Origin of the sequence: Brevibacterium aurantiacum, from assembly GCF_007558825.1 — a bacterium.
GTDB lineage: Bacteria > Actinomycetota > Actinomycetes > Actinomycetales > Brevibacteriaceae > Brevibacterium > Brevibacterium aurantiacum_A.
On sequence record NZ_VLTK01000004.1, the window covers coordinates 1 to 112,724 of the forward strand.

The window sequence follows — 112,724 nt, forward strand, 5'->3', positions numbered from 1 at the left end:
ATCAAACATGGCGGTCTACACCGGGGGTGTCAGTTTCAATTGTGTACTTTCTGCCTTGCGGCCCGCCGTACCAGCGGATATCCACTCTACAGTGTTGTTTCGACCTTCGCAACTTGAAGTTCATCTTCAATCTGCTGGGATCAAACCTGGTCAGAGCGACCGTTGCCGTTCCTTGCGGGCTGGCAACTCGGTACACACTACACACATCTGGCGGGGTGTGCAAAACGAGTGGATTCCGTCGCATAGACCTCCAGCTGCTGACCCGTTCGACTCATCCGCAGCGGCGGGTGAGGACTTCCCGGCGACCGGTGCGCTGCAGGAACCGTACCGGATAGCTTCCGCGGTTTCGCGCGACCGTGCAGTAGATCGTCAGCCCACTGGAGTGATGAGTTCTGGGCCGTCGTTGCGAACATTGCCCACGCTCTTGCCGACCTTATGTCGCGTCACGCTCGCGGGGTCGACGTGCGAGAGTGTCGATTCCAAGAGCGGAGGGACCTCGGCACTGGGCACCGCTGGATCGATCCATTGATCGACACCGCCACGGCTGAGGAATACCGGCATCCGATGGTGAACATCGAGCAGGTGTCCCGCCGCTTCCATGGTCAGGATCGTCGTCGACACCAACCAGGACTGGTCCGACTGCTTCCAGAACTCGAAGAGGCCGGCCATGAACAGCGGGTCGGCACCCGCGGCTGACATCATCCATGGCTGCTTTCCGTCTTCGGTTGTCTCCCACTCGTAATAGCCAGGGATCGGAAGTGCACAGCGACGCCTTTTGATGGACTGTCTGAACATCGGCTTTTCGAGGACCGTCTCGGAGCGCGCGTTGAATGCCTTGAAGCCGATCTTCGTGTCCTTCGCCCATCCAGGGACCAGCCCCCACGAAGCGGTCTCCAGTCGACGTGTCAGCTGCCCTTCGTCGTCGAGTCGTTCGACGACGATCGGCACGAAGGAGCCGGGCGGCACGTTGTACCTGGGTGTGAAGTCGTAGGAGATGACGTCGAGACGGAGCTCATCGGCGAGATCTGCCGGATCGAGAGACATATTGAGTCGACCACACATGCGCTTATCTTCTCACTTCACTACACTGTCGACAATGGCGGCGGAAAAGACATCAGCGAGCAGACTCGACCCGATCGAGGAGTCCAGGAAACAGTGGCTCGCCCACGGTTGGAACGATTCCACCGATGGTATGACGACTGTGATCTCTGTGATGAGAGTCCATCAGCTGTTCCTCGCAAAGGTCGATGCCGCACTCAAACCATTTGCGCTGACGTTCTCACGGTACGAAGTCCTCACTCTCCTGTCCTTCACCAAGTCGGGAACACTGCCGATGTCGAAGATCTCGGCCCGCCTGCAGGTCCACGCCACATCGACGACGAACTCGGTCGATCGACTCGAGAAGGCTGGTCTCGTGAAGAGACGCAGCCACCCAGATGACCGTCGCACCACGCTCGTCGAGCTCACCGAAACCGGCCGTGAACTCTCCTCACGCGCAACCGCCGCCCTCAATGAGGAGGTCTTCACCTCCCCTGCGCTGGCCGGGACCGATCTGGGCGGACTCCTCCCCCACCTTGAATCACTGCGATCCGAGCTCGAAGACCACGCCTGAGGCTGCATCCTCTCTGCTGACCGATTACCACAGGAAACGACTGCGCGAATTTAGTTGGACGTCCAAGTAATTTCTCCGTATCGTAGTGAACGACATCACGAATGCGACAAGTCTCAATCGTGGATAGCCCAAACCGTGGAGGAACAATGTCCCGCAGCACAGCAGCTGCCCTGCCGTTCGGTCTCACCGAAGAACAACAGACAATCTCCGGCATGGTGCGCGAATTCGCCGATTCCGAGATCGCACCGCATGCTCTGGAATGGGATGCCAACCACCACTTCCCCGTCGACGTCATCAAGAGGTCCGCCGACCTTGGCATGGGCGGAATCTACGTCAGCGAAGAAGCTGGCGGCACAGGGATGGGGCGAATGGATGCAGCCCTCATCTTCGAAGCCATGTCGACCGCCTGCCCCTCGGTCGCCGCATACATCTCCATCCACAACATGGTGGCGTGGATGATCGACAAATACGGAGATGCCGAGCAGAAGGAGAAATACCTCTCGAAGCTCGTCTCGATGGATCACCTCGGCAGCTACTGCCTCACAGAGCCCAACGCCGGTTCCGATGCCGCCGCCCTGCGCACCTCGGCGAGGGAGGACGGTGACTCCTATGTCCTCAACGGCGTCAAACAGTTCATTTCCGGTGCCGGCACCACCGAAACATACCTGGTGATGGCGCGTAGCGGCCAAGATGGATCGCGCGGAATCTCCGCATTCATCCTCGAAATGGGCATGGAGGGTCTCTCCTTCGGCCCCAACGAACAGAAGATGGGATGGCGAGCTCAGCCGACCCGACAGGTCATCATGGAAAACGTGCGCGTGCCGAAGGAGAACCTCCTCGGCGAACCCGGTCAGGGTTTCAAGATCGCGATGTCCGGACTCGACGGAGGTCGGCTCAACATCGGAGCATGCTCGCTGGGCGGCGGGCAGTCTGCGCTGGAGAAAGCCATCGACTACATGGGCGAACGACAGGCCTTCGGCACCGAGCTCTCAGCTTTCCAGGCTCTGCGATTCGAGGTCGCGGAGATGCAGACCAAGCTCGAAGCGGCTCGCTCCCTCCTGTGGCGTGCCGCCAACGCCTACGACGCAGGCGATCCGAACACCTCGCTGCTCTCGGCAATGGCGAAGCTGACAGCCACGGATTCGGGTTTCGACGTCGCCAATAGGGCACTCCAGTTGCACGGCGGCTACGGCTATCTGACAGAGTATGGAATTGAGAAGCTGGTGCGTGACCTGCGCGTCCACCAGATTCTGGAAGGCACCAACGAAATCATGCGCGTGATCATTTCGCGCAAGAGCACAGGAGTGGGCTGATATGACGACAGAGACCGCGGCACCGCCGACGGAAGCATCGGTGATCACCTCGATCACCAACGGAGTGGGCCGGATAGAGCTCAACAGGCCGAAGCTGATCAACGCACTGAGCCAGGAAATGGTGGGTGCCATCGATGATGCCCTGAAGAGCTGGCGCGATGACGACGCGATCAAGGCCGTCCTTGTCACCGGACGCGGCGAACGCGGGCTGTGCGCCGGTGGCGACATCAAGGCCGTCTACAACGACATTGTCGCCGGCACCGATGAGAACGCCCGGTTCTGGAATCGCGAATACAAGATGAACCATGAGATCTCCGAATTCCCCAAGCCCTATGTGGTCATCATGAACGGCATCACGATGGGCGGCGGCGTCGGAATCTCGGGCCACGGCTCCCACCGCATCGTCACCGATTCCACCAAGATCGGAATGCCGGAGACCGGGATCGGCCTGTTCCCCGACGTCGGCGGCACACATCTGCTGGCCAATGCGCCGGGCGAGCTCGGCACCCATCTGGCACTGACCGGACTGCCGGTCGGAGCGGGAGCCGCGCTGGCCATGGGATTAGCCGACTACTACGTGCCAGACGCTGATGTGCCGGGACTCATCGCCGACCTCGAAGCGGGCAGCGACGTGGAAACGGTGATCGACCGCTACGCCGCCGATGCTCCGGAGAACGAACTCGCCGAGGCAGCAGGCTGGATCGACGAATGCTATACCGGGGACCGGGCAGAGGACATCGTCGCAGCGCTGGCCGCGCATGCGAACCCTGATGCCAATGCCACCGGGAAGCTGATCGGGACGAAGGCACCCACGTCGGTGAAGGTGACACTGGCCGCCGTGCGCAAAGCCGCAGACATGTCCCTGGCCGAAGTCCTCGAACAGGACTACCGCGCAGCCGTCGCGCTGACGCGTCGTCCCGACCTCAAGGAGGGCATCCGCGCGCAGGTCATCGACAAGGACCGCAACCCACAGTGGTCCCCGTCCGCATTCGACGAGGTCAGCGACGAAACAGTCAACGACATCCTCACCACCGATCACGAAGAGAAGGTGTTCTCATGAGCGACTACGAAACAATCCTCACATCCGTCGACCAGGGTGTGGCCACCATCACGCTCGATCGCCCGAAGGCTCTCAACGCGTTGAACATGCAGGTGCTCACCGACGTCACCGACGCGGCCGCCGCATTCGATGCCGACGATGAGGTCAAGGCGATCATCATCACCGGCAGCGGCAAGGCCTTCGCCGCGGGCGCCGACATCAAGGAGATGTCCGACCTCGACTTCGCCACCGCGTTCAAGGCCGACTGGTTCGCCGGCTGGACCCGCCTGACTGACGTGCGCAAACCGGTCATCACCGCGGTCAACGGCTTCGCGCTCGGCGGCGGCTGTGAGCTGGCGATGATGGGCGACATCCTCATCGCGTCGACGAAGGCGAAGTTCGGCCAGCCCGAGATCAACCTCGGAGTCCTCCCCGGCATGGGCGGATCCCAGCGTCTGACTCGCGCGATCGGCAAGGCCAAGTCCATGGACTTGTGTCTGACCGGACGCATGATGGACGCAGAGGAGGCCGAGCGCTCGGGCCTCGTCGCACGTATCGTCGAACCCGAGGAGCTGCTTGCAACGGCCAACGAGATCGCGCAGACGATCGCCTCGAAGTCCCGCATCGCCTCGGCGATGGTGAAAGAGGCGGTCAATACCGCATTCGAAACGACGCTCGAGCAGGGACTTCGTTACGAACGTCGTCTCTTCCACTCCTCCCTGGCCACGAACGACCAGACCGAGGGAATGACCGCATTCGTCGAGAAGCGGGACGCGAACTTCACGGATTCCTGATCCACCACACGACGCAGCGAACCGCACACGGCTGCAACGATGGCGCAGGCGAGGCGAACTCGTCTGCGCCATCGGCGTATTCGGTCCCATGATCACTTTTAACAATCGTTCAGTTAGAGTGGAAACGTTCATCCACCCAAAGGAGGCACAATGAATTCTTTCGCCAACATTCTCCCCCAGCTGCGACTTCCGGTGCTCGGCTCCCCCATGTTCATCGCATCGGGTCCCGACCTGGTCAAGGCCCAGTGCCAGGCCGGCATCATCGGCTCCTTCCCCACTCTCAATGCCCGTCCGGCCTCGATGCTCGCCGACTGGCTCGACGAGATCTGTGAGACCAACGCCGCGTTCACCGCAGCGAATCCCGATCGTCCGGCGGCACCGTTCGCCGTGAACCTCATCGTTCACCGCTCGAACAACCGCTTGGAGGCCGACCTCGCCGAGGTGGTTCGCCACCAGGCGCCCATCGTGATCACGTCGTTGGGCGCACGTGAAGAGGTCAACGAGGCCGTGCACTCCTACGGCGGCATCGTCCTCCATGACGTCATCAACAACAAGTTCGCGCACAAAGCCGTGGAGAAGGGCGCCGACGGCGTCATCGCCGTGGCCGCTGGTGCCGGTGGACATGCCGGAGCGCTCTCCCCATTCGCGCTGGTCCAAGAGATCCGGTCCTGGTTCGACGGTCCGGTCCTGCTCTCGGGCGCAATTGCGCACGGTCGCTCGGTCCTCGCAGCGCTGGCCGCCGGCGCCGACTGCGCCTATGTGGGCTCGGCTTTCCTGTCGACGACAGAGGCCAACGTCACCGACGACTACAAGCAGATGGTCGTCGACTCCGCTGCCGAGGACGTCGTCTACTCCAGCTACTTCACCGGAGTCAAGGGCAACTACCTGCGCGGTTCGATCACTGCCTCGGGACTCGACCCCGACGATCTTCCCGAGGCCGACCCGACGAAGATGGACTTCGGCACGAGGGAAGGGTCGGACTCGAAGGCGTGGAAAGACATCTGGGGCTCGGGTCAGGGCATCGGCGTGCTCAATGAGAAGAGCACCACAGCCGAACTCGTCGACAGTCTTGCCGCCCAGTTCGAGGCCGCGAAGAAGGAGCTCGACGCTCGCCTGAATACGGCTGTCGGTGTCGGCTGAGCCGCACTGAGCTCTCAGATCGTGGAGATTATGCCCCGTTCGGTCAGGCGCGAAGACAGTCCTGCACCGTCCGGGGCATAGATCCACGGCACGCCCTGACCGCGACCGTGGCGCTTCGAACGACCACCTGCCCAGACCGCTTCACCGACGGTGAGCTGTCGGATCGCAACCGCGGCGACATTGTCGGGGTGGTTGTCCACGAACTCTCCGTAGACCTCTTCGTCCTTCTGACCGTCGTCGCCGATGAGCAGCCATTTCATCCACGGGAACTCACGCGACAGGCGCTCCAGAGAATTTCGTTTGTGTTCCTTGCCCGAACGGAAGACGCGAGTCGTCGTCGGCCCCCAATCGGTGAGCAGCAGGGGCCCCATCGGGTAGAGGTTGCGGGAGAGGAACCTCTTGATCGTCAGAGCCGAATTCCAAGCTCCCGTCGACAGATAGACCATCGGAGAATTCGGGCGCATATAGGTGATCCGGTCATAGAGCACAGCCATTCCCGCCACCGGCGACCTGGCATGCTCGCTGAGGACGAAGGTGTTCCACGCGGCAAGAAACGGTCGCGGCAGTGAGGTGACCATGACCGTGTCATCGATATCGGAGATGATGCCGAACGTCGTGTCCTCGCCGATGATCCGCACGGCAGCGGAATCGACGAGCGACCCATCGGTCCACAGTTCGATCTCCGTCTCACCGGGCTGAAAGTCACCGGGAATGACAGTGTCGATGATGCCGCCCCTGTCAGCGGTGACCATGTGCTCTTCGTCATTGACGCGGACCCAGGCCGTGTCGTTGGGCAGAGGCACACTGACGAAGGACTTCCACCCTCGAATGCTCGCCTGCAGGTCCGCCGCAGTCTGACCGGTCGGGGTCAGGACCAAACGTCCGAGCACTCTCACCCATCCGGTGCCGCCATAGGTGTCATAGGCGATGACTGTGCGCTGATAGGTGTGGTCGGTGGCGCGGTTCTGGAGCCAGCCGTTGAGTCGATCTTCCATCCGTGCCGCGGTGTGCAGCATGTCCGGGGTGAGATTCAGCGGTCCCTCTTCGGGTTTCTTCTTCGCCACGGTTCTTCCTTCACACTCATCGCACGTCAGGTCGGATCGGGTTGCAGTCGGCTCAGACGAAGCCGACCTTGTCATAGACCTCACGCAGGGTCACCTCGGCGATCTCATTGGCCTTCGCCGCACCCGAATCGAGGATGGCCTGGAGCTGCGCCCGGTCCTGCAGAAGCTCATTGGTGCGCTCTCGCACAGGGGTGAGGGCTTCGACGGCGATCTCTGCCAGGTCGACCTTGAGATGACCGTACATCTTGCCCTCATACTCGGCGACGATGTCATCGACCGACCGCGAGGTCAGGGAGGAATAGATCGTGAGCAGGTTCGAGACACCGGGCTTGGACTCCGGGTCGTAGGCGATCTCCTTGCCATCATCGGTGACTGCGGACTTGATCTTCTTCGTCAGTGACTTCGCGTCATCGAGGAGGTCGATGCGACCCAGCGGGCTGGGCAGGGATTTCGACATCTTCGACGAGGGGTTCTGAAGGTCGTAGATCTTCGCGGTGGCCTTGAGGATCTGCGGCTCTGGGACGACGAAGGTCTCTCCGAACCGATAGTTGAAGCGTTCGGCCAAGTTTCTGGTCAGCTCGAGATGCTGGCGCTGATCCTCGCCGACGGGCACCATCTGCGGGTTGTAGAGAAGGATGTCGGCTGCCATCAGCGCTGGGTAGGTGAGCAGACCCAGGGACACATGCTCCTGCTTGGCCGATTTGTCCTTGAACTGCGTCATCCGGCTGGCCTCACCCATCGACGTGGTGCATTCGAGGACCCATGACAGCTGCGGGTGTGCCGGGACCTGCGACTGAACGAAGATCGTCGACTTCTCCGGATCGATACCCGCCGCAATGAACTGCGCAACGGTGCGCAGGGTGCGCTCGCGCAGGTCGCTGGGGTCCTGCTCGACGGTGATCGCGTGCATGTTCGCGATGAAGTAGAAGGCATCGTGTGACTCCTGATGCACCACGAACTGCTGCAGAGCTCCGATGTAGTTGCCCAGGTGCAGTGAGTCAGAGGTGGCCTGGATGCCGGAAACGGTGCGTGGCAGAGAAGAAGTCATCATAGAACCATAATGCCACTTCAACCCCGCGTCATCGCAGACCGCCCCGTGCGAGCCGAGGACTCAGGTGATCTCAGCCACCTGCGTGCCACCGGCAAACGGTATAGTGACGAAGCCGATCACATCGTTCAGCGCCGACGAGCCCTGGGTGAGTCCCGGGTCTGTGGGGAGATTCCTCCGCGCAGACCCGGGCCTCTTCGCGTGAGAGGAAGCTGACCGATTTCCCTGCCGGATGACCATGGCCGACAATTGTCATGTGCGCAGATGGCTATTTCTGATGGGCGCCATCATCGCCGAGGTGACCGGCACCCTGGCGCTGAAGGGAGCTCTTGACTCCCCCGCCCTCTATTTCCTCGTCGGCCTCGGCTATGCTGCAGCGTTCGTCTTCCTCAGCCTCACCCTCCGCGTCGGCATGCAGCTTGGCATCGCCTACGGAATCTGGGGCGCAGCGGGAGTCGCACTCACCGCGATCCTCTCCCTCGTCCTCTTCGCTGAACCGCTCACACCCGTCATGATCACCGGAATCGTCTTCATCATGGGCGGCGTCATCCTCGTAGAGGTCGGCAACCGCGAAGATGACGCGCACCCGACCGTCCCGAACGCGCCGCAGACCGAGACAGAACCGCCGCAGACCGCGCCGGGAGTCGAGTCATGATCATCGGATGGATCCTGCTCGCCTTCGCAATCGTCCTCGAGGTCGCGGCCACGATCTGCCTGCGAATGGCATCGGTCGGCAGCAGCAGATGGTGGTACACGGGAGTCGCCGTTGGATATCTCGTGTCATTCAGCCTGCTCAGCCTCACGCTGCGCACAGGCATCCCCTTGGGAGTGGCCTACGGAATCTGGGCCGCCAGCGGAGTGGCTCTGACGGCCTTGGCCGGCCGCGCGCTGTTCAAGGAGAAGCTGACGCGGAAGATGCTCTGCGGCATCGGTCTCATCCTCATCGGCGTGCTGCTCATCGAACTCGGCTCCTCACACACCTAGACGATCAGCCTGCGGCCTACTTCGGTGCGGGGAGGTCATAGTCGATGACGAGCGGTGCGTGATCGGACCAGCGCTCGGCCCAGCTGTCAGCTCTGTCGACCGTGGCTTCAACTGCCGCCTGGGCAAGTACCGGTGTCGCCATCTGATAGTCGATGCGCCAACCGGCGTTGTTGTCGAAGGCCTGTCCGCGCATGGACCACCAGGTGTAGGGGCCGTCGACATCGCCGCTGAGCCTTCGGTGTACGTCGACGAAGCCGACATCGCCGAAGAAGCCGTCGAAGTACGCACGTTCTTCGGGCAGGAATCCCGCCTTCTTGCGGTTGGCCTTCCAGTTCTTCAGGTCGCGTTCGGTGTGGCAGACGTTGAGGTCACCGGTGACAAGCACGTGATCGGCGTGCTGTGCGAGTTCGGGCAGGCGCACGGTCATTCGGTCGAGGAAGCGGTACTTGTCCTCCTGTTTGGGAGTGTCCACCTCACCGGAATGGACGTAGGCCGATACGAGGGTCAGCAGCGACCCGTCACCGAGGCGGTAGTCCGTTTCCACCCACCGACCGGCACGGTCGAAGTACCCGTCAGCACCGAGGCCTTCGCGTACCTCGGCCGGCTCCGTGCGAGCCATGACGGCGACTCCGGCACGTCCTTTCGCCTCGGCGTCGTGGCTGATCGTGGTGTACTCGGTGTCGTCGAGCACTTTGAGGGCGATGTCGTTGGCGGCCCGGACTTCCTGCAGTGTGATGAAGTCGGGTTTCGCACTGTCCACCCAGGTGGGCATCCCCTTTCTCCATGCTGCTCGAACTCCGTTGACGTTGACTGATGCAATCCGAATCATGTGTTCTATCATGGCATGAGCGCACTACTCATACGGGCTTGGGCGTTATAGAGTGATGGAAAGAAACATATTTCAGGAGGCGTAATGGCTGTTGACGAGACTTTCGATTCTGAGCAGCTGAGCATCAGCCCGCTTGACGAAGTAGACGCCCGTGAGATGCGCGAGTTCCTGCTCGGTGCGCAGGAGAACTTCTGGGGAGACCGGGACCTGAGCGGCGATCACGATGCCTACTGGTTCCGCCAGTTCGTGACCTCGGGTCTGGTGGCCAGATACCGTTCGGAGATCGTCGGCTATCTGCTCGGCGTCATCCCCCACGATGGCCCTTCCTATATCCACCTGGTTGCCGCCCGATCGGATTTCCGACATAAGGGAATCGGTCGTCACCTGTACCAGCACTTCATCGAACACTCGCGAACCTTGGGAGTCTCATCGGTGCAGGCCACAACCTTGCCAGATTCTTCCGCGGCGATTTCGTTCCATTCATCTCTCGGGTTCACCGGTGAACTCATAGAAGACTATGCGGGTGCCGGAGATCCGCGAGTGTTCTTCGAGCTCAAACTCCTCGAGGAGTGACGGACACACCGGTCTGACCAGCGAACAGCGACCGGACCAGCAGAACAGAGACCGACGGCCTCCCACACACAGATGTGGGAGGCCGTCGGACTGAGAACGTGAACCGTTCAGGCGGCTGCGGCCGCCCGCTGAGCGACGTCGACGACGTTCTTCAGAAGCAGTGCCCGAGTCATGGGCCCGACTCCGCCGGGGTTCGGTGACACCCAAGCCGCCACCTCGGCGACTCCAGGGTCCACATCTCCCACGATCTTCGACTTCCCCGTCTCCGGGTCCTCTTCGCGTGAGACTCCGACGTCGAGGACGACCGCACCAGGCTTGACCGCGTCGGCGGTCACGATCCGAGCCGAGCCCGCGGCGGCGACGATGATGTCGGCCTGAGCCAGCAGCTCGGGCAGATTCGTCGTTCCGGTGTGCGTCAGCGTCACCGTGGCGTTGTACTCGCGGCGGGTCAGCAGCGCACCGATCGACCGGCCGACGGTGACACCACGGCCGACGACCACCACATGCTTGCCGGCCAGTTCGACCCCGTTGCGCTGCATCAGCTCGATGACTCCACGTGGGGTGCACGGCAGCGGAGAGGTGATCTCCCGGTTGACATTGAGCATGAGCCGGCCGAGGTTGGTCGGATGCAGCCCGTCCGCGTCCTTAGCCGGGTCGATGCGTTCGAGGACCGTGTCGGTGTCGATGTGAGACGGCAGCGGCAGCTGCACGATGTATCCGGTGCATTCGTCATCGGCGTTGAGCCCGTCGATGACCGACAGGAGTTCGTCCTGGCTCACCGATTCCGGAAGATCACGTCGGATGGAATGGATGCCCACCTCGGCGCAGTCACGGTGCTTTCCCGCCACATACCACTTCGATCCCGGATCCTCACCGACGAGGACCGTGGCCAAGCCGGGAACGATGCCCCGCTCGGCCAGGCTCGCGACGGCTGTCCTCAGCTCTTCTTTGATCTCCTTCGCACAGGCCTTGCCGTCAAGAGTCTTTGCTGCCATCAGTACTGCTCCAGATCTTCGTAGAGGGGGAAGTTGTCGCTGAGTTTCTTGACCCGAGCGCTGAGTGCGTCGACGTTCGCACCGGGCTTCAGCGCCTCGGCGATGACGTCGGCGACCTCGGTGAACTCGGCATCGCCGAACCCGCGGGTGGCCAGAGCGGGGGTGCCGATACGCAGACCGGAAGTCACCATCGGCGGTCGCGGATCGAATGGAACGGCGTTGCGGTTCACGGTGATTCCGACTTCGTGCAGGAGATCTTCTGCCTGCTGGCCGTCCAGGGCCGAGTTACGCAGGTCGACGAGGACCAGGTGGACGTCGGTTCCGCCGGTCAGGACCGTTGCACCGGCCTTGGCAACATCGTCGGCCAAGAGTCGCTGCGCCAAGATCTGGGCTCCGCGCACGGTCCGTTCCTGGCGGGCCTTGAACTCTTCGGACGCGGCGAGCTTGAACGCCACTGCTTTGGCCGCGATCACGTGCATCAGCGGTCCGCCCTGCTGTCCCGGGAAGACGGCGGAGTTCAGCTTCTTCGCGTACTCCTCCTTGCCGAGGATGAAGCCTGAGCGTGGACCGCCGATGGTCTTGTGCACCGTCGATGACACGACATCGGCGAAGGGCACCGGGTTGGGGTGCAGGCCGGCGGCGACAAGTCCGGCGAAGTGAGCCATGTCGACCCAGAGCTTCGCTCCGACTTCGTCGGCGATGTCGCGGAAGGCCTGGAAGTCAAGCTGGCGCGGGTAGGCCGACCAGCCTGCGACGATGACCTCGGGGCGATGCTCGAGTGCTCGCTCACGCACCTTGTCCATATCGATGCGGTAGGTGTCGGGGTCGACTTCATAGGAGGCGACGTCGTAGAGGCGTCCCGAGAAGTTGATCTTCATGCCATGGGTGAGGTGACCGCCGTGGGCCAGCGACAGGCCGAGCATCTTGTCACCGTGGCGGGCGAGTGCGTGCATCACGGCGGCATTGGCCGAGGCACCTGAGTGTGACTGCACGTTCGCGTATTCGGCGCCGAAGAGGCTCTTGGCCCGGTCGATGGCGAGAGTCTCAGCGACATCGACGTACTCGCAGCCACCATAGTAGCGCTTCCCCGGGTAGCCCTCGGCGTACTTGTTCGTCAGCACGGATCCCTGTGCCTGCAGCACTGCGCGCGGCACGAAGTTCTCCGAGGCGATCATCTCGAGAGTCGAACGCTGACGGCCCAATTCCTGGTCGAGGACTTCCGCGATCTGTGGATCGAGGTCTGCAAGCGAAGCCTGCATCGTGTTATCAGTCATGTATACACTCCTGTGGCATCCAAAGTGATGAGTGGGACGCCGCGATCGGCTCCGCGAACACCCGGAAACAATGCTAACAGCGAACCAGATCACACCGATGAGCCGTTCGTCATCCGGATGATGGGCCGGTTTCGGGGCACACCGGGTACGACCATTAGAATCGTGCGCATGAGTCGAGAATGGATCCTGCGAGTCACCTGCCCGGACGCAACCGGAATCGTCCATGCCGTGACCGGGGTCCTGGCCTCACTCGGTGCCAACATCACCGAGTCCCAGCAGTTCTCCTCCCCCGATTCCCTCCAGTTCTTCCTGCGCGTCCAGTTCGTCACGAACCGCGATTGCGATGCCGAAGCCTTGGAGTCTTCCCTCGCCGAGGCGGCTCAGCGTTTCGATATGACGCTCAGCCTCCAGCCGGTGGAGAAGAAGACGAGAACTCTGGTCCTCGTGTCGAAGGCCGCGCACTGCCTCAACACTCTGCTGTTCCAACAGAGCTCGGGGCAGCTGCCCATCGATATCGTCGGTGTGGCCGGCAACCATGACGACCTGCGGCCACTGGCCGAATTCCACGGTCACGACTTCCACCACATTCCGATCACGCGTGAGACCAAAGACGCTGCCGAGACGCGTCTGAGCGGACTCGTCGATGAGCTTGACGTCGAGCTCATCGTCCTCGCCCGGTACATGCAGATCCTCTCCCCGGATCTGTGCACTCGGCTCGAGGGTCGGGTCATCAACATCCACCACTCGTTCCTGCCCAGCTTCAAGGGCGCAAAACCGTATCACCAGGCTCACGCCCGCGGAGTGAAGATCATCGGAGCCACGGCCCACTACGTCACCCCTGATCTCGATGAAGGGCCGATCATCGAACAGGATGTCGCTCGCGTCGATCACAATCGCAATATCGCCGACTTCGTCCAGCGCGGACAGGATGTCGAAGCAGCGGTGCTCGCACGGGCCGTGGCCTGGCATGCAGAAGGACGTGTCCTCATGGACGGGCACCGCACGGTCGTCTTCAACTGATCCGACCAGCTCAGCGTCGGCACACAGCGCCTTGTTGTCAGCAGATTCTCTTGGTTGTCAGCAGATTCTCTTGGCCTTGAATCCTCATTTAGCCAACTCATAGACAGTTCACACCCAACGCTGAATGTGTTGTAGAGTCGCCCCGGTTTACAAAAGGAGACGACTTAAAGATGACGGAAACCACTTTCCGCACAATAGCGATCGTCCTGTACTTTGCAGGAATGCTGGCCATCGGCTGGTTCGCGTACCGCAAGACCAAGAACAGCCTCGACGACTACATGCTGGCAGGCCGCGGACTGCGCCCCAGCGTTGCCGCACTCAGCGCCGGAGCCTCCGACATGTCGGGTTGGCTGCTGATGGGGCTGCCCGGAGCCATCTACGCGGCGGGACTGGTCGAGGCGTGGATCGCTGTAGGTCTGACCGTCGGAGCCTGGGTGAACTGGAAGTTCGTGGCCCCACGTCTGCGGGCATTCACAGAGAAGGCCGGTGACTCGATCACCATTCCCAGCTTCTTCGAGCAGCGTCTGAAGGACAACACCCGTCTGCTGCGCATCGTCTGCGGTGTCATCATTCTGGTCTTCTTCACCTTCTACGTCTCCTCCGGCATGGTGGCTGCTGGCAAGTTCTTCGAATCGAGCTTCGGCCTGAACTATCTTGCCGGCATGCTCATCGTCGCGGCCATCACCATGATCTACACGCTGTTCGGCGGCTTCCTCGGCGCCACACTCACCGATGTTGCCCAGGGCCTGCTGATGTTCGCCGCACTCATCGCGGTCCCGATCGTCGCAGTGGTCAACGCCGGCGGTCCGTCAACCGTGATCTCCAACGTCAGGGAGATCGACCCCAGCCTGCTCAGTGTCTTCGGCAGCGGACCGTTCTGGGCCGGTGGCACCTACCTGGCTGTCATCTCCGCACTCGCCTGGGGCCTGGGCTACTTCGGCCAGCCGCACATCATCGTACGGTTCATGGCGCTGCGGACCCCTGCGGATGCGAAAGTGGCTCGCCGGATCGGTGTGGGGTGGATGGGAATCTCCGCTCTCGGGGCCATCGCCACCTCCATCGTCGGAATCTCCTACTTCTCCGAGCATGCCGATATGGAACCAACCGACCCGGAGACGGTGTTCCTGGATCTGGCTCAGATCCTCTTCCACCCATTCATCGCGGGACTGGTCCTGGCTGCGGTGCTCGCGGCGATCATGTCGACGATCTCCTCGCAGCTCGTCGTCACCTCTTCGGCTCTCATCGAGGATCTCTACAAGATCGTGGCGCTGCGCACCGGTTCGAAGCGCACCCTCCAGGACAAGACCTACGTGCTGCTCGGGCGCCTCGGCATCCTCGTTGTTGCCGTCATCGCCGTGCTGTTAGCGATCTCACCGTCGAACAGCATCCTCGACCTGGTGGCGTTCGCCTGGGCAGGCTTCGGTGCCTCCTTCGGGCCGATCGTGCTGCTGACCCTCTTCTGGAAGAAGCTCAGCAACTGGGGTGCGCTCTTCGGACTCGTCTCGGGTGCGGCGGTGGCGTTCGTCTGGGGACAGGTCAGCAGCCCACTGACCGATCAGATCTACGAGATCATCCCCGGCTTCGCCATCAACCTCATTGTGGCGATCGTGGTCAGCAGGTTCACGTACAAGCCCAATGCGGACACAGACCGCGAATTCGACGAATCAGTTGAACTCTCACGAGTGAAATGACGGACCAACGGCCCGCCTGACATAGACCAACGGCCCGCCTGACGGACTCACGTGCGTCGGGCGAGCTGAATCCGCCACCTTCATCACGCCCTACACTCAGCGGCTATTCCTCCACCAGCACCGGGAGGAAAAGCCGCTGAGTGGTTACTGCCTGGTTGCGAGTGCGGTGTGCTGCTGACGGGAGGCGCTGATTATCCTCTTCCATCCCGTACGCGACGTACGCGACCACTCTCCTGTGAATACACTTCAGGCGGGCACCCATCGGGTGCCCGCCTGAGATGTTGCGAGTGAAGAGCCTTACTTGGTCTCTTCGGCGCTTTCGTCGGTTGCTTCTTCAGCGACCTCTTCGGTTGCGGCCGAGTCGGCAGCTTCCTCGGTGGTCTCCGCAGGAGCCTCTTCGACGACTTCTTCGCTCGAGCTCGCCGTTGCTGCGGTCTCGGTGGCCTGCTCGGCTTCCTTCACAGTTGCCTGCTTCGGCGAGTAGGGCTCGAGAACCAGTTCGATGACGGCCATGGGCGCATTGTCACCGGCACGGGGACCGATCTTGGTGATACGTGTGTATCCACCGGGACGCTCGGCCATGGTTTCGGCGATCGAGGTGAACAGCTCGTGCACGATCGACTTATCGCCGATCTTTCCGAGCACGCGACGACGGGCGGCGAGGTCGCCCTTCTTCGCAGCGGTGATCATGCGCTCCGCAACCGGACGCAGGCGCTTGGCCTTGGTCACGGTCGTGGTGATCTTCTTGTGCTCGAACAGGGCAGCAGCCATGTTGTTGAGCATCATGCGCTCGTGTGTTGGGGAGCCTCCGAGACGAGGACCCTTGGTTGGGGTTGGCATAGTGTCTTACTCCTAGGTCTTAATCAGTACTGTTCGTCTTCGACGTAGGACTGGTCCTCATCAACGAGACCGGGTTCGAACCCGGCGGGACTGTCCTTGAGGCTCAGACCCAGCTCGTTGAGCTTGGCCTTCACTTCGTCGATCGACTTCGAACCAAAGTTGCGGATATCCATCAGATCGGCTTCGCTGCGAGCAACGAGTTCGCCGACGGTGTGGATTCCTTCGCGCTTGAGGCAGTTGTAGGAGCGCACGGTCAGATCGAGATCTTCGATGGCCAGGGCCAGATCAGCAGCCAGAGCCGCGTCAACCGGCGAGGGTCCGATCTCGATGCCTTCGGCTTCGACGTTGAGTTCCCGAGCCAGGCCGAAGAGTTCGACCAGTGTCTTACCCGCAGATGCAATCGCATCGCGTGGGGTCATCGACGGCTTGGTCTCAATGTCGAGCACCAGGCGATCAAAGTCGGTGCGCTGCTCGACACGAGTGGCCTCGACCTTGTAGGTGACCTTGAGAACCGGCGAGTAGATCGAGTCAACGGGGACCCGACCGATCTCTGCATCCGCATTCTTGTTCTGAGCGCTCGAAACGTAACCGCGTCCACGTTCGATGGTCAGCTCCATGTCCAGACGGCCTTCACCATTCAACGTGGCGATATGCAGATCTGGGTTATGGATCTCGACTCCGGCAGGAGCAGAGACATCGGCGGCAGTCACGGTGCCGGGCCCCTGCTTGCGCAGGTAGGCAACGACCGGTTCATCGAATTCCGAGGACACGACCAGGGACTTCAGGTTGAGGATGAATTCAGTGACATCCTCCTTGACTCCTGGAACGGTGCTGAACTCGTGGAGCACACCGTCGATCCGGATGGACGTGACGGCGGCACCTGGAATCGACGACAGCAGGGTACGACGAAGCGAGTTGCCGAGGGTGTAGCCGAATCCTGGCTCGAGTGGTTCGATGGCGAACCGTGAGCGATTCTCGGAGACGACTTCTTCCGTGAGCGTTGGGCGCTGTGCAATGAGCACGTGGGCTTCCTTTCAGCGAACATCCGCTATATGACGTTCGCACTGCACGTCATGGACTAAAGCCATGAAGAACGGTTCGGTTTATCTTGGAATCCGTTCTGCGACTGATGCCGGGGCTTGCCCCGTCGTCGGACGCAGATACACGGAAGGATCAGCCGCGGCGGCGCTTGGTGGGACGGCAGCCGTTGAACGGAACTGGAGTGACATCCTGAATGGTGCCCAGTTCCAGACCGGCGGCCTGCAGCGAACGGATCGCGGTTTCGCGTCCCGAACCTGGTCCCTTGACGAAGACGTCGACCTTCTTGAGGCCGTGCTCCTGTGCGCGACGGGCAGCGGATTCCGCAGCCATCTGTGCGGCGTAAGGGGTCGACTTGCGCGAACCCTTGAAGCCGACCTCACCTGAGGAGGCCCAGGAGATGACAGCACCGGTCGGATCGGTGATCGACACGATGGTGTTGTTGAACGTTGATTTGATGTGTGCCTGGCCGGCAACGATATTCTTCTTGAGCTTGCGGCGAGGCTTGCGCACTGTAGCGGCGCGTGACTTGGGAGGCATGTGTTTTACTCCTGATCGAGGTGGCTGATGCTGGTCAACCGGGTGAGCATGTTACTTCTTCTTACCGGCCACGGTGCGCTTCGGTCCCTTGCGGGTACGCGCATTCGTCTTGGTCCGCTGTCCGCGAACCGGCAGACCGCGGCGGTGACGCAGGCCTTCGTAGCTTCCGATCTCCACCTTGCGGCGAATGTCGGCAGCAACCTCACGTCGGAGGTCGCCCTCAACCTGGAATGTGCCCTCGATGAAGTCACGCAGCTGGACGAGCTCGGCATCGCTCAAGTCCTTCACACGGGTATCAGGGCTGATTCCCGTTTCCGTCAGGGTCTGGCGCGCACGGGTGCGGCCCACACCGTAGATATAAGTCAAGGCGACTTCCACGCGCTTTTCACGCGGAATGTCGACTCCGGCAAGTCGTGCCATAGGTACTATCTCCTGTTGTAGTTCCGGAGGTGCTGATGCAGACCTGTCCTTGGTCTCCCAAGGTCCTCGGCCCCCGACCGAAGGTATCGTCCTGACACTGCCCTAAAGGCAGTGCAGATGGCGAGGTCTGCGCGGGTGTGGTGCTGCTGAAGCCCCTTGCGGGTGCCTCTGTCTGCTCGAAGAGCTGCTCAACCCTGGCGCTGTTTGTGACGCGGGTTGGAGCAGATGACGATGACCCGGCCGTGACGGCGGGTAATCTGGCAATTCTCGCAGATCTTCTTGACGCTTGGCTTAACCTTCATGGTTTTTCCTTCTTCCGACCCTTACCCCTGCGCAGGGGCGGGTACGAATGATCGAAGATCCTTACTTGTAGCGGTAAACGATTCGCCCACGCGAAAGATCGTATGGAGACAGCTCCACGATGACCCGGTCCTCAGGGAGAATTCGAATGTAGTGCTGTCGCATTTTTCCTGAGATATGCGCAAGCACTCTGTGCCCATTGCTCAGCTCAACCCGGAACGATGCGTTCGGGAGGGCTTCGACAACGGCGCCTTCGATCTCAATGACCCCTTCTTTTTTGGCCATATCGTTCGCTAACCTCGTATTCCCGCGAAAACTTCGCGTTCGACGTAATCGTGTATCGTCGATCTACCCCGACGACCCCATGGTCTGTGGCTCACCTCACCACATGAAAAGTTGCGGATGGCAAATGCCGCCCACAACTGAAAAAGGGTGAGTTGAGTGAGAACAGACCAATCAACAACCCTACACTATGGCCGAAGATTCTTCCACACGGTGCTGGCTTACAGGAGTGAAGTCCCCTACAATCGTTCTCTCCCTCGCCGAGGCTGTCCCCAGGTTCAGGTCGCGCGTCGAGTTCCGTACCCGGCCCGGATGCTCACGATGACGGCGATCGCGAGCACGACGAAGCCCATCAGGGTGATCGATGCGAACCCACCGAAGGCCAGCAGCGGCCCGGACAGGGCCGCCAACGCGGCGGCACCGAAGTTCATTCCTGCGTCTGAGAGTCCCTGCACCGACATGCGATGCGCGGGATCGATCTCTTTGGTCAGCAGGGTCGATCCCGCGATGAGGCAAGCGCTCCAGCCCAGGCCTAAGACGAACAGCGCCACCGACAGTCTGGTGAACGACGACTCGCCGAGAGCATCGATGAAGCCGAGGACCAAGGACACGGCGAACAGTCCGTGGCCGAGGAGAATCACCCGACCGGCGGAGTACCTGTCGGTGAGGTAGCCGAAGACCGGGGAGAGTCCGTACATACCGAGGATATGCCCGCCGATCGTGATGCCGATCAGTTCGAGGCCGAGCCCATGGTGGTCCATGTGAAGCGGTGTCATCACCATCGTTGCCACCATGATCATGTGCCCGGTGACCACGGACAGCAGCCCCATGAGCGCGCTCGGGGAACGTCTGATGGCCTGCCAGGTGCCACCTCGGCGAGCGGATGTCGAGGACTCATCTCGTGTGGCGGGTGTGAGTCGGCGCAGGAAGAGGACGCTGAGCAGGGCAAGCGCGAAGCCTGCGATCGCGATGACGAAAGGACCCGACAATGGGTCGATCTTCAGTGCTCGACCGAGTCCGGCACCGGGTCCTGAGAGGTTGGGTCCGATGACGGAGCCGATCGTCGTGGCCCAGACGACCACGGACATCGCTGAGCCCTTGAGATGGTCGGGAGCCGCATCCGTGGCAGCATAGCGGCCCTGCAGCCCCGCGGCCGTCGCCGCCCCGAAGCAGCCCATGCCGATGAAGAAGGCGATGTCGATGCCGAACAGGATCGCCAGCACGATGAGAATGGCACCGCAGAGCGCGATCGCGTAGGCGATGGCCAATGCCAGGCGTCGGCTTCTGCGTTCGGCCAGCTTCGCCAGTGGAACGGCAAGCAGTCCGGCGCCGAGGATGGACGCAGTCTGCGCGAATCCGGCGAGCTCCGTGCGTCCGGTCAGACGCTCCGCGAGAATCCCGCCGACGGCGAACCCTGTGGCGATGCCGATGCCGGAGAACAGCTGCGCCAGGCTCAGAGCCCATTGATTCCGACGGAATACCGACTGCGGCTGTGCAGACATCGCGACCACCACCTCTCAATTGTCTCAATGACTGGGTCCGGCTCCAGTCTCAAGGTCCACTTTAGTCCGTGACCGTCCATGTCAGAACGGACCGCGTAGGCGGCGGTTCCCCTGCTAGCGTGAAACCGGACATTCTCGCAACGGCCAATGAAGGAGCATCACGTGCAGGACCTGGATTCGATCTCAGAAGACTCACTCATCGCCAAAGGCGGGCGCAAGTGGTCAAGCTTCCCGGGCAGCCTCGGCGCGTTCATCGCAGAGATGGACTTCGGTGTCGCACCGGGCGTGCGCCAGGCTCTGCGCGAGGTCGATGAACGCGATCTCTTCGGCTATGCACCGCAGTCCATCGTCTCCGACCTCAAGTCGGCCACCTCGGCGTTCTGCGCCGAACGCTACGGCTGGCAGTTCCCCGAGCAGCATGTCGAGCTCGCCAGCGATGTCATTGCAAGCTTCCTGGGCATCCTCACGCACCTGACCCCGGCCGATACCCCGATCGTCCTCCCGACGCCCGCCTACATGCCCTTCTTCGATGTCGCCGCGGTCACAGGACGAGAGCTCATCGAGGTGCCGATGATCCGGTCCGAGACAGGCTGGTCCGTCGACCTCGATGCAGTCGATGCCGCGCTGGTGCCCGGGGCCACCCTGGTCCTGTGCAATCCCCATAATCCGATCGGGAAGGTGTACAGGAAGACTGAGCTTCTGGAGCTCGCCGAGGTCGTCGAACGCAATGATGCACGTGTGTTCTCCGATGAGATTCATGCACCCCTCGTCTACGAACCGGCCCGTCACATTCCCTATGCCAGCCTCAATGAGACCACTGCGTCCCATACTGCGACGGCAACGGCTGCGTCGAAGGCGTTCAACATTCCCGGACTCAAATGCGCGCAGCTCATCTTCACCAATGCAGACGACCGCGCGATCTGGGCGAAGAAGGGCAACTTCGTCTCGGGTGCGGCTTCGAACCCCGGCATCCTAGCCACCACAGCTGCGTACACCCAGTCAGGTGACTGGCTGGCCGAGATCACCGCTTATCTCAGGGGCAATCGTGAGCTTCTGACCGACCTCGTGGCCACACATCTGCCCAATGCCACGTTCCTCCCGCCCGAGGGCACGTACCTGGCGTGGTTGGATATGCGCGGATATGGCCTCGAGACCGGCCTTTCCGAGCATTTCAATGCCCAGGCCCAAGTCGCGATCACCGAGGGGCGCCTGTGTGGTGAAGTCGGCGCAGGCCATATCCGATTCAACTTCGCGCTGCCGCGTCCCCTGCTCACCGAGGCGATCGCACGCATCGCCTCCGCGCTGTGATCGAGCACAGTGTTCTCATCCGGCACGGTGCTCTCAACGGACACAGCCGGTTCAGCTGTTCGGCAGCCACTCGATGAGGTCGAAGGATGAACTCGAGCCGGCACATTCCAAGATCTGCTGGTCGAATCTCAGGTAGTACTCCAGGTTGCAACGGTCCATGAGATTGCGGAAACGCAGGGCAGGCTGATCGGATCCGACCAGCTCCGATGGAAGTATCGGATGCGTCATGACTGCTCGCGCAACCTGGAAATAGATGTCGAAGAACTTCACCAACGGCATCTCTGGGTGTCCACCACCCGGTTGGGTTCCATCCTGGCTCAGTGCAGCCAGCGCGCTCTCAAGCGGTGGAAGCTCAAGGGTCGCGGAATCTACGTCGAAAGCTCGCGAAGTCATTCGCTTCGCGGAGGCGATATCGGCTGGCTCGATCATCGCGTATTCACACCAGCCCGGTTCGATGACTGCCGGCAGCTGAGCCGACAGTGCATATGAGTGATCCGCAAAGGACAGAAGCAGTCCAGGGCGCAGTTGGCGGTAGCCGAGCATTCTGCTCACGTATTGGAATCGGTCGCGCTGCATCCGTGCTGACTCGGGAATTGAGTACATCACGCTGTGGAACCGGCCCTCGAAAGTCGGTTCTTCGCGGTCACCCGCGATGTCCATGAAACCGGAGAGTATGCGCGCACTCAATCGATAGATGGAGACTCGTCCGAGTCTCTCGCTGGTCAGAATGTTGCGCTGAACCATCCGCACCAGCTGATTGTGCACGCTCGAGGACGAATAGCCGTGTTCAGCCAGGACTCCGACGATCACAGGCCCGGGCAGGCCCTGAGCGCGCAGACAGCCGAAGGCGGAGACGACGTCGAAGGCGATGCGGGTCAGACGATACCCATCGCCCACATCTTCCCGACGTTTCGTGTGATCGTGGACACCCGTCATGCCCAGATCCTAACGTGAGACCGCAAGGAGCCTGTCGAGAAGGCCGGAAAGACGGTCACAGTATGAGGAGCAGCGTCATGGACGACAGAGTGTACGAAAAGAATCAGCGAGTCTTCCAGACCGCACGCACCGCAGCGGTGCTGACCGGAGCGATCACGGCCTTCATCACCTTCGCCGCGTTTATGATCGCTGGCTTCGGGATTCAGGAGACTGCGGCATGGATGTTCGCACTAAGCCTCATGTCAGCCTCGGCCCTGTTCATCGTTATGCACATCGTGACGACGAATGAGCTCAAGAAAACGCAGCAGACCTGAATCGTCGATTGGCTTCAAGCACCAGCCAGAGGCACAGGAGTGATTCCGAAGGGTGCCAGACCGGCCACTCCCCCATCCTCAGCGGTGAGTACCCAGACTCCCCCATCGTGTCTGGCAACGCTGTGCTCCCAATGGCTGGCACGTGATCCGTCATCGGTCACGATGGTCCAGTCGTCGGCCAGGGTGATGGTCTCGCTGCTGCCCGCGGTGAGCATGGGTTCGATCGCGAGGCACATTCCCGATCTGATCTTCGGCCCGTTCGAGCGCGCCCGATAGTTGAGAACCTCAGGCGGCATATGCATAGCCGTTCCGATGCCATGGCCGGTGAATTCCTCCACGAGTCCAAGACCGGGGACTTCGCGTGAGACGTGATCGTCGATGGCATCCCCGATGTCACTGACCTTGTTCCCCGCTGCGAACGCAGCAATGCCCACCCACATGGCCTTCTCAGTGGCCTGGGACAACGCGATGTCCGCCTTCGACCCAGCGGCGTCTCCGCCGATGATCATCGTGAAGGCGGAATCACCGTGGAACCCATCGACGATGGCTCCACCATCGATGGACACGAGATCCCCGGACTCAAGGACCCGCTCGCCTGGTATGCCGTGCACGATCTCCTCGTTCACAGAGATGCACACAACGGCGGGGAACCCCTGGTAGCCGAGGAAGTTGGACTGAGCCCCCGCCTCGGTGATCACGGATTCAGCGGCCGCAGCCACCTCGGCGGTGGTGACGCCCGGGACTGCTGCGGCGCGAGCAGCTTTCAGCACCTGGTTGGTGAGTAGGCCTGCCCGCCGCATCGTGACCAGCTGTTCAGGAGACTTCAGCTCGATCCTGGGACCGAAGATCATCGAATGGAGTCGAGGATTCGGTCGGTGATCTCAGCGACTTCACCGAGTCCGTCGACCTGGCGCAGCAGGCCGCGTTCGCGGTAGATGTCAGTCAGAGGCTGAGTCTGCTCGGCGTAGACGTCCAGGCGGTGACGGATGACGTCTTCACTGTCATCGCTGCGGCCTTCGGTCTGCGCGCGCGCCAAGAGGCGGGCGACGACCTCGTCGATATCAGCGGTGAGCTCGACGACCTGCTCGATCTCATGGCCCTGAGCGGCGAGAATCCGATCGAGCTCGTCCACCTGTGCGCTGGTGCGCGGGTAGCCGTCGAGGAGGAATCCCTCAGCGGCGTCGTCCTGGCCCAGTCGATCGGCCACCATCGAGTTGGTCACCTCGTCGGGGACATACTCGCCGGCGTCCATGTAGCGCTTGGCCAGATTGCCGAGTTCGGTTTCGCCCTTCACGTTCGCACGGAAGATGTCACCGGTCGAGATCGCCGGGATGTTCAGCGCCTCCGACAATCGTGCGGCCTGGGTGCCTTTGCCGGCACCAGGGGGGCCGATCAGAATGATGCGTGAGCTCATAAGGTATTTCCTTCCAATGGATTTCCGCGGTCGGGGTCGGTCAGCGCAGCAGACCTTCGTAATGGCGCTGCTGCATCTGTGCATCGATCTGCTTGACGGTCTCGAGACCGACTCCCACCACGATCAGAAGCGAGGTGCCGCCGAATGGGAAGTTCTGGTTAGCGTTGATGAGAACCAGCGCGATCAGCGGAATCAGTGCGATGAAGGCAAGGTAGAGCGAGCCCGGGAAGTTGATGCGGCTGAGCACGAAGCTCAGGTAGTCGGCGGTGGGCTTTCCTGCCCGGATGCCGGGGACGAAGCCTCCGTACTTCTTCATATTGTCCGCGACTTCCTCCGGGTTGAAGGTGATCGCGACGTAGAAGTAGGCGAAGAAGATCGTCAGCAGGGCGTAGGTGGCGATGTAGATGGGGTGGTCACCGCGTGTGAAGTAGGTATTGATCCACTCTACCCACTTGCTCTCGGGATCGAAGAACTGCGAGATCAGGCTCGGCAGGTAGAGAACCGAGGAAGCGAAGATCACCGGGATCACACCGGCCATGTTGACCTTGATCGGTATGTAGGTCGAGGTCCCGCCGAACATCCGACGACCAACCATGCGCTTGGCGTACTGCACCGGAATGCGGCGCTGGGACTGCTCGACGAAGACGACGAGTGCAACGAGCACCAGACCGACGGCGATGACGATGAGGAAGATGTCGATGCCCTGTTCGCGGAAGATCGCTCCCAGCGACGAAGGGAATGCCGAAGCCACAGAGGTGAAGATGAGCAGCGACATTCCGTTGCCGACTCCGTGTTCGGTGATCTGCTCGCCGAGCCACATGATGAGGCCGGTACCTGCCACCAAGGTGACGACGAGGACGGCGATGCCCCACCAGGTGTCATTGGTGATGAGGTCGGTGCATCCTTCGATCTGGCCGAAGAGCGCTCCCGAGCGCACTGTGGACACCAGGGTCGTGGCATTGAGCACGGCCAGCCCGATGGTCAGGTAGCGCGTGTACTGGGTGAGTTTCGCCTGGCCCGAGGCTCCCTCTTTGTGGAGCGACTCGAAGCGCGGAATGACCACGCGCAGAAGCTGCACGATGATGCTGGCGGTGATGTAGGGCATGATGCCCAGAGCGAAGATCGACAGCTGCAGCAGTGCACCACCGCTGAACAGGTTGATCATCGCAAACCCGCCCTCATTCAGCTGCGGGGACGCCACGCACTCCTGGACCTGGGTGTAGTCGATTCCCGGCGAGGGAATGAACGAACCGAGGCGGAAGATGACAAGAATGCCCAGGGTGAAGAGGAGTTTGTTCCTCAGGTCGGGCGTTCTGAAAGCCCTCCGAATTGCGCCGATCAAGCGTCCTCCTCATTGGGGGATGAAAAAGTCAGGGTCGAAGATGCGACCTGGCGAATGAGACAAATACCTGCAAAAGACTACCAGGCTATGACCGTCAGGCTGAAACCGAAGGGCCGCTTGGACGACTGCTCAAGCCCGATATCGTCGGGACTGTGTCGAAACCGACTCTGAGGCGTCTTCGCCCAGGTCGCAGGCGCGAGAATTCGGGGACGAGGAAGGGGCGGCCACAGTGTGACCGCCCCTTCCTGAGAAACCTCAGACCCGCTGTGCGAGTGCTGTTCAGGCTTCGTTGACGCTTCCGCCTGCAGCCATGATCTTCTCGAGTGCTGAACCCGAGACCTTGTCTGCAGTGATGTTCAGAGCAACGGTGATCTCACCGGTGCCCAGCACCTTCACGGGCTGCTTTGGACGCACGGCGCCCTTGGCAACCAGATCGGCGACAGTGACGTCGCCGCCTTCTGGGTACAAGGACGACAGCTTGTCAAGATTGACAACCTGGAACGTCACCTTTGCGGGGTTCTTGAACCCGCGCAGCTTAGGCAGACGCATGTGCATCGGAGTCTGTCCACCCTCGAAGCCGTGAGGAACCTGGTAGCGGGCACGTGTGCCCTTGGTTCCGCGTCCGGCTGTCTTGCCCTTCGAAGCTTCACCACGACCGACACGGGTCTTGGCGGTTTTTCCTCCGGGGGCAGGACGGAGATCGTGGACCTTCAGTGAGTCGTCATTCGACATATCAATCCACCTCTTCCACAGTCACGAGGTGACGCACGACGTTGATCATTCCTCGGATTTCCGGGCGATCTTCGCACACCACCACATCGTCGATCCGCTTCAGTCCAAGCGAACGCAGCGACGCGCGCTGGTTCGGCTTGCCACCGATATCGGACTTGCGCTGGGTTACCTTGAGCTTTGCCATCAGGACTTCCTCTCGCCTTCAGCAGCCGCCCGCAGCAATGCGTGAGGGGCGACTTCGTCCACAGGCAGACCACGGCGTGCCGCGACCTGCTCTGGGCGTTCGAGGCTCTGGAGGGCCTTGATCGCCGCGCGAACGATGTTGATTGCGTTGGCTGATCCCAGCGATTTGGACAGGATGTCCTGAACACCGGCAGCATCGAGGACCGCACGCACCGGACCACCGGCGATGACACCGGTACCGGGTGCGGCAGGCCGAAGCATGACGACACCGGCAGCGGTCTCACCCTGGATCGGGTGCGGAATGGTCTTCTGGATGCGGGGGACGCGGAAGAAGCTCTTCTTCGCCTCCTCAACACCCTTGGCAATGGCCGCAGGAACTTCCTTAGCCTTGCCGTAGCCCATGCCGACCATACCGTCTCCGTCACCGACGACGACGAGGGCGGTGAAGGAGAACCGACGTCCACCCTTGACGACCTTCGACACACGGTTGATCGTCACGACGTGCTCGATGAACTGGCTCTTCTCTTCACGGTCACCGCGACCGCCGCGTCCACGACCTTCGCCGCGTCCACGACCCTGGCCACCCTGACCGCCCTGACCGCCTTGACCGCGGCCACGTGAGGAGCGATCACTGTTGTTATCGGTACGGGTCTCAGCAGCTGGCTGCTGTTCCTTGTTCTCTTCAGTGCTCATAGGGCCAATCCTCCTTCACGTGCACCTTCGGCGATTGCCTGTACACGTCCATGGTAGGCGTTGCCGCCACGGTCGAATACAACGGCTTCGATGCCGGCTTCCTTGGCGCGCTGGGCTACCAGTTCGCCGACCTTGTGGGCCTTGCCGGTCTTGTCACCTTCGAGTGTGCGCAGGTCGGCTTCCATGGTGGAGGCCGATGCCAAGGTCTTACCGACGGTGTCGTCGATGACCTGGACAAAGACGTGGCGCGTGGAGCGAGTCACTGACAGGCGTGGGCGTTCCGGCGTACCGCTGACATGCTTGCGCAGACGAGCGTGACGACGTTTGCGGGCCGCAGCCCTGCCCTTGCCGTAGCTTTCCTTTTTGCCAAAGGCCATCTCTACTTACCAGCCTTTCCGACCTTGCGACGGACATTTTCTCCGACGTAGCGAACACCCTTGCCCTTGTAAGGCTCAGGCTTGCGCAGCTTCCGGATGTTGGCAGCGGTCTCTCCGACCAGCTGCTTGTCGATGCCGTGAACGGCCAGCTTGGTCTGTCCGTCGACCGTGAAGGAGATTCCCTCAGCTGGTTCAACGGTGATCGAGTGGCTGTAGCCCAGAGCGAACTCGAGGTTCGATCCCTTGGCCTGCACGCGGTAACCGGTGCCGACGATTTCGAGTGCCTTCGAGTAGCCCTCGGTCACACCGACGATCATGTTGTTGATCATCGTGCGGGACAGTCCGTGCAACGAACGCGATTCGCGCTCCTCGTTCGGACGGGCCACTGTCACGACGCCTTCGTCGAGCGATACGGTGATCGGCTCGGCGATGGTGACGGACAGCTCGCCCTTAGGACCCTTGACGGCGACATCCTGGCCATCGATTTTGACCTCTACGCCATTCGGGACGGAGATCGGGTTCTTGCCAATACGTGACATATTCTTCTCTCCTTCCTTACCAGACGTAGGCGAGGACTTCCCCACCCACACCCTTCTTGGCGGCCTGACGATCAGTCAGGAGACCTGACGAGGTCGACAGGATGGCGATGCCGAGTCCACCGAGGACCTTAGGCAAGTTGGTCGACTTCGCGTAGACGCGCAGCCCGGGCTTCGACACACGGCGCAGGCCGGCGATCGAACGCTCGCGGTTGGGACCGAACTTGAGGTCCATGAGCAGGGTCTTACCGACCTGAGCGTCTTCGACGCTCCAACCGGTGATGTAGCCCTCGCTTTTGAGGATCTCAGCGATGTTGGATTTCAGCTTCGAGAACGGCATGCTGACGTCCTCGTGATAAGCCGAGTTGGCGTTCCGCAGACGTGTCAACATGTCTGCGACTGGATCAGTCATTGTCATTTGGGCTCTAGCCCTTCCTCGTTACGGTTTCCGCCCACGCAATGCGTGCTTGGACCTGCAACGTAGCGATTATTTGGTCTTGAACGGGAACCCGAGGTGACGCAGAAGTGCACGTCCCTCGTCGTCGGTGTTCGCTGTAGTCACAACTGTGATATCCATACCCCGGACGCGGTCAATCCGGTCCTGATCGATCTCGTGGAACATCGACTGCTCCGTGAGACCGAAGGTGTAGTTACCGTTCCCGTCGAACTGACGATCCGAGAGGCCGCGGAAGTCGCGGATACGCGGAAGAGCCAGAGAGATGACACGGTCGACGAATTCCCACATACGGGCTCCACGCATGGTGACGTGGGCTCCAATGGGCTGACCTTCGCGCAACTTGAACTGGGCGATGGATTTCCTCGCCCGAGTCACGATCGGCTTCTGACCGGTGATCAGAGTGAGATCGTTGATTGCACCTTCGATCAGCTTCGAATCGCGTGCTGCGTCACCCACACCCATGTTCACGACGACCTTGGTCAGACCGGGAACCTGCATGGGGTTTGCGTAGTTGAACTCGTCCTGCAGCTTGGCCACGATGTCATCGCGGTAAACCTGCTTGAGGCGTGGCGCTGGACGGTTCGTTGTTGTTTCCGTCATCAGATCTCCTCCCCGGTGCGACGCGAGACGCGGACGCGGACGGTCTTGTCGCGACCATCGCGTTCCACAGTTTCCTCGCGGTATCCGACGCGGGTGGGCTTGTTGTCCTTAGGATCAACGAGCGCCACGTTGGACACGTGGATTGGGGCTTCGTGAGTCTCACGGCCACCGGCAGTGCCGCCGGCCTGAGTCTGCGTTGCCTTCTTGTGCTTGATCACGCGGTTGATGCCCTCAACGAGGACGCGGTTGCGTTCCGGGTACACGGCAAGAACCTTGCCCTGCTTCCCACGATCGCCACCTCGTGACTGACGGGCGCCTGCAATCACCTGGACGAGGTCGCCCTTCTTGATCTTGAGCTTGTTCGCCATGCTCACAACACCTCCGGTGCCAGGGAGACGATCTTCATGAACTTCTTGTCGCGCAATTCGCGTCCCACGGGTCCGAAGATACGGGTTCCGCGTGGCTCGCCATCAGTCTTGAGAATGACTGCTGCATTCTCGTCGAACTTGATGTACGAACCATCCGGACGACGGCGTTCCTTGGCGGTGCGAACGATGACAGCCTTGACGACGTCACCCTTCTTCACGTTTCCACCAGGAATTGCGTCTTTGACGGTTGCCACGATGGTGTCACCGATCGAGGCATAACGCCGACCGGAACCACCCAGAATCCTGATTGCCAGGATCTGCTTGGCACCAGTGTTGTCGGCGACCTTGAGTCGCGACTCTTGCTGAATCACTATTTTCTCCTGTCGTCGCGCCGGTTCTCACACGATTGGATGAGCCTTGCGGAACGGATTAATGACATTTCACCCCGTTCCCGGTAGCCGCCCACGGCCTGCTGGAGACCGTGGGCGGGACCGGGTGGGAGGGGTGGCGTCGGCTTACTTGGCGCGTTCGATGATCTCGACGAGCCGCCAACGCTTCGCGGACGAAACCGGCCGCGTCTCGGACACGAGGACGAGGTCGCCGACACCAGCGGCGTTCTCCTCATCGTGAACCTTGTACTTCACCGACTGGCGAAGAACCTTGCCGTACAGGCGGTGCGTCTTGCGCTCCTCCACCTCGACGACGATGGTCTTCTCCATTTTGTCGGAAACAACGTAACCACGCGCAGTCTTGCGGGAGTTACGGTCCGCAGGCGTTGCCTCGGGCTTGGTGGTCTCCGCCATCACTTGTCCTCTTCCTTAGCGTCAGCGGGGTTCGGACGGATGTCCAATTCCCGCTCATTGAGCACGGTGTAGATACGAGCGATGTCGCGACGCACGGCCTTGAGCCGACCGTGGCTCTCCAGCTGGCCGGTGGCCGACTGGAAGCGCAGGTTGAACAGCTCAGCCTTAGCCTTCTTGAGCTCCTCGAGCAGACGCTCGTTGTCATAACCGTCAAGTGCGTCCATGGAAAGGTTCTTCGAACCGATTGCCATAATCACTCACCACCTTCGCGGGCCACGATACGGGCCTTGAGCGGAAGCTTGTGGATGGCGAGACGCAGCGCCTCGCGTGCAACTTCCTCGGACACACCGGCGAGTTCAAACATGACCCGACCCGGCTTGACATTGGCGACCCACCACTCAGGCGAACCCTTACCGGAACCCATACGGGTCTCGGCAGGCTTCTTCGTCAGCGGTCGATCTGGGTAGATGTTGATCCACACCTTGCCACCACGCTTGATGTAGCGCGTCATGGCAATACGTGCGGCCTCGATCTGCCGGTTGGTGATGTAGGCAGGCTCTGTGGCCTGGATGCCGTAGTCACCGAACGACACCTTGGTGCCGCCCTTGGCTGCGCCGCCCCGCTTGGGGTGGTGCTGCTTGCGGTATTTAACCCGACGAGGGATCAACATGTGTCAGCCCTCCGATCCGGCCTCAGCCGCAGGGGCCTCGGCATTGTTCTCGGTCTTCGGCGCTGCGTCATTCCGGCGCGGTGCTGCTGCGCCTTCCTGTCCACGACCACGGCCTCCACGGCCGCGCCCACGGCCCTTGGGGCCACGAGCTGCAGGAGCCTTCGCCTGCTCGGCAGCAAGCTCCTTATCGGTCATATCGCCCTTGTAGATCCACACCTTGACGCCGATGCGACCAAATGTGGTGTGTGCTTCGTGGAAACCGTAATCGATGTTCGCACGCAGGGTGTGCAGAGGCACACGACCTTCGCGGTAGAACTCGGAACGGCTCATCTCAGCACCGCCGAGGCGGCCGGAGCACTGCACGCGGATGCCCTTGGCACCTGCACGCTGAGCGCTCTGGATCGACTTGCGCATCGCGCGGCGGAAGGCCACACGACTTGCAAGCTGCTCGGCAACTCCCTGAGCAACGAGCTGAGCGTCGATCTCAGCGTTCTTCACCTCAAGGATGTTGAGCTGAATCTGCTTGCCGGTGAGCTTTTCGAGCTGACCGCGAATGCGATCGGCTTCGGCTCCACGACGCCCGATGACGATGCCCGGGCGGGCAGTGTGGATGTCGACTCGGACACGATCACGTGTGCGCTCGATGTTCACCTTGGAGATGCCAGCGCGCTCAAGGCCCTTGGTCATCATCTGTCGGATCTTCACATCTTCGAGCACGTAGTCGCTGTAGCGCTGTCCCGGCTTAGTCGAGTCAGCAAACCACTTTGACTTGTGATCCGTTGTGATTCCGAGTCGGAATCCGTTCGGATTGATTTTCTGGCCCATTAACGGTTCCCCTTCCGGCTCTTGCGCTGAGGCAGGTCGTCACCGCTGGCCAGGACCACTGAAACGTGGCTTGTGCGCTTTTCAATGCGAAATGCGCGACCCTGAGCTCGCGGGCGGAACCGCTTCATGGTTGGTCCCTCGTCCACGAATGCTTCGGAGATGACCAGTTCGTTCTCGTCGAACGCAATGCCCTCCTCGTCGGCCCGGGTACGCGCGTTGGCGATTCCGGAGGCAACGAGCTTGTAAATCGGATCTGATGCCGACTGTTCTGCAAACTTCAACACTGCAAGTGCTTCGGTCGCCTGCTGACCACGAATGAGGTCGATGACGCGCCGAGCCTTGCGAGGCGTGACGCGCAGGTAACGCGCCTTAGCCTTGGCTTCCATCGCTTCCTTCTCTCTTGTCTAGGATCGTAAGAGTGCCCCGCGTCAGCGGCGGCGACCCTTGCGATCGTCCTTTTCGTGGCCACGGAACGTCCGTGTCTGTGCGAACTCGCCAAGCTTGTGTCCGACCATGGCTTCAGTGATGAAGACTGGAACATGCTTGCGTCCGTCATGTACTGCGATGGTGTGTCCCAGGAAATCCGGGATGATCATCGAGCGACGAGACCATGTCTTGATTACGTTTTTAGAGTTCTTCTCGTTCTGACGAGCCACCTTCTGGTACAGGTGTTCATCGACGAAAGGACCCTTTTTGAGGCTACGAGGCATAAGTCAGTACTCCAATCAGCGCTTCTTGCCGGTCCGGCGACGGCGCACGATGTACTTGTCGCTCTCTTTGTTCGGCCGGCGTGTGCGGCCTTCTGACTGACCCCACGGGCTGACTGGGTGACGACCACCCGAAGTACGGCCCTCGCCACCACCATGTGGGTGATCGATCGGGTTCATGACGACACCACGGACGGATGGGCGCTTGCCCTTCCAACGCATGCGGCCTGCTTTACCCCAGCTGATGTTCGACTGCTCGGCATTGCCGACCTCGCCGATCGTCGCACGGCACCGAGCATCAACATTGCGGATTTCGCCCGAAGGCATCCGCAGCTGAGCAAACCGGCCGTACTTCGCAACGAGCTGCACGGAAGAGCCGGCAGAGCGAGCGATCTTGGCACCGCCGCCTGGACGCATCTCAACTGCGTGCAGCACGGTACCTACTGGGATGTTGCGCAGAGCAAGGTTGTTGCCCGGCTTGATGTCTGCACCCAGACCGGCTTCCACCTGTGCGCCCTGCTTAAGGTTCTGCGGGGCGAGGATGTAGCGCTTCTCACCATCTGCATAGTGCAGAAGAGCGATCCGCGCAGTGCGGTTCGGGTCATATTCGATGTGTGCGACCTTTGCCGGTACGCCATCTTTGTCATGGCGGCGGAAGTCGATGACACGGTACTGACGCTTGTGGCCGCCGCCCTGATGGCGAGTGGTCACGCGTCCCTGGCTGTTGCGGCCACCGCGCTTAGGCAGCGGGCGCAGAAGTGACTTCTCCGGTGTAGACCGGGTCACTTCGACGAAGTCGGCGACCGATGAGCCACGGCGGCCCGGGGTCGTCGGCTTGTGCTTACGGATTCCCATGAGTCTTGTCCTTCTTTTACGAAGGATCGCTTAGAGCGATCCACCGAAGATGTCGATCGATCCGTCCTTGAGGGCGACAATGGCACGCTTGGTGTCCTTGCGCTTTCCCCAACCGGTGCGAGTGCGGCGGCGCTTGCCCTGACGATTCAGGGTGTTGACCTTGGCGACCTGCACATTGAAGATCGATTCAATGGCGTTCTTGATCTCAGTCTTGTTCGACCCCTGATCGACGATGAAGGTGTACTTTCCCTCGTCCATCAGGCTGTAGGTCTTTTCCGAGACGACCGGAGCGACGATGACGTCGCGTGGGTCCTTGAAGTTCAGACTCATGATGCGTCCTCCGATTTGCGGTATCCGCCCAGGAACGTCTCCAGCGCTGACTCGGTGAACACGATGTCATCGGCGATCAGCACATCGTATGTGTTGAGCTGATCGGAGGTGAGCACGTGAACGTGAGGCAGGTTGCGAACGCTGCGCTCGGTGAGCTCGTCGTCACGGTTGAGCACCACGAGGGTGTTCTTGCGATCGGAGAGGCTGGCCAGAGCGAGCTTCGCCTGCTTGGTCGACGGTGCTTCGCCGGTGATCAGGTTCTTCACAACGAAGACCTGATCGAGACGTGCGCGATCCGAGAGAGCGCCGCGCAGAGCAGCGGTCTTCATCTTCTTAGGGGTCCGCTGCGAGTAATCGCGGGGAACCGGCCCGTGCACGATTCCACCACCGTTGTACTGAGGAGCACGGATCGAACCCTGACGGGCGTTACCGGTACCCTTCTGGCGGTAGGGCTTGCGACCGCCACCGCGTACTTCGGAGCGGGTCTTTGTCTTGTGTGTACCCTGACGGGCTGCTGCCAGCTGTGCGACAACAACCTGGTGGATCAACGGCACGTTGGTCTGCACACCGAAGATCTCGGCTGGCAGGTCAACTGATCCGGTCTTCGCACCAGCAGCATCGACGACGTCGACTGTCTTGACATCAGTCATTACGTTCAGCCCTCCTTCGCGGCCGAGCGAACGAGAACGACTGCACCCTTGGGGCCAGGTACGGCACCCTTGATGAGCAGGAAGTTGTTCTCGGTGTCCACGGCGTGGATCGTGAGGTTCTGGGTGGTGTGCTTGACTGCACCCATACGGCCGGCCATGCGCATACCTTTGAACACGCGACCAGGGGTCGCGGCTCCGCCGATTGAACCCGGCTTGCGGTGGTTGCGGTGCGAACCGTGGGAGGCGCCGACACCGTGGAAGCCATGACGCTTCATGACACCGGCGGTTCCCTTACCCTTGGTCTTTGCGGTCACATCGACCTTGATCCCGGCGTCGAAGGTATCGACTCCGAGTTCCTGACCCAGCGCGTAGTCAGCAGCGTCTGCGGTGCGCAGCTCGACAAGGTGACGGCGTGGTGTCACGCCTGCCTTCTCGAAGTGGCCTGCAGTAGGCTTGTTGACCTTGCGAGGATCGATTTCGCCGAACGCGATCTGCAGTGCGGGGTAACCGTCGGTTTCCTCGTTGCGGATCTGTGTCACGACGTTGCTGCCGGCGGCCACTACGGTCACCGGTACGAGATTGTTCTGCTCATCCCAAACCTGAGTCATGCCCAGCTTGGTTCCCAGAAGGCCCTTGACCTTGCGGGTGGTAGGGAGAGCTGATGAACGATTGTTCGCCATGTCTGCCTCCCTTAGAGCTTGATCTCGATGTTGACGTCGTCAGCGAGGTCGAGACGCATGAGCGAATCGACTGCCTTCGGCGTCGGATCGACGATGTCGATCAGACGCTTGTGCGTGCGCATTTCGAAATGCTCACGGCTGTCCTTGTACTTGTGTGGCGAACGGATGACGCAGTAAACGTTCTTCTCCGTTGGCAACGGCACGGGGCCCACAACAGTCGCACCTGCGCGAGTGACGGTGTCCACGATCTTTCGTGCAGCACTGTCAATCACAGCATGGTCGTACGACTTGAGCCGAATGCGGATCTTCTGTCCCGCCATGGCGTCGTCTCTTTCTTTAGTTACTTCCGGCCATCAACCAACAGTCGATCAAAATCTTCTGTGGTCTGTGCCGGCTGACCATGACCGACCCCCGAGGTCGGGCGTGTCGGCTAATCCTTGCGGAGAATCTTTCGATTCTCACTGAGGGCCGACGGCGCTTTTACTCATTGGCTGCTCGGTCCGAACCCGCTCAAGGCAGATTCATCGATCCGATAGTGTTCCGGACTGTTCGCGGTATCTCTACCGCAGTGCAGGGGTCAACGTCCAAAACGCAACTTCACTATCTTGTCACATAGCACTTCATCGGCGCAATTCCAGGCATCTGACTTGTGAGGCATCTCATCATCGCCTGCCGCTGCAAGTCGGGCAGGCCACTCGCTGAGGATGGCCCCCGTTGTGAATGCACGGAACCCCGGCCCATTGGACCGGGGTTCCGAATCGATCTCTCAGGACCGAAGTCCTGAACTCAAGGCCCAAGCCTCAGCGATCGAAGGTATATCAGGCGGTGATCTTGGTGACTCGACCAGCGCCGACGGTACGTCCACCCTCGCGAATAGCGAAGCGGAGGCCCTCTTCCATAGCGATCGGCTGGATGAGCTCGACCGACATGTCAGTGTTGTCGCCGGGCATGACCATCTCGGTGCCCTCAGGCAGCGTGATGACGCCGGTGACGTCAGTGGTGCGGAAGTAGAACTGAGGACGGTAGTTCGAGTAGAACGGGTTGTGACGTCCACCCTCGTCCTTGCTCAGGATGTAGACCTGGCCCTCGAAGCCGGTGTGCGGCGTAATCGAACCTGGCTTGCAGATGACCTGGCCGCGCTCGACTTCTTCGCGCTTCGTTCCACGCAGGAGCAGTCCGACATTCTCACCCGCGCGTGCGTCGGGCAGAGTCTTGCGGAACATCTCGATTGCGGTGACGGTCGTCTTGGACGACTTCTCCTTGATGCCCACGATTTCGATGTCATCGTTAGGCAGCAGGACGCCGCGCTCCACACGGCCGGTGACGACGGTTCCACGACCAGTGATCGTGAAGACGTCTTCCACAGGCATGAGGAAGGGCTTGTCGATGTCGCGTTCCGGCTCGGGAACATTGTCATCGACGGCCTGCATGAGGTCTTCGACGCTCTTGACCCACTTCTCGTCGCCTTCCAGCGCCTTGAGAGCGGACACAGGAATGACGGGAGCGTTGTCGCCGTCGAAGTCCTGGCTCGAGAGCAGATCGCGGACCTCGAAGTCGACGAGCTCGATGAGCTCCTCGTCGTCGACCATGTCGGACTTGTTCAGTGCGACAACGATGTAAGGCACACCAACCTGACGTGCGAGCAGAACGTGCTCACGAGTCTGCGGCATCGGACCGTCGGTAGCGGCAACCACGAGGATTGCGCCGTCCATCTGAGCAGCACCGGTAATCATGTTCTTGATGTAGTCGGCGTGACCAGGGGCATCGACGTGAGCGTAGTGACGCTTCTCGGTCTGGTATTCAACGTGCGAGACGTTGATGGTGATGCCGCGCTCCTTCTCCTCAGGTGCGTTATCCACCTGGTCGAAGGCGCGAGCCTCATTGAGATCTGGGTACTTGTCCGCCAACACCTTGGTGATTGCGGCGGTCAAGGTGGTCTTTCCGTGGTCAACGTGGCCGATGGTGCCAATGTTGACGTGCGGCTTAGTCCTATCGAAACTAGCCTTTGCCACTGGGTTCCTCCTCGTGGTTGGCAAAAGATATGCGGTTCATATCTTAGACCTTTGTTGGTTATCTTTCATTTCGGTGAACATGTTCTTGCTCACCGTGGCGACCGGGGACCGGAGATTACTCTCCGCCACGCATCTTCTGGACGATCTCCTCGGCGACTGCCTTGGGGACCTCCGCATAGCTGGAGAAAGTCATCGAGTACACCGCACGGCCCTGGGTCTTCGACCGCAGATCACCGATGTAACCGAACATCTCCGACAACGGGACCACAGCCTTGACGACCTTCACACCGGAAGCGTCGTCCATCGACTGGATCTGGCCACGTCGGGAATTGAGGTCGCCGATGACGTCTCCCATGTATTCCTCTGGGGTACGCACCTCGACGTCCATGACCGGTTCCAGCAGAACCGGCTTCGCCTTCTGAACGGCCTCCTTGAAGACCATTGAGCCGGCGATCTTGAATGCCATCTCCGAAGAGTCGACATCGTGGTAGGCGCCGTCGATGAGTGTGGCTTTGACGCCAACCATCGGGTAACCGGCGAGCACACCAAGCTGCATCGCGTCCTGGATACCGGCGTCGACGCTCGGAATGTACTCGCGCGGAATACGTCCGCCCGTGACGGCATTCTCGAATTCGTAGATCGTATCGCCTTCGACCTCGAGAGGTTCGAAGGTGACCTGGACCTTCGCGAACTGTCCCGATCCACCCGTCTGCTTCTTGTGGGTGTAGTCGTACTTTTCGACAGTGCGGCGAATGGTCTCACGGTAGGCGACCTGCGGCTTGCCGACATTCGCCTCGACCTTGAACTCGCGACGCATACGGTCGACGAGGATGTCGAGGTGAAGTTCGCCCATTCCGCGGATTACGGTCTGACCCGTCTCCACATCAAGTTCGACCCGGTATGTCGGGTCTTCCTTGACGAACTTCTGAATGGCAGCAGAGAGCTTCTCCTGGTCACTCTTGGTCTTGGGCTCAATGGCCACGGAGATGACCGGCTCAGGGAAGGTCATCGACTCGAGAGCGATCGGGGCGTTCGGATCGCACAGCGTGTCACCGGTGGTTGTCTCTTTGAGACCGATGAACGCGTAGATGTGGCCGGCGATGGCCTCTTCGACAGGGTTCTCCTTGTTGGAGTGCATCTGGAAGAGCTTGCCGACGCGCTCCTTCTTGCCGCTCGTAGAGTTGAGAACGGCCTCGCCCGACTTCACCTGTCCGGAGTACACGCGGACGTAGGTCAGCGTGCCGAAGAACGGGTGGGTGGCAACCTTGAACGCGAGAGCCGAGAAAGGCTCATCTTTGGAAGGCTTGCGAGTCAGCTTTTCGTCCTCGTCACGAGGGTTCTCACCGATCATGGGAGGAACTTCGAGAGGCGAAGGGAGATAGTCGATGACGGCATTGAGCATGGGCTGGACGCCCTTGTTCTTGTATGCCGAACCGCACATCACAGGGAACGCCGTGGAGTTGACGACGAGAGAGCGGATGCCCTCCTTGATCTCGGCAATCGAGATCTCTTCGCCCTCAAGGTACTTCTCCATGAGTTCGTCAGTGGCTTCAGCAACATCCTCGATGAGCTGGGCGCGGTACTCAACTGCCTTGTCCTGGAGATCTTCTGGGATCTCGATCTCGGTCATGTCCTGACCCTTCTTGGACTCATCAGGCCAGATGTAGGCCTTCATCTCAAGAAGGTCGACTACCCCGGCGAACTCCGACTCGGAGCCGATAGGCAGCTGAATGACCAGCGGCTTGGCACCGAGGCGTTCGCGGATGGTGTCGACGGTGAAGTAGAAGTCAGCACCGAGCTTGTCCATCTTATTGACGAAGCACACGCGTGGCACGTCGTACTTGTCAGCCTGACGCCACACGGTCTCGGACTGCGGTTCAACGCCTTCCTTGCCATCGAAGACGGCGACGGCGCCATCGAGGACGCGCAGTGAGCGCTCAACCTCGACGGTGAAGTCGACGTGGCCCGGGGTGTCGATGATGTTGATCTGGTTGTCGTGCCAGTAGCAGGTGGTGGCAGCCGACGTGATCGTGATGCCACGTTCCTGCTCCTGGTCCATCCAGTCCATCGTCGAGGCACCGTCGTGCGTCTCGCCGATCTTGTAGTTCACACCGGTGTAGTAAAGGATGCGTTCGGTTGTGGTGGTCTTACCGGCATCGATGTGGGCCATGATGCCGATGTTGCGGACCTTATTCAGGTCGGTGAGCACGTCAAGTGCCACGGTGTCTCTCTCTCACTCGATGATGTGATCGGCTCCCCCGCTGCCTGGCCGGCAGGCGCCGCATGACGCCTGCCGGCCAGGGTTCCGGAGAGGAACGATTACCAGCGGTAGTGGGCGAAGGCCTTGTTGGACTCGGCCATCTTGTGGGTGTCTTCGCGACGCTTCACAGCGGCGCCGAGGCCGTTGCTCGCGTCGAGAATCTCATTCATGAGGCGCTCGGTCATCGTCTTCTCACGACGCTGGCGGGAGTAAGCCACGAGCCAGCGCAGTGCCAAAGTCGTCGAACGAACCGGACGGACATCGACCGGAACCTGGTAGGTTGCGCCACCGACACGGCGAGAGCGAACCTCGAGGGATGGGCGGATGTTGTCGAGAGCCTTCTTCAGGTTGACAACTGGGTCATTGCCGTTCTTCTCACGGGTGCCTTCGAGAGCACCGTAGACGATGCGCTCAGCGGTCGAACGCTTTCCGTCGAGCAGGATCTTGTTGATCAGCTGCGTGACGATCGGCGAACTGAAGACCGGGTCAATGACGATCGGTCGCTTTGGTGCAGGACCTTTACGTGGCATTACTTCTTCTCCCTCTTCGCACCGTACTTGCTGCGTGCCTGCTGGCGGCCCTTGACACCCTGGGTGTCAAGCGAACCGCGAACGATTCGGTAGCGCACACCTGGCAGGTCCTTGACACGACCACCGCGCACGAGCACGATCGAGTGCTCCTGCAGGTTGTGTCCTTCGCCTGGAATGTAGGCAGTCACTTCGATCTGGCTCGAAAGCTTGACACGAGCGACCTTGCGAAGAGCCGAGTTCGGCTTCTTGGGTGTAGTGGTGTACACACGGGTGCACACTCCACGACGCTGCGGGCTGCTCTTCAGAGCAGGAGCGTCGGATCCTGCGGATTTGACATGTCGTCCCTTGCGGACGAGCTGCTGGATTGTCGGCACTAAGCGTTCTCCATTTGCTTCTCGATAAACCTAATTCCCAACGTTGGCCATGGCATCAGCCATGTCTGTGAACCGTGGGACATATCCGACTGAACACCGGGTGAAGCTTCACGCCCGATGCCAGTATTCGCGCGACGGCCTGAACCCTGCACTCGGGCGTGTCGCGTTGACACGCAACCTATGCAGAATGACACGTCGGCGGCCTGCCTCCGTCGAATTCTCACAATCAGTCCGGATCTCACAAAACATCCGGTATGGTCATTCGTCGAGGCAGATAACACAATCAGTCGCATCCTAGAATATCGCGGTCTCCCGCATCTGGTCAAAACCAGCCGCTGTGGGTTGCACGACACAGCCCCGCCACCCCGGCGCAGGGAACCCCCTCCCCCGGTGCACCTACCCTCCGCGGACCGAAGTCCAAGCTCTTCGCGGACCGAGAACTGAGGCCGACAGTCGCCCGCGGCTCGCGCGCCCGAGACTCGAGACTATTGCTTCCTTGACTCATTCAAGAAAAGGCGGCAAGCTGTTGCTGTGGCTGAGAACAAGGATAGGCACGAGTCGGAACCGACCGCAGCACTGCGGGAGAGTTCCCTTCGCGTGACGAAACAGAGAGTCGCAGTTCTCGCGGCTGTGTGCGACCACCAGCATGCAGACACAGAGACTGTCATCCGCGCTGTTCGAGAGATCCTCCCCGAGGTATCGCATCAGGCGGTGTACGACTCGCTGCACACACTCACCGAGGTCGGACTCGTGCGGTGCATTCAGCCGTCCGGGTCTGTGGCCCGTTACGAGCGACGCATCGGGGACAATCATCATCACCTCGTGTGCCGCTCGTGCAATCTCATCGTCGATGTCGACTGTGCGGTCGGGCAGGCCCCCTGCTTGACCCCTTCACACGACGCTGGTTTCGTCATCGAGCAGGCCGAAGTCACTTTCTGGGGCTTGTGTCCTGACTGCGCTGTGTCTGCAGCGCCTTCGGGCAGCACCGAACCCGCCTCGGCGGTCTGAGCCGATCCACCCAACGACAAAGCCACACCTTTGTCTTCAACCGGGTCCTGACGGGGACTCGAAAGTGAAAGGAATACTATGACCGATACTTCCACCGCCGGCGGCTGTCCAGTCGTCCACACCACCTCGGCTGCGGCGACGGCGCCCGATGCCGACTCGCTGGTCGATCCCAGCCAGGGCGATGCCAACTCGCATTGGTGGCCGAATCGCCTCAACCTCAAGATCTTGGCCAAGAACCAGCCAGCTCGCGACCCGATGGACGAAGGCTTCGACTACGACGCCGAGTTCGCCAGCCTCGACTACTACGCGCTCAAGGCCGACATCGAAGAGCTGCAGAAGACGAACGCCGACTGGTGGTCGGCTGATTTCGGTCACTACGGCCCGTTCATGATCCGCATGGCCTGGCACTCCGCAGGCACCTACCGAGTCCAGGACGGACGCGGCGGCGGCGGCGAAGGGCAGCAGCGTTTCGCGCCTCTGAATTCCTGGCCCGACAACGTGGGTCTCGACAAGGCCCGTCGATTGCTCTGGCCGGTCAAGAAGAAGTACGGCAAGAAGATCTCATGGGCTGATCTATTCATCCTCGCCGGAAACGTAGGTCTCGAATCCATGGGCTTCAAGACTTTCGGTTACGCCGGTGGTCGCAAGGACGTGTGGGAACCCGACAATGACGTCTACTGGGGCTCCGAGACCGAATGGCTGGGCACCGACAAGCGCTATGTGGGCAACCGCGAGCTGCAGAAGCCGCTGGCGGCAACGACCATGGGTCTCATCTACGTCAACCCTGAGGGCCCAGAGGGCAAACCGGATCCGCTGGCCGCGGCCATCGACATCCGCGAGACCTTCGGTCGCATGGCCATGGACGACGAGGAGACAGTCGCTCTCATCGCAGGTGGACATACCTTCGGCAAGACCCACGGCGCAGCATCCGAGTCGCACAAGGGCGGAGATCCGGAAGCAGCACCGATCGAGGAGCAGGGCCTGGGTTGGAAGTCCGACTTCGGCACCGGCCAGGGCAATGACACCGTCGGCAGCGGCATCGAGGTCACGTGGACCTACCACCCCACTCGGTGGGACAACGAGTTCTTCCACATCCTCTTCGCCTACGAATGGGAGGTCTTCGAGAACGAAGGCGGACACCTGCAGTGGCGCCCAGTCGACGGCGGCGGCGATGACATGGTTCCGATGGCTCAGGGCGACGGACGCCGCGAGCCCCGCATGCTCACAACCGATCTTTCGCTGCGTTTCGATCCCATCTATGGTGAGATCTCGCGCCGCTTCAAGGACGACCAGAAGGCCTTCGAGGATGCCTTCGCCCGCGCCTGGTTCAAGCTCACTCACCGTGACATGGGCCCGTCCACTCGCTACCTCGGACCCGAGGTCCCCAGCGAAGAGCTCATCTGGCAGGACCCGGTCCCGGCCGGCACACCGCTCGCAGAGGGCCAGCTCGAGGCCATCAAGGCTGCCGTGCGCGAATCCGGGCTGAGCGTCTCCCAGCTCGTCTCAACCACGTGGGCCGCGGCATCATCACACCGTGTCTCCGACTTCCGCGGCGGAGTCAACGGCGGACGCCTGCGCCTCGAACCGCAGAAGAGCTGGGAAGTCAACGAGCCCGCGAAGCTAGCCGAGGTCATCACAGTCCTCGAACGCATCGCAGCGGACACCGGAGCAACGTTCGCCGATGTCCTGGCGATCGCCGGCGGCGTCGGCATCGAAACCGCGGCGAAGGCCGCCGGCCATGATGTCAGCGTTCCGGTCTCGACCGGCCGCGGTGACGCGACCCAGGAGCAGACCGACGTCGATTCGTTCTCCTACCTGGAGCCGACACACGACGGATTCCGCAACTACCTCACCGAGGACCTCCCCCTGTCGGCCGAGTACCTCCTCCTGGACAAGGCGAGCCTGCTCGGTCTGACCACTTCGGAGCTGACCGTGCTCATCGGTGGGCTGCGTGTCCTCGGTGCAAACTACGAAGATTCGGAGCTCGGTGTGTTCACCGACCGTCCCGGCGAGCTGACGAACGATTTCTTCGTCAACCTCCTGGAACTGGGCAACGTCTGGAAGCCGATCGGACCGTCCGAATCCGCCACTGTCTACGAGTGCTTCTCCCCCGAGGGAGACAAGCTGTGGACCGGAAGCCGTATCGATCTGCTCTTCGGTGCCAACTCCGAGCTGCGTGCCATCGCCGAGGTATACGCCTCCGATGACGCCCAGGAGAAGTTCGTCAACGACTTCGTCAAGGCCTGGAGCAAGCTCGTCGAAGCAGACCGCTTCGATCTGCACCGCTGAGTGATCTGAGAAATCGCGCCTGTGCCCCCACCACGATCAGTGATGGGGGCACAGTCGTATCCAGGATGGAATCAGGCCTCTGCTGGCCACCGCCCTGTTGTCCGGCTCTGGGAGTGCCCGGCCCGGGGTTCGGAAGGTTCGGATTCGGGTTGACTGTCATGGGAACTCTTTGGTTGTCAGTGATTCCGCTCTCGTGTGCTGTGCTGTCGCAATTCCGAGTCGTGGCTGTGTCCAGCCTGTGGAACTTGGCTGCGGCCGATCTCAACTGCAGATGTGTGGTCCCCGCTACACTGGGCGTCATGGCCAAAGAAGATTCCCCGCACTCGCCCGCGCCCCGCATCCGAGCCTCTGACAAGGACCGCGACGCCGTTCTCGGAGTCATCACCGACGCGGTCAGCAACGGTCGGCTCGACCCGGAAGAGACCGCCGAACGTCAGGATGAGGCGATTTCGGCGAAGTACCTCGACGAACTGATGCCGCTCATCGTCGATCTGCCCGAAGGACACGAGCTCTACCGCACCCTGCAGCGCCAGACCGGCGGAACGGCGGCAGGGACATCACTCGCACGCAGCGCCGGACCCACCTCGCTGGCTCCGATGGCGGAACCGGGCACAGCGGAGCCGATGAACTCGGTGGCGATTATGTCCGGGCGCGAACTCGATGTGCCAGCCGGCACAGCCCAGGTGACGACCTATTCGCTCATGGGCGGCGACAACATCGACCTGTGCGACGTCATGGGACCGGGAGTCACCGTGTCGCTGACATCGTATTCGATGATGGCCGGCCACGACATCTACGTCCCTCCCGGCGTGCGGGTCCGCGACGACACAATCAACATCATGGCCGGCAATGAGATCCGCGGCTCCGCCAAAGGAGACGGTTCGAATGGGACGCTCATCCTCAAGGGCGTCTCTGTCATGGCCGGTCACGACGTGCATTTGGCCAAAGGCTATCGAGCAAAGGATCAGGGGCAATTGGAATGAAGATAGGTGTACTGACCTCCGGCGGGGACTGCCCCGGACTCAACGCGGTCATCCGCGGAATCGTCCGCAAGGGCATCCGCTCGCACGAAGATACGTTTGTGGGAATCCGCGACGGTTGGCGCGGCCTGCTCGAAGACGATGTGTTCGACATGACTATGCTCGACGTTCGCGGACTCTCCGGCCGAGGCGGCACCATCCTCGGCACGTCCCGCACCCACCCCTATGAGGGCGGCGGGCCGGAGCGGATGCGCGAGGTGATGACCGCCCACGGCATCGACGCGATCGTTGCGATCGGCGGCGAGGGCACACTGGCTGGGGCCTCCCGACTCGTGAACGAGGAGGGACTCAACATCATCGGTGTCCCCAAGACCATCGACAACGATCTCAGCGGCACTGACTACACCTTCGGCTTCGACTCGGCCCAAGCCATCGCGACCGAGTCCATCGACCGGCTCCGCACAACGGCCGAGTCCCATCATCGATGCATGGTCATCGAGGTCATGGGCCGCAACGTCGGATGGATCGCGCTGCATGCGGGAATGGCCGGTGGCGCGCACGCGATCCTCATGCCGGAGTTTCCCGTCTCCTTCGACCAGATCGAGGAATGGGTGACCTCGGCCAGGGACCGCGGCCGTGCTCCGATCGTCGTCGTGGCCGAGGGCTTCATTCCCGAGGGGCTCGACGAACAGGTCGCGGACCGGGGTGTCGACAACAAGGGACGGACCCGTCTCGGCGGCATCGCAGACTTCCTGGCTCCCAAGATCGAGGAGATCACCGGAATCGAGTCCCGTGCCACCATTCTCGGACACCTTCAGCGAGGCGGCTCCCCCACGGCGTATGACCGGGTCCTGTCCACGCGTCTGGGGATGGCTGCGGCAGATCTCGCGCACAACGGCGACTGGGGCAAGATGGCCAGTCTCAAGGGCACCGACATCGTCTCGGTCGACATGGCTTCAGCCGTCGACCGACTCAAGTCTGTTCCGCTTCAACGCTGGGAAGAGGCGCAAGTCCTCTTCGGCTAGCTGTCCTGCTCAACGAAGCCGCCTTGCAACGCCGACACGCATTCAGAGCTCGCCGCAGGCCAACAGTCGGTAAGTCCTGGTCGAATTGTTCGAGATATTCGATCAGAACTTGCCGACTGTTGAGCTTCTGACCGAGTTCGATGCGATTGGCCGAGGATGTTCTGCGGCGATGCTTCTGCTCGCGCGCACGCGATCGCACCCACATGCGCGCCCGCGTTCGCGTCTACGTTCGCGTCTACGTTCGCGTCTACGTTCGCGTCTACGATCGCGGGGACCGCATATGAATGAACGAAGAGGGGCACCCACCTGATGGTGGGTGCCCCTCGTGCTGTGCCTGCCGACTCAGTCTGATGACTCAGCGACAGGGACGCGACTCAGACGATCAGCTTCAGCTGAAGGCGCCGTAGTCGTAGTCCTCCAGCGGGATGGCGGATCCGGAATCGGAACCGATGCCTGCATAGAAGTCACCGTAGCTGTTCGTGAACATCTCGGCCTTCGCCTCTTCGGTCGGCTCCACCACGATGTCGCGGTGTGTCTGCAGGCCGGTGCCTGCAGGGATGAGCTTACCGAGGATGACGTTCTCCTTGAGTCCGAGCAGGGTGTCCGACTTGCCTTCCATCGCGGCCTCAGTGAGGACGCGTGTCGTCTCCTGGAAGGATGCGGCAGACAGCCACGAATCGGTGGCCAGAGAGGCCTTCGTGATACCCATGAGCTCGTCACGAGCCGATGCCGGCTGGCCGCCTTCGGCGACCACACGACGGTTCTCGCCCTGGTAGCGGCCACGGTCGACCAGCTCGCCGGGCAGCAGGTTCGTGTCGCCCGACTCGATCACGGTCACGCGACGCAGCATCTGGCGCACGATGACCTCGATGTGCTTGTCGTGGATGCCCACGCCCTGCGAGCGGTACACCTTCTGCACCTGCTCGACGAGGAAGCGTTCGGCCTCACGACGACCGCGGATGCGCAGCACCTGCTTCGGATCGACAGCGCCGATGACCAGCTGTTCGCCGGCCTTGACGTTCTGTCCGTCCTCGACGAGGAGGCGGGCACGCTTGGACACTGCGTGCTCGATCTCTTCGCCACCGTCATCGGGTGTGATGACGACGAAGCGGGTCTTGCGGCTGTCGTCGATCTTGGCACGTCCGGTCGCCTCGGCGATGGGAGCGAAGCCCTTCGGTGTGCGAGCTTCGAAGAGCTCGGTCACACGCGGCAGACCCTGGGTGATGTCACCCGTGGACGCCGCCGCACCACCTGTGTGGAAGGTACGCATGGTGAGCTGGGTTCCCGGCTCACCGATCGACTGGGCAGCGACGGTGCCGATTGCTTCGCCGATGTCGACGAGCTTTCCGGTCGCCATCGAACGGCCGTAGTGCATGGCCGAGATCTGCGTATCGGAATCAGCAGTGAGCACGGAGTGAACCTTGAGCTCTTCGATCCCGGCAGCGACCAGCTTATCGATCGTCTCCGCGGTCACGTCGGTCTTCGCCGGCACGATGACATTGCCATCAGCGTCGGAGACGTCTGAGACCGTGAGGCGGCCGTAGAGGCTCGTCTCTGCATACTCGTGCGGAACGAGGTTGCCCTCGTGGTCGCGCTCGGCTGCAGGCAGGGTGATGCCCTTGTTCGTATCGGCTTCGGCGGTGCGGATGATGACGTCCTGCGACACGTCGACGAGGCGACGAGTCAGGTAACCGGAGTCAGCGGTACGCAGAGCCGTATCGGCCAGACCCTTACGAGCACCGTGCGAGGCGATGAAGTACTCGAGCACCGAGAGTCCCTCACGGTAGTTCGAGACGATCGGGCGAGGGATGATCTCACCCTTCGGGTTCGTCACCAGTCCACGCATACCGGCCAGCTGGCGGACCTGCATCCAGTTACCCGATGCGCCAGATTCCACCAGACGCAGAACCGAGTTCTCCTCCGGGAAGTTAGTCCGCATGACCTGGTCGACCTTCTCCGTCGTCTCGGTCCACAGCTTGACCAGTTCGTTGCGGCGTTCGTCGTCGGTGAGCGCACCGAGTTCGTACTGCTGCTGAACCTTCGTGTCGAGGGCCTCCGCGTCGTCGATGATCTCGGTCTTGGCCTCGGGTGAGACCACGTCGGACATCGAGATCGTGATTCCCGAACGAGTTGCCCAGTAGAAGCCGCCGGCCTTGAAGTTGTCCAAGGTGTGCGCGACCTCGACCTTGGGGTATTCCTCGGCCAGGTAGTTCACGATGCGGCTGAGCGCCTTCTTGTCGATCGTGGAATTCACGTACGTGTAGTCGGCAGGCAGGTAGTCGTTGAACTGTGCACGACCCAGAGTGGTCTGCACGTCCAGCGGATCGCCGGCCTCCCAGCCTTCGGGAACCTCAAGATCGTCGCCGGGGACAACGTTCTCAAGACGGATCGTGATGACCGAACCGAGGTCCAGCTCTCCACGATCGAAGGCCATGATGGCTTCGCCGAGACCGGTGAAGGAGCGTCCTTCGCCGGCCAGACCCTTGCGCTCGGAGGTCAGGTGGTACAGACCGATGATCATGTCCTGCGAGGGCATGGTCACGGGCTTGCCGTCCGAAGGCTTGAGGATGTTGTTCGCCGAGAGCATGAGCACACGTGCCTCTGCCTGAGCCTCAGGGCTCAGCGGCAGGTGCACTGCCATCTGGTCACCGTCGAAGTCAGCGTTGAACGCCGAGCAGACGAGGGGGTGCAGCTGGATGGCCTTGCCCTCGATGAGCTGGGGTTCGAACGCCTGGATGCCCAGACGGTGCAGAGTAGGTGCACGGTTGAGCAGCACCGGATGTTCGGTGATGACCTCTTCGAGGACGTCCCACACCTGAGGGTGCTGACGCTCGACCATCCGCTTTGCCGACTTGATGTTCTGCGCATGGTTGAGATCGACCAGACGCTTCATCACGAAGGGCTTGAACAGTTCCAGAGCCATGGTCTTAGGCAGACCACACTGGTGCAGGTGCAGCTGCGGACCGACCACGATGACCGAACGGCCCGAGTAGTCCACACGCTTGCCCAGAAGGTTCTGACGGAAACGTCCCTGCTTGCCCTTGAGCATGTCCGACAGTGACTTCAGCGGACGGTTGCCCGGTCCGGTCACCGGACGACCGCGACGACCGTTGTCGAACAGCGAGTCGACGGCTTCCTGCAGCATCCGCTTCTCGTTGTTGACGATGATCTCGGGGGCACCGAGGTCCAAGAGACGCTTGAGACGGTTGTTGCGGTTGATCACACGACGGTAGAGGTCGTTGAGGTCAGACGTGGCGAAACGTCCACCGTCGAGCTGCACCATCGGGCGCAGTTCCGGCGGCACCACGGGAACAACGTCGAGGACCATGCCCTCAGGGTTGTTGTCGGTGGTCAGGAACGCATTGACGACCTTGAGACGCTTCAGGGCGCGGGTCTTGCGCTGACCCTTACCCGTGGCGATGAGTTCGCGCAGCTTCTCGGACTCGGCCTCGAGGTCGAATTCGAGCAGACGCTTCTGGATCGCCTCGGCGCCCATGGCACCGGTGAAGTAGAGACCGAAACGGTGGAACATCTCGCGGTACAGGCTCTCATCGCCTTCGAGGTCGTTGACCTTGAGGCTCTTGAACCGGTCCCACACCTGCTCAAGGCGGTCGACCTCACGGTCGGCGTTCTTGCGCAGCTTCTCCATTTCCTTCTCGGCGACATCGCGCAGCTTCTTCTTGGCCGGGGCGGAGCCGCCGTCGGCCTCGAGAGCTGCCAGGTCCTCTTCGAGCTTCTTAGCACGACGATCGATGTCGGCGTCACGGCGAGTGCCGATCTGCTGCTTCTCGATGTCGATCTTGTTCTGCAGGCTGGGCAGATCACGGTGGCGAGAGTCCTCGTCCACCGAGGTGATCATGTAAGCAGCGAAGTAGATGACCTTCTCCAGGTCCTTCGGTGCCAGGTCCAGCAGGTAGCCCAAGCGCGAAGGAACGCCCTTGAAGTACCAGATGTGAGTGACCGGTGCGGCCAGCTCGATGTGTCCCATGCGCTCACGGCGAACCTTGGCGCGGGTCACCTCGACGCCGCAGCGCTCACAGATGATGCCCTTGAAGCGGACACGCTTGTATTTGCCGCAGGCGCACTCCCAGTCGCGGGTCGGTCCGAAGATCTTCTCGCAGAAGAGTCCGTCCTTCTCGGGCTTGAGTGTGCGGTAGTTGATGGTCTCAGGCTTTTTCACCTCACCGTGTGACCAGCCGCGGATGGATTCCGCAGTGGCAAGACCGATACGTAGCTCATCAAAGAAATTGACGTCAGGCACGTAAATCCTCTTTCCTGGCGATGAACGTCGAGTTCATCGCGAAGTTGTGTCGGTTGAAGTGGAAGTCCTCAGACTTCTTCTACGGTCTGGGCTTCACGGCGTGACAGGTCGATGCCGAGCTCTTCAGCTGCCCGGTAGACCTCGTCCTCGCCGTCACGCATCTCAACCTCGGCTCCGTCAGAAGACAGAACTTCGACGTTGAGGCACAGGGACTGCATCTCCTTGATGAGGACCTTGAACGACTCCGGGATTCCCGGGTCGGGCAGGTTCTCGCCCTTGACGATGGCCTCGTAGACCTTCACACGGCCCGGGATGTCATCGGACTTGATCGTCAGCAGTTCCTGCAGCGTGTACGCCGCACCGTAGGCCTCGAGGGCCCACACTTCCATCTCACCGAAGCGCTGACCGCCGAACTGCGCCTTACCACCGAGCGGCTGCTGGGTGATCATCGAGTACGGACCGGTCGAACGCGCGTGGATCTTGTCGTCGACGAGGTGGTGGAGCTTGAGCATGTACATGTAGCCGACAGCGATCGGGTACGGGAACGGTTCTCCGGAGCGACCGTCGAACAGCTGGGCCTTGCCCGAGGAATCGATGAGTCGATCCCCATCGCGGTTCGGAGTCGTCGAGTCCAGCAGTCCACGCAGCTCCTGCTCGTGTGCACCGTCGAAGACCGGGGTCGCCAGGTTCGTGCCGGCCTCGGCTTCACGAGCGGCATCCGGCAGTTCGGCAGCCCACTCGGGGTTGCCCTCGATCTTCCAACCCTGCTTCGAGATCCATCCGAGGTGGACTTCGAAGACCTGGCCGATGTTCATACGACGCGGAACACCGTGCGGGTTGAGGATGATGTCGACGGGGGTTCCGTCGGCCAGGAACGGCATGTCCTCAACAGGCAGGATGGTCGAGATGACACCCTTGTTGCCGTGACGACCGGCCATCTTGTCACCGATGGTGATCTTACGGCGCTGAGCGACGTAGACGCGGACCATCTGGTTGACGCCCGGCGAGAGCTCGTCGTCTTCCTCCCGGTCGAAGACGCGGACACCGATGACGGTGCCGATCTCGCCGTGAGGCACACGCAGCGAGGTGTCGCGGACCTCACGGGACTTCTCACCGAAGATCGCTCGCAGCAGGCGCTCTTCCGGCGTCAGCTCGGTCTCACCCTTCGGGGTGACCTTGCCGACGAGGATGTCGCCGTCGGTGACCTCGGCGCCGATGCGGATGATTCCGCGATCGTCGAGGTCTGCCAGTGCGTCCGGCGAGATGTTCGGAATGTCGCGAGTGATCTCCTCGGCACCGAGCTTGGTGTCGCGAGCATCGACCTCGTGCTCCTCGATGTGGATCGAGGACAGAACGTCGTCCTGGACGAGACGCTGGGAGAGGATGATCGCATCCTCGAAGTTGTAGCCTTCCCATGACATGAATGCCACGAGGAGATTCTTGCCCAGCGCCATCTCACCGTTCTGAGTCGACGGTCCGTCTGCCAGAACCGTGCCCGGCTCGACGCGATCGCCCTCGTCGACGATGATGCGCTGGTTGTAAGAGGTTCCATGGTTGGAACGCTTGAACTTCGACGCGCGGTAGGTCTGCATCGTGCCATCGTCAGCCAGAACGGTGACGAAGTCGGCGGATACCTCTGTGACGACGCCTGGGCGATCGGCAGTGATGACGTCGCCGGCGTCGACAGCTGCACGGTATTCCATGCCGGTGCCCACGACTGGAGACTCCGACATCACCAGCGGCACGGCCTGACGCTGCATGTTCGCACCCATGAGGGCACGGTTCGCGTCATCGTGCTCGAGGAACGGAATCAGTGCGGACGCAACAGACACCATCTGACGCGCGGAGACGTCCATGAAGTCAATCGTGTCGTACTGGACCAGCTCGGCTTCGCCGCCGCCGCCCTTAGGACGTGCGAGAACTTCGACTTCGGCGAAGCGCTGCTCTTCGGTCAGCGGCGCATTGGCCTGAGCGATGTTGAACTCGAGCTCATCGTCGGCAGTCAGGTACTCGGTGTCATCGGTGACGACACCATCGACTACCTTGCGGTAAGGCGTCTCGATGAAACCGAACGGGTTGATGCGGGCGTAGGAGGCCAGCGAGCCGATCAGACCGATGTTCGGGCCTTCGGGAGTCTCGATCGGGCACATACGTCCGTAGTGCGATGGGTGAACGTCACGGACTTCCATGGCGGCACGGTCACGCGAGAGACCACCAGGTCCCAGAGCGGAGAGGCGGCGCTTGTGAGTCAGACCCGCGAGCGGGTTGTTCTGATCCATGAACTGCGAGAGCTGCGAGGTGCCGAAGAACTCCTTGATCGCAGCCACCACGGGACGAATGTTGATCAGGGTCTGAGGCGTGATCGCTTCGACGTCCTGGGTCGTCATGCGCTCACGGACGACGCGCTCCATGCGAGAGAGTCCGGTGCGGACCTGGTTCTCGATGAGCTCGCCGACTGCACGGATGCGACGGTTGCCGAAGTGGTCGATGTCGTCGAGCTTGACGTTGAGCTCGATGTTCTCGCCGTCACGGACACCCTTGGAGGTGTCAACGCCTGCGTGCAGGGACACGAGGTAGCGGATGGTCGCAACCACGTCATCGGTCGACAGGACCGAGTCGCTCAGCGGTGCATCGACGCCCAGCTTGCGGTTGACCTTGTAGCGGCCGACCTTGGCCAGGTCGTAGCGCTTGGGGTTGAAGTACAGGTTGTTGAGCAAGTTGCGTGCCGCTTCAGCGGTCGCAGGCTCTGCCGGGCGCAGCTTCTTGTAGATGTCGAGCAGCGCTTCGTCCTGCGTGTTGACCGTGTCCTTGGCCATGGTCTCGCGGATGGACTCGAACTCGCCGAACTCCTCGAGGATCTTCGCTTCGGACCAGCCGAGGGCCTTGAGCAGAACAGTGACCGACTGCTTGCGCTTGCGGTCAAGGCGAACGCCGACCTGGTCGCGCTTGTCGACCTCGAACTCCAGCCACGCACCACGGGAAGGGATGATCTTCGCGGTGAAGATGTCCTTGTCAGTGGTCTTGTCGACGCTGGACTCGAAATAGGCACCGGGCGAACGCACGAGCTGCGAGACGACGACACGCTCGGTGCCGTTGACGATGAACGTGCCCTTGTCAGTCATGAGGGGGAAGTCACCCATGAAGACGGTCTGGCTCTTGATCTCGCCGGTGTTGTTGTTCATGAATTCGGCGGTCACATACAGTGGCGCCGAATAGGTCATGTCGCGTTCCTTGCACTCATCGATGGAGTACTTGGCAGCTTCGAACCGGTGCTCCCGGAACGACAGCGACATCGATCCACCGAAGTCCTCGATCGGTGAGATCTCCTCGAAGATATCTTCGAGTCCCGAGGTGGTTGCTACGGAATCGTCTCCGATTTCAATGGCCTCGGCGACGCGGTCCTGCCACGCTTCCGAGCCGATGAGCCAATCGAAGCTGTCTGTCTGCAGACCGAGCAGATCGGGAACCTCGAGCGGTTCGCGAATCTTCGCGAAGGAGATTCTCTTGGGGGCGTTAGCGGTCCTGGTGTTATCGTTGGCGGCGGCCAATGGGATCCTTCCGAGTGCTTCACCAATTGATAGGTTGACCCTCCACACGAAGTCACGTCGACGACCCCAGGTGTGTCAGATTTCGACACCGGGCGACAACGTGGTTCACTTGAGTGGAAATGAGGTGCCCCCCGCTATATGAAGGCACGCCACAGGCAGATCAACGCAAATATCAAGCTTATAGCAATCGGTCAAGTCATGCAAGACGCTTCTTCCACAGACCGACCCAGGCCCAGGTTGCGAATCCCGCCCTGTCATTGATGAGAAGCATCCACGAGTTCTCCACCGCATTCCACGTGTAGATTCGCTTCACGCCGGTACGCTCCCCCAGCGCAACGTGATTGGCGATCTTCAGTGCCGCCCCGAGTCCGTGTCCGCGGTGTTCTCGCGTCACCAGAGTCGATCCCTGCCACCCGACCTCAGGGCGTTCGTCGAAGTGTGCGACCTCGGTGAAGCCCGCGGCTGCCTCCCCTTTGAGCACCAGTGCCGTGCTCACCAGCTCCCGGTCTGTGGTCCGCTTCGCATCGAGGGCACGGACTCGTGCGGCGTCCCACGCCTCCTCTTCACCGAATTCTTCGGCGCCGGGGGTGTCCGTCGACATCCTCTGGTGCAGAAGTGCGACCGCGTCGAGCCGGTGTTCAGGCGTCGGCCCATCCCACGTCTCGATCGCATAGCCGGCGTCGAGGTCAACGGCGGGCAGCCGTGCCGCCGTGGCGGAATTCGCCACGGAGCACCGCTCCAGCTGTTTGAAGGCGAAGCCGTGTCGGATGAGGAAGGCGACGTCCGGCTGATTCACGGGCAGACTTCCCGCGCCGGAGTCAGCCGCGAGATGCGCACCCCGCAGATCGGCGTCACGAGCCGATGATGGGATCTCGCAGTAGCTGGTCAGCTGTGTTCGGCCCTGAGCTGCCAGGTTGGTCTCCATCTCAGCCAGCAGCTCTGAGCCCAGTCCCTGTCCGCGCAGCTCAGGGTGGACCGAGCACCACACGTCGGCGACATCGAGGTTGTCCTGCAATGCCAGGTAGGCGATTCCTTTGGCCACGATGACCCCGCCGCGCCGACCGATCCACGTCTGATTGCTCAGGTATTGCGTGGGAAAGAGCAACTCCCGCCGCACCTCGTCTGCGCGGGGGTCGAAATCGCTGCCGAGCCCCGATGCTCGGTTGATGAGCGTATCGAAGTCGAGCACCTCGGCGAGGACGCTCTCGATCTCTTCGCCGCTGCGAGATCCGGCTGGGATGTGAGTGATCTCCATGGGCTGACATTCTAGACTGCACTCATGGTCAATGTCAGTGTTATCTCTCAGAATCCGGCCGCGGTCAACTGCGGAATCATCACTGGCTCTCGCGCCAGCCTCATCGTCGACTCGGGCCCGGGGCCCGGCACGGCGAAGTATCTGGCCGACACGGCACAGCATCTGAGCCTCGAGGTCACTGGCGGCGTCAATCCCATTGCTGCCGTCATCACTCATGACCATTGGGATCATTTCTTCGGCAATGCCACCCTTGCCGCAGCAGGAATCGAGACCTTCCACGTCTCCGCGTCCTTCGCCGGAGACCAGGAGGCGACCGCATGGATCGCCCTCGACGCCGTTCGCAACGCCCCCGAGACCGCCGAATTCGCATCCGAGCTGCCCGAGGATCCCAGCGACCTCATCGTCGACGTCTCCCCCGTCGATGCCGCTGAGTCGGAGGTTGTGCTTGACCTCGGGGACTGTCGGGTCGAATTCCACGTGCTGGGCGGGCATTCCACAGCAGATCTCGTCGTGCGCCTGCCCGATCAGGGCATCGTGTTCACCGGTGACCTGGTGGAGGAGGGAGCTCCCCCACAGGCAGGCGACGATGCTTCACTGAGCGATTGGGTGACCAGCCTGCACACGCTGCTGTCCTTCCCCGAGACCACAGTGTTCGTGCCTGGGCATGGAGTGCCCGTTGACCGGGACTTCGTCGAACGTCAGCTTGAGGACATCGACGGTCTGAGATCGAATCAAGCCGACGCCGAGGTGGCTCTGCCCGCTCGTGCCATGCCAGGTGACCATGACCGGAGCTTCCCCCGAGAGCAGGTCATCTGCCCTGCCGGTGCAGGGCAGTGATGAGGTCTGAGCCGATGGCGCCGAACAGAGTCTGCGCCCACACGCTGTCGCCTTCGACATAGGGCCGGTCACCGTCGAAGATCCACTGCAGCTGGTTGCCGCGCTGTCGGTCGTTCTGACAGCTTCCGCAGACGGGCACGCGTACACCTGAGGCATCGGCGTCAAGGCGCGTCGTGGACTGCGCCTCTCCGTGCAGCGGATTGATGGTGCACAGACTCTGCGGCAGTCCGCTTCGTGCACCGGGACTGCGCTTCCTCTTCCTGGCAGCATCCGCCTCGGCGATTTCGCGTCCTGCCTGCCGGAGGAGGACCATCGCTCCGGCCAGATCGATGCGTTCGGATGTTTCGTCGTCGACGATCGTGCGGGCCATCTGGTAGGCGTCGAGTCCGCGCTCGACGCTGGCAGCACTCACCGCGTTGAGATTCTGCGTCTGCAGCCGATCGATCTCCCCGGCCAGTTGAGTCGTGTCGGCATTGATGGTCTCGCGCAATGATCGCCGCTGCAGGCTGTCGACGCGGTTCAGCAGCCGATCGGGCAGCTGAAATCGCTGCTGCGTCCGCGTCACCTCGCGACGCTGCCGTCGCGATCGGGTGAACCAGATACCGGCGATGACGAGAGCGAGGATGAGTACCGCCCCGCCGAGGAACATCGGAGCAAAGGATCCCGAGCCGTCAACGGTCTGGACCTCGCTGCCGGGCGCTTCCTGCCCGGTTACGGCTTCTTCCTGCTTGTATTCCTGCGGCTGCGCATAGAGGTCGAGGAGGATATTGAGCTTCGTCGTCGACGGTGAGCTGATGTTCCACTCTTCGCGGGCGACCGACAACTGGTCCATCACCTGCATATTGAGGTCATGGTTGTCCGCGAAGTTCACATCGACAGCGATCTGGGATTCGCCGTTGATCATGATGAACGAACCTTCGCCCCCGTTGAACACCTTGATCTGCTCCAACAGATCTCGGTTCAGAGAGTGCTCATCGACCGCGATGACATAGACGTCGTAGTCCAATTCCTTCGCCGTCTCCCGAGCCTGGTCGATGAGTTCCGCGTTGAGAGACCCCTCGACCGCCCCGTCGATGTGGAACGGGTCGTCTTTGAGTGCCTCGGCAATCTGCTGTGCATCAGTTGTCACGTGTTCTGCTTCCTCTTCTTGATCGCTCTCCACGCCAGGACTCCCCCGATTCCCAGACCACCGCCGACGATGAAGCCGAGCGCCGCACCCCCGACGGCTGCACCGACCGGATAGACCAACGTGCTCGGATCGGTGGAAGTGTCCTCATCGACGACGATCGGCTGCAGCTCATCGTCGAGACTTCGCGAGCTGCTGGACTTCGAGGCCTCGGTTTCGGCCGCCTTGAGCGCTTCCACATATCTGCGCGCTACGGCCGAACGATTATCGTCGACGTCTGTGGCGACATCGTAGGAAGCCACGCGCCGGTCGGCTCCCTTGTCGGCAATACCTTCGGTCACTGCCCCGACCACGACCACTGTGGCGCGCTTGTCGGGCAGCTCCTCGGCGATCCGCCCAGCCAGCAGTTGAGATTGCCCATCCGCATCATCGACCTGCGAGGTGGCCAGGAACGCGACGTAGATCGGCATGTCGAGGTCTTTGACTTCGTCTCTGATCGTCGCCAGGCTCTCGTCGTCGACTTCGAATGCCTGATAGGCGTCGATATAGATCGGGTCGGACTGCAGCGACTCTGCGATCTCCTGGTACCGGCTCCGGTCGTAGTTCGGGTCGTATCTGCCCTCGATGCGATCGAGATAGATCGAATCGACCGTGATCGTGTCGCCCTTTTCAGCGACGATGCGAGCATCTCTGGCCTCGTCGAATTCGGAGTGGCTGTAGATCGACGAACCGGTTGCGACAGCACCGAAGATGATGATTGCCGCACCCAATTTCGCTGCCGTGTTCATCCTCGTCCTCCTGTCGGGGACGTCGACGGTGTTCCCAGTGACTCCAGGACTGCGTCCTCGAGTGGCTGAAAGCTGCCGAAGCCGGACAGTGCGTAGACATCCGAGCGCTGATAGTAGGGAACAGGCTTCTTCGATCCGGGCCGTTTGGGCACCATGAGGCACTGCGGCTCGTGACCGTCGTTGATTTCGCGGCGACAGCGATCGCACATGTCGACTGTCAGCGTGGTCCCGTCCTGTTTGAGCGCGAACGTCTCGATTCTGTTTCGGTGGTGAGGGAAGAGGAAGCAGAACCGAGGCGCTTCGGAGCTGGCCTTGGTCGAACCGCGAAGCCGAGCACGTACCCATTTGTGCGTGCTCAGCAGGTTCTCAACACCGAAACGGTGCGAGAAGTCGACGCTCTGCGCCCAATCAGGATTAGCCGCGATGAGCGACCTGATCGCCCCTTGCACTCGCCGACCGCGGTCATACAGCGACCATGCCTCTTCGGTGGACTCCTGCGGCTCGGGAAGCGGTTCGAGCGCACTTTCAACACGCTCAGGCAGCTGCTGCGTCCTGACGGGGTCCGGTTTCGTCGTCAGCGAGTTCCGCCAGGAGTACTTTTCCCGACGGCGCAGCACCCAGATACTCAGCCCCATGGCGGCAATTGCCGTCGCACCGAAGACGAGGGCGTCCGGGTTGCCATTATCCAGTCCGGTGGCTTCGATGTAATCCTCATTGCGATCCCCCGCATCGCGAGTGTCGAAGTCCGGGGGTGCCGGAGGTTCGGTCCCCTTCGCAGCCGCGACGAGAATCTGCAGCTGATAGGGCACTGCCAGCTCGACAGGCAGAAAGTCGTCGCTGGACGAACGGGCAAGAAAGTCCGAGCCCGGCGGTATAGCCGGCCCATTAGCATCGACGAGATAAGCGTAGGATCGCGCGGCATCGTCTGCCTGGGTGAAGAGGACGATGGTCTGTTCTCCGCCGCTGTCTTTGTGCATCGCATATGCGAGATCAGAGGTGAAGCGGGCCCATCTCGGCTCGTCTGATCTCGGCTGCGCAGGCGTAATCGCGACGAAATGGACAACACCCGACTGCCCTGCCTGCTTCGATGCGTGCTCGACCGCCGTCTTCTGACTGTCGGTGAGTCCCGGCGCAATGATCGGATCGATGTACAGAGGATCGCTCTGCCAGGAGTCACGGAGTGTGGAACTCAGCCTCTTCAGCAGTCTGGTGTCGGTGGCACTATCAGTCACCACTTAAGAATAGGTCAGGGCAGGCTGTCGCCGAAGTCGCAGCACGTTGCGGTCCTGCAACATAGCCGGCGCGCACTGTGAATGCGAAGAACCCCACAGCATCGGCTGTGGGGTTCTTCGAAGCGGCAGCAGTCAGACTGCTGCCAGAGAAATCACTTGAGGGTGACGGTTGCGCCTGCGCCCTCGAGGGTTTCCTTGGCCTTATCGGCTGCGTCCTTGGACACGCCTTCGAGGACAGCCTTAGGAGCGCCGTCGACGAGGTCCTTGGCTTCCTTCAGTCCGAGGGAGGTGAGCCCACGAACTTCCTTGATGACGGGAACCTTCTTCTCGCCGGCCGATTCGAGGATGACGTCGAATTCGGTCTGCTCTTCGGCAGCCTCAGCAGCGGCAGCAGGTGCAGCGGCAACAGCAGCGGCAGGTGCAGCAGCTTCAACTTCGAAGACCTCTTCGAACTTCTTGACGAAGTCGGAGAGTTCGATCAGTGTGAGCTCTTTGAAGCCTTCGATGAGCTCTTCGGGGGTGAGCTTAGCCATGGTGGCCAGTCCTTCCTTTGGTGGTCACTTTGAGCGACCGGGTTTATGGGGTGTTGCTCAGGCGTCTGAAGCAGGAGCGTCGTCCTGCTTCTCGCGCAGAGCGTCGACAGTGCGCACGGCCTTGACCATCGGAGCGGTGAACAGGTAAGCCGCCTGGTGGAGGCTTGCCTTCATGGCACCAGCTGCCTTTGCAAGCAGCACTTCGCGTGGTTCGAGGTCGGCGAGTTTGTTGACATTCTCAGCACTGAGGACGGCACCATCCCAGTAGCCGCCTTTCAATACGAGCTGAGAATTCGCCTTGGCAAAGTTACGCAATGCCTTTGCAGCCTCTGGTGGTTCACCGTTGACGAATGCGATCGCGGTGGGTCCGTTGAGGAACTCATCGAGATCGTTGATTCCGGCTTCTTTGGCTGCAATAGCAGTGAGCGTATTCTTTACCACGGCGTAGCTGACGTTCTCACCGAGTGAAACGCGCAGATCTTTCATCTGCGCAACGGTGAGACCGCGGTACTCGGTCAGCAACACAGCGTCGGAGTTCTCAAACTGCTGTTTGAGCTCCTCTACTGCGGCTGCCTTGTCTGGCCTCGCCATGGTAGTTCCTTTCGTACAGTCGCCGATCGTGTCCCAACGCCAAAAAAGCGCTCCACGCAGGCATGCGTGAAACGCTTCGAATGATGAGATCATAGGAACTCATCGGAAGAATCTCGTGCTCACCTGCGCAGGTCACTCCAGTGGAGTCTTCGTTTCCGGGCAACAGGATCCGATTGCGGATTCTGCCGGTTCCGAAAAGACCGACGGTCTTGGGTAGTTGAAGTCTATCGAAGGACTTCGCGCCAAGTCCAATCGATGGCGGAGATGCTGGCCACACTCCTGCTGGCACCTGGCCGGCTGGAACCACCAGTGACCGCCGGCCAGCATCAGGGCGCTGCGCAACCTGCAGAGAAGCTGCTCAGCGCCCGGAGACTTGATCTGACCGAGTGGATCAGTACTCGATGACGACTCGGCCGTCGATCTTGCCGTGGATCATCTCGTCGAAGATCGCATTGATGTCCTCGAGCGGCCGCTTGGTGAACGTCGGGTGGATCTTGCCCGCTGCGTAGAACTCCAAGGCTTCCACCATGTCCTGGCGGGTGCCGACGATCGATCCGCGGATCGTCAGCCCCTTGAGGACGATGTCGAAGATCGGGGCCGGGAACTCGCCCGGGGGAAGCCCGTTGAAGACGATGGTCCCGCCTCGGCGAGTCATTGAGATCGCCTGCCCGAATGCTTTCGGGTGCACCGCCGTGACGAGCACACCGTGTGAGCCTCCGACCTTCTCCTGGATGATGTCGGCCGGCTCCTCGGCAAAGGCGTTGACCGTGATCTCCGCTCCGTGCTTCTTCGCCAATGCCAATTTGTCATCGGCGACGTCGACGGCGATGACGCGCATCCCCATTGCCACCGCATACTGCACGGCGATGTGGCCGAGCCCGCCGATGCCTGAGATGACGACCCATTGCCCGGGCTTCACCTCGGTGCGCTTGAGTCCCTTGTAGACGGTGACTCCGGCACACAGTACGGGCGCAATCTCGTACGGGTCGGATCCCTCCGGGATGATGGCGGCGAACTTCGTGTCGACGAGCATGTACTCACCGAACGATCCGTCGATACCGTAGCCGCCGTTGACCTGCTGTTCGCACAGCGTCTCCCACCCTTGGCGGCAGTGCTCACATGTTCCGCAGGCACTCCACAGCCAAGCATTGCCGATCATCTGTCCGACCTTGACATCGGTGACGTCGGGTCCGAGCTTCTCGACGGTCCCGACACCTTCATGTCCGGGGATGAGGGGAATCTTCGGCTTGATCGGCCAATCGCCGTGCGCCGCGTGCAGATCGGTGTGGCAGACCCCCGAGGCGATGAGTTTGATCAGCGCCTGCCCGGGTCCGGGCTCGGGAATCTCGTTGTCTCCGACGGCAAGATCCTTGCCGAATTCGTTGACGACTGCTGCTTTCATGTCTGACATCAAGGACTCCTTTGTGATGATGTGGGATGTGCTGTTGTGCGTCGCTGCCACCGGGCACCGTCGCGTGAACTCAGAGGAAGACTCGCCTCAGAAGAAGCCCTGGGCGTTCTCCGAGTAGCTGACCAGCAGGTTCTTCGTCTGCTGGTAGTGGTCGAGCATCATCAGGTGGTTCTCACGTCCGATGCCGGAGGCCTTGTAGCCGCCGAAGGCCGCGTGTGCCGGGTAGGCGTGGTAGTTGTTGACCCACACTCGGCCAGCCTGGATGTCCCGGCCCGCACGATAGGCGGTGTTGCCGTTGCGCGACCAGACCCCGGCGCCCAGACCATAGAGGGTATCGTTCGCCGTGGCGATGGCATCGTCGTAGTCGCTGAAGGTGGCCACCGAAACGACCGGGCCGAAGATCTCCTCCTGGAAGATCCGCATCTTGTTGTTGCCCCGGAAGATGGTCGGCTGCACGTAGTAGCCGCCGGACAGGTCCCCGCCGAGGTCGGCCCGGGCTCCGCCGGTGAGCACCTCGGCGCCCTCCTGCCTGCCGATGTCGAGATAGGACATGATCTTCTCGAACTGGTCGTTCGAGGCCTGCGCACCCATCATGGTGTCGGTGTCCAGCGGGTTGCCCTGCACGATCCTCTTCGTCCGTTCTGCAACCGCTTCGAGGAAGGGATCGGCGATCGATTCCTGGACCAGTGCACGCGACGGGCAGGTGCAGACCTCCCCCTGGTTGAGGGCGAACATGGTAAAGCCCTCTTGGGCCTTGTCCCAGTAGGCGTCATCTGAGGCATTGACGTCGTCGAAGAAGATGTTCGGGGACTTGCCGCCGAGCTCGAGAGTGACCGGGATGATGTTCTGCGAGGCGTACTGCATGATCAGGCGGCCCGTAGTCGTCTCTCCGGTGAATGCGATCTTCGAGATCCGCTTGTTCGAAGCCAGTGGCTTGCCTGCTTCGAGCCCGAAGCCGTTGACGATGTTGAGGACTCCCTCGGGAAGCAGGTCCGCAATGAGTTCCATCAGGACGAGGATCGAGGCCGGAGTCTGCTCGGCAGGCTTGAGGACGATGGCATTGCCTGCGGCCAGCGCCGGAGCGATCTTCCACACGCCCATGAGGATCGGGAAGTTCCAGGGAATGATCTGACCGACCACGCCGAGAGGCTCATGGAAATGATAGGCCACCGTATCGTCATCGAGCTGAGAGAGCCCGCCTTCCTGTGCCCGGATCGCTCCGGCGAAGTAGCGGAAGTGATCGATGGCCAGCGGAATGTCGGCGTTGAGGCACTCACGGACGGCTTTTCCGTTGTCCCAGGTCTCGGCAACCGCGATCATCTCGAGGTTCTCCTCGATCCGATCCGCGATCTTATTCAAGATCACGGCGCGTTCTGCGGGCGAGGTCTTGCCCCAGGCCGGAGCCGCCTTGTGTGCGGCGTCGAGTGCGAGCTCGATGTCCTCCGAGGTGCTGGCTGGCACTTCGCAGAACGTCTTACCCGTGATGGGCGTCGGGTTCTCGAAATAGTTCCCGTTGACGGGAGCGACCCACTGTCCGCCGATGAAGTTCTCGTACCGTGATTTGTAGGTGACGAGCGATCCGTCTTGACCAGGCTGAGCGTAAACAGTCATTGCAACTCCTTTGATGCGTATGCGGCGATCGGATGTCTGTCTCCGATTGCTCCACACGCTACGCAGGGCAACGTTGCATGTGGGTTGCATCACAGCAGCAGAGCTGTCAGCTCCAGGTCCTCGGACTCAGTATCCGAGGGCTTCGAGTCGCACGACAGCCGCGTTGCGTTCGGGTGCTTCGGGTGGTGCCAGGCGCAGCACCGACATCAGCACTTCCGAATCCTCGCGAGCTTCGGCCAATCCCGCATAGCGCCACAGCTGCTGCCAGGTTCCGTTCTGCAGCAGACTCTCCCGAATCAGCGCTTCCAGTTCAGCACCGATCTCCCGGATGCCGGGGGCATCGGACTCGGGCAGCACCTGCCCCCGATAGAAGTTGAGGGCGGTCTCCACGTCCCCTCGGGCCAGGCCCCGGTGCGTGCGCTCGACGTCGCTGTCGATGTCTCCCCGCAGTCGGTAGGGGCGGGCATCGAGGCGCAGGTCGCCGAGGTGGTCAATCGTTCTGCGCAGACGCGCGATCTCCGCCCGGACAGTGACTTCACTTCCGCCAAGCGCCCACAGCCGGTCGGCGAGCCCGGCGCTGCTGATGCCGCCGGGGTTGCGCACCAGGAGCAGCAGGATCTCCGCATGTCGTCCCGACAGCGTGATTCGAGTGCCGTCAGGGCTCGAGAGCTGGGGACGGACTCCGGTGACTTCGAGATAGGCACCGTCACCGGTACCGACAGGAGACAGTCCACCGGAGTCCGGGGTGTAGAGCTTCGCCAATCCGGCGCCGGCGGCCTGAGCCGTGGAATTCAGCAACGGCAAGACGATGGAGGATACCGCGTCATCACCGCCGGTGACGTCGATGATGCCCAAGACCTGACCGGTCAGCGGATGGGTCACGGGCACTGCACTGCAGCTCCACGAGTGCACCTCGGCGGAGAAGTGCTCGGCCTGACTGATCTGCACGGCAGTGCGCGAGCGCAGAGCGAGTCCGGGAGCGGACGTCCCCATCACGTCCTCCGACCAGTCGGTGCCCGGCACGAAGCCCATGGACTCGGCACGATTGCGGACGGCGCGCTCACCCTCGACCCAGAGGAGACGCCCCTGCTCATCACCGAGCGCCACGAGCAGCCCTGCCTCCTTGGCAGGTTCGATCAGATGCGACTGCAGCAGGCCCATGATGGAGTGGAACGGATGACGGCGCCTCACCTCGGCGAGCTGATCGGCCTCATAGGCCATGTGCACACGTACTCCACCTGGGTCGCGAAGACGGCCGAGGGATCGGTTCCAGGACTCGAGGACGGCTGCGCGGACTCCCGGGTCCGAAGTCTCCGGTGCGGTCAGTGATGCCAGATTGTCATGGGCACGACGGACAATGCGCTGATAGTCATCGCGAAGCAGCGGAGTCGAATGCATGGCGGAGCTGTCCACCTCCATCGGCGGTTGGCACACAGTGGTCGTCGGTGCTCACAATCTATCCGCGATACCTCTTCCGGGCAAGACTGAATGAGGGTTCTCAGGGAACAGAAAGGGCGGGAAGTGAATGTCTCACTTCCCGCCCAGAACTGCTGAACGCAATTCAATCCCTCACAGGGATCAGACCACGCGCATCGATGAACCGTCGATCGGAACGGCAGGACCGTTCGATGTCGTCACGGTTGCCTTCGAGATGTAGCGGCCCTTCGAGGAGCTCGGCTTCAGACGAAGGACCTCTTCGATCGCTGCATCGAAGTTCTGCTGCAGCGCTTCCTCGGAGAAGGAGACCTTTCCGATGATGAAGTGCAGATTCGAGTGCTTGTCGACGCGGAATTCGATCTTTCCGCCCTTGATCTCGGTCACGGCCTTGGCGACATCCATGGTCACGGTGCCGGTCTTGGGGTTCGGCATCAGGCCGCGTGGGCCCAGAACCTTACCCAGACGTCCGACCTTGCCCATCATGTCAGGGGTGGCAACAGCCGAGTCGAAGTCGGTGAAGCCATTGGCCACCTTCTCCAGCAGGTCATCGGAGCCGACGAAGTCAGCACCTGCTTCACGGGCAGCTTCTGCACGGTCGCCGGCAGCGAACACCAGGACCCGAGCGGTCTTACCGGTACCATGCGGAAGGTTGACGGTGCCGCGCACCATCTGGTCCGCCTTACGTGGGTCAACACCCAGGCGGAGGGCGACCTCGACGGTGGCATCGTACTTCGCCACTGTGGTCTCTTTGGCCAGGGCGATTGCCTGAGCCGGTTCGTATGTCACATCTGCGGCGATCTTCTCTGCCGCGGCCTGATAGGCCTTTGAACGCTTTGCCATCTGCTTCTCTCCTTGCAGTCGTGGTGCGGGCTGCGCGAGCCCTACCACAGTGAAATGTCTGGTCTCAGACCTCGATGTCGGTGGTCACGCCCATGGAGCGAGCGGTGCCGGCGATGATGCGGTCAGCCTGATCCAGGTCATTGGCGTTGAGGTCAGGCATCTTCGTGGTGGCGATCTCGCGAACCTGGTCGGCGCTCAGGTGAGCAACTTTGTCGGTGTGAGGAGTAGCCGAACCTGACTTCACGCCTGCAGCCTTCTTGATGAGTTCTGCAGCCGGTGGGGTCTTGAGAATGAAGGTGAACGAACGATCTTCGAACACTGTGATCTCGACGGGAACGATGTTCCCGCGCTGGGACTCTGTTGCGGCGTTGTAGGCCTTGCAGAATTCCATGATGTTGACGCCGTGCTGGGCAAGCGCCGGACCAATCGGAGGCGCCGGGTTAGCGGCGCCTGCCTGAATCTGGAGCTTGACGAGGCCGGCTACCTTTTTCTTGGGAGGCATATTCGGTCCTTAATCTTGAAGTTTCGATGCGCCAGAGAAATACGGCGCATCGTCCGAAATCGGCTTCCGATGGGAACCGAGATCAAACCACACCAGTATTCCATGCCTGCAGACCCTGGAGCAAATGTCGGTGACAGGCATCACTGGGCGTGAATGGCGAAAGGGCCCGGAGTTCACCGGGCCCCTTCCTACCGTGAAAATCTGCTCAGAGCTTGGAGACCTGATCGAAGCTGAGCTCGACGGGAACGTCGCGTTCGAAGATCGACAGCAGCACTGTGAGCTTCTGTGATTCCGGACGAATCTCCTGGATCGTTGCGGGGTGACCCTCGAAGGAACCCTCCTTGACGAGCACAGACTCGCCGACCTCGTACTCCACCTCGGTGATGGGGGCGGATTTCGCGGCCTGCTCGGCCTGCACTCCTTCGGCGGCAGCGGCTTCGGCCTGGCGCTCTTCGAATATCGGAGCGAGCATCGTGAAGACCTCGTCGATGGACAGAGGAGTCGGGTCGTAGGCGTTGCCCACGAATCCGGTCACGCCCGGGGTGTGGCGAACCGCGCCCCATGACTCATCGGTGAGTTCCATGCGCACGAGCACGTAGCCCGGAATGCGCACGCGACGGACCTGCTTGCGCTGGCCGTTCTTGATCTCGACGACATCTTCCATCGGCACCTGGGACTCGAAGATGAACTCTTCGAGGTTGAGGCTGATGGAACGGTTCTCAAGGTTCTGCTTGACGCGGTTCTCGTAGCCTGCGTAGGAGTGGATGACGTACCAGTCACCCTCCTGCATACGCAGTTCCGACTTGAACTCTTCGGCCGGGTCGGCCTCGGCGGCAGGGGCCTCATCCGTCTCGGCTGACTCGGCTGCTGCGTCATCGCCGGGGGCAACCTCATCGGAGTCGGCTGCGGCACTGTCGTCATCAGAGGCGGCATCCTCGGCAGAGACGGCGGCTTCGTCAGAAGCGGCACCGTCGGCAGGTGCCTCTTCAGAAACAACCTCGTCAGCGGGTGCATCTTCGACCAGCGCGTCGTCGGCGCTCACAGCGGAGGTTTCGTTCTCGACGTCTTCCACCACTGGTGCAACGCTCGACTCCTCTGGAGTGGCGTTCTGTGTCTCAGGGGTTTCCTGCTCAGGTGAACTGGTATCCGACACCGATCAATTCCTCGCTTCGCGTGTAGTGATTCCCATATGGGAGTGAAGGGTCTGCAATGTGTTTGAAATCCAAGTGATCACCGCTGGGGGTGAGTCACCACAATGGCCACAGCGGTGTTCCGCCGAAGACGAATCCGACGAGCTTGCCGAACACGAGGTCGAGAACTACCACGAGAAGCATCATGAAGAGGATGAAGCCCAGCACAACCAGGGTGTAATTGACCAGTTGCTTACGTGTCGGGGTGACGACCTTCTTCAGCTCTGCGATGACTTCGCGGAAGAACTGCAGGATTCGTCCGAAGAACCCGAGCTGCTTACGACTGGCGCCTTTGGGCTTATCTCCAGTCTTCTTTGCCGGTGTGTCTTCCACACATCCTCACTCGGTCGGTTTCCATTGGGACAGCACAATTGTTCAAGCCCGTCGAGGACGGCGTTTCGCCGATATGACTCAAGCAGATATCAACTGCGCAGGGGTGACAGGACTCGAACCTGCAACCTACGGTTTTGGAGACCGTTGCGCTACCAATTGCGCCACACCCCTTCGATTCGACACCCTCGATTCGTGTTCCCCGAGTTGTGTCCAACCACGAGAAACGAGCATACCGCCTGTGACCGCCGTTAGTCGAACCGGGCTCCCATACCTGTCTGAACTCGACTTCCCCGCCCCTCATTCCTCCTCGCTCGCGGGCTGTGTCTGCGGCGGCTGAGCGACCAGCGGCACAGGTTCCGGGAAGGTCTTCCAGGGGTCGATCGTGACCGTCTTGTCGGGGCTGACCGTGACGATCTGGACGTCTATGGGCCGTTTGGTCCGATTGTCCACGCGCACGATGCTCAGTTCCGCGTCCATCTTCAGCGGCCCCGGGGTCAGTGCGTTCGCCAGGGCGCCGCCTGTTGTCGAACTCACATAGCGGACTCCGCTGCCCAGGGCCTCCGGGCCGACTCGTTTGTGCCAGTGTCCGCTGAGGCTGTGCTGCGCACATCCGGAGCGCAGCGACGGCGCCCCGACCCGCGCATCGTGGATGACCATGATGTCGAAGTCGCTCGCACAGGCCTCGTCGTTGAGCTTCTGCGCGTACTGATCGGCGGTGAGATCGGTCTCAAGCTGCGGCCCGGATCCGAACACGGTCCGACGGGGATCCGGTCCGCCGAAGAACGTCACTCCGCTCATCTTCGCACTCGTGTCGTCGAGGACCTTCCAGCCCTGACTTCTTGCGTGATTCGTGGTTTCAGTGGAGTCGTGGTTGCCCTTGACCATCATCCGCGGCAGCTTGTCAGGCAGTTCGTCGTCGAGCACATCAAGGCAGTAGTTCTCCGCCGAGGTGCCCGTCATCGTTACGTCTCCCCCGTCGATGTAGGCATCGGCGTCGCTCATCCGAGTCACCGCGCCGACGACGCGGGCCATGCCGATGTTGCAGTGCAGGTCCGAGCCGAATACGAATGTCGATACGTCAGCGTACAGCCCGTCCTCGTCCCCACCCGGGCGAGGCACCATCCCCTGATCCGACCAGTTGCCGGTCTGAGGGCGCGTGGTCCATTGAGTGCCCAGGTTCTCCAGCACTTGGTCGTAGAAGGCGTCGTTGTCGTCGGAGAAGTCCTTGACCGCTGTGAACGCGGCATCGATGACCCCTCCGAGGCGGCCCGTGACCTGTGCACCCGCCAGTGGGGTCCCGTCGAACGCGGGATCGGCGTCGAGAGGCTTGGGGCGGGTGAGAACTGCTGTGCCGACACTTGCCAGGACGAGGATGGTGACCAGGCCGATGCCGATGAGCTCCTTTCCGACGAAAGCCCTCCCGATCCCGGCGAGCCGAACGGGCCCGAGGATGAACGCCATGGCCACGACCACACCGCTGATGAGGCAGACGGCCAGGGCCCACCGGGCCAGGATCTCGGTGGTCAAGCCGTCGACGACCTCATTGACCTGTGCTTGTGGGGCTGAGAACAGGGAAGCGTAGGAGGCGATGTCGCCGCCCAGAGCATCGACCGCTCCTCCCCCGACTCCCTGCTCCGATCCGTCGGGGGCACCGTCCGATCCGTCGGGGGAACTTCTGTCAGAACGCCGTTCGGAGGCACCTGCGTGGGAGTCGTCCTCGTCTGTTCCGGAGACCGGGATCTGTCCGATGTCGACAGACAGTCCCAGCCCCAGCGGCAGATAGTCGTCTGCGGGGACGAGCAGTTTGCCCAAGGGACCGAAGTCAACGGTCAGCCGGGAGTCTGCCGTGATCTGATAGCGGGCCTCATGCGGGCCGAAGCTGAGATCAGCACGTGCAGACAGGAGCGCCCAGGGCAGGGTCACAGCTGCGACCACAGCAATGAGGATCAGCAGGGCTGAGGTTCTCCGACGTGGCGACACAGGCTGCATTCCAGGGCACGGTCTCAGAGCGAGCAGGCGATGAACGTGGGTTCAGGCTCGAGGACGATGCCGAACTTCTCATTCACCCCGTCGACCACGGCACGGGCGAGTTCGAGGACGTCGTCGGTCGCCGCCTGGCCACGATTCGTAAGTGCCAAGGTGTGTTTGGTCGACAGGCTTGCCCGACCCTTCCCGACGCTGAAGCCCTTGGAGAATCCCGCATGTTCGATCAGCCAGGCCGCCGAAGTCTTCGTCCGTCCTTCGATCGTCGATCCGCTCAGTGGATCGGTGACCGGGTAGCGGGGTGCCTCGGCGGGCAGCTCGGCGGGGTCGTCGACGATCGGGTTCGTGAAGAAGGAACCAGCTGACCAGGTGTCGTGGTCCTCTGGGTCCACAACCATGCCTTTGGACCTGCGCAGGGAGATGACGCTGCTGCGTACCAGCGTGGCCGGCACCGACTCCCCGATCTCGACATCCAAAGCCGAAGCGAGCTGTGCGTAGCGCACCGGCAGGGAGTTCGGGCTGCGGTGCAGATCGAACGTCACCGACAGCACAAGGTACTGAGCTGTGCCCGTTCTCTGCTGCGCACGTTTGAGCGCCGAGGTGCGGTAGCCGAACTCGAGTTCGGCGGCACTGAGGTGACGGACCTGGCCGGCGAGGCGATCGAATACCTCGACCGAGGTGATGAGTTCTCCGACCTCTGTCCCGTAGGCGCCCACGTTCTGAATCGGAGTCGCTCCGACGGAGCCGGGAATCCCGGACAGTGCCTCGAGACCCGAGAGACCGGAGCCGAGGGTGAAGGCGACGAATTCGTCCCAGTTCTCCCCCGCCTCGGCGGTGACATGGGTTTCGGTCTCCGAGGTATCGGTCATCGTCACACCCTTGGTGGCGACCACGCACACCTCGGCGTCGAAGCCGGCATCGGAGACGAGGAGGTTCGATCCGCCGCCGATGAAGAGGACATCGGCCGCGGGTTGAGCCGACAGACTCAGGGGATGTTCACGAGAGAAGTCCACAAGATCGTCCCTGGTCTCGGCGATATGCAGCTTGGCTGCTGGGCCGCCGAGGTGGAACGTCGTGAACTCTGCCAGATCCGTCGTCACCGCGAGACTCGGATCTGGGTGCGGCTGAGCACATCCTGGTCACCGGACTTCACCGTGACGTCGATGCGAGCGGTGCCCACAGCTCCGTCGACGGCCCCGACCACCGCGGTCATCGACAGTGCGGCGGTAGGTGTGGCCGGTGTGCCGGATTCGGCGTCGGGGACGAGCACCGGCGCGGAGAACCGTGTCCTGTAGTCGACGATCGCGCCCGGATCGCCGATCCATTCGACGATGGGGGCGATGACGACGGCCATCGAGAGCATGCCGTGGGCGATGACTCCCTCAAGACCCACCTCGGTGGCGAAGCGTTCTGACCAATGGATCGGGTTGTGATCGCCCGAGGCGCCCGCGTAGTCGACGAGCGATGCCCGCGACAGGGGGATCTCGGCTTCGACGACGGTGTCTCCGATGGTCAGTTGGGAGAAGTCGGTGACGCTCATTCTCCGTCTCCTCTCACAACGATGGTCGAGTTCACTGTGACGACAGGCTGTTCGGCGGCGTCGGTGATCTCTGTGCGGGTGGTGATCATGGCGTTGCCGCCCGACGCGCGCACGCCGTCGACGTGGGTCGTAGCGGCCAGGCGGTCACCGGCGACGATGGGCCGGGTGATGCTGAACTGCTCCGAACCGTGAACAACCTTGGAGAAGTCGATGCCGGACTCGGGGTCACTGATGTAAGCCGCTTCGGACTTCTGCGCGATGATCACGGCGAAGGTGGTCGGTGCCACGACGTCGTGATAGCCAAGGGCGGTCGCCGCCTCGGTCGCGAAGTGGTAGTCGGCCTTCGCATTGGTGGCCAGCGCGAATTCCGCGACCGCCTCCCGCGACACCTCATAGGGGCGTGGCAGAGAATAACTGGTTCCCTGCTTATCGGTATTCACCGGCATAGTGGCTCTCTTTCGAAAATACGTGGTGATCCCAGCCTAGCGGCCCCTCACCACGCGAGGGGAATTCACCCGACTGGTACGTGCGACCTCGGATTTGACCGCGAATTCGCATCGGGTTCATCCAATTGATGCACCATCGTCCTCAGCCCCCGAAAACTGGTATAGGTTGTTGCCCACATCACGTTTGACGTTCGGCATCCGAATCATCGCCGCGATGAGGCGGGCGGACGGCTCAGGTGACTGCGAGCAGTGAGCCCAGATGTATTGACAAGGAGCAGTGCCATGACGAACAATCCTGCAGGCCCACCCCCGTCGAAGACGACTGGGAACACGGACGGGTCGGGCACGCCGACCAGCACGCCGGGCACTGGAGTGGGCGCGAACAGGCGTGTGGTCAAGGACGCTGTCGCGGTTCCCGGCACCGGTCGACCAGTCAGCTCGACCGAGGCTCGCATCCCCGATGGCGCTGCGCCCCGAGCAGTGCCGGCAGCCGCGCCCACCTCGGCGCCGGATCCGGCAGACGTCGAAGTCCATGTCGGCACCGATGCCGCCTATGCGGGCAAGGAGGCCGAACGGGTCCAGATCCGACGGCCGCTGCGCAACATCTCCGAGGTCCGACACTTCTTCCGCACCAACATCACGCCGATCTATTTCATCGGTGCGACCCCATTCAACCTGCTCGGCCTCGACCGCTGGGTCCGGAACTTCTCCTACATCACGTACTACGACGGATGGGACGGCGGGCACCCCCGCGTGTTCTCCCCGCGCTACAAACCGTTCGTCGAATTCGACAGTGGTGAGGCGATCAACAACTGGCTTCTCCTCAACGCCGAGGTGCGCGCCCATATGACGGCGAATGTGCCCCACGGTGAACGGCCCAAGGTGGCCATGGTCTTCTTCGACGAGGAGACCGAGCGGATCTGCCGCGAACTCGGCTACGACCTCATCCTGCCCTCGGCGACGCTGCGCAACCAGCTCGATTCGAAGATCGAGACGACGAAGCTCGGCAATGAGGCCGGGGCGTACTCCGTTCCCAATGTGCTCACCACGGCCGACACGTATGCCCAACTCAACGCCGAAGCCGAGAAGGAGAAGCTGGGCACCGACCTCGTCGTCCAGACCCCCTACGGGGATTCGGGGAAGACGACGTTCTTCATCGCTGCTGAAGAGGACTGGAACCGGCACAAGCACGACATCATCGGCGAACAGCTGAAGATCATGAAGCGCATCAACAACACGCCCGTGGCGGTGGAAGCGGTCATCACCAGCAGCGGAGTCGTCGTCGGCCCGTTCCTCACCGAACTGGCCGGCTTCGCCGAGCTCACTCCGTACAAGGGCGGCTGGTGCGGCAATGAGATGACCCCCGATGTGCTCACGGCAGACCAGCGCACACGTGCCAGAGAGCTGGTGCGACGTATGGGCGAGGGACTGCGCATGCGAGGCTACCGCGGCTTCTTCGAGGTCGATGTGCTCGTCGATCTGGACTCCGATGACGTGTATCTGGGCGAGCTCAATCCGCGCATCTCAGGAGCCTCGGCGATCACCAACGTCACCGCCGGCGCCTATGCCGACGTACCGCTGTTCCTGTTCCACCTGCTCGAATACCTCGACGTCGAATTCGATCTCGACGTCGATGAGATCAATGAGCGGTGGGAAGAGCTCTCCGGGGCTGATGAGTGGAGTCAGATGGTCATCAAGGAGACCGCTGACATCACCGAGTACATCACACACTCACCGCTGACCGGTCAGTACTTCCTCGATCAGTACGGGACTCTGACCTACAAACGCCCCGCGCTCGACTGGCATCCCCTGCAGAACGGCAATGAGGTGTTCTTCCTGCGCATCTTCGGGGCCGGCGAATACCGGTGGAAGGGCGCCGACCTCGGTGTGCTCGTGACGAAGAACCCGCTGCAGACCAAGGCCGGGGGTCCGAACGCACTGAGCATCCGGGCCAAGCACTTCATCGATTCGATCCGTGCGATGTACGCCGGTGTGCCTGTTGCTGTGGAGGATCCCTCACCTGCTCTTGGCGGCCCAGGAGCAAAGGGCGATTGACATCCGTGGTGGTAATCTCATCACGGACTGACGCAACTACCGCAGACTGCACGAGACGATATCGAAGAGGTGGAGAGTGACCGAGACGTCGCCGGACAATACTGTGCCCGTCGCCCCCGTCATCGACAAGGACAACTGGCAGGATGCCGATAACGTCCGCTGGTCCTTCCAGCACGTCGATCAGGTGCTGCCCACGACGCCGATCTCTCGCGGGGCCGGACCTGTGGCAGAGCTGCCTGTAAAGCTGCAGGACCTGGGCAGCATCGAGGTTCCGAAGACCGAGTTCTCAGAGGCTCGCAGCGTGCGCAGCGTCATCGAGGCCAGCGACACGGATGCGTGGATGGTCATGCACAACGGCACGGTGCTCGCCGAGGAGTACTTCTCCACGATGCGCCCGGAGACCGAACACCTGCTGATGTCGGTGAGCAAATCACTCGTGGGCACGGTGGCTGGTGTGCTCGTCGGCGCCGGGGATCTCGATCCGAACAGTCTGGTCACCGACTACGTCCCTGAGCTCGCATCCTCCGGCTATGCCGGGGCCACGGTGCGTCACATCCTCGACATGCGCTCGGGAATCAGATTCTCGGAGAATTACCTCGATCCGAAGTCCGAGGTCAGGCAGATCGAGGAGTCGATCGGCTGGTCTGAGACGAGCCCAGATGGCCAGGCCAAGGGCATGTATGAGTTCCTGACCACGCTGGAGGCGAAGTCCGAGCACGGCGGGGTCTACGAATACCGCTCGTGTGAGACCGATGTGCTGGGCTGGGTGTGCGAGAAGGTCGCCGGCGAGAGCATGCAGGCCCTCATGTCGCGCGTGCTGTGGTCGCGGATCGGAGCCGAACGCGATGCGCTCATAGCCACCGACCAATACGGCGTGGGCATGTTCGACGGTGGCATCAACACCACACTGCGCGACCTCGCTCGCTTCGGCTACCTGTATGCGAACCGGGGAGTCTCCCTCACCGGTGAACAGGTGGTGCCGACCTCGTGGGTCGGGGACACGCTCACCGGCGATGCGGACACCAGGAAGGCCTTCGCCGAGGGGCCCGATGACAATCGGATGCCCGGCGGAATGTATCGGAACCAGTTCTGGTTCCCCTTCCCGGATTCGCACGCGTTCCTCGCCCTGGGCATCCACGGGCAGATGATCTACATGAACCCGGGAGCCAACGTCGTCGGCGTCAAGCTCTCCAGCTGGGGCCTGCCGCAGGATGCTGCCAAACTGTTCCCCACGATCCGGGCATTCGACGCCCTGGCAAAAGCAATCAGCGCGCCAATCGTCGACTGAGCACTGTGCAGCTGGCGGTGGCTCAGCGAATCATGCGGTCGCCCTGTGAACCATGCGGCTGACCCGTGCCTCAGGTGTCGATTCGCACCGTGCGAAACGGCGAGAACCAGAGGCCGACAGCGGCCAGGGTGAAGATTCCAGCGGCGATGATCAGCGCGAGTTCAGAGCTCGTGGCGGCAGCGAGGATCCCGGCCAGCGGCGACACGATGACCACGACTGCGCGATTCGTTGATCGCATCGTCGTGTTCGTCCGCGCCTGGAGGCCGTCGGGAGTGATCGACTGTCGGTAGGCCATTTCGTGGGAGTTGCTCAACCCGATGCCGAATCCGTGCAGAAAGACTCCGACGAAGAGGACTGGCACCGAACCGGTCATGACCGTTGCCACCAAGAGGACGAGGACTCCGCTCGCCGAGCACACATGCGCGAGGATCACGGCTCGCCCATTGCCCAGCCGCTCCCCTGCCGCACGTGAGCTCAGGGCGCCGATCATTCCGCCTATGCCGCTGCCGGCCATGACGATGCCGAACCAGAAGGCGTCGATGCCGATGTCGTTGAGGAAGTAGTCTGCGGTGACAGCCGCAAGGATGGCCTGCGCGGCGAACCACACATGGGTCCATACGGCGAGATCTCTCAGGCTCGGAGTCGAATAGACCCATTTCAGCCCGGCCCCGATCTCCCGGCGCAGGTTCGGCTGGGCCGACTCATCGGCCCGTAATCGGCTCGGTTCCTCAACTTGGATGAGAGAGACGACGACGGCCGAGAACAGGAAGGTGCCTACGTTGACGAGCACAGCGAACGGCGCCGCGACGACCGCGAGCAGCACACCGCCGATGGCCGGACCGGCCGTCTCAGCGACGGCGTTGGTCCCGTCGATCCTGGCATGGGCAGACTGCAGACTCCGTGTCGGAATCAGGCGGGGTACGAAGGCCTGCGAGGCACTGTCGTTGATGAGAGTCGCCGTTCCCAGAACCGCTGCAAGCAGAAGCAGCGAGCTCAGATTCAGCAGGTCCAGGTACCACAGCACCGGAATCGCACACAGCAGCAGCGCACGCACGAGGTCGCTGGCAATCATGACTGGCCTGCGCCGAACCCGATCGACGAGCGCACCCAGCACGAGGCCCAAGAGGAGATAGGGAAGCCACCTTGCTGCATTCATCCAGCCCAGGCCGACAGTCCCCGCATGCAGGTAGTCGACGACGATGACCTGCAGTGTCAGGATGGTGATCCAGCTGCCGAATCCCGATGCGGTTTCGCCCGCCCAGAACCACCGAAAGGCTCGGGGCAGCTGCGCGCTCATGGCTTCAGGTTAGCAAGGCACTGTCGTTCGAGGTCATAGGCCCAAGTGCGCGATCTCTGCTGCTTGCTGGCCGAGGATCGCTCTGGCGATTGCGTCGCCGATGAGCGGACCCATCGTCAGCCCGCCCGCACCGAATCCGGAAGCCAGCCACAGGTCTTGCGCACCGGGGACAGCCCCGGCATAGGGCAGCCCGCTCGTGCGTGTGGACATGGGCCTGACTCCGACTCTCGTCTCCACCACCGTGGCCTCTGCGAGTCCGGGAGCGATCCTGAGCGCATCGGAAAGAACCTGATACTGCCCCTCAGCTGTTGCTCGGACGTCGAATCCGACACCGTCCTCACGGGTAGCACCGATGACGACTCTGCCTCCGTCAAAGGGAGTGATGTAATGGTGGTCGAGCGGGTGCACAGTCGGCCATGGCGAGGTGTTGATCCCGTGCAGACCCAGGTGAACCAGCTGTCCTCGCTGCGCGGTGATCGCCACGCTATGACCAAGCCTCTGCAGCATCTCCGTGCTCCGGGCTCCACCTGCGACGACGAGCGCGTCGAAGTCCTCCATCGCCGAGGTGGTCCCCACCTGCCACATGCCTCCACGGCGTCCGGTGGAGATGGTTCTCGCCGAATCGTGCACAAGCCGCGCGCCGTAGGCGTGCGCTCCGGTCAGAATGGCATCGCGCAGGGTACGACCATCGACGCGGCCGCCCCCGGTGATGAACAGCCCTGTCATCTCCGGGGCGATCGGCGGGAAGATCTCGCGCAGATTCGCAGAGTCCATGTCGTGGACCTCGCCGGCGACGGAGGCGGCACCTGCGACACGATCACGGATGAGTCGGGTCGCCTCGGCGAGCACGACAGGATCTGAGTTGACGACGAGCGCACCGGATCTGCGGTATCCCAGATCGGGGACCCCCAGAGCGCTGAGGCGATTGAGGAAGTCCGGGTAGAAGCTGCCTCCGGCGGCATAGGTCTCATAGTAGGCGCCGGAGCTCGTCGAGACCCAGGGAGCAATGATGCCGGCGCTGGCGGCGGTCGCCTGACCGGCCATGGCGTCGTCGAAGATGGTCACGCTGACGTCGCGTGAGGCCAGGCCGAACGCGACCGAGGCGCCTGCGATTCCGCCGCCGATGACGGCAACTCGAGCTGATGTGTCGGTCACGGCGGTACGTCTCCCCTGACGAGTGCAAACCTTGCATGGCGGCTGTTGATCACCTCGAGCCTACGCCCTCCCGCGCCCTCGCAAAGCCCTCCCGGCAATAACGCACTGCGCCCCGCCAGTCTCCATTCCTACACGTGCAACGGGAGGAACAGAGGCTGACGGGGCGTGATGCTGATTCGGCTCAGGTGCCGGAGTGGGATTCGCTCTTCACCTGTTCACGGGCCTCGCGCAGCATGGCCTCGCGAGTCGCGATCTTCACACGCTCACGGCCTTCGACTTCGCCCAACGCCTTCTCAGCGGCCTCCAGTCGGTGGTAGCCTTCCCAGTCCACGAAGTCGACGCCTTTGGACTCGAGGAGTTCGACGATCGAGTCCTCGTCGGGGAACAGCGGCTCGGTGAGCACACCAGCGGCGCGGTCATCGAGGATGTGCCCGATCGTCTCCAGGGCATCGCCCTTCGTGTGACCGATGAGTCCGACCGGACCGCGCTTGATCCACCCTGTTGCGTAGACGCCCTGAACGACGTCTCCTTCAGCTGCCGAAGCCTGGTCGTCGGTGTCGACGACCCGACCCTCGTGATTCGGGATCACACGTTTGCCCTCGTCGAAGGGCAGCTGCGGAAGTGCTGTGCCGGCATAGCCGACNATGAGTCGTGCGCTCTAACCAGCTGAGCTACCCCGCCCCAGCACCGCATTTAAGCGGCACGAGAGCCCCGAAAGGGATTCGAACCCTTGACCTTCTCCTTACCATGGAGATGCTCTACCGACTGAGCTATCGGGGCAACAGGTAAGAATTTACACGGCTTCGCGCAGCGAGGGCAAATCGGCGTTCAGTGACGTCACTCACAGACTGCAGGAGTTCACATCACCGGGTCGAATCGACCCGCCAGGAAACCCTGCAGACGGCCGGGCTGGTTGGTGATGATGCCATCGACCTCGGCATCAAGGAGCTCACGCCATTCGTCCATGGAATCAGCCGTCCACACGAATACGCCCAAGTCATTGTCACGGATCTCGGTGACAACGGACCTGCGCATGGAGAAGCCCTTGAATGAGGGATTGATCGCGACGGCACCCAGGGCCCGTGCCAACTCGATGTCTTCAGGGCGCGGGACCATGCGCAGAAGGAACCGCGAAACCATCGGCAGCATGTCTCTGCAGGCCGCCAGCGTCTCGGTGTTGAAGGACTGTACGACCATCCGATCAGCGGTTCCGGTCGCAACGACGAGCTCGGAGATCTGAGCCACCGCACCGGAGGACCACTCCCCCTTGAGTTCGAGCAGGAGCTCACCGCCGCGGTGCTGGATATCTCGCATCACTGCTGCCAGCGTGGGTATCCGGACACCGGTGAATCCCGGACCCATCCAGGAGCCGGCGTCGACGAAGGAAAGCTCTTCCGCCGTCAGGTTCGCCACCGGTCCTTTCCGATTCGTGGTCCGATCCAGATCCGGATCATGGAGGATGACCGGGACCCCATCGGCGCTCGTCGAGGTGTCGACTTCGATGAAGTCCACGTCGAGGGCACGTGCCGCATCCACTGCGGCGAGGCTGTTCTCCGGGGCCACTGCGGAATAACCGCGGTGCGCGATCACCAGGGGACGCTTCGAGGAACCAGGTCGCTCAGTGATGCCTCGTTCGTGCAGGAACTGCAGAAAACTCATACGCCCAGACTATGCCCTGCCCCGGCTCTCGCCTCAATCCGGGCGCACTCCGTCTCACCTCACTGCACGGTCATGTTGGACCTGAATCGTCTTCATTATCTTGAATGCTGAGAAAGGCATAGGCACTATCCGAAAACAGGCAATAACGTACTCTCTGTGAGCTGCTTCATATCCACGCCGTTGTGGATGTGACAACCGAGCCCACACGACACTCACCATCTTCGAAAGGATCGCTATGGAAGGCATCTACGCTGCCGCGATCGTGCTCGGCTTCATCGCCATCGGCGAATTGGTCTCGATCTGGTCCAAGGCTCGCATCCCCAGCCTCCTCGTGGCGATGCTGGGGATCTTCATCTTCGCCAAGATCGGCATCGTCCCGGACACCGTCGTCGACGATTCGATGCTCGTCCAGGTCTACACCATCCTCGTGGCTCCTCTGCTCTTCCACATGGGTACGCTTATCCCCCTGCGCGTGATGCTCAAGCAGTGGCGCTCGGTCATCATCGCCGTCTCCGGAATGCTCGTCGCCGTACTTCTCATCTTCTTCATCATCGCTCCCATCTTCGGATTCGAGACCTTCGTAGCAGGTTCGGGACCCCTGGCGGGCGGCATCGTCGCCACCAGCCTGACGACCGAGGGCCTGACAGCGTCCGGAGCCGCATCGGCGATCATCGTGCTTCCGGCTCTGGTGCTCATGCTGCAGTCGCTGCCGTCGATGCCGCTGACGAATTTCCTGCTCCGCCGCTATGCGACGAAGCTGCGTGACAGCGGCGAACTCCACGAGCTGGCCGCGGCTCATCATGAGGACGAGGCCGACGCCGCCGCGAAGAAGAAGCTCGTGACACTGCCGGCGTTCCTCGTAGACAACCAGCTGTTCATGCTCTTCCTCATCCTCGTCGGGGGCTCCATCGCAACCCTGCTTGCCGGCCCGACGCACATCCCGTCATCGATCCTCGCACTCGTCCTCGGCATCGTCGCAACCGCAATCGGCCTGTCCCCGGACAAGGCGATGGAGCGGTCGAACTCTTTCGGCATCGCCATGTCCGGCGTGATCGCCATCGTCATGGCCCCGCTGGTCTCGGCCTCGGTGCAGGACGTCATCAACGCCTTCCTGCCCACCATCTCGATCCTCGTCGTCGGCGGCATCGGCATCGTTGTCGGTGGCTACATCGCTACGAAGCTGCTGAGGTGGAAGGCCACTCTGGGAATGTCGGTGGCACTGACCTCCATGTACGGCTTTCCTGCCGACTACCTGCTGACCAACGAGGTCGCTCGCTCCATCGCCCGTGACGAGGACGAGAAGGAGGCCCTCCTCAATGTCATGTTGCCGCCGATGCTCGTCGGCGGGTTCACCTCGGTCAGTGCCGGTTCCGTCGTCATCGCCAGCGTCCTCGTGGGAATGCTGTGAGCACCCTTCTGAGCGAGGCGAATGCCCTCCTACCCCAGCTGCAGGAATTCCGACGACGTCTCCACTCCCACCCCGAGGTCGGCCTCGATCTGCCGCACACCCAGGCCGCGGTTCTCACTGCCTTGGAAGGACTCGATCTGGAGGTGAGCACGGGCGTTGAGACCACCTCGGTGGTGGCAGTCCTGCGTGGAACCCACCCCGAGCGGCCCGCGCATGCTCCGGCTGTCCTTCTACGCGGCGACATGGACGCGCTGCCCGTCGAAGAACTCACCGACGAACCGTTCAGGTCGACGAATGGGAACATGCACGCCTGTGGTCATGATCTGCACACCGCGGGACTCGTGGGTGCCGTCCAACTGCTGCATGCGCACCGGGAAGAGCTCGCAGGCGACGTCGTCTTCATGTTCCAGCCCGGCGAGGAGGGTTACAACGGCGCCTCAGTGATGATCAACGAGGGTGTCCTCGACGCTGCGGGACCTCGGGTGATCGCTGCCTTCGGAGCCCATGTCCACATGGGCTCCAGAGGAGTCGTCTCGACGAAGCCCGGAACACTGCAGGCCGGTTCCAATGTCCTCCACATCACCCTGCACGGACGAGGCGGCCACGGATCCCAGCCGCAGTCGGCGATCGACCCTGTCCCGGCCCTGGCCGAACTCGTGACCGCGCTGCAGAATATGGTCAGCCGACGCATCAGCACCTTCGACCCGATCGCTCTGTCCGTGACACAGCTGACGGCCGGTGAGGCCGTCAACGTCATCCCCGCCTCGGCGAGCCTCGGTGCCACAGTCCGCACCCTGTCCCAGGAGTCATTGGACACGGTGCGGTCGCAATCGAAGCAGTTGGCCAGAGGAATCGCGGAGGCCCACGGATGCACCGCCGAGGTGGACTTCCAGGTTCAGTACCCCGTGACCGTCAACGACGAGACTGAGACCGCATGGACCATCGACCAGGTCCGCGGCCTGCTGGGCGAAGACCGGATGGAGGTCTCACCGCACCCGATCATGCCCAGTGAGGACTTCTCATTCGTCCTTCGGGAGGTTCCGGGCACCTATATGATGCTCGGCGCCAAGCGCACGGACGTGCCCGAGGAACGGCAGGGCGACAACCACTCCCCCTTCGTCATCTTCGACGACACAGTGCTCGGCGATCAGGCGGCACTGCTGTGTCACCTGGCCCTCGAACGTCTGCGCGCGGAGATCTAGCTCCGCTTCCTCTGCCACCACCGCCGAGGATGTTCCCGCTCCTCGCCCTGACCTGTGGTCGGGGTCGGGGGCGGGTTCGGCGTTGGCGCAGGCTTCGCAGCTCGGCGTCGGCGCCAGGCCGCGACCTCATCCTCGACCTTCCGGGGCGGGGTGAACACGGGCGGTCCCTCGCGCAGATCCATAATGGCGTCACGGACACGATCGTTGAACCCGGCGAGATAGCTGCGCACGTCGGCCTCCCTCGAAAAGGCATCGAGCGTGTCCTCGAGGACGGCGTTCTCCTTGCGCAGCTGGAAGGCTGCGGGAGCCACGCCGCTCATGTCTTCCTGATCCATCTTCGCCTTGACCCACCAGTCGGGATCTTCCGAGTTGTGGAGACCGGATAGGGGCTTGCCAAGACCGGGCAGGTCATCGAAGTCGCCGCGTCTGATCGCTTTGTCCAGAGCGGATTCGACGATGGCGTTGCGATCCTCGAGCGAACCTATGCGGCGGGGAGGCTGTTCTTCGTTCATGGCGACGATTCCATTCGGCTTTTCTTCCACAGTAGAGAAGCGCCGGGGGCCGCGCAATGGGGGTGAATGCGAAGAAGCCCCGTGATCCGAAGATCACGGGGCTTCTCACTTCTGCGTGGCAGATGAAGGATTCGAACCTTCGAAGGCAATGCCGGCTGATTTACAGTCAGCTCCCTTTGGCCGCTCGGGCAATCTGCCGCAGTGTGTGCTCGATGAGCACTTGAAAATACTACAAGCACCCACCCCGAATCACCAACTCGATAGACGCAGATCACAATTATGCGTCTCGACTACACTCGGTGACCAGATACTCGTCCATCTTCTCACCACACAAGGAGCATTCATGGCCAGCGAATCCTCATTCGACGTCGTCAGCAAGGTCGACCGGCAGGAGGCCGACAACGCATTGAACCAGGCCGCCAAGGAGATCAACTCACGCTATGATTTCCGCGGCACCGACGCCTCGATCGCCTGGACCGGAGAAGCCATCCAGATGAAGGCCGTCAGCGAGGACCGCGTCAAGGCGATCCTCGACGTCTTCCAGTCGAAGCTGGTCAAGCGCGGCATCTCGCTGAAGTCCCTCGAAGACGGCGAACCCTATCCTTCGGGCAAGGAATACCGCATCGATGCCAGCCTCAAAGAGGGCATCGACAAAGACAATGCGAAGAAGATCTCGAAGTACATCCGAGACGAGGGCCCCAAGGGCGTCAAGGCACAGATCCAGGGCGAGGAGCTGCGCGTGAGCTCGAAGAAGCGCGACGACCTGCAGGAAGTCATCGCCCTGCTCAAGGGCAAGGATCTCGATCTCGACCTGCAGTTCGTCAACTACCGCTGAGTCGCAACGATCGGTAAGCAGCACTCCCCTCACCCGCATCCCCGCTTGCCCCCATCATTGGTCCTCTCTGCGGCCAGCATGTCTCAATAAGACGGTGTCTGACAGTTCAAGTCGTTGTCTGTCGGCTCGAGACGCCCTCTGAGCTGGTTATGACGGCAGGTGTCGGCGATGGTCGCCTGCCCCACCGCCGCCCCGCGCACGGCGGCAGGATGGCGGCATGTCCAGCACATTCCCCACAGCCACCGTCATCGGCTATCCGCACATCGGCCCGAATCGTGAGCAGACGAAGGCTCTCGCGAACTATTGGGCAGGCCGCATCGATGCCGAGGGTTTCTCACAGTGCATGCGCTCCCTGCGGCTGAACACCTACAGTCGCCTGCGGGAGCTTGGTTTGGACGAGGACTATTCGATCCCCGCCTCCTACAGCCACTGCGACCATGTCCTCGACACTGCCCTGAGCGTCGGACTCATCGAGTCGCAGCCCACCGGCACCGACTTCGACCTCGATGAATACTTCGCCGCGGCACGGGCCACGGGGCAGCGAACGCTCCTGGGGGTCGACGGGTGGTTCGATGCCAACTATCGCCATCTGGTGCCGGAACTCAAGGATTCCACCCCGTTCAGGGCCCGGCCCCAGCACCTTCTCTCGCTGGTGTCGGAGGCACGAGGCGCCGGTCACACGATCCGACCTGTCCTTGTCGGTCCCGTGACCCTGCTGGCCCTGTCGAAGACCAGCCCAGACACGAACATCTCGGCGTTCGACCGGCTCGACGAACTCACTGTCGCCTACCTCGACGTCATCAGCATTCTCGCCGCGGCAGGAGTCGACTGGGTTCAGCTGGACGAACCTGCTCTCGTGACCGACTTCGACGAACACTCCGATTCCGAGCTCGCCGAGGCCGCCTCCCGTGCCTACACCGCCCTGAACAGGTCGAACACTCGCCCGCAGATCTTCGTCACGGCCCCGCACGGAAGTCTGCGAGCAGGGTTGTCCGCGCTGGCGCATTCTGGCATCGATGCCCTTGGTGTGGACGTCTCAGCAGCCACCCGCGCGTCCGATCCGGACTATGCATGCCGCATCGCCGCGGAGACTCCAACCTCAGTCCACCTCGTCGCCGGTATCATCGACGGCTGCACTGCTATGGCCGACAACCTGTCCACCAGCTTGTCGGTCCTGCAGGACTGTGATCGCGAATCACTCAGCGTCTCCACCTCGACTTCGGTGGTGGATACTCCCCACGCGGTGTCAGCCGAGACCGATCTGAACGTTCATGAGGCTTCGCCGCCCTCCGCGGCCGAGGAGAAGGTCACCGCGGTGAAGACCCTGGCAATCGCGTGGACCGACAGGCCCGATGACACAAGGCGGAGCTCACCTCGAGTAGGTCGACCACATGGCCCTCTGCGAGAAATCGGCGACCCGCAGCAGCTCGTTGCGTCTGACACCGTGTTTCGCCTGGACAGCCAGACCGTGCCAGATCGCCTGCACAAAGCCGGCGACGACATCACCGTCGGTTCCGCCCAGGATCTCGCCCTCGTCAATCGCTCTGGTGAGGCGAGTTCGGAGAAGGCGTTCGTTCTCCGTCAGCATGGTGGATATGTCTCCGCGCGCCTTGCGCGTCGCCGGCACCTCTGACATGACTGCGCTGGTGATGAGGCAACCGGGGTGCGAATCCGCGGGTTGAGTGAACTCGATGACCGAGGATCTCAGCAGCTCATCGACGACGGTCCTGATGGACTGCGCGGCGACCGCCTGTTCGTACAGAGCGGTGTAGCGCCGGGCGTAGACCCGAACGCACTCGTCGAACAGTCCGGACTTGCTGTCGAATGCCGAGTACAGGCTCGACGTCGAGATACCGATCGCCGAACTCAGGTGCCGAGTCGACGTTCCGCTGTAGCCGAGGCGCCAGAACAATCGTGCGGCGTCGAGCAGGGCCCGGGCTCGATCGAACTCGAGTGGCCGTCCACGGCTATTCGCTTCCACCCTTGCATTGTAGAGCGTCTGCTCCACAATTATTTATGGAGCAGACGTTCCAGAAATGATCTGATGCCGAATCTGAGCTCACGCCAGTTCCCTCGGGATGTAGTACAGGCCCTTTGAATCCTCTTCGACGGTGACGCGCAGGCGGTCGTCGACGCTGACGAAGTCGTTGACCTTGATCGTGCCCTTGGAGTCGCTGAGTTTGCGGACGGCGAAGGCGGGGATGAGACCTTGACGGCCATCGCCGTCGACCGCCAGCGCGTACTTCGGGCCCGTGGCCCTCACCTTCACCTCGATCGTGGAGTCGGTGGCCGAGGGCACACCGGTGTCGAGGTCGGGGTTCGTCAGGGCAGAGAGTTCGACTGCGAGGGTATCGGCCATGTCATCGACAGTTGCGAGCATGTTCGCCATCGCCCGGGCGAACTCACCGTGCAGCTCACTGGGCTTCATCGCCGCGCCGGGTTTGTACATATCCTCGTGAGTCAGCTCGCCCCAGGCGTCTTGGAGCCTGGTCTTGACTTGGATCTCTGCGAAGACCGGCGCACCCTGGTCGGAGGGAATCTGCAGGGTCACATGGCAGGCCCGGTAGCCGCTGGGCTTTGGTGGGTCAACGTAGTTCTTCTGCTCGATGAGAACGAAGGCGCCCAGCTGCTCCGGATCTCTGAGCGAGTCGAACATCATCTTCTGGTCGCGCGGTGATTTGCACAGCACCTTGACTCCGACGATGTCTCGGATGTGATCCTCAACGTCACGTGGAGAGGAAATCCGCAGCTCCGGGTCGTCGGCGGTCTTTTCGACGAGCTTGGCGATGGTGCGAGCCGGATCCTTGATGCGATGCCCGTCGACGTCAAGGCGGGAGATGTCCTTGTCTTTCAGGAGACCCTTCTGCTGCTGTTTGAGCCAGTGTTTGATTCGCACGGCAGCAGATTCCCAGGCGTCGCGCCGTTGCGCATAGGCCTGTGAGACCACTTCCCTCATCGCCGAATCCGCGCTCACCGTACCTCCTCTGTCACAGGGTCCTCACTGCTCCCATCAAACCACGAGCGCGCCACCGATACGGTGACGCGCTCGCAGATTTCTGGATTGAGTTGTCGAACTCAGTGCCTTGTCGAACTCAGTGCTTTGTCTGACTCAGTGGCTCGTCGAAGTCAGTGGCCCGATGCGGGCTGGCTGGCCGCTTCCGCCTGCAGGTGGCTGCGGGCCTCGGAGAGCATACCCTCGCGAGTTGCGATCTTCACTCGCTCACGACCTTCGGCTTCGCCGAGCGCCTTCTCTGCTGTCTCCACGCGATGGTAGCCTTCCCAATCCACGTAGTCGACGCCTTTGGCCTCGAGCAGTTCGACGATCGCAGAGTCATCCGGATACACAGGCTCCGTCAGGACACCGGCGGCGCGGTCATCGAGGATATGACCGATCGTCTCCAGGGCATCACCCTTCGTGTGACCGATCAGGCCGACAGGACCACGCTTGATCCAACCAGTCGCATACACGCCCTGCACCACGTCTGCATCGGCAGAGACCGTCTGGTCATCTGCGTCGACGACCCGACCCTCATGGTTCGGGATGACTCCCCGGCCGGAGTCGAAGGGCAGCTGCGGAAGTGCTGTGCCGGCATAGCCGACGGCGCGGTACACGGCGTCGATCTCCCAATCATGGAAGGTGCCGGTGCCGTTGACTCCACCGGATCCGTCGAGTTCCATCCGCTCCGTGCGCAGCCCCGTGACCTTGTCCTCGCCGAGGATGGTCACCGGGGAATGGAGGAAGTGCAGGTGCAGACGTCGCTTGGCTCCCACCGGCTCACGCATCGTGAAGTCCGTCAGCGTCTTCGCAACCTGCTTGGTCTGATTGTTCGACTCGATAGCAGCAAGCGACCCCTCATCGAACTCGAAGTCCTCGGGATAGACGATGATGTCGACATCCTTGACATGCCCCAGCTCACGCAGCTCCAACGGGGTGAACTTCGCCTGCGCAGGACCACGCCGACCAAACACATGCACATCCGTGACCTTCGAGGACCTCAGACCCTCGTAGACATGATCAGGAATCTCCGTCGTGTGCATATCATCAGCCTGCTTCGCCAACACACGCGCCACATCCAAAGCAACATTGCCATTGCCGATGACCGCGACCTTCTCCGCATCCAAAGGCCAGGTCTGAGCCACATCCGGATGCGAGTCGTACCAGTTGACGAAATCAGCGGCGCCATAGGAACCGGGCAGATCGACACCTGGAAGACTCAACGAGGCATCGATGAAGCAGCCGGTGGAGAAGATCACCGCATCATAGCGATCCGTCAGCTCACCCAAGGCGATGTCGGCACCGTATTCGACGTTCGAGAACAAACGGATATCACCGCGGTCGAGGACCTTGATCAGGGCGTTGATGATGCCCTTGATCCGTGGGTGGTCAGGAGCGACTCCGTAGCGGACCAATCCGAACGGAGTCGGCAGACGCTCGAAGAGGTCGATGCTGACCTCGAAGTCACGATCAGCCTTGGTCAGCAGGTCGGCAGCGTAGATGCCTGCGGGTCCGGCACCCACGATGGCCACGCGGAAGGGACGCGTCATTCTCACACCTCTCTAGTAAGTCATCTCCGATTGTATCGGCAAAGAAGGTCCTCCTAACAAACACGTGACGAAGCTCGCATCTCGACCTTCGGCTTCATCTCAGGCATCAGTCGGAATCGCCAGCTTCCTGTGCGTTGCCTAGACTCGGCCTGTGAACGCCTCTGCACCCGAAGAATCTGCCCTCCGACGCGTCGGACTGGGATATGGAACCGCTGCCTACATCATCTGGGGTCTCATTCCCCTGCTCTTCGCCGCTGCGGCTCCGACGGGCGCGTTCGAGATCGTCGCCCATCGGATCATCTGGTCGCTGATCTTCTGCGCCATCCTCCTCTTCTTCGCCAAGGGCTTTGTCCGCACCTGGTTGGTGATGCGCTCGGGAAAGATCTTCTGGCTGCTTGCTCTGGCATCCGTGCTCATCGCTGTGAACTGGACAACCTACGTCTACGGCATCGAAACCGGCCGCCTCGTCGAAATCTCGCTTGGCTATTACCTCAACCCGCTCATCTCGATCGGCCTGGGCGTCATCCTCCTCAAGGAGAAGCTGCGCCCGCTGCAGTGGGCCGCGGTGGGTTTCGGAGCGGCAGCAGTAATCGTGGTCGGCATCGGGATCGGCCGCTTTCCCTATCTGGCGCTCACCGTGGCGCTCTCCTTCGGCCTCTACGGACTGGTGAAGAACAAGGTCGGGGGGAAGGTCGGTGCGCTCGAAGGCATGACCGTCGAGACCGCGGTACTCACCATTCCCAGCCTCGCCTTCCTCGCCTATCTCGCTGTGCAGGGCACTGGAACATTCATCGGATTCGGGCCTTGGCACGTTGTCCTGCTCCTGGCCACAGGACCGCTGACGGCGATCCCGCTCATCCTCTTCGGCGCAGCCGCCCGGCGAATTCCACTGTCCTGGGTGGGAATGCTGCAGTACATCGCACCGACGATGCAGTTCGTCCTCGGCGTCGTACTCTTCGGTGAGGCGATGTCGGCGACGAGATGGATCGGGTTCCTCATCATCTGGATCGCCGTCATCCTGCTGTGCACGGACATGGTCCAGCAGAACCGACGACGACCGCATTTGGGCTAGTCCCTGTCACCGGCGGTCCGACAGGCTGCTGCGACTCACTAGACTCTGTGTGTGATCGCAGATTCAGCCCCCGACGAGAACGCCTTCCGCCGTGCCGGGCTGATCAACGGACTCTCCGCCTACCTGCTGTGGGGGCTCATCCCCCTGCTCTTCGCCGCGGCAGCCCCGACCGGGGCCCTGGAGCTCGTTTCGCACCGGGTCGTCTGGTCGCTGCTCTTCTGCGCAATCCTGCTGACGTTCACCGGCGGCTTCAGACGCACCTGGGATGTGGTGCGCTCAGGTTCGACCTTCTGGCTGCTCACCCTGGCCTCGGTGCTCATCGCGGTCAACTGGACGACGTTCATCTATGGCGTCGAAACGGGCCGCCTCGTCGAGGCGTCACTTGGCTACTACCTCAATCCGCTCATCTCGATCGGCCTGGGCGTGATCTTCCTCGGTGAGAAGCTGCGTCCGCTGCAGTGGACTGCTGTGGGCTTCGGCTTCATCGCCGTCGTCATCGTCGGCATCGGCCTCGGTCGGATGCCCTACCTCTCGTTCACTGTAGCCATCTCGTTCGGTCTCTACGGACTTGTGAAGAACAAGGTCGGCAATCGGGTCGGAGCCCTCGAAGGCATGACTATCGAGAGTGCAGTGCTGTCCGTGCCCAGCCTGATCTTCCTTATCGTCCTCGGTGCACAGGGTCTCTCCACGTTCACCGGGTTCGGTGCCAGCCACGTCATCATCATCCTCATCACCGGCCCGGCCACGGCGATTCCACTCATTCTCTTCAGTGCTGCGGCAAGAAGAATTCCGCTGTCGTGGGTCGGGATGCTGCAGTACATCACCCCGACGATGCAGTTCATCACCGGAGTCTTCATCCTCGGTGAGATGATGTCGACGACCCGTTGGATCGGATTCTTCGTCATCTGGATCGCCGTCGTCCTGCTCAGCGTCGACATGATCCGCCAAAGCCACCGCAGGCTCTAGCCACTTCCCCACTCCCAGCTTCGCTCATCGCTGCAGACCGGCTTTCAATCGTCCCCGAAATCGGCGCACTCTTGACAAGTCAATCACCTACATGGTTCATTAGTTATGTAACTAACCAATACACATGGAGCTGATGTGATCGACGAAGCCAAACCACTGTTCGCACAGATCGCCGAACAGGTCGAGGATTCGATCATCAACGGCACTCTGCCGGAGATGTCTCGGGCACCGTCGACGAACGAACTCTCAAGCTTCTATTCGATCAATCCCGCGACCGCCGCCAAGGGCGTGAACCAGCTCGTTGCCAAAGGAGTTCTCGAGAAACGGCGCGGAATCGGAATGTTCGTGAAGGAAGGAGCCCGAACCTTGCTCATCAATGAATACAAGTCCACCTTCTCCGACAAATTCATCGCCCCGCTGCTCTCAGAAGCCAGCAGGCTAGGACTCAACCGCGATGAAGTCATCGCCCTCATCGCCGACCACTCAAGAGAACTCGGCACTTCACGCCGCCTGGGCCCCACTACCGCGAAGGGATGAAAATGACCTCCGTCATCGACGCACGCGACCTCACCAAGAAGTACAAGCACGCCACCGCCCTCGATAACGTCTGTCTGTCTATCGAAAAGGACTCGATCTACGGCCTCCTCGGCCGCAACGGTGCCGGCAAGACCACTCTGATGTCCATTCTCACCGCGCAGAACTTCGCCACAAGCGGCGATGTCGAGATCTTCGGTGAGCATCCCTACGAGAACGCTCGCGTCCTCAATCGGATGTGTTTCGTACGGGAGAGTCAGAAATATCCCGAGGACGCCACAGCGAAACACGCAATCGCCACCGCTCGCCTGTTCTTCCCCTGCTGGGACCAGTCCTTGGCAGAGGAGCTCATCGACGACTTCCGTCTTCCCCTGAAGACACCGATCAAGAAGCTCTCCCGGGGTCAGCAGTCGGCAGTAGGAGTGATCATCGGCTTGGCGTCTCGGGCGGAGATCACCTTCTTCGACGAGCCCTATCTCGGCTTCGACGCAGTAGCTCGACAGATGTTCTACGACCGCCTCATCGCCGATTACGCGGAGTGCCCACGAACGATTGTGCTGTCGAGTCATCTGATCGACGAGGTGGCCAACCTGATTGAGAATGTCATCGTCATCGATCGCGGCCGGATCATCATGGATGAGTCCACGGAAGAGGCACGCACACGCGCAGTCAACATCGTCGGAGATGCTGACTCGGTTCAGCGTCTGGTCGCCGGTCGAGAGGTCATCCACCGGGAAGCGCTGGGGCGTGTGTCGTCGGTGACGATCCTCGGTCAGCTCTCCGACGTCGATCGTGAGTTCATTGCCGACGCGAATCTGGATCTCACTCCGGTATCGCTTCAGCAGCTCATCGTGCGCACCACACAGGCAGACACCACTTCCTCGAACGAGGATGAGAACACCGGTCCCCTCACCGACACTGATGTCAGGAGTCTTCAGTCATGACCGCAACCACAGAAGCACTCGGCAATCAGCACTCGACTCGTTCGAAGAGTCGGATACTCGGTGTCGTCCGGCTCCATTTCATGAACACTCAGACCTTCGTCTGGGTACCAGTCATCGTGCTCAGCGGAGTCTGGCTGATCACGCTGCTGATCTATTGGATCATCGCCGCCTCCGGAGTCGAAGGGCCGATGTACAGTGGTGGATCCCAGGCACCTCTGTGGTACTTCGCCGTGGTCGGAGCGCAGGCGATGAATCTGACCTTCTACTTCTCGCAGGCCATGAGCCTCACACGTCGGGAGTTCTATCTCGGATCACTGACCGCAGCCGGCATCAGCGCCGCTGCGATATCCACCGTCTTCGTCCTCCTCGGTCTCATCGAACAGGCCACTGAAGGCTACGGCATCAACGGGTTCTTCGCCTACCTCCCCTGGGTGTGGGAGGGTGGGCCGTTCGCAGCGGGGCTGACCTACTTCGCCCTCACCATGCTCGTGTTCATCCTCGGCTTCTGGTTCGCCATCGTGCACAAGCGCTTCGGAGCTCTCATCCTCACCACCGCGCTGCTCGTCATCGCACTCGTCCTGTTGAGCGGCGCCGCACTCATCAGCCTCAACGGAGCCTGGCTCGAGGTATGGATGTGGGTCCTCGAGACTCAGAGCATGGGACTGACGCTCTGGGCCCTGGGATTGGGCGTGGTCTTCGCCGCGGGTTCGTACCTCACTCTGCGTCGGTTGACTGTCTGAAAACAGCTGACCGTCTCTGATCGAATCAGCTCGCGAGCATTCGAATCAGCTTGCGAACATGAGCACGACCCCGGAGAGCACCCCTCCGAGGGCGACAGCACTGCCCATAGCGGTGGTGGTGCGCCAGCCGAGGGACTTTCCGACCATCACCATCGACGGGATGCTCAGTGCCGGGAGTGCAATCAGCAGGGCTCCGGTAGTGCCCGCTCCCACCCCTGCGGCGAGCAGCGCAATGATGATGGGAATCTCGCCCCCTGTCGGGATCACCAGGAGTGTGCCCACAACAGCAGCGATGAGCACTGCGAGAGCACCGACCTGAGCCTCGAGCCCGTACACTCCCGACAGCCATGGACTGATGAGTCCGATGACGAAGACCAGAGCAAGATGCTCGGGCACGAGGATGAGCGTGAATTTCGACAGCGATCGCAGGTAGCGCTGGGGTAGAGACGACATCCTCGGCGGCTCCGGACTCTGTTCGGGAACCGCCTCGACGCGCCCCTTGATCCACCGGCCGATGAGCGCGCTGGCACCGACTGCGATGAGGATTCCGAACACAAATCGGGTGAGAGCGTACTGCCAGGGCAGGACGAGCGTAAGGAAGATCAGAACTGCAGGGTTGAGAAGCGGATTGCCCACCCAGTAGGCCAAGGCGGCGCTTCGCATAACGCCCGAACTCCGCAGTCCTGCGGTCACCGGGGCCGCGCAGCAGGTGCACATCATCGACGGCAGCGACATCACCGCGCCGACGAGTGACTGGCTGGTGTGGGTGCGACGATTCATCACCCTCAGCAGCCAATCACGCGGCACCAGGGCATCGATGGCCGCAGCCACTACGAGCGCCACGAGCAGGGCCTTCCACACCGCGATGAAGTACACCAAGGTGAAGTCCCAGGCTCCAGCCAAGGAGAACGTGTCCCCAGCAGCTTCGAACAGTGGACTGCCATCCCAAACGGACGTCTGGCTCATCGTCCAGGCCTTGTCCCAATAGGGCATCCACTTCGACCAGCTCAGGCCGATGATGAGGAAGATCACGAGCACGCCGAGTCCGACCCAGTCGACAGTGGTCAGTCGCCGACGACCTCCTGCTTCAGCGACCGCCTGGCTCGTCAAGGATCAGATCCTCACGCTGTGCGTGAGACCACCGAATCGGCGAACGCGAACAGCGACTCCTTGACCAGTCCTTCGGGGACGGGGGCCAGCGCTGCCTTCGCGTCCTCGGCCCAGCGAGTCGCCTCGTCGCGTGCTCGGACCGTCACCGGGTGAGCGGCCAAGGCAGCACGGGCAGACTCGAGCGCTTCGTCGGTGGTCAGATCCGCGTCGAGGAGTTCGACCACCTCGGCGGCCGCCTTGTCGCCGTCGGCCGCAGCGGCCCGGACATAGAGCACCGGCAAGGTCGGAACGCCTTCGCGCAGATCAGTGCCGGGGGTCTTGCCCGACACCGAGGAAGCCGCCGTCAGGTCGATGATGTCATCGGCGAGTTGGAAGGCGATGCCGACACGTTCACCGAAGACCCGCACAGGCTCGGCCAGCGCCTGATCCGCGAGTGAGAACATGACCCCGAACTGCGCCGAGGTGGCGATGAGAGATCCTGTCTTGTCCGCGAGCACCTGGATGTAGTGATCGATCGCGTCCGAGTCCTCGGGTGGGCCCGCGAATTCGTTGAGCTGGCCCAGGACGAGTCTTTCGAAGGTCTCGGCTTGAACCGTAACGGCCTCGGGGCCGAGCTTCGCCGTCACTCCCGAAGCCTTCGAGAACAGGAGATCACCGGTGAGGATGGCAACGGAATTGCCCCACACCTCGTGAGCGGCCGGGGCACCTCGGCGAACCGGGGCATCGTCCATCACATCATCGTGATACAGGGAGGCTAAGTGGATGAGTTCCACGGCGACGGCAGCGTCGATGATCTCCTCACGATCAGCCTCGCCGAGGCGTGCCGTGAGCAGCAGGAGATTGGGACGAGCACGCTTGCCACCAGCTGCGAGGAGATGTTTGGATGTGGTGTCCGGCAGCTTCCGCGTCTGCGCGGTCACTTCGTAGAGCCTGCGCTCGACGGCTTCCAACTGAGTGGAGATATCCGCCGCAAGCTGGGCATCGGCACCGATAAAAGTCGCCGGAGAGGCTAGGTGGCTCATGTCCTCGTCATTCATCGTAGTCAGTGTCGTAGTCGCTGGTGAGCTCAGGCATTGCTGGTAGCCGGCACGATTCGGGTGAGAGCTGCAATCACCCGGTCGATGAGATCGGCCTCAGAGACCTTCGGGTCGCGGTAGAGGTTCGCCAATAATTTCACGACGAATTCCATCACAACCTCAACACCCATACCGTACTTGATTCCGAACTGCATGAGTGCAGGGTGGCCGATAATGGCGGAGAAAACGCGCCCCAGGGTGAAGTAGCCGCCCAGGGAATCACCCACCAGCGCCGGGTATTCCTGCAGTTTCTCCCGCATCACGCGCTGCGGGTAGCGGGAATAGGTGGAGATCACCTCGGCGGCCAGTCGTGCGGATTCAAGGGCATAGTCGATGCCCTCCCCGTTGAAGGGGTTGACCATCCCACCCGAATCGCCGACGAGCAGGAGCCCCTTGTGGAAGTGCGGGGTGCGGTTGAAGGCCATCGGCAGCGCTGCGGATTTGATCGGGCCCAACGAGGTGGATTCGTCGATGCCCCATTCGTGTCCCATATCCGCGATCCACTGCCCCATCATCGCCCGGAAGTCCACGGAGCCGAACTGAGGTGAGGAATCCAGCAGACCGGCACCGATGTTGATCGTGCCGTCACCCAGCGGGAAGAGCCAGCCGTACCCGGGCAGAACCTCGGATTCGCCCGCCGAATTGCTCGAGCGCATCTCGACCCAGCTCTCGATGTAGTCGTCGGCATGCCTCGGCGAGGAATGATAGGCGCGCACGGCCACACCCATCGGGCGGTCGTCTCGCTTTTCCAGGCCCATGGCCACTGCCAGACGTGAGGAGACGCCGTCCGCAGCGATCACGATCGGGGCGCTGAAGTAAGCCTCAGGTCCGACCCGACGGCCGCGGTGGTCGGTTCCGGAGGCATGAATTCCTTTGATCCAGCCATCAACGCCGATGTCCGGGGACATGGCTTTGACCTGCTCGAACAGGCGGGCACCGCTGCGTTGGGCGTGGCGGGCAAAGGCCTCATCCATGCCCATCCGCGGCTTCGTCAGACCATAGTTCGGGGTGCCGTCGATCTCGGGCCAATCGATCTCCAAACGGTGCCCGCCACCGATGAGACGCAGGCCTCTGTTCTTGTGCCATCCCTCGGATTCGGGGGTCTCCATCCCGAGGAACCCGACCTCCTTGACCGCACGCGGGGTCAGAGCATCGCCGCAGATCTTGTCCCGTGGGAACTCGGACTTCTCCAGGATGATGACCTCATGGCCGGCCTGCGCCAGGTAAGTGCCGATGGCGGATCCGGCAGGGCCCGCCCCGACGACGATGACCTCGGCCTCGAAGTTGTTCATGGTCAGCGTTCGGCGCCCGGCTTGAGTGCGTGGTGAATGGCGACGATTCCGCCCGTGAGGTTGCGGTGCTTGACCTGGTCGAAGCCGGCACCGAGGATCTGCTGCGCAAATTCGTCCTGGTCAGGCCAGGCACGGATCGACTCGGCAAGGTAGACGTAGGCCTCGGGGTTCGAGGACACGGCCTTCGCCACGGCGGGCAGCGCGCGCATCAGGTATTCCTTGTAGACGAGGCTGAAGGGGTCGAACGTCGGTGTCGAGAACTCGCAGATGATGAGTCGGCCACCGGGTTTGAGCACGCGCAGCATCTCTGCCAACGCGGTGTCGACGTCGTTGACGTTGCGGATACCGAAGGAGATGGTGACGACGTCGAAGCTGGCGTCGGAGAACGGCAGATCCATCGCATCGGCGTAGATGAAGTCGATCTTCGGGTGGCGACGTCGCCCCTCGGTGAGCATGCCCTGTGAGATGTCACCGGCGACCACCTCGGCGCCATGATGGGTGAATGTCATCGACGACGTTCCCGTGCCGGCCGCGAGATCGAGGACGCGTTCTCCGGGTCCGGCAGCCACCGAGTGCGCAACCGTCCGACGCCAGGTACGCGCCAGACCGAAGGTGAGCACATCGTTGGTGAGGTCGTAACGGGAGGCGACGTCGTCGAACATCGACGCGACGTCGGCGGGCTGCTTGTCCAGCTGAGCACGGTTCATGGCACTATTCTCTCAACACCTGATGCCGGGGGGCGAATTCGCGGACCCGTTTCCATGCTCTGCGCGGTGTGGAACTGGCCACAGTCATCATCGTCGTGCCGAAATCCTCGACTAGAGTGGGCCTGAAATGACTACGACCTTCGATACCTCTGACATCCGCACCGCGCCACCGCGCCTGCACGTGCGATCTCGCTTCGTCGACGACGTCGAACCCGGACCTGGATTCCCCTTTGAATCCGGACTGCCCACGACCGTCGAACAGACGCTGGAGCTCCTGCCCACCTCGGCGTTCTCCTGCTGGGTCCGCGACACATCTGGCCTCATCGGCTTCGGCCGCACGCTGCGCATCCGTGCCCGCGGCCGCGATCGTTTCACCGAGCTCTCCGAGGCGTGGAAGGCCATCACGGACGCCGCGACCATCGAGGACGAGGTCGACCTGCTCGGCTCTGGACTGATGTGCTTCGCCACCGTCGCCTACTCGGGCGAATCGGAGGTCGATTCCCTCATCCACGTCCCCGAATTCGTGCTCGGACGCCGAGGTGGTCGCGTGTGGATGACGTCGATCATCGGTGAGGGCAGCACCCCCACCCCGCCGGTACTGAAGTCCGAACCGCTGCGCCGAGTCACCTCGGCGACGGCCTCCCCCGGCGACCTCGACAGCGCTTCCTGGGCGGACCTGGTCGCGAAGGTCTCGCACATGCTCACGCCAGTCGGAGACTCCGCTGAGGTGGACGCCTTCGCCGACGATTCCACGCTGCGCAAGATCGTGCTGGCCCGTGATGAGCTTGTCACCACCGACGATGACATCGACGTCCGGTCCGTGCTTGGTGCACTCAACCGCAGCTACCCCAGCTGCTGGACCTTCGATGTCGCCGGCCTGATCGGTTCCACGCCGGAGCTGCTCATCGGCGTCGAGAACAACCGGGTGACCTCGCGCGTGCTCGCGGGCACGTATCGGGTGGAGAACGACCCGACGGCCGAGATGCCCGCTGCCAGGAAGCTGTTGAGCGCTCACAAGGACAGCACCGAACATGCCTTCGCGATCGCCTCGCTCCAGCGCAGCCTCGGACTCGTCGCTGATGATGTCACCGTCGACGAGCGGCCGCACCTTCTGCCATTGGCCAACGTCATCCACTCGGCATCGGATGCTTCGGCCCACCTGCCGGAGGACTCGTGCCTCAATGCCCTCGACATCGCGGCCGCTGTGCATCCGACCGCGGCCGTCGGCGGGTATCCGCAGGCCAGCGCAGTTGCCCACGTGGACGAGTTGGAACCACTCGATCGCGGCCGGTATTCGGGCCCCGTGGGGTGGATGGACGACCAGGGCAACGGTCAGTTCGGAATCGCCCTGCGCTGCGGACAGCTCGAGGACCGCAATCGGATCCGTCTGTTCGCCGGTGCCGGCATCATGCCCGATTCGGATCCCCTCGCCGAGGTGGCCGAGACTGAAGCGAAATTCGCTCCGATGCGCCGTGCGCTGGGGTTGGAATAGGACGCTGACCGTGTCGCAGTCTGGCCGCTTCGTAGCTTCGTAGCTTCGTAGCTTCGTAGCTTCGTAGCTTCGACACAGTTTCACCGCCTGGGCCGGACCTCACCTGCCTTGACATTGTGTCAAGGTTTTGACTTTTCGTGTCAGTGGCTGTGTCAGTGGCTCGGCATAGTCTCTTCACATGTTCACGCATCCTGCGGATGACCCGGACCACCCCGATTATCGGGGCCCCGGATCGTGGGCCCGGCTTCCGGGCATCACCACCGATATCGACCGGTGGTGCACGACTCTGCGTGACCTCGAGCCAGCAGACGATGCGTGGGAGGCCCAGACCCGCATCCGCGCGCTCGAGGAGCTCACGTCCGCGGCCGCCGCCGCTCAAGCCCGTGAAGCCGTCGCCTTCCATAGGCACCGCCAGCGCGAAGATGCTGCCAACGACGTGCCCAAACGCGAACAGGGGAAGTACGCAGGCAACGAGATCGCACTGGCCAAACGTGTCTCACCCGCGACGGGGCGCAAGTTTCTCTCAACGTCCAAAGCTGTCGTCAACGACCTGCCTCGCACCTACGAGGCGCTGGCCGACGGCTCCATCTCCGAAGCCAAAGCTCGCATCATCGCCGATGAGACGGCTTGGCTCACTCCCGGCGAGCGTCTCTTCGTCGACGAAGAGCTCAAAGACCGTGCCTCCGTTGCCGGCAGTCGCCGGCTACGCACCGAAGCCCGCTCCCTGGCGGCCAACGTGTCCTCCGACAATGCGCACGAAAGGGCCGAAGCTTCGAGCGCGAATCGCCATGTGTCCTTGAGCGCACTGAACAACGGCATGGCGATGCTCAGCGCTACTCTGCCTCTGCAGCAGGCCGTTGCTGCGTTTGAAAGTCTGGACGCCGCTGCCGCCGAGCACAAACTCAACGGCCAGGACTTCGACCGCGGCCGCAATCAGCTGATGGCCGATATCTTCGTCGAACGGCTCACGGGACAGGACTCTGCCGGTGATGTGCGCACTGAGGTCCACATCGTGATGGAGGCCGAAAGTCTGTTCTCTGACGGACAGGTTCCTGCGTGGATTCCGAGCTATGGGCCTCTGCCGGCAAAGACAGCACGGAACTTCCTGGCGGCAAATCGGGCCCGGTCCTTCATCCGCCGAATGTTCACTTCACCAGACACAGGGCAGCTGGTCGGCATGGACTCACGCAGGCGCACATTCGGCGGCCTGCTGCGACGCATGGTGGTCTTCCGCGACGACGTGTGTCGGACCCCATGGTGTGACGCCCCGATCAAGCACGCCGATCATGCGAATCCTGTAGCCGAAGGCGGAGAGACTCAGTGGTCCAACGCCTCCGGACTGTGTGCGGCCTGCAACTATGCCAAGGAGCACCCCGGGTGGAAGCACGAGGCGACTGCCGACGACCTCACCGTCTCGACCCCCACCGGTGAAGAGTACGAGTCGGCCACTCCCCCGTTCGTCACCAAGTTCGGTCACCCACCGCCGAGAAAGTACACCACTTCGGGAGACACTGACCAACCCGCAGACCCTGATGATTCCGCAGCACCTGACTACGTCAAAGACACTGACGCCCCAGGCGGCTGCGGCAGTCCCAGCGCAGCCGGTAGTCACCCCAGCGGCAAATCCGCGCCGGAAGCGAACGAAGACGTCGTCGACTTCCCTCGACTGAGCCCCGTCGAAGAACTCTTCAAGGAGCTGATGCTGAGGGACACCGGCTGATTAACTGCCGCGGCACCAGAGCCGCCAGCGGTCGCGATTGCTGAAGCTCTTTCCACTGAACGGTCCTCGGGTCAGTCCCTCAGTCCTGTCCCTCTGCCCTGTCCCTCTGCCCTGTCCCTCTGCTCACGTCCGATTGCTCTGGTGGAGTGCTCCAGTCAGATTGATCTGGTCAGATCCACTTCGATGATCCGACGGCCGTGCGTCCGCGTTTGTGGGGCCCTCGTTTGTGGGCTGTCCGCTGCTTTGCCGTCCTCTACACCGCAGACTGCTTTCTCAAACTCTGCGATGAAGTCGCTGAGCAGGCTCGACTCGTCCTGAGGTCCCACCCACGAATACTCCCACCCATAGGCAGTCGCGAGATCGCTGAAGTCCCGGCCGTGAGGAACCGTGAAATATCTTTCGAGATACGGTGCCACATGCTCCTGCGAGTGTTCGAGCCCGGAGAAGATCGCACCCCCATCGTCGTTGAGGACGACGATGAGCACGTTCCCGGCCACTTCAGCGCTCGGCGTGAGCAGGCCGCCCACGTCGTGGAGCATTGCAACGTCACCGATGACCAGCACGACCTGTTCTTCGAGCGCAAGGGAGAGCCCCGTGGCGGTCGAAATCAGGCCGTCGATGCCGGCCAACCCGCGTGACGCGTGGATTCGCGCTCGCACATCAGTGGCCTCACTGAGATAGCGGATCGTATTCGAACTCGCCGCAAAGAGGTTGATGGTGCGGCCGGCCAGATGCTCGGTGATCGCCCGAGCGGTCGTCGGCTTCGACGCGGCCGCACGCTCGCGCTCATGCCGGGAAGCGGCAATGATCGCCTCGCCGGCTCTCACCCACTCGTCGCGCCACGTCGTGTCTTCGCTGACGCACGAAAATGTATCGCTTGTGCGGTCCTCGGCGCCGACGCGATCTCCGTGACGGGTGCTGTCGCTGGCTTCCTTGACTTCCGGCTCCGAGAGCGACACGGTCAGCGACACCGCGTCGACATCATCGGGCAACCGCTGAACCACCACCTCGGAATCGGCAAGGAGCGCGGCGACAGGTCTGGTCAGAGTCGGCTTCCCGTGCACGATCGCGGTGCGGATCGCTGATCGCAGGTCCTCACGTTCGCTGAGCACACGGGCATGCGCCGGGACTGCAGCAGGTGAGTTCCGCAGAGCAGGGGTGAGAGGGCTCGAGGGCTCGGCCAGGACTGGGATTGCATAAGTCTCAGCCAAGGATTTCAGAGCCTGGGCAGAGTGACCGCCGGCATCACCGGCCACGATGACCGTGCCAGGAAGAATTCGGACCGAGGTGCTCCTCAAAGTATTCGCGGCGCTGCGCGCAGCATCCGCCGCTGATTCCACTGCCCCCTCTGATTCCACTGTCCCGTCTGATTCCGCTGCCCCCGCTGCTGCCAGCGTCTGCACCGTGGCATTCCAATCGGCGAGCTCCGCCACAGTCGGCACCAGCGGCACATCGAATTGCACGTTGAATTGGATGGGGCCAGCTTTACCAGTGTCCGTGCCCAGCGAGATCGCAACCGCCTCGGCTAGCAGATGTTGTGCATCAGCACTTCCGGCAGGCACATCGACTCGAGCGCGCACATCGCTGAGCACCTGCGACTGGTCGTCGATCGTCTGGTTTGCACCAGTCCCCCGCATCCGAGCAGGACGATCAGCCGTGATCGCCACGAGCGGAAGGTGACCGTAGGAGGCCTCGAGCACCGCAGGATGCAGGTTGGCCACAGCCGAACCCGACGTTGTCACCAGCGCCACGGCGCCAGCAGCACCCCCAGCGCCAATAGCAGCGCCCCTGGTGCCAGCAGCAGCGCCCCTGGTGACAGCAGCACCGCCAACAGCGCCAGCAGCACCGACACCGGTCTGCTTACTGCGCAGTCCCCGTGCCAGGCCAAGCGCCAGGAACCCGGCATCACGCTCATCGATACGCACGTGCGTACGGATCACCCCCGCCTCGGCGAGAGGGGCGAGCGCATAGATCAATGGTGCGGAACGGGACCCGGGCGCGATGACGACCTCGGTGACTCCCGACGAAACCAACCCACGGGCAATCTGCTGCGCCACTGCGCTCGAATTCAACATCACCTGATATTCAACCACTAACCCACCTGCGGTTCACATTGACTCCCTACGGTTGACCCATGCGCCGATCGATTCTCTTCGCGGTTGGAGCGCGTGCAATCCGTTCGCTGACCGCCGCGCGCTCCCACAGAGGACGCTTCCCCACCCTCGACCAGAACAGTGCATTCCTCGGCCCTGAACCTCGCGGCAAGGATGCGAGGAAATGGCATATCCGAGACAAACGCAAACTCTCGAACCGACTGCGGGAGTTCTTCATCTACTCCCCCGCGCTCGGTCGAACCGTCGGAGTACGCGTGCTGCTGCCTGGAATTCCGCAGGAGATCAGCCCGGTCATCCACCTCTATCACGGGGGCGGGGACGACTTCCGATCATGGACGGACTTCGGGTCCGCCGAGGAGCTCACACTCGACTCGCCCTTCCTGGTCGTCATGCCCGATGCGGGAGCCGGCACCTACTCTCGTGTGGCAGTCGGCAGCGAGGTCCACGACTGGCCGACCTTCCACACCAAGGAGATCCCTGACTTCCTGCGCAAGACCTTCTCCGTGGACTTCGCACCAGAGAACCAGCTCCTGGCGGGACTGTCGATGGGCGGATACGGGGCGATGAAATACGCAGCCTGGCACCCGGACCGCTACAGCTGGGCAGCAGCCTTCTCCTCCCCACTCGACCCTTTGTCTGCGGTCCCTGCCTTCGACATCATCGCCATGCGGGAGGGCGCGAAGTCGATGACGCTGTTCGGCGATCCCGTCACCGACCGCAGTGAATGGATCGCCAACTCCCCCTACGGCCTCGCGGAGAACCTGAATGGCCTGAACCTGTGGCTCAGTGCAGGGTCCGGAAGTCTCGAAGAGTCAAAAGATCGTGACCTCCTCGAATCGATGGTCAATCAGCAGGGCGAGCGCTTCTCTGCGCGATTGAACTCGCTGGGCATCCGCCATTCGTGGTTTCCCCGCACGACTGGCCTGCACAATTGGAACAGTTGGGAACGAGAGCTCGGCGCTTGGCTGAAGACCCTGCGACGTCAGCGTGACTATGCCAGCTCCGATCACCGCAGCATCGAGCGCCGAAGTGGCGGCGTCGATGACCGCCGAGGTGGCCCCCGCGTCGCAGACGGTGGCGAATTCTCCTATCTCACCGGGCATGCCCTCTTCGATATCCACGGATGGCGGGTCGAGATCTCGCGACGCCGAGCTCAGATCGTGTGCTTCGGCTCCGTCAGCACGGCTGGATTCTCCCTGACTGGAACCGGAAGCTTCCGGGTACGCACGCCGGACCTGTACGAACCCGGTCGCCGATACGACATCTCCGTCACCGGGCCGACAGGCTCGAACGACTATCCGCAGCGCGCCGACAAGAAGGGGCGCCTGACGTTCACCGGGCGCTTGGCTGCAGCCATGCACGACCCGATCATTCCGGGCAAGCGCACTCAGCACTTCACGACGGTGGGGCAGTCCGAGGTTACGACGGTGCGCATCGCGTCGACGCCGGATGAATCGTCGGCACCGGCACGAGCCATCGAATCAGACACCTCGCCACGACCTGCCCCAGCAGACGCCTCGCTGCGAGCCGCAAGGTCAGCCGAAGACACAGAGGAAACAACAGATGTGTCGGAATCGGCACATGTCGATGACGGATCTCAGACACCTACTGTCTATGGTTATAACGGTCACAACATCGTGACCGTCTTTCCTCCATCTGATTGAACCTTGACTTCGAGAGGTCACCCATGAAACGCGTACTCCCAGCCATCGCTCTCATCGCCGGACTGGCACTGACAGGCTGTTCGGGAGCTGACTCCCAGGACAGTCAGGCCGAAGAAGCAGGCGGCGCCGCACAGCCCGCCGCAGAAGAGACCCCCGAAGTACAGCAGCTCGACGAGAATCAGCTCAAGAAGATCATCGAATCCACAGATGTCGATGGTCAGTCGTTCAAGTCCGTCGATATCGGGGCGGCTTCCGGCAGCGAAGCGATCAAGGCCCTCGAAAGCGCCGAGTACGAACCTGCTGAGTGCAAGGACCTCGCAATGTCTGCTCTCAACGCCGCTGAGGCGAGCAACGGCACCAGCCTCGCTGGAACCTCAGCGGACAACACAATGAGCGTCGCGCTCATGAGCCTGGCCGACGAGGATGCCGCCGGTTCACAGCTGAAGAACTCGACCAAGGTCGCCGAGAAGTGCAGCGACGTGACCATCAAGTCACAGGGCATCGAGATGACGATGTCCTACGAGTCCTTCGATGCCACTGTCGAAGGCGCTGACGAGAGCGTCGGCGTCCGTGCCAAGATCGGTGCCGGCGGTCAGACCGTCCTCGACACCGACACCGTCACCAGCCGCGTCGGCAACAACATCGTCACCGCCGCCAACATCGCCGATACCGGGGACGAGGAAGCGGTTCCCAAGACCGCGAAGACGTTCGTCGACGCCGTCAAGAACGCGAACTGAGCAGTCTCAAGAACGCGAATTGAGCGTCGGTCGCAGAGCGCTCCAGCACTCCTCCAGCCGCGTCGCCCACCAGTCGAATCGTCCCGGATCCACCGCCAGCCTCTCCAGGCGCTGTGGGTCCGGGACGATTCGCGTCACCGGGATCTGACCGTCGACAGGACTCAGGCTGAGATCCGCACTCACCACATCCTCGGCGAAGAGCCTTCCAGTACCCAGACCGCAGGCCGGGTGCTCACCCAGGATTTCCCGGCTCGCAGGTGTGCGCGGCAGCGTGGCCGCCAACTGGGCCCCGGCGGCCAATCCGACAGATGACTCCAATGCCGATGACACAACAGCCGGCAGACCGCAGGCTTCGATGATCGAACGTGCGGCAGCGATCCCACCCAGCGGCTGGACCTTGACGATGACAACCTCGGCGGCTCCCAGCTCTGCCACTCGCAGGGGGTCCTCGGCCTTGCGAATCGACTCATCAGCGGCCAGGACCACAGGCAGTCCATCGAGTTTCTCCCGCAGCCGCGCCATGTCTTCAACGGCCGCGACGGGCTGCTCGAAGTACTGCAGGTCGAATTCCGCGAACTCGGCGCAGGCCCTGAGCGCCTCGGGCAGCGTATAGCCGGCATTCGCATCGAGTCTCAGCGTCGTTGAGGGAAACAGACGCCGAAACTCTCGCAGCCGCTCCAAATCACCGGGCAGGGAGTCGATCCCATGTTCGGCCACCTTCGCCTTGACCGTGCCGACGGGTCCGTAGCGGGCCAGGATCGACTCGACTTCGGAGGTTGCACACGCGGGCAGGGTCGCGTTGACGGCCACTGATCGGACGGCGGCGGCTGACCGACCTGAGGTGTCAGCCAAGTGACCGACGGCACTGGATCCAGCCTCGGCGGCTCCCGGCAGCAGTCCTGCGAAGTCGAGAGCGGCTCTCAGCCAGCGTGAGGATTCGGCTGCATCGTATTCGGTGAAAGGGGAAAACTCCGCCCACCCATCGGGGCCTTCGACGAGCATGATCTCGCGCTCGGTGATCCCCCGGAACCGGGTGATCATGGGGAGTTTGAGAACCTGGAAATTCGGCACGAGTTCAGCGATCGACTCGGGGATCTGCTCCGTATCAGCCATGGAGCAACCATATCGGTCCGGTGACAGGCGATAGGGTTGGGGCCATGACGGTTTCTGAAATCTTTGACCCCTCCCAGTGGCGTGAAGTATCCGGATTCGACTTCACCGACATCACCTATCACCGCGCGGTCAAACCCGACGGCACTGACCTGGGGTGCGTGCGCATCGCCTTCGACCGTCCCGATATCCGCAACGCCTTCCGCCCCCACACCGTCGACGAGCTCTATCGAGCCCTCGACCACGCCCGCCAGACCTCGGACGTCGGCGCGGTCCTGCTCACTGGCAATGGCCCCAGCTCACGCGACGGCGGCTGGGCCTTCTGCTCCGGCGGCGATCAGCGCATCCGCGGCCGTTCGGGCTACCAGTATGCCTCCGGGGAGACTCGCGAGTCCGTGGACCCGGCTCGTGCCGGCCGCCTCCATATCCTCGAGGTCCAACGACTCATCCGCACCATGCCCAAGGTCGTCATCGCCGTCGTCCCGGGTTGGGCTGCCGGCGGTGGCCACAGCCTCCATGTCGTCTGTGACATGACGATTGCCTCGCGCCAGCATGCGAAGTTCAAACAGACCGATGCCGATGTCGGCTCCTATGACGCCGGCTACGGCTCTGCCTACCTTGCGAAGATGGTCGGACAGAAGAAGGCACGGGAGATCTTCTTCCTCGGCCGCACCTACTCTGCCCAGGACATGGCTGACATGGGCGCCGTCAATGAGGTCGTCGACCACGAAGATCTTGAGACCGCAGCCCTGACCATGGCCAAGGAGATCCTCGGCAAGTCCCCCAATGCCCAGCGGATGCTGAAATTCGCATTCAACCTCGTTGATGACGGTCTCATGGGCCAGCAGGTCTTCGCAGGTGAGGCTACCCGTCTGGGCTACATGACCGACGAGGCGGTCGAAGGTCGTGACTCCTTCCTTGAGAAGCGTGACCCCGACTGGTCCCCCTACCCCTGGTACTACTGAGCGCCCCCGCCACATGAACACACAGCCCGTTGCGGATCTGCCCAGTGCGATCGATCGAGCCTTGGACGGCCGCTCGATCCTCGTCCTGCCCCGAACTCGTGAAGCTGCCATCACCGAGGTGGCTCCCAGTCAGTGGACGGGTGATGGCCGGGCGCCGGCGCTGGTGCTCTTCACCTCTGGTTCGACGGGCACCGCCAAGGCCGTCGCTCTGTCCGCCGAGGCGCTGACCACTTCGGCGCGGGCCACCGAACGGTCCCTGTCCGGACCCGGCGACTGGCACCTGAGTCTGCCCATCAACCACATTGCCGGGTTCCAGGTGGAGCTGCGAGCCCGGCTCGCGGGACCGGAACCGATCAGGTCTGCCTCGGCGACCTTCACCGCAGGTTCCTTCGCCGACGAGGCGCAGCAGCTGTTCGCACGGTCCGGCGAGCGACCGACCTACACCTCACTGGTGCCCACTCAACTGCACCGGATCCTTGCCGATGACCGGGCCACTGTCGCTGCGGCGAAGTTCGACGCCATCCTCCTCGGCGGTTCCGCGATATCGCCGGCCCTGCTCGAACGCGCCGATGCGCGGGGCCTGCACATCGTGCGCACCTACGGGATGAGCGAGACCGCAGGTGGGTGCGTGTACAACGGGGTTCCCTTCGATGGTGTCGAGATCGCGATCACCGAGTCCTCGACGATCGACCTGCGCGGTCGCGTCGTGGCCGATTCCTACGTCGAGATCACGGCTGAGGGCCGCATCGGCCCCATCGACAACCCGGGCCTGACCATCAACGATGACGGCACACGGACCATTCACACGAGCGATCTGGGTCGGCTCGACGAAGGGGTGCTCACGGTGCTCGGCCGATCCGATGACATCATCGTCTCCGGGGGCACGAATGTCTCTCCTCATGCCCTTGAGACGGGACTGCTGCCCACCTGGCAGCACCATGGGATCGCCGAGGTGCTCGTGACCTGGGTGCCCGATGAGGAGTGGGGCAAACTGCTCGTCGCCCTCGTCCGCATCGATGCTCAGGCGCCCGACACCGTGGTTGGGTCCATAGGCTCACCGCGTGAGTTCGCGCGGAGGCTGGGCGGACTCGACCACGGAATGCACGGGCACCTGCTGCCTCGACTGGTCTTCCCCGTCACTGAGATCCCCAATCGGTCGATCGGCAAACCCGACCGACAGGCTGCGGCCCGGCTTGCCGTCGAGCTGGCTGAGACAGAGAACCACAGAGTTCCGTCGCCCGAATACCCTAACAAGTGAACTACCGGTAATATGAGACGGTTCGAATTCTTATGAGGAAGGTATCCCGCCCAATGGCAACTGCCGCGCAGTGGATCTCCGGAGCCCGACTACGAACATTGCCTTTGGCTTTTGCCCCTGTTCTCATCGGCACCGGCGCCGCAATCGGCTCCGTGGGCGGCTTCACCTCCTTCATCATCGGCGACTACACCCGCAACGGCCACGACCATTCGCTGCCGCAGATCTTCCTCCGAGCGGTGCTCGCCCTCCTCGTCTCCCTCTGCCTGCAGATCGGGTCGAATTTCGCCAACGACTATTCCGACGGCGTCCGCGGCACCGACGATGTCCGCGTCGGTCCCGTGCGTCTCACGGCGACGGGCCTCGCCGAGCCGAACGCCGTCAAACGTGCGGCTTTCCTGTTCTTCGGCATCGCCGGGGTTGCCGGAATCGTGCTCGTCCTCATCTCACAGGCGTGGTGGTTCCTCATCGTCGGCGCCGCCGCCGTGGCTGCCGCCTGGTTCTATACTGGCGGCAGGAAGCCCTACGGATACATGGGGCTGGGCGAGGTGTTCGTCTTCGTATTCTTCGGCCTGGTGGCCACGCTGGGCACGATGTGGATGCAGGTCGGCGGACTCAGCCTCAGCGGCTGGGCCGGTGCGATTGCCATCGGTTCGCTCGCCTCGGCAGTGCTCATGGTCAACAACCTGCGCGACATCCCCACCGACATCGAAGCCGACAAGATCACCCTGGCTGTTCGCCTCGGCGACAACCGCTCACGGATCGCATTCGCGAGCCTCGTGCTCGTGCCCTTCGCACTGCTGGTCCTGGCGATCCTCGACGGTCATCCGGCCGTAGCACTTGCCATCCTCGCGCTGGTGCCCGCCCTCAACCCGTTGAAGACGGTGCTGCGTGGAACCACAGGCACCGGGCTCATCCCACCGATCAGATCGACGGGCCTCACCGCTCTGGCCTTCGCCGCCCTGATGGGCCTGGGCCTGGCGCTGTAGCCTGGCTCAGTTCCCTTCGTCGACGATACGGTCTTCCGCATCCTCGTCGACGCTCGTGCGCTTAGGAGCCGTTTCCCGCTTCGCAACGCGCTTCTCAATATCCGCGGCCACCTTGGCGCGCATGCCGCCCAAGAAGAGGTAGCTGAGGATTGCTCCGATGACGATTGCCGCCATCGCCATCACGAGGTTGAACCCGAGGAACGGCTGCAGAATCAGCCCAACGGCGACGATGATGCCCAGACGAGCCAATGTATAGATCCAGAAGTTGCGCATTGCACCTATTTTAGTCCGTCCACATCAGTGATTCATCACTGCCTGTGTGGGCGGGTGTTCAGGTTCGTGGACTATCCTGGGTCTATGGCTCGAATACTCATTGCCGCGATCGTCCTGGCGGCAGCGGTCACACTGTACGGACTCTTCGATTGCCTTCTGCGCGACCGTGGTCTGATCCGAGTCCTGCCCAAACCCGTCTGGGCGATCATCATTGTGCTGATCCCCGTGATCGGCTTCGCCCTCTGGTTCTTCTTCGGCCGTGGGACTGAGGACAAGCCCTCAGCAGCACCTCGTCAGCGGGGCCCCAGCGCCCCAGACGATGACGATGACTATCTGCGCAAAGTCGATCGCGACGTCAAGTTGGGAAAGCACGCTCCCGAGGCGCAGAAGCCCGAGGACAAGACCCCCGGCGCAGCAGATGACATCGGCGACGATGCCTCTGCCGATTCCGACACTCATTCCGCCGACACTGACGAACACGGTTCGGGCGGTTCCACCGGCGATGGACGCGGCCACTCGAACTGAGCGCTGGCCCGCACTTTCTCTCGTCTGACCGGCGCTGAGCGGGCCGCGGACTGAGGTTCAGCGGGCCGCGGATTTGAGGCTGAGCGGGCCGCGGGTTTGAGGCTGAGCGGGCCGCGTTGCCTCACACTGAGCGAGTTGCCTCACACTGAGCGGGCTCTGCAGAGTCTCTGAATGCTCCTGCCCTGAGGCTCAAGCAGTTGCTCTGAGGCTCACGCAGTGTGTTGGACACTTACCGACCGTGCACAGACTATCGACTGTACGAGGGGCCTCTCTGCAGCCGATTGGAACCTCTGCGGCATGCAAGAACATCGCGCAGGCAGCAGCAGCTGGTGCGTAGTCCAAAGACTGTGCTTGGACTGCAGAGAGTCGTAATCAGGCGCATCGTCTGGAGACCAACCCTGGAACGGCGTGACTCAGGTGAGATCAGCCTCGGCGCTGGCTGCAGCTCGGCTCAGGCTGCTGTGCGACCCTGACCGCAGATCAGCCGAGTCCTGAGTACGAGTGCAGGCCGTTGAAGTACATGTTGACGACAGTGAAGTTGAAGATCACCGTGGCGATGCCGATGAGGTTGAGCACTGCGACCTTTGTCGGTCCCCAACCGCGTGTGGCGCGGGCATGCAGGTACGCGGCGTAGATGACCCAGACGACGAACGTCCAGATTTCCTTCGAGTCCCAGCCCCAATAGCGGCTCCAAGCCACCTCGGCCCAGATGGCACCGGCGATGAGGGTGAACGTCCACGTGATGAATCCGACCGCGGCAATCGTGTAGGAGAACCGTTCCAGGTCGATGCTCGCGGGCATCCGACGCATGAAGCGCAGCCACTTCGGACCCTTGGTCTCCTGTGCGTTCTTCAGGATCTGGAACACGGCGAGGATCGCGGAGATGTAGAGCAGCGAAGTCGACAGGATTGCGATGGGTACGTGGATGGCGATCCAGTACGAGTCGAGCGCCGGGATGAGCTTCGCGGCTGGTGTGTAGAAGACCGTGATGGCCAGTCCCAAGCACAGCAGCACTCCTCCGGCCACGATCGTTCCCAGGTAGCGGATGTCCTTCTTCACATTGACGATGAGGAAGACGATGACGGTGATCACGGTGGCAGTGAGGACGTATTCCATCATGTTGCCCCACGGCACACGCATCACCGACAGCGCGCGAGTGAGCACAGCGGCCACGTGAAGAAGGGCGGCAAGGACGAGGAGCGAGGTGCCGATCCTCGCCCCGCGCCGAGGCTTCTCCTTGCCTGTTCCAGCCGAGATCTCAGCCGAAACGTCAGTCTGCGGCGGGTCGAGGAGTGCCGTGGTGGCCTTCCTGTTCGTGCGTCGCACATGAGAGGGCTTGGCGGCACTCGTCGCACCGGCTTCGGACTGCTTGAGTTCGCGCCCGCCGAACAGGTCGAAGGCATAGAAGATCATAGCGACGGCGTAGACGACCATCGCCGAGATGATGAGCTGGTTCGACCACATTGCGAGGTCAGTGTTGACGTCCATACATCCTCCGCACCAGCGGTGCTCTTCCATTGCGTCGTGGGTGTTGCTGTGATGTGGCTGTGCCAGGCCGGCCCTCGTCGGGGACGACCCGCGACAATTCTACTCCGCGTAGTACCTAAAGCGAATCATTCGTCTCCACTGGCATTCCGACCTCGGGCTTTCCGACCCCGAACGCTCCGATCCGGGGCCTTCCGTGCGACAAGTTCGTCAGTTCCTCTGGTCGGAATCATCGTCAGGATCATCGTCTGAAACGTCGGCGAGGTCCTTCGCGAGGTCCTTCGCAGCCCGTTCGACCAGCTGGTCCTCACCGCGGGCCAAAGCCGCAACTTCGGCCTGGCCGTCCTTGATGCGCACCCACATGCGTCGGCGTGGGATGAACAGGGACAGACCAAGACCCAGCAGCACGGCGATCGCGCTGACGAGCATCAGGCCCTGTGTCGGGTCTTGGGAGATGTCGACGGCGATGTAGCGTTTGACCCCGTCGAAGGTCACCGATCCGCCGTCGGGCAGCTTCTGGGTCTCTCCCTCGGCGAGTTGGATGAGCAGAGGGTTGCCAGCGGCGTCGGTCATCTCCGTCATGTTCTCGGCATCAATCGTGTATACCGACTGCGGGGTTCCGTCGTCAAGGCCGAGGTCACCGGTGTACCCGCTCATCACGAGGTAGGGATTGCGCAGTTCGGCGAAGCTCGAGACGAGCTCGCCGTTCTCGTTCTGGGTCGCCGTCGGCAGGAACACACCAACGAAGCCCATCTGAGTTCCCGCGGCGTCGGGTACCTTGATGACGCCTTCGGAGGTGTAGCCCGGGTCTCCGCCGTCGGGTATGAAAACCTGCGGGCCGGATTGCACGACCTGGCCCTTGGCGTCCTTGACCGTGACCTCCGGAGCGTAGCCGTTTCCGGTCAGATATACGCCCGTCCCGCCCACGCGCACAGGTTCATTGACGCGCAGCGTGTGCTTCTCGCTCTTCCCATCAGCGGTGGCCGTGACCTTCGCATCGAAGGTCCGGGGCTGGCCGAATTGGCTGCCCGGAGCCTGATCATCGAAGGTGGATTCGAAGCTGTCGAGCTTGAGCCGGAAATCCGGCAGGTGGTTGGCGTCGTAATAGGAGCCCGGTTCGAACGAGTCGTAGGCGACCAGAGAGTTCGTGAAGGTCTCACCCTCGACGAGGATCCGCTGGCCCTGATAGCCGAACAGGGATCCGATCGCCATCGTCAGCGTCGCGACGAGGAGGGCGATATGGAAGACCAGGTTGCCGGTCTCGCGCAGGTAGCCGCGTTCGGCGGCCACGTGATCGTCGTGGCGCACGGTGCGGTAGCCGAGCTTCTTCAACCGGGCCTGGGCGGTGTCGAGGAAGTCCTGGTCTGCGGCTTCGCGGGATTCGGCTGATCCGGTCGCCGAGGTGAAGGATTCATATCCCGGCATCCGACCCAACCGCCTCGGCGCCTTGGGTGGGGCCGAACGCATGGCCTTCCAATGCTGGGCCGAGCGTGGGATCACACAGCCGATCAGCGAGATCATGAGGAGGAGGTAGATCGCGGAGAACCAGATCGAGGAGTACACGTCGAACATCTGGATCGTGTCGAGGAACTGCCCCCAAGCACCATTGGCTTCGAGGAACGTGGTGACCCGCCCTGGATCTTGAATACGCTGCGGCAGCAGGGAGCCCGGGATTGCGGCCAAAGCCAAGACGAGGAGGAGGATCAGTGCCACCCGCATCGTCGTCAGCTGGCGCCACGCCCACCGGCACATGCCGATGAACCCCAGCTGCGGCTGGGTCACACCGGACTTGTGGCTGCCAACCTGCTTGCTGTTGTCAGCCTTCTTGTCGGCGGTCTTCTTCGCCACTAGATCACCACTTCGAAATCATAGATCAGACCCTGCAGAGAGGTCATCCACGCGTTCCACAGCCCGGAGGCCATGAGAACGCCCAACACGATGAGCATGATGCCGCCGGCACGGACGATCGCCGTCTGGTGTCTGCGCACCCAGGTCAGGCGGCCTGCACCCTTGTGGATCGCCACCGCCAGGAGAATGAAGGGAATGCCAAGTCCCAGGCAGTAGACGAACGCCAACAGTGCGCCGCGCCAGATCGTTCCCTCGCCGCCGAAGCTGACCGACATCGACAGAACTGCCGACAGCGTCGGGCCCACGCACGGGGCCCAGCCCAGGGCGAAGGTGGCGCCGAGCACGGGCGCGCCCCAGAGGCCTGCCTGAGGGCGAGCTCGGATCCGGTGCTCGGTCTGGAGTAGGCCGAAGCCGCCCATGAACACGAAGCCGGCGATGATGACGACGACGCCGAGGATCCGGATGAGCAGTCCCTGCCACTGTGAGAACAGTGCGCCCAGGGCCGAGAATCCTGTCCCCAGCAGGACGAAGACGATGGTGAACCCGAGGACGAACAGTGCGATACCGACAACGACCCGCCAGGTCTCTTTGTCCTTGAGGGAGGATCCGCTCAGCCCGGTGACATACCCGACATAGCCGGGGACCAGCGGCAGGACGCAGGGTGAGGCGAAGGAGACGAGTCCGGCCAGTGCGGCCGCACCGGCGGCCAGAAGCAGCGGCCCGTCGAGAACCGTCTGGGCGAAGTCCGCCCCGATTCCACTCACTCCGCCTGCACGTCCTCGATGAGTCCTTTGAGCGTCGACTCATCGACCTCTCCGACGACTCGAGCTGCGGCGCGACCCTTTGCGTCGAGGACGACGGTGGAGGGTGTGGCCTGCGGCGGGAGGACCCCCGAGAGCAGAGCCACCATGTCGCCGTTGGTGTCGAGCATGTTCGCATAGGGAATCTGGTAGTTCGAGACGAAGGCGTTCGCTGCGGCCTCCTGGTCGCGGACATTGACGCCGAGGAACTGGACCTCGTCACCGAATTCCTCGGCCAGGGACTTGAGCGCCGGGGCTTCCTTCCGGCACGGTGGGCAGGCCGCGTACCAGAGGTTGATGACGACCGGGTTGGGCCGGAGATCGGCCAGC

113 protein-coding genes, 3 tRNA genes and 2 pseudogenes (1 of these 118 running past the window's edge) are annotated in these 112,724 nt (G+C 62.1%); 36 read left to right on the forward strand and 82 right to left on the reverse strand.

Annotated elements, in window-relative coordinates:
* Nucleotides 1-369: 369 nt before the first annotated feature.
* A complete protein-coding gene (locus FO013_RS07310; RefSeq protein WP_395949472.1) occupies nt 370-1,044 on the reverse strand; it encodes an SOS response-associated peptidase in 675 nt (224 codons plus the stop codon).
* 52 nt (nt 1,045-1,096) lie between these two features.
* On the opposite strand from FO013_RS07310, the gene FO013_RS07315 reads away from it, so the two are divergent.
* The 5 genes from FO013_RS07315 to FO013_RS07335 all read left to right on the forward strand — a co-directional run bounded on the left by FO013_RS07315 (nt 1,097) and on the right by FO013_RS07335 (nt 5,898).
* A complete protein-coding gene (locus FO013_RS07315) occupies nt 1,097-1,612 on the forward strand; it encodes a MarR family winged helix-turn-helix transcriptional regulator (protein ID WP_143921926.1) in 516 nt (171 codons plus the stop codon).
* A 146-nt stretch (nt 1,613-1,758) separates the two neighbouring features.
* The gene (locus tag FO013_RS07320) at nt 1,759-2,925 is read left to right on the forward strand and encodes an acyl-CoA dehydrogenase family protein (protein WP_143921927.1); all 1,167 of its coding nucleotides are present in this window, start codon (nt 1,759-1,761) and stop codon (nt 2,923-2,925) included.
* A 1-nt stretch (nt 2,926) separates the two neighbouring features.
* On the forward strand, nt 2,927-3,985 hold the full coding sequence (locus FO013_RS07325) for an enoyl-CoA hydratase/isomerase family protein (RefSeq protein WP_143921928.1): 1,059 nt from the start codon (nt 2,927-2,929) through the stop codon (nt 3,983-3,985).
* The gene (locus FO013_RS07330; protein ID WP_143921929.1) at nt 3,982-4,758 is read left to right on the forward strand and encodes an enoyl-CoA hydratase; all 777 of its coding nucleotides are present in this window, start codon (nt 3,982-3,984) and stop codon (nt 4,756-4,758) included. The genes FO013_RS07325 and FO013_RS07330 overlap by 4 nt, the downstream gene beginning before the upstream one ends.
* Nucleotides 4,759-4,908: 150 nt before the next feature.
* Entirely contained in the window at nt 4,909-5,898 is a 990-nt protein-coding gene (locus FO013_RS07335; RefSeq protein WP_143921930.1) for an NAD(P)H-dependent flavin oxidoreductase, read from the forward strand.
* 14 nt (nt 5,899-5,912) lie between these two features.
* Here FO013_RS07335 and FO013_RS07340 read toward each other — a convergent pair whose 3' ends face one another.
* A complete protein-coding gene (locus FO013_RS07340) occupies nt 5,913-6,962 on the reverse strand; it encodes an App1 family protein (RefSeq protein ID WP_143921931.1) in 1,050 nt (349 codons plus the stop codon).
* A 52-nt stretch (nt 6,963-7,014) separates the two neighbouring features.
* Nucleotides 7,015-8,013, reverse strand: coding sequence for a tryptophan--tRNA ligase (gene trpS / locus FO013_RS07345; protein ID WP_143921932.1), 999 nt, complete (start codon nt 8,011-8,013; stop codon nt 7,015-7,017).
* A 253-nt stretch (nt 8,014-8,266) separates the two neighbouring features.
* Here trpS and FO013_RS07350 point away from each other — a divergent pair, with 253 nt between their 5' ends.
* Both FO013_RS07350 and FO013_RS07355 read left to right on the forward strand, forming a co-directional pair.
* Nucleotides 8,267-8,665, forward strand: a complete 399-nt coding sequence (locus FO013_RS07350) for a DMT family transporter (RefSeq protein ID WP_143921933.1) — start codon at nt 8,267-8,269, stop codon at nt 8,663-8,665.
* The gene (locus tag FO013_RS07355; protein ID WP_143921934.1) at nt 8,662-8,994 is read left to right on the forward strand and encodes a DMT family transporter; all 333 of its coding nucleotides are present in this window, start codon (nt 8,662-8,664) and stop codon (nt 8,992-8,994) included. The genes FO013_RS07350 and FO013_RS07355 overlap by 4 nt, the downstream gene beginning before the upstream one ends.
* 16 nt (nt 8,995-9,010) lie before the next feature.
* Here FO013_RS07355 and FO013_RS07360 read toward each other — a convergent pair whose 3' ends face one another.
* Nucleotides 9,011-9,823, reverse strand: a complete 813-nt coding sequence (locus tag FO013_RS07360; RefSeq protein WP_143921935.1) for an exodeoxyribonuclease III — start codon at nt 9,821-9,823, stop codon at nt 9,011-9,013.
* Nucleotides 9,824-9,907: 84 nt separating this feature from the next.
* Here FO013_RS07360 and FO013_RS07365 point away from each other — a divergent pair, with 84 nt between their 5' ends.
* Nucleotides 9,908-10,396, forward strand: a complete 489-nt coding sequence (locus FO013_RS07365; protein WP_143921936.1) for a GNAT family N-acetyltransferase — start codon at nt 9,908-9,910, stop codon at nt 10,394-10,396.
* A gap of 107 nt (nt 10,397-10,503) precedes the next feature.
* Here FO013_RS07365 and FO013_RS07370 read toward each other — a convergent pair whose 3' ends face one another.
* Together FO013_RS07370 and glyA are read right to left on the reverse strand one after the other, a co-directional pair.
* Nucleotides 10,504-11,391 (reverse strand): bifunctional methylenetetrahydrofolate dehydrogenase/methenyltetrahydrofolate cyclohydrolase, encoded by an 888-nt coding sequence (locus FO013_RS07370; protein ID WP_143921937.1) that lies wholly within the window; start codon nt 11,389-11,391, stop codon nt 10,504-10,506.
* Complete coding sequence (gene glyA / locus FO013_RS07375; protein ID WP_143921938.1) at nt 11,391-12,665, reverse strand: serine hydroxymethyltransferase; 1,275 nt, start codon at nt 12,663-12,665, stop codon at nt 11,391-11,393. Before glyA ends, FO013_RS07370 begins: the two co-directional genes overlap by 1 nt.
* 168 nt (nt 12,666-12,833) lie before the next feature.
* On the opposite strand from glyA, the gene purU reads away from it, so the two are divergent.
* Nucleotides 12,834-13,685 (forward strand): formyltetrahydrofolate deformylase, encoded by an 852-nt coding sequence (purU, locus tag FO013_RS07380; protein ID WP_143921939.1) that lies wholly within the window; start codon nt 12,834-12,836, stop codon nt 13,683-13,685.
* A 170-nt stretch (nt 13,686-13,855) separates the two neighbouring features.
* On the forward strand, nt 13,856-15,376 hold the full coding sequence (gene putP / locus FO013_RS07385) for a sodium/proline symporter PutP (protein WP_143921940.1): 1,521 nt from the start codon (nt 13,856-13,858) through the stop codon (nt 15,374-15,376).
* Between the two features lie 297 nt (nt 15,377-15,673).
* Here the strand turns inward: putP and rplQ are convergent, their stop codons facing one another.
* The 7 genes from rplQ to FO013_RS07420 all read right to left on the reverse strand — a co-directional run bounded on the left by rplQ (nt 15,674) and on the right by FO013_RS07420 (nt 20,298).
* Entirely contained in the window at nt 15,674-16,216 is a 543-nt protein-coding gene (gene rplQ, locus FO013_RS07390; protein WP_143921941.1) for a 50S ribosomal protein L17, read from the reverse strand.
* Between the two features lie 23 nt (nt 16,217-16,239).
* Entirely contained in the window at nt 16,240-17,238 is a 999-nt protein-coding gene (locus tag FO013_RS07395; protein ID WP_143921942.1) for a DNA-directed RNA polymerase subunit alpha, read from the reverse strand.
* Between the two features lie 151 nt (nt 17,239-17,389).
* Complete coding sequence (gene rpsK, locus FO013_RS07400) at nt 17,390-17,794, reverse strand: 30S ribosomal protein S11 (protein ID WP_009884958.1); 405 nt, start codon at nt 17,792-17,794, stop codon at nt 17,390-17,392.
* Nucleotides 17,795-17,845: 51 nt separating this feature from the next.
* Nucleotides 17,846-18,214, reverse strand: a complete 369-nt coding sequence (gene rpsM, locus FO013_RS07405; RefSeq protein ID WP_092102951.1) for a 30S ribosomal protein S13 — start codon at nt 18,212-18,214, stop codon at nt 17,846-17,848.
* A 188-nt stretch (nt 18,215-18,402) separates the two neighbouring features.
* Complete coding sequence (gene rpmJ / locus FO013_RS07410; RefSeq protein ID WP_009884960.1) at nt 18,403-18,516, reverse strand: 50S ribosomal protein L36; 114 nt, start codon at nt 18,514-18,516, stop codon at nt 18,403-18,405.
* A gap of 61 nt (nt 18,517-18,577) precedes the next feature.
* Complete coding sequence (gene infA / locus FO013_RS07415) at nt 18,578-18,799, reverse strand: translation initiation factor IF-1 (protein WP_101574514.1); 222 nt, start codon at nt 18,797-18,799, stop codon at nt 18,578-18,580.
* Nucleotides 18,800-19,074: 275 nt separating this feature from the next.
* Nucleotides 19,075-20,298 carry an MFS transporter gene (locus FO013_RS07420; RefSeq protein ID WP_143921943.1) on the reverse strand — a complete coding sequence of 408 codons (1,224 nt, stop codon included), beginning with the start codon at nt 20,296-20,298 and terminating at the stop codon, nt 19,075-19,077.
* A gap of 162 nt (nt 20,299-20,460) precedes the next feature.
* On the opposite strand from FO013_RS07420, the gene FO013_RS07425 reads away from it, so the two are divergent.
* A complete protein-coding gene (locus tag FO013_RS07425) occupies nt 20,461-21,606 on the forward strand; it encodes a MalY/PatB family protein (RefSeq protein ID WP_143921944.1) in 1,146 nt (381 codons plus the stop codon).
* Between the two features lie 51 nt (nt 21,607-21,657).
* On the opposite strand, the gene FO013_RS07430 is transcribed toward FO013_RS07425, so the two are convergent.
* Nucleotides 21,658-22,542 carry a PaaX family transcriptional regulator gene (locus tag FO013_RS07430; protein WP_143921945.1) on the reverse strand — a complete coding sequence of 295 codons (885 nt, stop codon included), beginning with the start codon at nt 22,540-22,542 and terminating at the stop codon, nt 21,658-21,660.
* A gap of 77 nt (nt 22,543-22,619) precedes the next feature.
* On the opposite strand from FO013_RS07430, the gene FO013_RS07435 reads away from it, so the two are divergent.
* The gene (locus FO013_RS07435) at nt 22,620-22,856 is read left to right on the forward strand and encodes a hypothetical protein (RefSeq protein ID WP_143921946.1); all 237 of its coding nucleotides are present in this window, start codon (nt 22,620-22,622) and stop codon (nt 22,854-22,856) included.
* 14 nt (nt 22,857-22,870) lie between these two features.
* Here the strand turns inward: FO013_RS07435 and map are convergent, their stop codons facing one another.
* From map to rpsL, 27 genes and pseudogenes are all read right to left on the reverse strand, one after another.
* Nucleotides 22,871-23,707 carry a type I methionyl aminopeptidase gene (gene map, locus FO013_RS07440; protein ID WP_143921947.1) on the reverse strand — a complete coding sequence of 279 codons (837 nt, stop codon included), beginning with the start codon at nt 23,705-23,707 and terminating at the stop codon, nt 22,871-22,873.
* On the reverse strand, nt 23,704-24,270 hold the full coding sequence (locus FO013_RS07445; RefSeq protein WP_143921948.1) for an adenylate kinase: 567 nt from the start codon (nt 24,268-24,270) through the stop codon (nt 23,704-23,706). Before FO013_RS07445 ends, map begins: the two co-directional genes overlap by 4 nt.
* Before the next feature lie 40 nt (nt 24,271-24,310).
* Nucleotides 24,311-25,612 carry a preprotein translocase subunit SecY gene (secY, locus tag FO013_RS07450; protein WP_143921949.1) on the reverse strand — a complete coding sequence of 434 codons (1,302 nt, stop codon included), beginning with the start codon at nt 25,610-25,612 and terminating at the stop codon, nt 24,311-24,313.
* A 279-nt stretch (nt 25,613-25,891) separates the two neighbouring features.
* Nucleotides 25,892-26,344: a 50S ribosomal protein L15 gene (rplO, locus tag FO013_RS07455; protein ID WP_143921950.1), complete on the reverse strand. Its 453-nt coding sequence runs from the start codon at nt 26,342-26,344 to the stop codon at nt 25,892-25,894.
* Nucleotide 26,345: 1 nt separating this feature from the next.
* Nucleotides 26,346-26,528, reverse strand: coding sequence for a 50S ribosomal protein L30 (gene rpmD, locus FO013_RS07460; protein ID WP_143921951.1), 183 nt, complete (start codon nt 26,526-26,528; stop codon nt 26,346-26,348).
* The gene (gene rpsE, locus FO013_RS07465; RefSeq protein WP_069599776.1) at nt 26,528-27,220 is read right to left on the reverse strand and encodes a 30S ribosomal protein S5; all 693 of its coding nucleotides are present in this window, start codon (nt 27,218-27,220) and stop codon (nt 26,528-26,530) included. The genes rpmD and rpsE overlap by 1 nt, the downstream gene beginning before the upstream one ends.
* The gene (rplR, locus tag FO013_RS07470) at nt 27,217-27,597 is read right to left on the reverse strand and encodes a 50S ribosomal protein L18 (protein WP_009883554.1); all 381 of its coding nucleotides are present in this window, start codon (nt 27,595-27,597) and stop codon (nt 27,217-27,219) included. The genes rpsE and rplR overlap by 4 nt, the downstream gene beginning before the upstream one ends.
* Nucleotides 27,598-27,599: 2 nt before the next feature.
* Nucleotides 27,600-28,136 (reverse strand): 50S ribosomal protein L6, encoded by a 537-nt coding sequence (gene rplF, locus FO013_RS07475; RefSeq protein ID WP_143921952.1) that lies wholly within the window; start codon nt 28,134-28,136, stop codon nt 27,600-27,602.
* A 16-nt stretch (nt 28,137-28,152) separates the two neighbouring features.
* The gene (gene rpsH, locus FO013_RS07480) at nt 28,153-28,551 is read right to left on the reverse strand and encodes a 30S ribosomal protein S8 (RefSeq protein ID WP_009883556.1); all 399 of its coding nucleotides are present in this window, start codon (nt 28,549-28,551) and stop codon (nt 28,153-28,155) included.
* Between the two features lie 69 nt (nt 28,552-28,620).
* Nucleotides 28,621-29,190, reverse strand: a complete 570-nt coding sequence (gene rplE / locus FO013_RS07485; protein WP_143921953.1) for a 50S ribosomal protein L5 — start codon at nt 29,188-29,190, stop codon at nt 28,621-28,623.
* Nucleotides 29,190-29,558, reverse strand: a complete 369-nt coding sequence (gene rplX, locus FO013_RS07490; RefSeq protein WP_101621025.1) for a 50S ribosomal protein L24 — start codon at nt 29,556-29,558, stop codon at nt 29,190-29,192. The genes rplE and rplX overlap by 1 nt, the downstream gene beginning before the upstream one ends.
* Before the next feature lie 2 nt (nt 29,559-29,560).
* Nucleotides 29,561-29,929 carry a 50S ribosomal protein L14 gene (gene rplN, locus FO013_RS07495; protein ID WP_009883559.1) on the reverse strand — a complete coding sequence of 123 codons (369 nt, stop codon included), beginning with the start codon at nt 29,927-29,929 and terminating at the stop codon, nt 29,561-29,563.
* A 144-nt stretch (nt 29,930-30,073) separates the two neighbouring features.
* On the reverse strand, nt 30,074-30,361 hold the full coding sequence (gene rpsQ / locus FO013_RS07500; protein WP_101574502.1) for a 30S ribosomal protein S17: 288 nt from the start codon (nt 30,359-30,361) through the stop codon (nt 30,074-30,076).
* Nucleotides 30,362-30,363: 2 nt separating this feature from the next.
* Nucleotides 30,364-30,612: pseudogene (gene rpmC / locus FO013_RS07505) on the reverse strand (50S ribosomal protein L29); the annotation flags it as partial.
* A gap of 2 nt (nt 30,613-30,614) precedes the next feature.
* Complete coding sequence (gene rplP / locus FO013_RS07510; RefSeq protein WP_009883562.1) at nt 30,615-31,031, reverse strand: 50S ribosomal protein L16; 417 nt, start codon at nt 31,029-31,031, stop codon at nt 30,615-30,617.
* Between the two features lie 3 nt (nt 31,032-31,034).
* Nucleotides 31,035-31,856, reverse strand: coding sequence for a 30S ribosomal protein S3 (gene rpsC, locus FO013_RS07515; protein WP_009883563.1), 822 nt, complete (start codon nt 31,854-31,856; stop codon nt 31,035-31,037).
* Nucleotides 31,856-32,242 carry a 50S ribosomal protein L22 gene (gene rplV / locus FO013_RS07520; RefSeq protein ID WP_009883564.1) on the reverse strand — a complete coding sequence of 129 codons (387 nt, stop codon included), beginning with the start codon at nt 32,240-32,242 and terminating at the stop codon, nt 31,856-31,858. Before rplV ends, rpsC begins: the two co-directional genes overlap by 1 nt.
* Nucleotides 32,243-32,284: 42 nt before the next feature.
* Nucleotides 32,285-32,566 (reverse strand): 30S ribosomal protein S19, encoded by a 282-nt coding sequence (gene rpsS, locus FO013_RS07525; RefSeq protein ID WP_009883565.1) that lies wholly within the window; start codon nt 32,564-32,566, stop codon nt 32,285-32,287.
* A 15-nt stretch (nt 32,567-32,581) separates the two neighbouring features.
* Nucleotides 32,582-33,418, reverse strand: coding sequence for a 50S ribosomal protein L2 (rplB, locus tag FO013_RS07530; protein ID WP_009883566.1), 837 nt, complete (start codon nt 33,416-33,418; stop codon nt 32,582-32,584).
* A 30-nt stretch (nt 33,419-33,448) separates the two neighbouring features.
* Complete coding sequence (gene rplW, locus FO013_RS07535) at nt 33,449-33,748, reverse strand: 50S ribosomal protein L23 (protein WP_101621022.1); 300 nt, start codon at nt 33,746-33,748, stop codon at nt 33,449-33,451.
* A complete protein-coding gene (gene rplD, locus FO013_RS07540; RefSeq protein WP_143921954.1) occupies nt 33,745-34,398 on the reverse strand; it encodes a 50S ribosomal protein L4 in 654 nt (217 codons plus the stop codon). The genes rplW and rplD overlap by 4 nt, the downstream gene beginning before the upstream one ends.
* Before the next feature lie 5 nt (nt 34,399-34,403).
* Nucleotides 34,404-35,078: a 50S ribosomal protein L3 gene (gene rplC, locus FO013_RS07545; RefSeq protein WP_143921955.1), complete on the reverse strand. Its 675-nt coding sequence runs from the start codon at nt 35,076-35,078 to the stop codon at nt 34,404-34,406.
* An 11-nt stretch (nt 35,079-35,089) separates the two neighbouring features.
* A complete protein-coding gene (rpsJ, locus tag FO013_RS07550; RefSeq protein WP_009379191.1) occupies nt 35,090-35,398 on the reverse strand; it encodes a 30S ribosomal protein S10 in 309 nt (102 codons plus the stop codon).
* 498 nt (nt 35,399-35,896) lie between these two features.
* Nucleotides 35,897-37,090, reverse strand: coding sequence for an elongation factor Tu (tuf, locus tag FO013_RS07555; RefSeq protein WP_143921956.1), 1,194 nt, complete (start codon nt 37,088-37,090; stop codon nt 35,897-35,899).
* A 115-nt stretch (nt 37,091-37,205) separates the two neighbouring features.
* Nucleotides 37,206-39,311 (reverse strand): elongation factor G, encoded by a 2,106-nt coding sequence (gene fusA / locus FO013_RS07560; protein ID WP_143921957.1) that lies wholly within the window; start codon nt 39,309-39,311, stop codon nt 37,206-37,208.
* 98 nt (nt 39,312-39,409) lie between these two features.
* Nucleotides 39,410-39,880, reverse strand: coding sequence for a 30S ribosomal protein S7 (gene rpsG / locus FO013_RS07565; protein WP_009883572.1), 471 nt, complete (start codon nt 39,878-39,880; stop codon nt 39,410-39,412).
* A complete protein-coding gene (gene rpsL, locus FO013_RS07570) occupies nt 39,880-40,254 on the reverse strand; it encodes a 30S ribosomal protein S12 (RefSeq protein WP_101621017.1) in 375 nt (124 codons plus the stop codon). Before rpsL ends, rpsG begins: the two co-directional genes overlap by 1 nt.
* Nucleotides 40,255-40,785: 531 nt before the next feature.
* Here rpsL and FO013_RS07575 point away from each other — a divergent pair.
* The 4 genes from FO013_RS07575 to FO013_RS07590 all read left to right on the forward strand — a co-directional run bounded on the left by FO013_RS07575 (nt 40,786) and on the right by FO013_RS07590 (nt 45,556).
* Nucleotides 40,786-41,262 carry a Fur family transcriptional regulator gene (locus FO013_RS07575; protein WP_143921958.1) on the forward strand — a complete coding sequence of 159 codons (477 nt, stop codon included), beginning with the start codon at nt 40,786-40,788 and terminating at the stop codon, nt 41,260-41,262.
* A 78-nt stretch (nt 41,263-41,340) separates the two neighbouring features.
* Entirely contained in the window at nt 41,341-43,551 is a 2,211-nt protein-coding gene (katG, locus tag FO013_RS07580; protein ID WP_143921959.1) for a catalase/peroxidase HPI, read from the forward strand.
* A 299-nt stretch (nt 43,552-43,850) separates the two neighbouring features.
* Nucleotides 43,851-44,534, forward strand: coding sequence for a DUF1707 SHOCT-like domain-containing protein (locus tag FO013_RS07585; RefSeq protein WP_143921960.1), 684 nt, complete (start codon nt 43,851-43,853; stop codon nt 44,532-44,534).
* Nucleotides 44,531-45,556, forward strand: coding sequence for a 6-phosphofructokinase (locus tag FO013_RS07590; protein ID WP_143921961.1), 1,026 nt, complete (start codon nt 44,531-44,533; stop codon nt 45,554-45,556). The genes FO013_RS07585 and FO013_RS07590 overlap by 4 nt, the downstream gene beginning before the upstream one ends.
* Nucleotides 45,557-45,944: 388 nt before the next feature.
* Here the strand turns inward: FO013_RS07590 and FO013_RS07595 are convergent, their stop codons facing one another.
* The 3 genes from FO013_RS07595 to FO013_RS07605 form a co-directional block, all read right to left on the reverse strand.
* On the reverse strand, nt 45,945-49,817 hold the full coding sequence (locus tag FO013_RS07595; RefSeq protein WP_143921962.1) for a DNA-directed RNA polymerase subunit beta': 3,873 nt from the start codon (nt 49,815-49,817) through the stop codon (nt 45,945-45,947).
* Nucleotides 49,818-49,885: 68 nt separating this feature from the next.
* A complete protein-coding gene (gene rpoB, locus FO013_RS07600; protein ID WP_143921963.1) occupies nt 49,886-53,365 on the reverse strand; it encodes a DNA-directed RNA polymerase subunit beta in 3,480 nt (1,159 codons plus the stop codon).
* 196 nt (nt 53,366-53,561) lie between these two features.
* Nucleotides 53,562-54,620: a GNAT family N-acetyltransferase gene (locus tag FO013_RS07605; protein ID WP_143921964.1), complete on the reverse strand. Its 1,059-nt coding sequence runs from the start codon at nt 54,618-54,620 to the stop codon at nt 53,562-53,564.
* Between the two features lie 24 nt (nt 54,621-54,644).
* Here FO013_RS07605 and FO013_RS07610 point away from each other — a divergent pair, with 24 nt between their 5' ends.
* A complete protein-coding gene (locus tag FO013_RS07610) occupies nt 54,645-55,457 on the forward strand; it encodes an MBL fold metallo-hydrolase (RefSeq protein WP_143921965.1) in 813 nt (270 codons plus the stop codon).
* Here FO013_RS07610 and FO013_RS07615 read toward each other — a convergent pair.
* The 17 genes from FO013_RS07615 to FO013_RS07695 all read right to left on the reverse strand — a co-directional run bounded on the left by FO013_RS07615 (nt 55,429) and on the right by FO013_RS07695 (nt 71,020).
* Complete coding sequence (locus FO013_RS07615; RefSeq protein ID WP_143921966.1) at nt 55,429-56,586, reverse strand: hypothetical protein; 1,158 nt, start codon at nt 56,584-56,586, stop codon at nt 55,429-55,431. The two genes, FO013_RS07610 and FO013_RS07615, sit on opposite strands and share 29 nt — an antisense overlap.
* On the reverse strand, nt 56,583-57,371 hold the full coding sequence (locus tag FO013_RS07620) for a hypothetical protein (protein ID WP_143921967.1): 789 nt from the start codon (nt 57,369-57,371) through the stop codon (nt 56,583-56,585). Before FO013_RS07620 ends, FO013_RS07615 begins: the two co-directional genes overlap by 4 nt.
* Nucleotides 57,368-58,603 carry a hypothetical protein gene (locus FO013_RS07625; protein WP_260848044.1) on the reverse strand — a complete coding sequence of 412 codons (1,236 nt, stop codon included), beginning with the start codon at nt 58,601-58,603 and terminating at the stop codon, nt 57,368-57,370. Before FO013_RS07625 ends, FO013_RS07620 begins: the two co-directional genes overlap by 4 nt.
* Before the next feature lie 152 nt (nt 58,604-58,755).
* Entirely contained in the window at nt 58,756-59,136 is a 381-nt protein-coding gene (rplL, locus tag FO013_RS07630; RefSeq protein WP_143921968.1) for a 50S ribosomal protein L7/L12, read from the reverse strand.
* A gap of 57 nt (nt 59,137-59,193) precedes the next feature.
* Nucleotides 59,194-59,727 (reverse strand): 50S ribosomal protein L10, encoded by a 534-nt coding sequence (gene rplJ / locus FO013_RS07635; RefSeq protein ID WP_143921969.1) that lies wholly within the window; start codon nt 59,725-59,727, stop codon nt 59,194-59,196.
* A 391-nt stretch (nt 59,728-60,118) separates the two neighbouring features.
* Complete coding sequence (gene adhP / locus FO013_RS07640; RefSeq protein ID WP_143921970.1) at nt 60,119-61,138, reverse strand: alcohol dehydrogenase AdhP; 1,020 nt, start codon at nt 61,136-61,138, stop codon at nt 60,119-60,121.
* An 87-nt stretch (nt 61,139-61,225) separates the two neighbouring features.
* Nucleotides 61,226-62,749 (reverse strand): acetaldehyde dehydrogenase ExaC, encoded by a 1,524-nt coding sequence (gene exaC, locus FO013_RS07645; RefSeq protein WP_143921971.1) that lies wholly within the window; start codon nt 62,747-62,749, stop codon nt 61,226-61,228.
* A 126-nt stretch (nt 62,750-62,875) separates the two neighbouring features.
* On the reverse strand, nt 62,876-64,168 hold the full coding sequence (locus tag FO013_RS07650; RefSeq protein WP_143921972.1) for a GAF domain-containing protein: 1,293 nt from the start codon (nt 64,166-64,168) through the stop codon (nt 62,876-62,878).
* A gap of 159 nt (nt 64,169-64,327) precedes the next feature.
* Nucleotides 64,328-65,026 (reverse strand): 50S ribosomal protein L1, encoded by a 699-nt coding sequence (rplA, locus tag FO013_RS07655; protein WP_143921973.1) that lies wholly within the window; start codon nt 65,024-65,026, stop codon nt 64,328-64,330.
* 64 nt (nt 65,027-65,090) lie between these two features.
* A complete protein-coding gene (gene rplK / locus FO013_RS07660; RefSeq protein WP_069599770.1) occupies nt 65,091-65,528 on the reverse strand; it encodes a 50S ribosomal protein L11 in 438 nt (145 codons plus the stop codon).
* 205 nt (nt 65,529-65,733) lie between these two features.
* Complete coding sequence (nusG, locus tag FO013_RS07665; RefSeq protein ID WP_143921974.1) at nt 65,734-66,681, reverse strand: transcription termination/antitermination protein NusG; 948 nt, start codon at nt 66,679-66,681, stop codon at nt 65,734-65,736.
* 94 nt (nt 66,682-66,775) lie between these two features.
* A complete protein-coding gene (gene secE / locus FO013_RS07670; RefSeq protein WP_143921975.1) occupies nt 66,776-67,051 on the reverse strand; it encodes a preprotein translocase subunit SecE in 276 nt (91 codons plus the stop codon).
* A 98-nt stretch (nt 67,052-67,149) separates the two neighbouring features.
* Nucleotides 67,150-67,222, reverse strand: a tRNA-Trp gene (locus tag FO013_RS07675).
* 126 nt (nt 67,223-67,348) lie between these two features.
* Nucleotides 67,349-69,031, reverse strand: coding sequence for a metallophosphoesterase family protein (locus FO013_RS07680; protein ID WP_260848045.1), 1,683 nt, complete (start codon nt 69,029-69,031; stop codon nt 67,349-67,351).
* A gap of 23 nt (nt 69,032-69,054) precedes the next feature.
* Nucleotides 69,055-70,134 (reverse strand): UDP-N-acetylmuramate dehydrogenase, encoded by a 1,080-nt coding sequence (locus tag FO013_RS07685; RefSeq protein WP_143921976.1) that lies wholly within the window; start codon nt 70,132-70,134, stop codon nt 69,055-69,057.
* Nucleotides 70,131-70,574, reverse strand: a complete 444-nt coding sequence (locus FO013_RS07690; protein WP_143921977.1) for a MaoC/PaaZ C-terminal domain-containing protein — start codon at nt 70,572-70,574, stop codon at nt 70,131-70,133. Before FO013_RS07690 ends, FO013_RS07685 begins: the two co-directional genes overlap by 4 nt.
* On the reverse strand, nt 70,571-71,020 hold the full coding sequence (locus tag FO013_RS07695) for an FAS1-like dehydratase domain-containing protein (protein ID WP_143921978.1): 450 nt from the start codon (nt 71,018-71,020) through the stop codon (nt 70,571-70,573). Before FO013_RS07695 ends, FO013_RS07690 begins: the two co-directional genes overlap by 4 nt.
* Nucleotides 71,021-71,302: 282 nt before the next feature.
* Here FO013_RS07695 and FO013_RS07700 point away from each other — a divergent pair, with 282 nt between their 5' ends.
* Both FO013_RS07700 and FO013_RS07705 read left to right on the forward strand, forming a co-directional pair.
* On the forward strand, nt 71,303-73,075 hold the full coding sequence (locus FO013_RS07700) for a biotin carboxylase (RefSeq protein ID WP_143921979.1): 1,773 nt from the start codon (nt 71,303-71,305) through the stop codon (nt 73,073-73,075).
* Nucleotides 73,076-73,151: 76 nt separating this feature from the next.
* Nucleotides 73,152-74,363 carry a serine hydrolase domain-containing protein gene (locus FO013_RS07705; protein WP_143921980.1) on the forward strand — a complete coding sequence of 404 codons (1,212 nt, stop codon included), beginning with the start codon at nt 73,152-73,154 and terminating at the stop codon, nt 74,361-74,363.
* Nucleotides 74,364-74,433: 70 nt separating this feature from the next.
* On the opposite strand, the gene FO013_RS07710 is transcribed toward FO013_RS07705, so the two are convergent.
* The 5 genes from FO013_RS07710 to FO013_RS07730 form a co-directional block, all read right to left on the reverse strand.
* Nucleotides 74,434-75,660, reverse strand: a complete 1,227-nt coding sequence (locus tag FO013_RS07710; protein WP_143921981.1) for an MFS transporter — start codon at nt 75,658-75,660, stop codon at nt 74,434-74,436.
* 33 nt (nt 75,661-75,693) lie between these two features.
* Nucleotides 75,694-76,815, reverse strand: a complete 1,122-nt coding sequence (locus FO013_RS07715) for an NAD(P)/FAD-dependent oxidoreductase (protein WP_143921982.1) — start codon at nt 76,813-76,815, stop codon at nt 75,694-75,696.
* Nucleotides 76,816-76,996: 181 nt separating this feature from the next.
* Nucleotides 76,997-77,404, reverse strand: a complete 408-nt coding sequence (locus FO013_RS07720; RefSeq protein ID WP_313900574.1) for a ferredoxin--NADP reductase domain-containing protein — start codon at nt 77,402-77,404, stop codon at nt 76,997-76,999.
* 118 nt (nt 77,405-77,522) lie between these two features.
* Nucleotides 77,523-77,595: transfer RNA gene (locus FO013_RS07725), tRNA-Thr, on the reverse strand.
* Nucleotides 77,596-77,673: 78 nt separating this feature from the next.
* Nucleotides 77,674-78,474 (reverse strand): glycerophosphodiester phosphodiesterase, encoded by an 801-nt coding sequence (locus FO013_RS07730; protein ID WP_143921983.1) that lies wholly within the window; start codon nt 78,472-78,474, stop codon nt 77,674-77,676.
* 235 nt (nt 78,475-78,709) lie between these two features.
* On the opposite strand from FO013_RS07730, the gene FO013_RS07735 reads away from it, so the two are divergent.
* On the forward strand, nt 78,710-79,882 hold the full coding sequence (locus FO013_RS07735; RefSeq protein ID WP_143921984.1) for a hypothetical protein: 1,173 nt from the start codon (nt 78,710-78,712) through the stop codon (nt 79,880-79,882).
* A complete protein-coding gene (locus FO013_RS07740) occupies nt 79,879-81,084 on the forward strand; it encodes a M20 metallopeptidase family protein (protein ID WP_143921985.1) in 1,206 nt (401 codons plus the stop codon). The genes FO013_RS07735 and FO013_RS07740 overlap by 4 nt, the downstream gene beginning before the upstream one ends.
* On the opposite strand, the gene FO013_RS07745 is transcribed toward FO013_RS07740, so the two are convergent.
* The gene (locus tag FO013_RS07745) at nt 81,081-81,596 is read right to left on the reverse strand and encodes a DnaJ family domain-containing protein (RefSeq protein ID WP_143921986.1); all 516 of its coding nucleotides are present in this window, start codon (nt 81,594-81,596) and stop codon (nt 81,081-81,083) included. The genes FO013_RS07740 and FO013_RS07745 overlap by 4 nt on opposite strands.
* A gap of 116 nt (nt 81,597-81,712) precedes the next feature.
* Nucleotides 81,713-81,794, reverse strand: a tRNA-Tyr gene (locus tag FO013_RS07750).
* A 145-nt stretch (nt 81,795-81,939) separates the two neighbouring features.
* Between FO013_RS07750 and FO013_RS22325 the strand changes: the two genes are divergently transcribed.
* Together FO013_RS22325 and FO013_RS07760 are read left to right on the forward strand one after the other, a co-directional pair.
* Nucleotides 81,940-82,431, forward strand: a complete 492-nt coding sequence (locus tag FO013_RS22325) for a YajQ family cyclic di-GMP-binding protein (protein ID WP_186293020.1) — start codon at nt 81,940-81,942, stop codon at nt 82,429-82,431.
* 217 nt (nt 82,432-82,648) lie between these two features.
* A complete protein-coding gene (locus FO013_RS07760; protein ID WP_260848046.1) occupies nt 82,649-84,064 on the forward strand; it encodes a hypothetical protein in 1,416 nt (471 codons plus the stop codon).
* A 171-nt stretch (nt 84,065-84,235) separates the two neighbouring features.
* On the opposite strand, the pseudogene FO013_RS22810 reads toward FO013_RS07760, so the two are convergent.
* The 3 genes and pseudogenes from FO013_RS22810 to FO013_RS07775 all read right to left on the reverse strand — a co-directional run.
* Nucleotides 84,236-84,439: pseudogene (locus tag FO013_RS22810) on the reverse strand (TetR/AcrR family transcriptional regulator); the annotation flags it as partial.
* Between the two features lie 51 nt (nt 84,440-84,490).
* Nucleotides 84,491-85,405 (reverse strand): GTP pyrophosphokinase, encoded by a 915-nt coding sequence (locus tag FO013_RS07770; protein ID WP_143921989.1) that lies wholly within the window; start codon nt 85,403-85,405, stop codon nt 84,491-84,493.
* A gap of 152 nt (nt 85,406-85,557) precedes the next feature.
* Complete coding sequence (locus FO013_RS07775; protein ID WP_143921990.1) at nt 85,558-86,976, reverse strand: FAD-dependent oxidoreductase; 1,419 nt, start codon at nt 86,974-86,976, stop codon at nt 85,558-85,560.
* 151 nt (nt 86,977-87,127) lie between these two features.
* On the opposite strand from FO013_RS07775, the gene rarD (FO013_RS07780) reads away from it, so the two are divergent.
* The 5 genes from rarD (FO013_RS07780) to FO013_RS07800 all read left to right on the forward strand — a co-directional run bounded on the left by rarD (FO013_RS07780) (nt 87,128) and on the right by FO013_RS07800 (nt 91,232).
* Nucleotides 87,128-88,048: an EamA family transporter RarD gene (rarD, locus tag FO013_RS07780; protein WP_260848047.1), complete on the forward strand. Its 921-nt coding sequence runs from the start codon at nt 87,128-87,130 to the stop codon at nt 88,046-88,048.
* A 51-nt stretch (nt 88,049-88,099) separates the two neighbouring features.
* Nucleotides 88,100-89,014 carry an EamA family transporter RarD gene (gene rarD / locus FO013_RS07785; RefSeq protein ID WP_143921991.1) on the forward strand — a complete coding sequence of 305 codons (915 nt, stop codon included), beginning with the start codon at nt 88,100-88,102 and terminating at the stop codon, nt 89,012-89,014.
* A 135-nt stretch (nt 89,015-89,149) separates the two neighbouring features.
* On the forward strand, nt 89,150-89,551 hold the full coding sequence (locus FO013_RS07790; RefSeq protein ID WP_186293021.1) for a GntR family transcriptional regulator: 402 nt from the start codon (nt 89,150-89,152) through the stop codon (nt 89,549-89,551).
* A gap of 2 nt (nt 89,552-89,553) precedes the next feature.
* Nucleotides 89,554-90,492, forward strand: a complete 939-nt coding sequence (locus FO013_RS07795) for an ABC transporter ATP-binding protein (protein WP_143921992.1) — start codon at nt 89,554-89,556, stop codon at nt 90,490-90,492.
* A complete protein-coding gene (locus tag FO013_RS07800) occupies nt 90,489-91,232 on the forward strand; it encodes a hypothetical protein (protein ID WP_143921993.1) in 744 nt (247 codons plus the stop codon). Before FO013_RS07795 ends, FO013_RS07800 begins: the two co-directional genes overlap by 4 nt.
* A gap of 45 nt (nt 91,233-91,277) precedes the next feature.
* Here FO013_RS07800 and FO013_RS07805 read toward each other — a convergent pair whose 3' ends face one another.
* From FO013_RS07805 to FO013_RS07820, 4 genes are read right to left on the reverse strand one after another with little or no spacing between them, the layout of a single operon-like run.
* Nucleotides 91,278-92,342, reverse strand: a complete 1,065-nt coding sequence (locus FO013_RS07805) for a permease (protein ID WP_143921994.1) — start codon at nt 92,340-92,342, stop codon at nt 91,278-91,280.
* Between the two features lie 11 nt (nt 92,343-92,353).
* On the reverse strand, nt 92,354-93,364 hold the full coding sequence (locus tag FO013_RS07810) for a polyprenyl synthetase family protein (protein WP_143921995.1): 1,011 nt from the start codon (nt 93,362-93,364) through the stop codon (nt 92,354-92,356).
* A gap of 44 nt (nt 93,365-93,408) precedes the next feature.
* Nucleotides 93,409-94,710, reverse strand: coding sequence for a geranylgeranyl reductase family protein (locus FO013_RS07815; protein WP_143921996.1), 1,302 nt, complete (start codon nt 94,708-94,710; stop codon nt 93,409-93,411).
* A gap of 2 nt (nt 94,711-94,712) precedes the next feature.
* Entirely contained in the window at nt 94,713-95,417 is a 705-nt protein-coding gene (locus FO013_RS07820) for a demethylmenaquinone methyltransferase (protein ID WP_143921997.1), read from the reverse strand.
* 127 nt (nt 95,418-95,544) lie between these two features.
* Here FO013_RS07820 and FO013_RS07825 point away from each other — a divergent pair, with 127 nt between their 5' ends.
* Nucleotides 95,545-96,909 carry an isochorismate synthase gene (locus FO013_RS07825; protein WP_143921998.1) on the forward strand — a complete coding sequence of 455 codons (1,365 nt, stop codon included), beginning with the start codon at nt 95,545-95,547 and terminating at the stop codon, nt 96,907-96,909.
* Between the two features lie 178 nt (nt 96,910-97,087).
* Nucleotides 97,088-98,629, forward strand: a complete 1,542-nt coding sequence (locus FO013_RS07830; RefSeq protein WP_260848048.1) for an HNH endonuclease — start codon at nt 97,088-97,090, stop codon at nt 98,627-98,629.
* A 155-nt stretch (nt 98,630-98,784) separates the two neighbouring features.
* Here FO013_RS07830 and FO013_RS07835 read toward each other — a convergent pair whose 3' ends face one another.
* Nucleotides 98,785-100,704 carry a thiamine pyrophosphate-binding protein gene (locus FO013_RS07835; protein ID WP_260848049.1) on the reverse strand — a complete coding sequence of 640 codons (1,920 nt, stop codon included), beginning with the start codon at nt 100,702-100,704 and terminating at the stop codon, nt 98,785-98,787.
* Between the two features lie 59 nt (nt 100,705-100,763).
* Between FO013_RS07835 and FO013_RS07840 the strand changes: the two genes are divergently transcribed.
* Nucleotides 100,764-102,407, forward strand: a complete 1,644-nt coding sequence (locus FO013_RS07840) for an alpha/beta hydrolase (protein WP_143922000.1) — start codon at nt 100,764-100,766, stop codon at nt 102,405-102,407.
* 23 nt (nt 102,408-102,430) lie between these two features.
* Nucleotides 102,431-103,144 carry a hypothetical protein gene (locus tag FO013_RS07845; RefSeq protein WP_143922001.1) on the forward strand — a complete coding sequence of 238 codons (714 nt, stop codon included), beginning with the start codon at nt 102,431-102,433 and terminating at the stop codon, nt 103,142-103,144.
* Between the two features lie 6 nt (nt 103,145-103,150).
* Here the strand turns inward: FO013_RS07845 and FO013_RS07850 are convergent, their stop codons facing one another.
* The gene (locus tag FO013_RS07850) at nt 103,151-104,257 is read right to left on the reverse strand and encodes an o-succinylbenzoate synthase (RefSeq protein WP_143922002.1); all 1,107 of its coding nucleotides are present in this window, start codon (nt 104,255-104,257) and stop codon (nt 103,151-103,153) included.
* Between the two features lie 44 nt (nt 104,258-104,301).
* Here FO013_RS07850 and FO013_RS07855 point away from each other — a divergent pair, with 44 nt between their 5' ends.
* The 3 genes from FO013_RS07855 to FO013_RS07865 are packed head-to-tail and all read left to right on the forward strand — an operon-like array spanning nt 104,302 to nt 107,463.
* The gene (locus FO013_RS07855; protein ID WP_143922003.1) at nt 104,302-105,219 is read left to right on the forward strand and encodes a 1,4-dihydroxy-2-naphthoyl-CoA synthase; all 918 of its coding nucleotides are present in this window, start codon (nt 104,302-104,304) and stop codon (nt 105,217-105,219) included.
* Nucleotides 105,220-105,232: 13 nt separating this feature from the next.
* Complete coding sequence (locus FO013_RS07860; protein WP_143922004.1) at nt 105,233-106,477, forward strand: AMP-binding protein; 1,245 nt, start codon at nt 105,233-105,235, stop codon at nt 106,475-106,477.
* A 53-nt stretch (nt 106,478-106,530) separates the two neighbouring features.
* Nucleotides 106,531-107,463 carry a 1,4-dihydroxy-2-naphthoate polyprenyltransferase gene (locus FO013_RS07865; protein ID WP_143922005.1) on the forward strand — a complete coding sequence of 311 codons (933 nt, stop codon included), beginning with the start codon at nt 106,531-106,533 and terminating at the stop codon, nt 107,461-107,463.
* A gap of 6 nt (nt 107,464-107,469) precedes the next feature.
* Here FO013_RS07865 and FO013_RS07870 read toward each other — a convergent pair whose 3' ends face one another.
* Nucleotides 107,470-107,736: a DUF4229 domain-containing protein gene (locus tag FO013_RS07870; RefSeq protein WP_143922006.1), complete on the reverse strand. Its 267-nt coding sequence runs from the start codon at nt 107,734-107,736 to the stop codon at nt 107,470-107,472.
* A gap of 84 nt (nt 107,737-107,820) precedes the next feature.
* Here FO013_RS07870 and FO013_RS07875 point away from each other — a divergent pair, with 84 nt between their 5' ends.
* Nucleotides 107,821-108,261 carry a PLD nuclease N-terminal domain-containing protein gene (locus FO013_RS07875; RefSeq protein WP_143922007.1) on the forward strand — a complete coding sequence of 147 codons (441 nt, stop codon included), beginning with the start codon at nt 107,821-107,823 and terminating at the stop codon, nt 108,259-108,261.
* A gap of 480 nt (nt 108,262-108,741) precedes the next feature.
* Here the strand turns inward: FO013_RS07875 and ccsB are convergent, their stop codons facing one another.
* From ccsB to FO013_RS07895, 4 genes are all read right to left on the reverse strand, one after another.
* On the reverse strand, nt 108,742-109,749 hold the full coding sequence (ccsB, locus tag FO013_RS07880; protein ID WP_143922008.1) for a c-type cytochrome biogenesis protein CcsB: 1,008 nt from the start codon (nt 109,747-109,749) through the stop codon (nt 108,742-108,744).
* Nucleotides 109,750-109,956: 207 nt separating this feature from the next.
* Entirely contained in the window at nt 109,957-111,594 is a 1,638-nt protein-coding gene (resB, locus tag FO013_RS07885; RefSeq protein ID WP_313900575.1) for a cytochrome c biogenesis protein ResB, read from the reverse strand.
* Nucleotides 111,594-112,349 carry a cytochrome c biogenesis CcdA family protein gene (locus tag FO013_RS07890; protein WP_143922332.1) on the reverse strand — a complete coding sequence of 252 codons (756 nt, stop codon included), beginning with the start codon at nt 112,347-112,349 and terminating at the stop codon, nt 111,594-111,596. Before FO013_RS07890 ends, resB begins: the two co-directional genes overlap by 1 nt.
* A 5-nt stretch (nt 112,350-112,354) precedes the next feature.
* Nucleotides 112,355-112,724 carry the 3' portion of a TlpA family protein disulfide reductase gene (locus FO013_RS07895; RefSeq protein WP_143922009.1) on the reverse strand. It continues 245 nt past the right edge of the window, so only the last 370 of its 615 coding nucleotides appear in the window; its start codon lies beyond the right edge, outside the window — the gene reads right to left on this strand; its stop codon occupies nt 112,355-112,357.

Excerpts from the sequence above, each read along its gene's own strand:
- FO013_RS07310 (WP_395949472.1), bottom strand. The coding sequence starts at position 1,044 with ATGTCTCTCGATCCGGCAGATCTCGCCGATGAGCTCCGTCTCGACGTC.
- FO013_RS07850 (WP_143922002.1), bottom strand. The coding sequence starts at position 104,257 with ATGGCTGATACGGAGCAGATCCCCGAGTCGATCGCTGAACTCGTGCCG.
- rplE (WP_143921953.1), bottom strand. The coding sequence starts at position 29,190 with ATGACGGAAACAACAACGAACCGTCCAGCGCCACGCCTCAAGCAGGTT.
- infA (WP_101574514.1), bottom strand. The coding sequence starts at position 18,799 with ATGGCCAAAAAAGAAGGGGTCATTGAGATCGAAGGCGCCGTTGTCGAA.
- glyA (WP_143921938.1), bottom strand. The coding sequence starts at position 12,665 with ATGACTGATAACACGATGCAGGCTTCGCTTGCAGACCTCGATCCACAG.
- FO013_RS07365 (WP_143921936.1), top strand. The coding sequence starts at position 9,908 with ATGGCTGTTGACGAGACTTTCGATTCTGAGCAGCTGAGCATCAGCCCG.
- ccsB (WP_143922008.1), bottom strand. The coding sequence starts at position 109,749 with ATGGACGTCAACACTGACCTCGCAATGTGGTCGAACCAGCTCATCATC.
- map (WP_143921947.1), bottom strand. The coding sequence starts at position 23,707 with ATGATCTTCGGTCCCAGGATCGAGCTGAAGTCTCCTGAACAGCTGGTC.
- adhP (WP_143921970.1), bottom strand. The coding sequence starts at position 61,138 with ATGTCAGACATGAAAGCAGCAGTCGTCAACGAATTCGGCAAGGATCTT.
- rplL (WP_143921968.1), bottom strand. The coding sequence starts at position 59,136 with ATGGCTAAGCTCACCCCCGAAGAGCTCATCGAAGGCTTCAAAGAGCTC.
- FO013_RS07815 (WP_143921996.1), bottom strand. The coding sequence starts at position 94,710 with ATGAACAACTTCGAGGCCGAGGTCATCGTCGTCGGGGCGGGCCCTGCC.
- FO013_RS07620 (WP_143921967.1), bottom strand. The coding sequence starts at position 57,371 with ATGAACACGGCAGCGAAATTGGGTGCGGCAATCATCATCTTCGGTGCT.
- rpsK (WP_009884958.1), bottom strand. The coding sequence starts at position 17,794 with ATGCCTCCCAAGTCACGCGCCGCTACAGTGCGCAAGCCTCGCCGCAAG.
- FO013_RS07800 (WP_143921993.1), top strand. The coding sequence starts at position 90,489 with ATGACCGCAACCACAGAAGCACTCGGCAATCAGCACTCGACTCGTTCG.
- rplQ (WP_143921941.1), bottom strand. The coding sequence starts at position 16,216 with ATGCCAACCCCAACCAAGGGTCCTCGTCTCGGAGGCTCCCCAACACAC.
- FO013_RS07760 (WP_260848046.1), top strand. The coding sequence starts at position 82,649 with ATGTCCAGCACATTCCCCACAGCCACCGTCATCGGCTATCCGCACATC.
- rpsM (WP_092102951.1), bottom strand. The coding sequence starts at position 18,214 with ATGGCACGACTTGCCGGAGTCGACATTCCGCGTGAAAAGCGCGTGGAA.
- FO013_RS07855 (WP_143922003.1), top strand. The coding sequence starts at position 104,302 with ATGACGGTTTCTGAAATCTTTGACCCCTCCCAGTGGCGTGAAGTATCC.
- rpmJ (WP_009884960.1), bottom strand. The coding sequence starts at position 18,516 with ATGAAGGTTAAGCCAAGCGTCAAGAAGATCTGCGAGAATTGCCAGATT.
- rpsJ (WP_009379191.1), bottom strand. The coding sequence starts at position 35,398 with ATGGCGGGACAGAAGATCCGCATTCGGCTCAAGTCGTACGACCATGCT.
- FO013_RS07865 (WP_143922005.1), top strand. The coding sequence starts at position 106,531 with ATGGCAACTGCCGCGCAGTGGATCTCCGGAGCCCGACTACGAACATTG.
- rplJ (WP_143921969.1), bottom strand. The coding sequence starts at position 59,727 with ATGGCGAGGCCAGACAAGGCAGCCGCAGTAGAGGAGCTCAAACAGCAG.
- rplA (WP_143921973.1), bottom strand. The coding sequence starts at position 65,026 with ATGGCAAAGCGTTCAAAGGCCTATCAGGCCGCGGCAGAGAAGATCGCC.
- FO013_RS07435 (WP_143921946.1), top strand. The coding sequence starts at position 22,620 with ATGGACGACAGAGTGTACGAAAAGAATCAGCGAGTCTTCCAGACCGCA.
- FO013_RS07590 (WP_143921961.1), top strand. The coding sequence starts at position 44,531 with ATGAAGATAGGTGTACTGACCTCCGGCGGGGACTGCCCCGGACTCAAC.
- FO013_RS07420 (WP_143921943.1), bottom strand. The coding sequence starts at position 20,298 with ATGTCTGCACAGCCGCAGTCGGTATTCCGTCGGAATCAATGGGCTCTG.
- FO013_RS07745 (WP_143921986.1), bottom strand. The coding sequence starts at position 81,596 with ATGAACGAAGAACAGCCTCCCCGCCGCATAGGTTCGCTCGAGGATCGC.
- rpsS (WP_009883565.1), bottom strand. The coding sequence starts at position 32,566 with ATGCCTCGTAGCCTCAAAAAGGGTCCTTTCGTCGATGAACACCTGTAC.
- rpmD (WP_143921951.1), bottom strand. The coding sequence starts at position 26,528 with ATGGCAAAGCTCAAGGTAACCCAGCGCAAGTCCGATATCGGTGGCAAG.
- FO013_RS07695 (WP_143921978.1), bottom strand. The coding sequence starts at position 71,020 with ATGCCGGTGAATACCGATAAGCAGGGAACCAGTTATTCTCTGCCACGC.
- FO013_RS07775 (WP_143921990.1), bottom strand. The coding sequence starts at position 86,976 with ATGACGCGTCCCTTCCGCGTGGCCATCGTGGGTGCCGGACCCGCAGGC.
- purU (WP_143921939.1), top strand. The coding sequence starts at position 12,834 with ATGAGTCGAGAATGGATCCTGCGAGTCACCTGCCCGGACGCAACCGGA.
- FO013_RS07825 (WP_143921998.1), top strand. The coding sequence starts at position 95,545 with ATGACTACGACCTTCGATACCTCTGACATCCGCACCGCGCCACCGCGC.
- rplW (WP_101621022.1), bottom strand. The coding sequence starts at position 33,748 with ATGAGTCTGAACTTCAAGGACCCACGCGACGTCATCGTCGCTCCGGTC.
- FO013_RS07320 (WP_143921927.1), top strand. The coding sequence starts at position 1,759 with ATGTCCCGCAGCACAGCAGCTGCCCTGCCGTTCGGTCTCACCGAAGAA.
- FO013_RS07810 (WP_143921995.1), bottom strand. The coding sequence starts at position 93,364 with ATGAGCCACCTAGCCTCTCCGGCGACTTTTATCGGTGCCGATGCCCAG.
- trpS (WP_143921932.1), bottom strand. The coding sequence starts at position 8,013 with ATGATGACTTCTTCTCTGCCACGCACCGTTTCCGGCATCCAGGCCACC.
- putP (WP_143921940.1), top strand. The coding sequence starts at position 13,856 with ATGACGGAAACCACTTTCCGCACAATAGCGATCGTCCTGTACTTTGCA.
- rpsE (WP_069599776.1), bottom strand. The coding sequence starts at position 27,220 with ATGAGCACTGAAGAGAACAAGGAACAGCAGCCAGCTGCTGAGACCCGT.
- FO013_RS07730 (WP_143921983.1), bottom strand. The coding sequence starts at position 78,474 with ATGAGTTTTCTGCAGTTCCTGCACGAACGAGGCATCACTGAGCGACCT.
- FO013_RS07360 (WP_143921935.1), bottom strand. The coding sequence starts at position 9,823 with ATGATTCGGATTGCATCAGTCAACGTCAACGGAGTTCGAGCAGCATGG.
- FO013_RS07690 (WP_143921977.1), bottom strand. The coding sequence starts at position 70,574 with ATGAGCGTCACCGACTTCTCCCAACTGACCATCGGAGACACCGTCGTC.
- FO013_RS07845 (WP_143922001.1), top strand. The coding sequence starts at position 102,431 with ATGAAACGCGTACTCCCAGCCATCGCTCTCATCGCCGGACTGGCACTG.
- rpsG (WP_009883572.1), bottom strand. The coding sequence starts at position 39,880 with ATGCCACGTAAAGGTCCTGCACCAAAGCGACCGATCGTCATTGACCCG.
- rplD (WP_143921954.1), bottom strand. The coding sequence starts at position 34,398 with ATGACTGATGTCAAGACAGTCGACGTCGTCGATGCTGCTGGTGCGAAG.
- FO013_RS07710 (WP_143921981.1), bottom strand. The coding sequence starts at position 75,660 with ATGAGCGCGCAGCTGCCCCGAGCCTTTCGGTGGTTCTGGGCGGGCGAA.
- rplR (WP_009883554.1), bottom strand. The coding sequence starts at position 27,597 with ATGGCCTTTGGCAAAAAGGAAAGCTACGGCAAGGGCAGGGCTGCGGCC.
- rplC (WP_143921955.1), bottom strand. The coding sequence starts at position 35,078 with ATGGCGAACAATCGTTCATCAGCTCTCCCTACCACCCGCAAGGTCAAG.
- FO013_RS07650 (WP_143921972.1), bottom strand. The coding sequence starts at position 64,168 with ATGGAGGTGGACAGCTCCGCCATGCATTCGACTCCGCTGCTTCGCGAT.
- rpsH (WP_009883556.1), bottom strand. The coding sequence starts at position 28,551 with ATGACAATGACTGATCCAGTCGCAGACATGTTGACACGTCTGCGGAAC.
- exaC (WP_143921971.1), bottom strand. The coding sequence starts at position 62,749 with ATGACTGTTTACGCTCAGCCTGGTCAAGACGGATCGCTCGTCACCTAC.
- rplF (WP_143921952.1), bottom strand. The coding sequence starts at position 28,136 with ATGTCACGTATTGGCAAGAACCCGATCTCCGTCCCGAATGGCGTAGAG.
- FO013_RS07795 (WP_143921992.1), top strand. The coding sequence starts at position 89,554 with ATGACCTCCGTCATCGACGCACGCGACCTCACCAAGAAGTACAAGCAC.
- FO013_RS07735 (WP_143921984.1), top strand. The coding sequence starts at position 78,710 with ATGGAAGGCATCTACGCTGCCGCGATCGTGCTCGGCTTCATCGCCATC.
- FO013_RS07335 (WP_143921930.1), top strand. The coding sequence starts at position 4,909 with ATGAATTCTTTCGCCAACATTCTCCCCCAGCTGCGACTTCCGGTGCTC.
- rplB (WP_009883566.1), bottom strand. The coding sequence starts at position 33,418 with ATGGGAATCCGTAAGCACAAGCCGACGACCCCGGGCCGCCGTGGCTCA.
- FO013_RS07870 (WP_143922006.1), bottom strand. The coding sequence starts at position 107,736 with ATGCGCAACTTCTGGATCTATACATTGGCTCGTCTGGGCATCATCGTC.
- rpsC (WP_009883563.1), bottom strand. The coding sequence starts at position 31,856 with ATGGGCCAGAAAATCAATCCGAACGGATTCCGACTCGGAATCACAACG.
- rpsQ (WP_101574502.1), bottom strand. The coding sequence starts at position 30,361 with ATGGCGGAGACCACCAAGCCCGAGGCAACGCCTGCGGACCGTAACTCC.
- FO013_RS07370 (WP_143921937.1), bottom strand. The coding sequence starts at position 11,391 with ATGGCAGCAAAGACTCTTGACGGCAAGGCCTGTGCGAAGGAGATCAAA.
- FO013_RS07860 (WP_143922004.1), top strand. The coding sequence starts at position 105,233 with ATGAACACACAGCCCGTTGCGGATCTGCCCAGTGCGATCGATCGAGCC.
- FO013_RS07585 (WP_143921960.1), top strand. The coding sequence starts at position 43,851 with ATGGCCAAAGAAGATTCCCCGCACTCGCCCGCGCCCCGCATCCGAGCC.
- FO013_RS07355 (WP_143921934.1), top strand. The coding sequence starts at position 8,662 with ATGATCATCGGATGGATCCTGCTCGCCTTCGCAATCGTCCTCGAGGTC.
- rplV (WP_009883564.1), bottom strand. The coding sequence starts at position 32,242 with ATGGAAGCCAAGGCTAAGGCGCGTTACCTGCGCGTCACGCCTCGCAAG.
- FO013_RS07835 (WP_260848049.1), bottom strand. The coding sequence starts at position 100,704 with ATGTTGAATTCGAGCGCAGTGGCGCAGCAGATTGCCCGTGGGTTGGTT.
- rplO (WP_143921950.1), bottom strand. The coding sequence starts at position 26,344 with ATGTCGAATGACGACTCACTGAAGGTCCACGATCTCCGTCCTGCCCCC.
- FO013_RS07610 (WP_143921965.1), top strand. The coding sequence starts at position 54,645 with ATGGTCAATGTCAGTGTTATCTCTCAGAATCCGGCCGCGGTCAACTGC.
- FO013_RS07700 (WP_143921979.1), top strand. The coding sequence starts at position 71,303 with ATGACGAACAATCCTGCAGGCCCACCCCCGTCGAAGACGACTGGGAAC.
- katG (WP_143921959.1), top strand. The coding sequence starts at position 41,341 with ATGACCGATACTTCCACCGCCGGCGGCTGTCCAGTCGTCCACACCACC.
- FO013_RS07875 (WP_143922007.1), top strand. The coding sequence starts at position 107,821 with ATGGCTCGAATACTCATTGCCGCGATCGTCCTGGCGGCAGCGGTCACA.
- FO013_RS07430 (WP_143921945.1), bottom strand. The coding sequence starts at position 22,542 with ATGACGGGTGTCCACGATCACACGAAACGTCGGGAAGATGTGGGCGAT.
- rplX (WP_101621025.1), bottom strand. The coding sequence starts at position 29,558 with ATGGCGAACAAGCTCAAGATCAAGAAGGGCGACCTCGTCCAGGTGATT.
- rplK (WP_069599770.1), bottom strand. The coding sequence starts at position 65,528 with ATGCCTCCCAAGAAAAAGGTAGCCGGCCTCGTCAAGCTCCAGATTCAG.
- rplP (WP_009883562.1), bottom strand. The coding sequence starts at position 31,031 with ATGTTGATCCCTCGTCGGGTTAAATACCGCAAGCAGCACCACCCCAAG.
- FO013_RS07330 (WP_143921929.1), top strand. The coding sequence starts at position 3,982 with ATGAGCGACTACGAAACAATCCTCACATCCGTCGACCAGGGTGTGGCC.
- FO013_RS22325 (WP_186293020.1), top strand. The coding sequence starts at position 81,940 with ATGGCCAGCGAATCCTCATTCGACGTCGTCAGCAAGGTCGACCGGCAG.
- FO013_RS07840 (WP_143922000.1), top strand. The coding sequence starts at position 100,764 with ATGCGCCGATCGATTCTCTTCGCGGTTGGAGCGCGTGCAATCCGTTCG.
- FO013_RS07605 (WP_143921964.1), bottom strand. The coding sequence starts at position 54,620 with ATGGAGATCACTCACATCCCAGCCGGATCTCGCAGCGGCGAAGAGATC.
- FO013_RS07315 (WP_143921926.1), top strand. The coding sequence starts at position 1,097 with ATGGCGGCGGAAAAGACATCAGCGAGCAGACTCGACCCGATCGAGGAG.
- FO013_RS07830 (WP_260848048.1), top strand. The coding sequence starts at position 97,088 with ATGTTCACGCATCCTGCGGATGACCCGGACCACCCCGATTATCGGGGC.
- FO013_RS07325 (WP_143921928.1), top strand. The coding sequence starts at position 2,927 with ATGACGACAGAGACCGCGGCACCGCCGACGGAAGCATCGGTGATCACC.
- FO013_RS07445 (WP_143921948.1), bottom strand. The coding sequence starts at position 24,270 with ATGAGCTCACGCATCATTCTGATCGGCCCCCCTGGTGCCGGCAAAGGC.
- FO013_RS07820 (WP_143921997.1), bottom strand. The coding sequence starts at position 95,417 with ATGAACCGTGCTCAGCTGGACAAGCAGCCCGCCGACGTCGCGTCGATG.